Genomic DNA, 115,343 nt, shown 5'->3' with positions numbered 1-115,343 from the left:
AAGTGAGAAGCCAACCCCATTTCGGGTCAGCCAGATCAATAAAAACGCGAACAGATCAAGGCATTTCGCCTGAGACCACTTGGAGTTGTCCTGATGAATATGCAGAACCCGAATCCCAGCCAATCCTACGCCGTATCCATGCTGCCCGCGCACAAGGCCGAAGACCTTACCAAAGGCGGCAACCTTGCTCACATCGAGCTGGGCGACCAGCTTTACACCTTGCGCATCACCCGCGCCGGTAAGCTGATCCTGACCAAATGAGCGTGCAATCCCCTCGGGGCGGGGCGGCCGTTGGCCGCCTTGCCGACCTGAGCCCGATCGAAGCTGGCGCCGTGATGTATCTGCGGCTCTGGGGTGATGGCGCACAGGGACGCTCGGACGCTGCCAGTGACTTTCAAATCGCGCTAGGTGCAGAAAGCGGCCGCGCCGCGATGATGACGCTGGACCAGTTGTGTTCGCTGTGCGCGCATCACGGACGGCGTCCGTTGATCCGCCACGGGCTGGGGTGTTCCTGTCTGGGTGCAGACGAGAACTGTTTCGCTCAGATGATCTCAGCCGCCTCTGAAGGCGACCGTGAGGATGCGATGATGATGGCCTCGCTGATTGTGCGGGCCGACTTTGCCCCCGCTTTGGCATCATTGTCCGAAGAACTCGGGCTGGCGCTGCGCCGTATGACGACGTCCGTTCCAATGCCCACAACCGGGCACCGACCCCCGGCAGCCGTGCTGCATTAAAACAGCAGGCAAGCGTAAAACCCCAGCCGCTAGAGCCGGGGCTTTTCTTGTCAGCAGCACCCGCACCCGGCGTGGTGGTGATAATGATCGCAGGTCGGGGCTGGAGTAAAATCACCCACCTCGGCCAGCACGTCCCGCAGTGCCCAGAGGATCATGCCCACGTCCTCGGCTTCGATAGTTAAAGGTGGGCGGATTTTCAGGATATTGTCCTTTGGCCCTTCGCTGCCGATCAGGATGCGGTGATCGCGCATCCGATTTTTGACGTGTTTGCAAATTTCAGTGCCCTCGGACCCGTCGGGGTTGATCAGTTCAACGCCGAGGAACAGGCCCATTCCGCGTACATCACCGACGCAGCCGAAATCATCCTCGATCTGACGAAGACCATTCATCAGGCGCGCACCCATGTCACGAGCATTGTCTTGCAGGCCCTCGTCATCGACGATGTCCAACACCTCTTTGCCGATCCGACAGGACAGGGTGGAGCCGCCAAAGGTCGAGAAGAACTCGATCCCGTTGTCAAAGCTACGGGCGATTTCTTTAGTTGTAACGAGAACGCCCAGCGGCTGCCCATTGCCGATGGGTTTGCCCATGACAACGATGTCGGGCAGCGCGCCCTGATGTTCGAAGCCGAAATAATAGTCGCCCAGACGTCCCAGCCCGGTCTGCACTTCGTCGGCGATGCAAACGCCGCCCGCTGCGCGGATTTTCTCATATACCGCAGGCAGGTAGCCCTTGGGTGGGATGATCTGACCACCGACCGAGGGGAAGGTCTCGGCGATGAAGCCGGCCACGCCCTGACCCTTGTCTTGCAAGGCGGCAATCGCGGCGTCGACTAGGTCAGCGTATTTCTGAGCGCGGTCGGGATCGTCGCGTTTGAACGAGCCGCGATAGTCGTCGGCCACTTCGACCAGTTCGACCCAGTCGGCCTGACCGATTCCGCCGGGCTTGTTGAACTTGTAGGCCGAGATCGCCACCGCCGCGTTGGTGTTCCCGTGATAGCCGTGGTCCGGTGTCACGATCCCCTTGGCCCCGGTATGGGCGCGGGCTAGGCGCAAGGCCAGTTCGTTGGCTTCGGTGCCCGAGTTGACGAAGAAGCAGACCTCGAAATGATCTGGCAGCTTGGACAGCACTTTGTCGGCGAATGCTGTCTGTGCCGGGTGCAGATAGCGGGTATTCGAGTTCATCCGCTTCAACTGATCCGCTGCCACCGCTTGAATGCGTGGATGCGCGTGTCCCACATGGGGAACGTTGTTGTATGCATCCAGATAGGGGCGGCCCCACTCGTCGAACAGGTGGTGTTTCCAACCACGTACCAACATTACCGGATCGTCGTAGGTCAGGCTGAGATTACCTCCGAAATGATCGTGCCGACCCTGCAGGATCGCCTGCTTGTCGGTTGGGTGGTAGAACACCTTGTCATCCGGCAGGTTCAACATCGCCGCCGGGTTGGGGCAGATGGCGTGCCACAGTTCCAACTCATCCGGATCGGCCACACCGGGCCAGTCAGTCTGCATCCCGTCCGTGGACAAGGCCAGCTGGAAATGCACATGCGGGGCCCAGCCGCCATTCTGGTTGGCGTCCCCCAGCCGGGCAAAGGCTGCACCCTGCGCCACCGGGTCGCCCGGTTTCAGGCGGTCGCAAACCTCGGGATCCAGATGGCCGTAGAGTGTGTAGAACGGGTCGCCCTCGGGCGTTTCGTGATGCAGGATCACCACGCCGCCATAGTCCAGATGGGCGTCGCGGTTCTCGACAGCTTCGACGCGACCGCTCATCGGCGCGTGCAGAACAGTACGGGCGGATGCAAACACGTCCACCGCAAGATGCACGGTGCGCCGGTCTGAGGCTTTCCACGGCCCTTTGCGGAAGCCGGGCTCGGCATAGATCAGACGGGGTTCGTTGTAATAGCCCAGCCAAAGGCCCTCGCCAAATTCCTCACCCACGCGAGCGGCTTCTTCCAGCGGCATGTGGAACGGGTTCTGCGGCCAGGTCGAGTTCTCGACGGACAGCGAGCCCATGGGGGCTTCGCTCAGGTCCTGTCCGAACATTTCAGCGAATTGGCCCCGATGCTCGGACAGGTAGGCATGGATGCGCTCGGCACCATCAGTGACAGGCAGGTCACACGCGACGCGCAGGCGGGCCGACATCAGGCCGCCATTCACGTCTGTGTTTTCCAGGAACCTCCAGGCCGGCGCCTGACTGATGGTCACGTATGGATCGTCCGGATTTTCAGCCGCCATCAGGGTTGAGTTCACGACAGACACCGCCAGCCGCATCCGCAACAGCGGCCAGATCAGATCGACCTCATCCGCGCGTAAACGGTTTGCTGCGTGATACCCGCGTACCAGTGCCGCCAAAGCGCGCTCGGGTTTGGGGTGATCCAGAACGATATAGGCGCCCGCAATCGCCAGATCGCAAATACGCGGTGCCGCGCACATGTCGCCCAGATCGATCAGGCCCGAGATACTCTGACGCTGGCCCAACTCTCCTTCGACCAAAATGTTGTAGTCGTTGGCATCATTGTGAATCGCCTGCTTGGGCAGGCCCGACAATTGTTCAGAAATTGCATCAAACGCGCCGCAAATCTCGGACAGCAACGCGCGGCGTTCGGGATCAGAAATCACATCCAACTGATCGGTGACCCAACCCGCCTGCGTCAGGTCCCATTTGAAATCCGACCGGTGCAAACCGTCATGCGAGAAACGCTCCAACGCCTTGTCCGTCGCCCCCAGAACGCGGCCCAGCTTCAGGACCAGCTCGTCGGACTTGGGCGCTATTTTGGCATAACACTGCCCCGGCAGGCATTCGAGTAGCCAGGCCAGCCGTATCTCTCCTTGCTGATCGGCAATCTCGGGCAGCAGCGCCCCGTTCAGGTCTGGAAATACCTGAGGGAAGGGCAGACCGGGTGCCTCGCTTGCGATATGGGCCAGAGCCTTGACCTGAAGGTCCACGAATTGGGCCTTGCAACCCGCGCGCATTACCTTGAGTACGTAATCCTGACCATTCGTCGCCCGGACCATAAAGTTTAGGTCGTACTCGCCGTCCAGACGCTCCAATTTGGCGTCCAGCCCCCAATGCGCGCGCAGGGCAATTGCCCAGAATTCCGTTATGCCGCTCATACGATTTCCAGTCCCTTCATCATCGGGGGTCTCTTCATCTGGCTAAAATACCCTCGGGGGTGAATTGGCCCAACGGGCCAAGAGGGGGCAGACAGTCCCCTGACCCTCAGTCCAAAGCGCGCAACCGTTTGATCAACGAGGACGTATCCCACCGGCTTCCGCCCAGTTTCTGAACGTCCTTGTAGAACTGATCGACCAACGCGGTCACCGGTAGCGATGCCCCGGTCTCGTTGGCCGTCTCAAGGCAAATCCCCAGATCCTTGCGCATCCAGTCCACTGCAAAGCCGTGATCGAAATGATCGTCCAGCATTGTTTCATACCGGTTCGCCATCTGCCAGCTGCCCGCCGCACCCTGACTGATCACCTCAACGACCGAGCGTCCGTCCAGTCCGGCTTTCTCGGCAAAATGCAACGCTTCGCTGAGGCCCTGAACCAGCCCTGCAATGGCTATCTGGTTGCACATCTTGGTCATCTGCCCCGCGCCGCTGTCACCAATCCGGCGGCAGATTTTGGAATAAACCTGCATGATCGGCTCGGCCGCATCATAGGCGGCCTGATCACCGCCACACATGATCGACAGCACGCCATTTTCAGCCCCCGCCTGACCTCCCGAGATTGGAGCGTCCACAAACGCAACCCCCAGAGCCTGACCAGCCTCATATAGCTCTCGGGTCACCTTTGCCGACACGGTGGTGTGGTCGACGAAAACCGCACCCTTAGCCATGCCATGGAACGCGCCATTCTCTCCGGTGCAGACCATCCGCAGGTCGTCATCGTTGCCGACGCAGGCCATCACGAACTCAGCACCTTGCGCGGCCTCTCTTGGTGTGGCCGCCATGGCGCCACCGTGCTGAGCAACCCAGGCTTCGGCCTTTGCAGCGGTGCGATTGTAAACGGTCACCTCATGACCCGCCGCCTGCAGGTGGCCGGCCATTGGATAGCCCATGACGCCTAGGCCCAGAAACGCAACTTTTGCCATTTGGTGATCCTCTCTGCTGTCCGGCCCCATTTTATGCAGCAGGCCGGAGTGTTGGGCAGAGACAAAGCAAAGCTGCGCCTAAAGAGCAACCCCGTGTCAGGCTTTGCCGCCCAAATCCTGCAGGATCGGACAATCGGGGCGGTCATCTCCGGCGCAGGCATCGATCAGGTGACCCAGAGTGTTGCGCATCGCGTTGAGGTCAGCGATCTTGGCCTCGATCTGCACCAGATGCGCCCGGGCGACCTTTTTGACATCGGCACTGGCGCGGGTTTCATCCTCGTACAGCGCCATCAGGGTGCGGCAATCCTCGATCGTGAAGCCCAAGGCGCGAGCACGGCCCAGAAAGTTCAGCTTATGCACGTCCTGTGCGCGGAACCGGCGATAGCCGTTGTCGTCGCGCATCGGTTTGATCAGACCGATATCCTCGTAATACCGGATTGTCTTGGCAGGCAGGCCGGTCTGGGTTGCAACATCTCCGATATTCATGGCGTGACCCCTTGTGTTGCATGGTCCTGCGACGCTTCCGGCAAGCTGGCCCGCACGCGGCGCAGACGCAGCGCGTTGGACACGACAAAGACGCTGGACAAAGCCATTGCCCCGGCGGCGAGGGCAGGGGAGAGAAGGTGCCCGCTGAACGGGTAAAGTACCCCTGCGGCCACCGGGATCAGCAGGATGTTATAGCCAAAGGCCCAACCGAGGTTCTGGCGGATGTTGCGCATGGTGCGGCGACTGATCTCAACCGCATTGGCAACGCCGCGCAGATCACCGGACATCAGCACCACATCTGCGGTTTCGATTGCCACGTCGGTGCCGGTGCCAATGGCCACGCCGATATCTGCAGCTGCCAGCGCAGGGGCGTCGTTGATGCCGTCGCCGACAAAGGCCAGCGTTCCGAACTGATCGCGCAGGGCGGTGATTGCGGCCAGCTTGCCGTCCGGCAGGACCTCGGCCGTGACATGATCGATGCCCAGCCGGTCGGCCAGAGCCTGCGCGGTGCGGGCGTTGTCTCCGGTCACCATCGCCAAGGTCAGGCCCATTGCGTGTAGCCGCTGCAACGCATCCAGTGTACCGGTTTTGACCGGGTCCGAGACCGCAAGCAGCGATGCCGCCTGTCCGTCGATGGCGGCAAACAGGGGCGTTGCGCCTTCGTTGGCACGTTGGTCGGCCTCGGCAATCAGATTAGCCAGATTGATCCCATGCTGTGCCATCAGCCGAGGCGATCCGATTAGGATGTCGCGCCCTTCGACCGTTGCCTGAACGCCCAGTCCGGTCAGAGATTGAAACTCTGACGGCAATGGCAGATCCGACGGGCCAGCCCGGGTGATTGCGGTGGCGATCGGGTGCTCGGATTGTGCTTCAACCGCTGCGGCCAGTCGCAGAACGGTGTCACGGTCAAAGCCGTTCACTGTAGTGATTTCTTCCAGTTCGGGTCGCCCCAGCGTCAACGTTCCGGTCTTGTCCAGCGCGATCACCTTGGCCTGTTGCAACTGCTGGAGCGCATCACCCTTGCGGAACAATACGCCCAGTTCAGCCGCGCGCCCGGTTCCCACCATGATTGACGTCGGCGTCGCCAGACCCATGGCACAGGGGCAGGCGATGATAAGGACCGAAACACCTGTGACCAAGGCCATCGGCAAGGCTGGCGCAGGTCCAAAGATCAGCCAGACCGCGATGGTCAGCAAAGCCACGGCAATGACCACGGGCACGAACCAGGCGGTGATCCGGTCGACCAGCCCCTGAATCGGCAGTTTGGCTCCCTGCGCCTGTTCGACCATGCGGATGACTTGTGCCAGAACGGTGTCAGCCCCAACCCGCGTGGCTCGGATGCGCAACGCTCCGGTGCCGTTGACCGTACCACCAACGACCTGATCTGAAGGTGCTTTGCCGACGGGTACGGGTTCGCCGGTGATCATGCTTTCATCGACGTAAGATGTGCCCTCAAGCACGTTTCCGTCGACCGGAACCCGCTCGCCGGGGCGGATTTGCAGGACATCCCCGACCGTGATCTCGGCAATCGGGCGATCGATGAAAGTGCCGTCCATTTCAACTCGTGCGGTTTTAGGCTGCAGTCCCACCAGCTTGCGGATGGCGGCGCCGGTGCGGCCCTTGGCGCGTGCCTCCATCACCCGTCCCAGCAGGATCAGGACCACGATGACCGAGGCGGCCTCGAAATAAACGTTGGCACTGCCCTGCGGCAGAAGCTGCGGCGCAAAGGTGGCGGTAACCGAAAACAGATAGGCCGCTCCCGTGCCCAAAGCGACCAGCGCGTTCATGTCCGGTGATCCACGCAGCAGCGAGGGGATGCCCTTGGTATAGAAGACCCGCCCCGGACCCAGTAACAGCACCGAGGTCAGCGCGAATTGAATGAGGTGGCTGGTCTGAGTACCGATAGTCGCATGCACCCAGTGGTGAAAGGCGGGGATCATGTGGCCGCCCATCTCGAGCACGAACACGGGCAGGGCCAGCGCGGCGGCAAGCAGCGTGGCACGGATCAGCGCGTGCGCTTCCTCGGTTTTTACCTGGTCTGTCGGAGTTTCGGTGCTTTCTGCTACACGGGCAGGATAGCCAGCATCTTCGGACAGCTTTGCCAGTGCCTGCGGATCGGTCGCGCCGTCAACATAGGTGATCGTGGCGCTTTCCGTGGCCAGGTTGACCTGCGCCTCGACCACGGCCGGATCGGCGGTCAGGGCGCGCTCGATCCGGGACACGCATGAGGCGCAGTTCATGCCGCCGATCTTCAGCGTCGTTTGCCTCGTCGCTGCCGGGTATCCGGCACCACTAAGCGCTTTGGTCAGGGACCCGATCTGACCGTCATAGGTGACCTGCGCGGTTTCGGTTGCAAAACTGACCGAGGCGTCGGACACCCCTGGCACGTCGCGCAGCGCGGTTTCCACCCGCCCGATGCAGGACGCGCATCCCATGCCCGAGATTTTCAGCTGAATTGTCTGTGCCGTGGCCATCCGACTCATCCTGTTGAGAGCTTCTCCCTCCAGATGGGGGTTCCAGTCACCGGAAGGTCAAGGGGGCATGGCAGATTATCGCACAATTTCCTTGGGTGGGTGTCAGCGGTCCAGAAGCTGATTCAACAGCAAGGAATCGTACATCACGGGTGGAGAACTGCGAACAGATTCCGGTGAGGCAAAGAAGGCCAGCATAAGGGCGATGAGCATCAACAGAGCACCGATTAGACAAAGGCTGGCAATATTCAATGCAGACCGCAGCATGTTGGGCTCCTTATGATTGTTGAGACCTGTCCGGTTTCGGGGGTCAGGACAGTTGGGCCAGTTGCTGTTTCAGTTTTTCGTTTTCGGCCTGAAGCTGCGCCAACTGCTGCCCAAGTGCGTTCAGATGCGGGCGCAGTTCAGCTTCGGTAAAGCGCGGCGTGATATGCCTTGGGCAGTTCCAGTCCAAGGCCTCTACCTTAATGATGGCGGCACGTTCGGCAGGGGCGTCGGCGCCCTCGGGATACAGGCTGGCTGCTGCGGCTTCGCCTTCAGTGAATTCCACCCGGCCTAGTATCTTGAGGCGCCGCTGGTTGGCATAATCCATCAGGATCAGCGCGATCCGATCGTTCCCGTCCAGATTCCCGCGCGAGATATACTGTTTGTTGCCGGAAAAATCGGCGTAGCCGATGGTTTGCGGGCCCAATACCTTCAGGAAGCCGACCGGCCCGCCACGATATTGGACGTAAGGCCAGCCAGTCTCGGATACAGTCGATTGATAAAACCCGTCGCGCGTTTGGATAAAGTCCTTTTCGGCCGGTCCGATTTGGTGCCCTTGCTGCGGACCGCCCTCGATAAACTTGGCGTAGGTTTTGGCCGAGCCCATTCTTTCCTGATGAGCCCGAACGGCGGGGGTAAAGGTCAATTCGGAAAAGGCGCGCGGCATGATCTATCCTCTCACAAGCCCAGGTCAGACAGACCGGGATGATCGTCAGGGCGGGGGCCTTGGGGCCAGTGAAACAGGCGCTTAGCCTCGGAAATCGGCAAGTCGTTCAACGAGGCGTGTCGCTTGGCCATTCGACCATCGTCGGCAAATTCCCAGTTTTCGTTGCCATATGACCGGAACCACTGACCGCTTTCGTCCCGCCATTCATAGGCATAGCGGACGGCAATTCTGTTACCGGAAAAAGCCCAGAGCTCTTTGATCAGCCGGTAGTTCAGTTCCTTGTTCCACTTGCGTGTCAGAAAGGCGTGGATGGCTTCGTGACCGTCAAGGAACTCTGACCGGTTCCGCCATTGGCTGTCATCGGTATAGGCCAGCGTGACCATATCAGCATCACGGCTGTTCCACGCGTTTTCAGCCATGCGAACCTTCTGAATGGCGGTTTCCAGCGTGAAAGGCGGCAGAGGCGGGCGGCTCATCACATGGTCTTTCATGTCAACGCGGCCGCAATTAGCGCCAAAGTTAATAGAACGGGAACGTATTGGGAGGCGAAAAGGCTGGCATGGCGTCTCATCTGGGTACTCCATGGTTAACAGATCGGTACATCTTTAACCCAATGTGTACCGATCGGTAAACTTTTGCAAGTCTTATTTTGAAATTTTACAAGGCAGCTCTCGGAGGTTGTTCTTTCACCTTTCGACCATTATGTACTGATCTGTACACTCAGGAGCCCGTATATGCGCCCAAACAAACGTGACGAACTGGTCCGCAAAGCCTTGCAGGTTTTTTATCGCGACGGCTTTCACGCCACGGGGATGGACAAGTTGGTGGTTGAAACGGGTGTCTCCAAAACCTCGATGTACAAGCATTTCCGTACCAAGGAGGATCTGATCCTTGCCGCGCTGCACTTGCGGGACGAGAGTTTTCGAGAGGATTTCCTGAGCCGTATCAGCGAGATATCCGACACCCCGGCCGGTCAGTTGATCGCCAGCTTTGACGCTTTGGGTGAGTGGTTCAGCGAGGAAGACTACCGTGGCTGCATGTTCATCAAGGCTGGGGCGGAATATCAGGAAGAGGATCATCCGATCCACAAACAGTCGGCGGAACACAAGCAGATATTGCTGGATCACTTTACCGATCTGGCCCGCAAAGCTGGCGCGCGCGATCCGGAACACTTGGCCTGTCAGATCGTACTGTTGCAGGAGGGCGCTATCGTTTCGGCAGTATTCCTGAAGTCCTGCGATCCGGCGCAAGATGCCAAGGCGGCGGCGCAAATTCTGCTGGACAACGCGCTGGCGTGAGCTTGGACTGATCATCAAAACGACGTTGCGTTCCAGTGCCTCGGGGCGGATTGGAATGCGAAACTCCTGCGGCTAGGCTTGTCATGAAAAGACGAGGGGGAGGATGTCGTATGCCGCTTTTTACCACGACTGCCGGTTGGGTTGCCGAAGAACACCAGATGTTCGCTGAAATGGCGGACAGGTTCATGAGTGAAGAACTGGCTCCTAATCTCGACCGCTGGAACGAGACCGGTGTTGTCGACCGTGATATGTGGCGCAAGGCGGGTGACATGGGATTGATGGCCGGTGCGATCCCCGAAGCTTATGGCGGAGTTGGGGGCGGCATCGGGTTTGACGCGGTGACGTTGTATGCTCAGGCGTCGCACGGCGATTCCGGTTGGGGATACGCCATTCAGTCCATCGTCGTTCACTACATCAACATCTATGGCAGTGAGGATCAAAAGCGGAAGTGGCTGCCGCGTCTGGCCTCGGGCGAGATGGTTGCTGCGCTGGCCATGACTGAACCCGGAACTGGTTCCGATGTGCAGTCCATTCGCACGACCGCAGACAAGGACGGCAATTCCTATCGGCTGAACGGGTCCAAGATTTTCATCACTAACGGCCAGTCGGCGGACTTGATCCTGGTGGCCTGCAAGACAGATAAGACACAGGGGTCCAAAGGGGTTTCGTTGGTCGCTGTGGAAACCCAGGATGCAGAGGGTTTTCGCAAGGGGCGGAACCTCAAGAAGCTGGGAATGAAGGCCAATGACACGGCCGAGTTGTTCTTTGAAGACGTCAAGGTGCCGATGACCAACCTTCTGGGTTCGGAGGAGGGGCAGGGTTTCTATCAGATGATGAAACAGTTGCCGTGGGAACGTCTGACCATCGGCATCGGAGCGCTGGGCGCGATTGATTTCGCCATCGCAGAAACGGTGAAATACACACAAGAGCGTAAAGCATTTGGCCAACGGGTGATGGATTTCCAGAACACTCGCTTCAAACTGGCCGAGTGCAAGACCAAGGCCGAAGTTCTGCGCAGCTTCGTCAATGACTGTATTGCGCGGCTTGAGGCGGGAACCTTGGATGCCGCCACCGCCTCGATGGTGAAATACTGGGGGTCGGAAGTTCAGAACGAGGTCATGCACGAATGCCTGCAACTGTTTGGCGGCTATGGGTTCATGATGGAATACCCGATCGCCCGCCTCTACGCGGACGCGCGTGTTCAGATGATCTATGGTGGCACCAATGAGATCATGAAGGAACTCATCGCCCGGTCGTTGGACACCTAGTCAAACCGGGGTTTCTCCCGCCCGTCGTCGACGTTTCTGGCGAAACATCTCCTCCCGTTGGGCCAGGCAGACGCGGGCGCAGCCCGCGTCTGCCTGGCCCCCCTGCCGTCCGCAGGACGCAAGGCCAAAGGCCGCGCAGTGTGAGGTCAGTCAATTTTTACAGGCACGGCGCCTGATCAATCTGGCCTTGCAGCCACGCGCGAAACGACTTCAGCGGTTCAGATTCCGCACGGGAATGCGGCCAGACAAGAAAAAAGTCCCCAAGGCTCACCCCTGGTCCGTGCCAAGCTTGTACCAGTCGGCCCGCTTTCAGGTCGGCCTCTACCAGATAGCTGGGCAGCAATGCCACGCCCAACCCGTGGATCGTGGCCTGCCCCATGGTCGAGAATTGGTCGAACAGCATTCCACGAATCCCGGTAACCTCATGCCCCTGCGCGGCGAACCACTTTTCCCAGGCGTCGGGGCGCGTTTCGAGGTGCAGCAAAGGGGCTTCCGTTAGCCACCCTATGTCATCTGTAACATCGGGCAATAAACCGGGTGAGCAAACCGGCAGTACGTCTTCGCGCATGATGGGCAAGTAGTTCACGCCAGCCCAGTCGCGTTGGCCAAAGTGTATGGCAGCATCGAAACGTTCGGTGTCAAAGTCGAACGGTCGCAGCCGGGTATTCAGGTTTACCGTAACTTCCGGATGGCGGCGTGCGAAATCCTGCAAACGTGGGGCTAGCCAGTGCATTCCGAAAGCGGGCAGGATCGACAGGTTCAGCGACCCTCCGGTCGGGTTAGCTTTCAGTTTCAGAGACGCCTGCGCAAGCTGATTCAGCGCAGTGCGCGCGACTTGAACGTATTCTTTCGCCGCAGGTGTCAGGTGCAACCGCATCTGGCTACGTTGGATCAGGTCCACACCCAATTGCTCCTCCATCGACTTGAGCTGTCGGCTGATCGCGCTTTGGGTCAGGGAAAGCTCTTCGGCGGCGGCTGAGGCACTGCCAAGGCGGTCGACGGCTTCAAGCGCAAGCAGAGAGGGGATCGAAGGCAAAAACCGACGCGGGGCTATCATATGACTAATCCTCATACCTTTCGGATGGAATATCACTGGCATTTGGGGCGCGCCAGCCCGATACACATACAGGCTTTTCTTTTGGGTGACCGGGTGAGAACCTGCGTGCTATCCAAGATAAAATCGCCCATCTAAAGAGTTGAAAGACCGGGGAACAGGCCATGGATCGCGCTCAGATCGTTCACGAAAACTTCCTGACCCGGGTTGCCAAAGGTGACTTTCCCGACGGTGCAGCACCGCGGCCAGGTCTCAGCAACACCGACGCGGTGTCGCTGTTTCGGTCTCAGGTTCTAAGCCGCGCGTTGGATCGCACCAGCCGTGCAATGCAGAAGGCGGGGCAGGGGTTCTATACCATCGGCTCATCCGGGCATGAGGGGATGGCGGCTGTCGCGCACGCGTTGCGCCCTAACGATATCGCCTTTCTGCACTATCGTGATGCCGCGTTTCAAATTGCTCGGGCCGAGCAGGTGCCCGGCCAGCAGATCGCCTGGGACATGCTGTTAAGCTTTGCTTGTTCCAAAGAAGACCCGATCTCGGGCGGGCGGCATAAGGTGCTGGGCTCCAAGGCGCTAATGATCCCGCCGCAGACTTCGACCATCGCCAGTCACCTGCCCAAGGCGGTTGGCGCGGCCTATAGTCTGGGCGCGGCACGGCGGCACACCCCCGAGCACCGGGAATTGCCCGAGGATGGGATTGCGATGTGTTCATTCGGGGACGCTTCGGCCAACCATTCCACGGCGCAGGGGGCGATCAACACCGCCGGGTGGACCAGCGTACAATCGACGCCGCTGCCGCTGCTGTTTGTGTGCGAGGACAATGGCATCGGTATCTCGGTCAAAACGCCGAAAGGCTGGATACAGGCGTCGATGGAGCATCGTCCGGGCATCAAGTATTTTCAGGCCAACGGGCTGGACATGTATGAGACCTTCGCCGTTGCGCAAGAGGCCGCAGACTACGTACGCACCCGCCGCAAACCTGCCTTCCTGCACCTGAAAACCGTGCGCCTTTATGGTCATGCCGGGGCGGATGTACCGACCACCTATCTGTCGAAGTCCGAGGTCGAATCGGACGAGGCCAAAGACCCCTTGCTGCACTCTGTGCGTTTGTTGGATCAGGCGGGTGCGTTGTCGCCCGCTGAGGCGCTGAAAGTCTACGAGGACACCTGCGCCCGTACAGACCGAGTCGCATCCGAGGCGGCCAAACGTCCGCATCTGGCCAATGCCGCAGAGGTGATGGCCAGCCTGATCCCACCCAAGCGCCCCTGCAAGCCCACCAACGGTCCCAGTACAGAGACCCGGGCCAAGGCCTTTGGCGGCGACCTGCGCGCGATGGATGATCCGCAGCCCATGAGCCGCCTGATCAATTGGGCGCTTACCGATCTGATGTTGGAACATGGTGAGATCGTCTGCATGGGCGAAGACGTTGGCCGCAAGGGCGGCGTTTATGGCGTGACCCAGAAGCTGCAGCAGCGGTTCGGCCCGGACCGGGTGATCGACACGCTGCTGGACGAACAGTCCATTCTTGGGCTGGCGATTGGTATGGGGCATAACGGGTTCATCCCGATCCCCGAGATCCAGTTCCTCGCCTATCTGCATAATGCCGAGGATCAGATCCGGGGCGAGGCCGCGACCCTGCCGTTTTTTTCGAACGGTCAGTTCACCAACCCGATGGTGCTGCGGATTGCGGGGTTGGGCTATCAGAAAGGGTTCGGCGGGCATTTCCACAACGACAACTCTCTGGCCGTGCTGCGGGACATTCCGGGTGTAATTATTGCCTGCCCCTCCAGCGGAGCGGATGCGGCGCAGATGCTGCGTGAATGCGTGCGATTGGCGCGGGAAGAGCAGCGCGTGGTGGTGTTTCTGGAGCCTATCGCCCTCTATCCAATGCGGGACCTGCGTGAGGCGCAGGATGGCGGGTGGATGACAACCTATCCCTCACCGGATCAACGCATCGCGCTTGGTAAGGTTGGTGTGCACGGGGACGGTACCGATCTGGCTATCGTGACCTATGGCAACGGGCACTATCTGTCCCAGCAGGCCCTGCCCGAATTGCAGGCCGCAGGCGTGAAGACCCGGATCATCGACATGCGCTGGCTCGCGCCGCTGCCGGCCGAGGCACTGCGCGAGGCCACCAAACCCTGCGCGCATGTTCTGGTCGTGGACGAATGCCGTCGCACCGGTAGCCAATCCGAGGCGCTGATGACGTTCTTCAACGAGTATAGCCCCGATACCGCAACCGCCCGCGTTGTGGCCGAAGATTGTTTCATCGCCACCGGCCCGGCCTATGCTGCTCCGCTGCCGTCGAAGGACGGCATCGTTGCCGCCGCGCTCGCTTTGACCGGAGGTCGCCCATGACCCGTACTGCTGTTGTGATCTGCCCCGGGCGGGGCACGTATAACAAGCCCGAGTTGGGCTATCTGCACCGCCATCATGCGCAGCGGATGGACCTGTTTCGCAGTTTCGACGCCATCCGCGCCGAGGCGGGGCAGGAGGCCGTGACCGCGCTGGATGGCGCAAGCCGTTATACGGTCAGCAAGTATTCGCGCGGTGATGTGGCCTCACCCCTGATCTATGCCGCTTCGCTGGCCGACGCGCAGACCATTGCTGAGGATATCGAGGTGGTCGCGGTCACCGGCAACTCGATGGGGTGGTATATCGCCTTGGTCGCAGGTGGTGCCCTGTCACCGCAAGACGGGTTTCGCGTGGTGAACACGATGGGCACGTTGATGCAAGACCAGCTAATCGGTGGCCAATTGGTCTATCCGTTTGTGGGTGAGAACTGGAAAAACAACGCAGCCCGCAAGGCTGAACTGCTGGCCGATGTGACGCGGATCGACGCGTCTGATGGGTGCGATCTGGCGCTGTCCATTGATCTGGGCGGTATGCTGGTTCTTGCGGGAAATGAGGCGGGTCTTAAGGCGTTTGAGGCTGTGCACCCTACAATTCAGGACCGTTTCCCAATGCGGCTTCCCAACCACGCGGCCTTTCACACCGCGTTGCAGGCCCCCGTTGCGGCTGAAGGGCGCGCCCGGTTGGGCGCCGAGATGTTTGGCCAGCCCGAACGCCCCCTGATCGATGGACGTGGCAAAATCTGGTGGCCGGGTGCGACGGATACGCAGGCGCTTTGGGATTATACGCTGGGTCATCAAGTGACCGAGGCCTATGACTTTACCCGCGCGATCCACACCGCAGCACGTGAATTTGCACCCGACCTATTTATCGTGACGGGCCCCGGTGCGACGCTGGGCGGGGCTGTGGCCCAATCCCTGGTTCTGGCCGACTGGCGCGGCATGTCCGACAAGGCGGCGTTCCAGACGCAGCAGGACGCGTGGCCCTTTCTGATCGCCATGGGCCGCGACGATCAAAGGGCGCTTGCAACCGGCTGACCAAGCCCTGATGATCCGCACAAATTCAAGGAGCCCGGCGTGAGCGACCACAACCAGTCACTCTGGCTGAAAACCTGCCGAGAGCATGTCGAAAGCCTTCCCCTGACCAAAGATCTGGCCGTTGATCTGGCTGTGATCGGTGGCGGTTATACGGGCTGTTCCGCTGCGCTGACGGCGGCGCGGGCCGGGGCGTCTGTGTGTCTGCTCGAGGCGCAGGAGATCGGCCATGGTGGCTCGGGCCGCAATGTCGGGTTGGCAAATGCCGGGTTGTGGCTGCCGCCCGACGACATTCGCCAGCATCTTGGTCGCGACGCAGGGGATCGTCTGATTAACCTGCTGGCCGCCGCGCCCGGCGATGTTTTTGATCTGATCGCAAAGCATGACATCAACTGCGAACCGGTGCGGAACGGCACGTTGCACTGCGCGCATTCCACCAAAGGTTTGCGAGACCTGCAGGAAAGGCACGCGCAGCTATCCGCCACGGGCGCGCCGGTTGAACTGCTGTCTGCCAACCAGACTGAGCAGCGCACCGGAAGCGCCGCGTTCCAAGGTGCTCTGTTCGATCCGCGCGCGGGGACGATCCAACCACTCAGCTACGTCCGGGGCCTTGCTCGCGCTGCCGCCGAGGCCGGAGCGCGAATCGCGACCCAAAGCCCGGTCCAATCCATGCAGCACAGCGACGGCGTTTGGATGCTGGAAACCGATCGCGGCACAGTGCGTGCGAAGTCGGTGATACAGGCTACCAACGCCTATCATCAGGGGCTGCAGGCGACCGCTCCGGAATATGTGCCGGTCTATTATTTCCAGTTCGCGACCGCGCCGCTGTCCGACAATCTACGCTCTAGTATCCTGCAGGGCGGAGAGGGCTGCTGGGATACCGGCCTGATCATGACCTCGTTTCGCATAGACGGTGAAGGACGACTGATCATCGGTGCGATGGGCGATCTGGGGCAAGCGGGCCGCATTGCTCACACCGCTTGGATCAAACGCAAACTGGCTGAGCTTTTCCCGCAACTGGCTGACCAGCCACTGATCGAGGGATGGCACGGCCGGATCGCAATGACATCGGACCACATTCCCAAGATCACGCAGGTAGGCCCTAACGCGCTGTCGGTGCACGGGTATTCCGGGCGCGGCATCGGCCCGGGCACGGTGTTTGGTCGCCTTATGGCCGAAAGCCTGCTGCAGGATGATCCGTCGCTATTGTCCGTTCCAGTAGTTTCGGAGTACCACGAACGCTGGACCGGCCTGCGGCGCGCCTATTTCGAAACCGGTGCGGCGTTGACCCATTTCGTCAAGGCGCGGTTCTGATCATGGTAACTCAGTCCTGCAACGCTGCGGCGACGGCCTCGTTCCGGGTGCGCGACCAAGGATGGGTCGGGTTGTTGTGCGCGCAGGTGACAGACCACGTAGATTGAGACCTTTTATGAGGATTGTCAGAAAAGCCCGCAGCGACTCGCCGCCCAGACCGGTGAGATTAGTTTTGCTCGAACTATCTGTGACTGGTCATGTATGGATTTGAAGTCCGGCACGCATTAGGTGACAGTCATCATCAGGAGGTGCGCGATGGGGATCCGCTTTTTCTCGGATAGGAACCGACCGGTCCACATGGGCCGGTATCCTTTGGAGCGGCTGGCGCGGCAGGTTCCGACGCCTGACTTGGCTGTGGTGAAACCGATGCGGACGCTCAGCTTTCACCGCCCGGATCAGCCTGAAAGCATCGTCAACGCGATGGGTGAGTTTCAGGCGATGATGGACACCATCCGCGACGGGTTCGTAAACCCGGTGGTTTCCGAGGTCCCGGACGATCCGGTTGAACGCGCCAATCATTTGAAGGCGTTTGGTTATTTCAACGATGCCTCGATGATCGGTTGTGGCCCGCTGCCGCCCGAGGCGATGCTGGCTGAACCACGGCGCACCCCTGATATCGACCGTTTGGCTCATGCACTGAAGACACGGCAGACCAAGACGCTGGCCTCAGGCATTGACCTGATCATGGCCGATCTAAAGGAAAGCATGGAGGCCGCGCCCAGGCCGATGGACACGCACCGCCATGCCATCGTTTTCCTCTACGAACACAACCGCGAGCCTGATCCAGAAGAGCCCGGCGCGGAATGGATCATCGACGCGCAGGATCACCGAGCTTGCCTGTTGGCGACAGAGAACGCCGTGGTGATCGCCAACTATATCCGCCTACTGGGCTATGACGCGCGAGCGCATACGGCGATGTCCTCCGAGGTTGACCTGAGCAGATTAGCGGTCGCGGCGGGTTTGGCCTCGGTCGAGGATGGCGACATTATTGCCCCATGGCTGGGCAAGCGCTTCGGTCTGGCCGCCGTGACCACCGAGATGGAAATTGCCCATGACCAGCCCCTGCAGCCGATGGCGCAGCAGCCGTGGTTCCGCACTCAGGGGCCCGCGTGGTGGTTGGGCGCTGGTTTTGCCAAGAACGCACTGAACCGTGACCCTTACGCCAAGCGGCGTTATGTGGACGGGGCGCATCCGTTCGAGAATCTTAAGCGGGTTGAGACGCCGACCACCTATATCGACGAAGAAAACGTCGCCCGCGTGCCCAAACGCGCCGATATGTTCGCGCGGGCGCAGTTCGGGGATATGGGCAAGCATCTGCAGGATGCGGCGAAGGGCGGCTACTACGTACGCAAGTCCGCGCCGAGTTTCGCGCAACGCCGCGCGCTGGGCGCGTTTGTTCTTCTGCAGGACGGCGACAGCGCCGATGCGACGCCGCCGACCGACGCCGCCCGCAACGCTGCGAACATAAAGGCCGCGACTTATTTCCTTGGCGTGGATGCGGTGGGCCTCAGCCGGTGCCCGGACTGGGCGTGGTATTCCCATGATGCGACGGGCGAGGAGATCACTCCGCCACACGATCAGGCCATCAGCATGATCATCGATCAGGGCTATGAAACGATGGAGGGCGCCAGCGGCGACGACTGGATCAGCGTGGCCCAGTCGATGCGCGCCTATCTGCGCTTTTCCTTGTTGGGCGGGGTGATCGCGCAGCAGATCCGCAATCTCGGTTACAAGGCCAAGGCGCATACGGTGATGGATGGCGAGGTGTTGCAGCCTCCGCTGTTGTTGCTGTCCGGCCTAGGTGAGGTCAGTCGGATCGGCGAGGTCATCCTGAACCCCTATCTCGGTCCGCGTCTGAAATCCGGTGCGGTGACGACGGATATGCCGGTGGAGCACGACAAGCCGATTGATTTCGGGCTGCAAAGCTTTTGCGAGGCGTGCAACAAATGCGCGCGGGAGTGTCCTTCGGGGGCGATCACCGCCGGGCCGAAGCTGATGTTCAACGGCTATGAAATTTGGAAATCCGACAGCCAGAAATGCGCCACCTACCGGGTGACCACTCCGGGCGGAGCAATGTGCGGGCGGTGTATGAAGACCTGTCCGTGGAACCTTGAAGGGATATTCAAGGAACGCCCCTTCCGCTGGGCCGCGATGAACATTCCGCAGGCCGCACCTGTGTTGGCAAAATTGGACGATGCGGTCGGTAATGGCGGGTTGAACGACACCAAGAAATGGTGGTGGGACATCGAGTTGCAGTCGGATGGCGCGTACCGCCCAACGGAACACCCTCTGAACCGGCGCGACCTGCAAACCGATCTGGACTTGAAATACGAAGATCAGACGCTGGCCGTCTACCCCGCCTATCTGGCCCCGCATCCCTGGCCCTATCCCTTCGCCATGGACCGCGAGGCCGGAATCGCGGCCTATCAGGAAATGGTGACAGCCAAGGAATACCAAGCCCGCAAGGCTGCCGGGGACATGTCGGTCATCCACCGCTATACCATCGCTGGGGACGCACCAGTGATGCGGGTCGAACTGACGAAGGTCGACAAGATGACGGCAGACGTGACCAAATACGAGTTCTCGGCGCTTAACGGTGTTCCACTGCCAGAGTGGACTGCGGGCGCGCATCTGGATGTTCTGGTCGCGCCGGAATTCCTGCGGCAGTATTCCATGTCCGGTAACCCCTCGGACCGGGCGACCTATCAGATCGGCGTGCTGCGCGAGGATGAGGGGCGCGGCGGCTCGGCCCTGCTGCATCGTATCTTTAACGAGGGGCGCAAGGTTTTCATCTCGAAGCCGATCAATCATTTCGAGTTGGAGGAAACGGCGACCAAAACCTTCCTGATGGGCGGCGGCATCGGCATCACCCCGATGATTGCATTTGCCCACCGTTTGCACGCTTTGGGCAAACCGTTCGAGTTGCACTATTCCGCCAGCACCCGCGCCGGTGCGGGGTATCTGGACGATCTGGCTGCGATGCCTTGGGCGGATCACGTGCACTATCACTTTTCGGACGAAGGCACGCGCGCTGATCTGAATGTGATCCTGTCCGGTTATCAGGACGGCTGGCATGTCTACACCTGCGGTCCGGACCGCTATATGGACGGCGTCATGCAGGCGGCGGAATGGCAGGGTTTCCCCGAGGATGCGCGGCATCTGGAGTACTTCTCGGTTCCCGAACAGCCGGAGTATGAAAACCATCCTTTCACGCTGAAGCTGGTTCGGTCGGGGCGTGAGCTGGCGGTCCCTGCGGAAAAGGACGCCGCGCAGGTTTTGAATGAGGCAGGAATTCACGTGGATGTGAAATGCGCCGATGGCATCTGTGGGGTTTGCAAATGCGGTGTGGTTTCCGGCAAAATCGAACATCGCGATTTCGTTCTGTCCAACAAACAACGCGAGAGCGCTATCATACTGTGCCAAAGCCGAGCGGCACATCCCGATGGCGTGATCGAGATTGACCTCTGACATAAGGTCAGGAAACGACATCCGGTAACATAAAAATTGGTCGCTCCTGCCATGGACGCCGGGGGGTTGCTGCACTAACGTCCCCTGCGAACCCCAGTCTACCCTGATCAACAGGTGCGAGGTATTTCATGGATTATCACAGCCCCGCCAGCTTTGCCGAGGCGTCGGCACTGGCCGCAAACGCGACGGGCACCACACGATTTCTGGCAGGCGGCACGGATGTGCTGGTACAGCTGCGTTCGGAACTGGTGACGCCTGATACGCTAATCGACATCAAGAAAATCGACGGCGTGCGTGATATCACGCGCAACGCCGATGGCAGCTGGAGGCTCGGCGTTGCCGCCACCGGTGCCGAAATGAGTGAGCATCCCGAGCTTGGTCGCGACTGGCCCGGTGTGGTTGAAGCCATGGATCTGATCGGCTCGACACAGGTACAAGGGCGCGCGACATTGACGGGCAACCTGTGCAACGGCTCTCCGGCGGCGGATTCGGTTCCGGCGATGGTGGCTGCAGGAGTGACCGTGACGGTGACTGGAACGGACGGAGACCGCGAGGTGGCGGTCGAAGATATCCCCACCGGCCCCGGCAAGACGTCGCTGGCGAAGGGAGAGGTGATATCCTCCGTCAACATCCCCGCGCGCGGCGAGAATGGCGGTGATGCTTACCTGCGATTCATCCCGCGCACCGAGATGGACATCGCCGTGGTCGGCGTCGGCGTGAACCTGCGTCTGGACGGCGATACCATCACCGAGGCCCGGGTGTCTTTGGGCGCGGTGGCTCCTACTGTTCTGCTGGTTGAAGACTGCGCCAAGGCAATCATCGGTAGCAAACTGGATGACGTCGCGCTGGACGCTTTGGCGGCAGCAGCATCAGCTGCCTGCAACCCGATCGACGACAAGCGCGGCACTATCGAATTCCGGACCGAGGTCGCTGGCGTTCTGGCCAAGCGTGCCGCTAAAATCGCCTATGCCCGTGCGAAGGGAGAGCAAGCATGAGCAAGTTCCACGTATCCACCACCGTGAACGGAGACACGGTCGAATACCTTTGCGACCCGCGCGAAACTCTGCTGGATTGTCTGCGCGACAAGCTGAACCTGACCGGCGCGAAAGAGGGCTGCGGCACCGGCGATTGCGGCGCGTGCTCGGTCACCGTTGATGGCCGTCTGGTCTGTTCCTGCCTGATGCTGGGTGTTGAGGCTGACGGTAAGACCATCGAAACCGTCGAGGGTATCGCGGACGGCGACGTTCTGCACCCGCTGCAGAAGAAGTTCATCGAACACGCCGCCCTTCAATGCGGTATCTGCACCCCGGGCATTCTGGTGGCGGCCAAGTCGCTGCTGGAGAAAAACCCCAACCCGACCGAAGAGGAAACCCGATACTGGCTGGCAGGCAATCTCTGCCGCTGCACCGGTTATGACAAGATCATTCGCGCCGTGATGGAAACGGCAGAAGAACTGCGGGAGGCTTCGTAATGGCACTCGACGATCGCAAATCTGAATTCACTTTCGTTGGTACCCGCCCGGATCGCCCGGATGGGATGGACAAGGTGACAGGCCGCGCCAAATTCGGCGCCGATGCCTATGCGCCGGGGATGCTGCACGGTGCCATCCTGCGCTCGCCGCACGCCCATGCGCGGATCGTGAAGATCGACACTTCGAAAGCTGAGGCGCATAAGGACGTCAAAGCTGTTGTGACACGCGCGGACTTCGCCGAAGTGCCGTTCAAGCCGGGTCTGGAAGGCGAATTCTGGAACGTGCTGGAAAACGTCATGGCGGGGGAAAAGGCCTTGTATGACGGGCACGCGGTAGCAGCCGTTGCGGCCACGTCAGCCCTGGCGGCGCGCGATGCGCTCAAGCTGATTGAGGTTGAATACGAGGTTCTGCCCCACGTCACCGACGTGGACAAGGCGATGGCACCCGACGCTCCCGTGATCCGCGAAGGTGCTGCGGATTATTCCGTGCCCGAAGGGATGCACCCGAACGTCGTGCGCTACCATGAAAGTGGTCATGGTGATGTTGAGGCCGGCTTTGCCGAGGCTGATTTGGTGATGGAAGACAGCTTTGTCACCGAGGCGACCCATCAGGGTTACATCGAACCCCACGCCTGTCTGGGGATGCTGGGCAATGACGGCAAAGGTGAGCTTTGGTGCACCACCCAAGGCCACTGGATCGCGCAGAAGACCTGTGCGGCTCTGCTGGGGATCGAGACCTCGCAACTGCGGGTGACCGCATCCGAGATTGGCGGCGGCTTCGGCGGCAAGACCACTGTTTTCATCGAACCCGTGGCACTGGCACTCAGCCGTAAGGCCAACCGCCCGGTCAAACTGGTGATGAGTCGGTCCGAGGTGTTCCGGGCGACTGGCCCGACAGCCTCGGCCTCGATGGACATCAAGATCGGCATGAAGAAGGACGGCACAATCACCGCGGCGCGCGGCGACTTCCGCCTGCAGGGTGGGGCATTCCCCGGCGCTCCGGGCGATATGACGGCCATGTGTGCTTTCGCGGCGTACAACCTGACCAACGTCAAACAGATCGGCTATGACGTCATGGCCAACCGCCCGAAGCAAGCCGCCTATCGCGCGCCCGGCGCGCCGATGGGGGCCTTTGCCGTTGAGTCGATCATCGACGAAATGTGTAAAAAGCTGGGCCTGGACCCCATCGACGTTCGCCTGAAAAACGCCGCGCACGAAGGCACCAAGGCCAGCTACGGCCCGCGTTACGAGCGCATCGGTCTGGTCGAAACGCTCGAGGCTGCCAAGGCGCATCCACATTACTCGGCTCCGTTGAAACCGGGGCAGGGACGTGGGATTTCCTGCGGCTTCTGGTTCAACCATGGTGGTGAAACAAGCGTGTCGCTGGCCTTGTCTGAAGATGGCTCGGCGCAGCTGATGGTCGGCACGCCCGACATTGGCGGTTCGCGGGCATCCATGGCGCTGATGGCGGCTGAAGTGCTGGGCATTCCCTATGAGAATATCCGTGTCACCATCGCCGACACCGCGACGCTGGGCTATAACGACGTCAGCCATGGCTCGCGCGTGACCTATGCCAGCGGTCTGGCGACGATCAAGGCGGCCAGACACGCGGTTGAGAAACTGTGTGAACGCGCGGCGGCCAGCTGGGGAATCCCAACTGACGCAGTGAAATGGGAAAACGGCTGTGCTGTGCCTTCGGGCCCAAATGCAGGTGACTTCGACCCGCGCCCGCTGGCGGACATTACCGCTCATATGGGTTCGACTGGTGGCCCGATCTCAGGCCATTTCGAGGCCACTCCCGAAGGGGCGGGCGTGTCTTTCGGCACCCATATAGTGGATGCCGAGGTCGATCCGGAAACCGGCAAGACTAGCGTCACCCGCTACACGGTCATTCAGGACGCTGGCAAGGCGATCCACCCGACTTACGTGGAAGGCCAGTATCAGGGCGGTGCCGCGCAGGGCATCGGCTGGGCACTGAACGAGGAATACATCTATGGCGACGACGGTCGCCTGCAAAACTCGATCTTCCTTGACTACCGCATCCCGGTTGCCAGTGACCTGCCGATGATCGACACGGTAATCGTCGAAGTGCCCAACCCCGGCCATCCGTTCGGTGTACGTGGTGTTGGGGAAACCGGTATCGTGCCACCCTTGGCCGCTATCGCCAACGCGGTGTCCCATGCGGCGGGCGTTCGGATGAAGCAACTTCCGATGTCGCCGCCCCGTATTCTCGCGGCGCTCAAGGACAATGGTTGAGGTCCACCTCTGGTCCGGTCTCCGGTCTCTGACCGGGGGGCAGCAGGTGGTGGAGGTTCAGGCCAAAACCACCGGCGAACTGTTGCGGGAACTGGTTCGGCAGCACCCGCAGCTTCAGGGACCGATTGATGCGGGCGTGTCCGTCGCTATTGACGGGCGCGTCATCGCCACCGGCTTGACCGAGCCGATCCCAGAAGGCAGCGAGGTTTACCTGATGCAGCGTCTAAGGGGCGGTTAAGCCTTAGGCGACCACGGCTCGCGACCGACCATCCGGTCGGCTTCGGCGGTGATGTCGTTCATATGCTGTTCAAGACTTTGGCGCAGGGCCTCGATCTGTTCTTCCGAAGCCTTACGCGGCACGGTTTCGGTCCATTCACGGCACAGAAACACACCCTTGTTCCGCCAGGGGCGGGGCATCAGTAGCCGGTCCCATGTCCCCGCTTCGCTGCCATGCTGCGCGGAAAAAGTGATCCCAAACACCCGCTTGCCCGAGGTGCGCGCCCAGACCAAAGGCACCGTGGACAGCACTCGCTCGGGCCCGCGCGGGCCATCGGCGGCGATGCCGATGGAAATCCCCTGCTTCATCTTTCCGATCACTTCGCGCGACACTGCAATGTTGTTTGAGTGTTTGCTGGTCATGGCAATTGTGTCCATGCCGAACAGTTTCTGCACCCGACCTACCATGCTGCCTGCCCGTGCGGAGGATGTGATTGAGCAGATGCGCCCCTTGTCCAGCGGAAAGAAATAGGGCGATTGCGCCAACCGTTGATGCCAAAGCACAACGATGACCGGCTCACCCTGTTCGGCCAACTGGTCCAATTCCTCGTATCCGATACGTTGCCATTCGGTGTTGCGATTGACCAACCGGATATAGCTCGCAATCCGTCGCGCAGCCCAGTTCAAAACGGCCTCGCTGTTGGCGATTTTCTTGCGAATACTCACGGATGGGGTCCTTTATGCTGACCAAACCGTGTCTTATAGAACTCAACGCCGCGCGCAACTTGTTTGTCGAATGCATTAGTCGCGCAGAATCTGAAAAAGCCTCTTGAGTCCGCCGCGCGGCTGGCATATCTGAGGCGCACCTTAGGGGTATAGCTCAGTTGGTAGAGCGACGGTCTCCAAAACCGTAGGTCGCGGGTTCGAACCCTGCTGCCCCTGCCATTCCTTCCAATCCCGTTTCCAAGATGTTGCCTTTGCAGCGGCATAGTATTCGCGCATTGTTTAGGCGAGTTGCAGCAGCCAGCCTAACATCTGGGAAGGAGCGGTGCCTGTCTGAGCACCGCATTACCACTTGCAGACGCCGAACCGCCTGGACGTCAGGTCAACAACATCTGGTCTCCGATGTTCGTTTTATGTCGTGTGGGCATTTTCTTCGCATCCTGACCGTCCAGGTTCAGTGCGAGGTCCTTGTAGAAGCCCTTGCTGTCGAACCACCAGCGATGGGATTTGGTCATCGAGCGTTTTCCTTTGGGGACATCGCGCTTGTATTGTTCGTCGCAATGGATGTCCCAATGGCCTTTCGAGGTCAGCTTTGGCATGCCGACTCTGCCGGCGCGTTTCCGACCACCGTTCACTAGGCCGCCGGAGAGTGACAGAACTTTGTCCTTGCCGCTGTAATAGTTCGTGAAACGCTTACTTCGCTTTTTCAGAACAAGATTCCCCCACGCCCCTTTTTCCAACCACGCCGCGTCTACATCGCCCGAAGCAAACATCACCTGGTCCGCTGACCAGATCTTATTGCCCGGACCGGCAGCGTCGCCAAAATCAGAGAAGGCGCGCAGAACAACCAGAGTTCCCATGGAATGCGCGAGTATGTGGACTTTGGGTTTGGAGGGCATACCTAGCAAGGGCAACATACCGTCTCCAACTAGGTGAGGTGCCACCGTTTTGGCATCAGCACGGTCCCGGTCGTAAGCGTGGGGCGATCCGTCGCTGGGCCAGTCAAACGCGACGACTGCGCCCTTGAAACCGTTTGATCTGGCGCCGTTTTCAATTTTTTCCAAACGATCCAACATGTCCGTCTGGCTTGTGTTGAACCCGTGAACGTAAATTAAAACTGCCGAGTCTCCGCCTTGCTGGCGTACGAGGTTCAGCCAATCGGCCTTTTTGACAATGCTTCCCTTGCGGACACTGCCATCGGCGCTTTTCTTGGTGATGTTGACATATCTCGTTTTCGCTGCCGGCTTCAGAGTAAATTTCTTTTTCTGCGAATTGTAAGTTCGTCGTGAAAAAAACAGTGCCATGTCATCTACTCCAACTAATCCAATCCTAGAATTCTGGCACGAATCTCCATTTCTACAAAGTTTCCTGCCTGGAAAGCGCCAGTTCAGAAAATCGCCACCCACGACGCACTAGTTTCTGGCGAAGCTTTCGGCCAATTTCGGTTGGCGTGAACCGGCCAAACCCGGTTTCCTCTGTCTGCAGAATGGCATAAAGTCCGGCCCAATACGAACACGCGGATGAGGACACATGTCGCGCTTTGATGGATACTTCCTGCGGCAATTGCTGATTCTGTTCGGCTTTTTCACCCTGGTACTGGTCGGCGTGTTCTGGATCACTCGATCTGTCAGCCTTTTTGATCGTGTTATTAGCGGCGGGCAATCCGCCATGGTGTTCTTGGAATTTACCGCCTTGACCCTGCCGTCGCTGATCCGGACGGTGATGCCGATGGCTGTTTTTGCGGCCGCCGTCTATGCCACCAACCGCCTGAGCCGCGAAAGCGAGATGACGGTGATGTTGGCTACTGGTTCAAGCCCATGGCGTCTGGCGCGGGCCGTCTTTCTTTTTGGTCTGGTAGCCGGATTAATGATGGCTGCAATCAGTGTCTTCCTGCGCCCGGCCTCGATTGAGCAACTTGAACAGCGTCAGGCTGAGGTTGCTGGGGACGTCACATCGCAACTGCTGAATGAGGGCGAGTTTTTACACCCGACGGACGGTGTTACGGTCTATATCGGCCAGATTGATCTGGATGGCACGCTGTCAGAAGTATTCGTTTCTGACCGGCGCGATGAGTTAAACCCGGTCAGCTATTCGTCAAAAACGGCGTATTTGGTCAGTAATGATACCGGCATCCACCTTGTGATGTTGGACGGGATTGCGCTGCGATTGGATCAGCAGGGCCGAACCTTGTCCTCAACTCTGTTCGAGGATGCCTCTTACGACATATCTGAGCTGACCAGTAGCAATGACATGGCCAAACGCAGTCTGGAAGCCATCCCCACGATCGAGCTTCTAAAGGACCGTGATTCAATCGCTGCCGCGGAGGAATTTACCGAAGGTGAACTGATCGATGAATTGCATCAGCGGTTTTCATGGATAGCCATCTGTGTCGCCGTTGCCTTGGCCGGGTATTCGACCCTCATGCTGGGCAGTTTCTCGCGATTTGGATTGTGGCCTCAGATTTTGGGTGCCTTTACCATTCTGGTCGTGCTTGAAGGCGTGCGGGGTTTTGTGTCGCCCGTTGTAATCGATGATCCGAAGTTGTGGATGCTGCTGTACCTGCCAGCGGTTATTGGGATTGGAGTTTCGTGCCTGTTTCTGTTGGTCGCCGGACGGCCCTTGATGCGAAGGCGCCAAAGGGATACGCCCGCCGCGTTGTCACAGGCTTAGCCTTCTGTTCGTAGCTCGGTCAGGCAAGTCAGGATGTCATCGCTGGTATCACTGCCGCGGCGGGTCACCAGAAAGAGCGGCAGCATCAGGTCCATGGATCCCGCTACCGGGATAAGTTCCCTGGCAGTCAGGTGACTGCGTATGACGTATTCCGGGAAATAACCGGTACCACCCCGTCGAAGAACGTAGCGCAGGGCCATCATGCAATTGCCCAGGAACACCGTTTGCCCTGCTGCCTGGCGTGCTGTTGAACGCACATGATCCTGATAGACTTCGCCTAGTTCCAGATTGACGAAAACCGGATCGCCCTCTGTCGGAGTTTCAACTAGCATCAGACGTTCGGGGTTTAACTCATGTGACTGTATGCGTGGATCGGATGGAGTTTCATGCGTCAACGCCGCATCCAGTACATGGGTGGCAACCGCTTCGACCATATTCAGATCGTGGTCATAGTTCAGTGTCAGCAAAAGCTGTCCGAGGCGTTTTTCAAACCGAATGGCCAGATCAACAAGCAACGGGTCCCAGACACTAAGCTGTGCACCAAATCGCAGAGCAACCCGGTTCTGCGTTTGCACGGGCAGGTCGTGGGACGCGAAGGTCCACAACGACAACATCTGTTCTGCATAGGGCCGAAACTGCCGCCCGAAATCGGTCAGGCTGGTACCTCCGGCGCCGCGGGTGAAAAGCGGCTTTCCAGTTTCTTCTTCTAGCAGCCGAATGCGGGCGCTGACGGCTGTCTGGGTCACGTTCAGCTTGCGTGCGGCGGCGTGGAAACCGCCGGTTTCGGCCACGCATAGAAATGTCTCGATTGCCTTGAGTTGCATATCGAAAGTATTTTTTGATCGCTGCGATAAAATCAATTCATTTTTTTGAGTCAGCGAACTGCGCTAGCCTGACGCTAACAGATTAGCCAAAGGATCGCGCCATGCTGGACAAAAGCCACAAACCCACCTGGACCAGTTTTGAAGAGGCCACAAAAGCCGACTGGGACGCCGTCATGGATTATGAAGAGAGCTTCAATGCCGCCCTGCCAGATCGGATTCTGGATGCAATCCGTTCGTTGGACGAAGAATGGACGCCCTATCCTGTGAACCGCTATCAACACAGTCTTCAGGCTGCGACCCGCGCCTATGAGGACGGCGCAGATGAGGAACTGGTGGTCGCGGCATTGATCCATGACACCGGCGATATCCTGTCGCCCTACAACCACGGTGAGCTGTCAGCGGCGATGATGAAACCCTATGTCAGCGAGAAAACCCACTGGATTCTCAAGCACCACTGCGTGTTTCAGGGATACTACTACAACCACCACCTGGGCGGGGACCGTAACGCGCGCGACAAGTACCGCGACAGCCCCTATTGGGAGGACTGCCGCTATTTCTGTCATGAATACGATCAGAAGGCGTTTGACCCGGACTACCCAACCAAACCGTTGGAGTTCTTTGAGCCCATGCTGCGCCGGATCCTGAATAAGGGTGAAGGGCACATGGAGCTCAATGAAACCGCAAACGATTAACAGGCGGCCATCAGGCGATAGACGATCTGAGCTGCGGTAAAGTCCCAGGCGGCATTGCCGTCCGGGGCCAGTTCAACCACGTCAAAGCCCACGCATTTGCGACCCTTCAAGGCGTGTTCAACCAACCACAGCGCCTGATAGTAGCCCAAGCCCCCCGGAACCGGCGTGCCGGTTGCTGGCATTTGTGACGGGTCTAACCCATCCACATCGAAGCTAACGTAGATCAGCTCGGGGAAATCCTCGGGCAGGTCGACCGCGTGGATATTGCCGGTGACCAGTTCCTCGGCATCCACATAAAAGACATGGTTCCTCAGGCGGCTTTTGGCCTCTTCGGTGGAAAAAGCCCGAACGCCGAATTGTGCCAGTCGGATACCCTCTTCCGCCAACAGATGCATGACCGATGCGTGAGAGTGTTTCTCGCCCTGATAGGCATCGCGCAGGTCGGCATGTGCGTCAATCTGGACGATGCCAATCGGTTGGTTCAGCGCGCGCGCCACACCCATTACCGCGCCGTAACTGAGCGAATGCTCTCCGCCCAATGTCACAGGCACTTTACCTGCACGTACGACGGTCTCGGTGCGCTGGGCCAGACGCTCCATGATTTCGGGAAGCGCCGCGTCGCAATCCAGTGGCGCTTCGGTGTGAATGCCTTCGACGCACGGTTCAGCGTGGCCGATGATTCGTTCCAGCTCGTTGCTGGCTTCAATGATGGCTTCGGGGCCTTTGGCCGTGCCGGACCCGTAGGACACAGTGCGCTCCAGCGGAACAGGGATCACGCGGAACCGGGCGTTTTCGGTACGCTCAAACGCCGTCAATTCGCTGTTGAGGAAAATGCTCATGAAAGTCTCTCTTTGAAGTCGTCATAGCCGAACTGTTTTATGATCTTCAGCTCGTCCGTTTCGCTGTTCCACAGGGCTATGGTGGGCAGGGGGACGCCGTTGAAAGTGTTGGTCTTGACCATCGAGTAATGTGCTTGATCAAGGAAAGCAAAGCGCTGGCCGATTTCCAGCGGCTGGTTCCACGTGTAATCCCCGATCACGTCGCCCGCCAGACAGGAAGGCCCGCCCAGTCGGTAGGTGTGGCCTGCCTCGGCCTCGTCCACCAGGGCAGGGCGATAGGGGGCTTCGATCACGTCCGGCATATGACAGGTGGCCGAGATATCGGTAATCGCGAGGTTCATGCCGTTGGTGGGCAGGTCGAGGATCTCTCCGACCAGAATACCTGCGTCCAATGCGACCGCCTCGCCGGGTTCAAGATAGACATCGATGCCGTATGTCTCGCGGATGGTTTTGATGAAGGCGACCAGCCCGTCGCGGTCGTAGTCGTCGCGCGTAATGTGGTGACCGCCACCGAAGTTCAGCCATTTGAGTTGGCTGAGGAACGGTTTGAGTTTCGGCTCGACAGCGGTCCATGTGCGCTGCAAGGGCTCGAACCCCTGTTCGCAGAGCGTGTGCATGTGCAGGCCGTCCACTCCGGTTAGGGTCTCGGCGGTCAATTGGCTGACCGGCGTGCCCAGGCGCGAGCAGGGGGCGCAGGGATCGTATTTGGGGACCTCTCCTTCGGAATGTTCCGGGTTGATGCGCAGGCCGACCTGAACATTAGCGGATTGGACCTTTGCAAGAAACCGATCCTTTTGCGCCGGAGAGTTGAAGATGATGTGGTCGGACAGCGAAAGGATTTCGTCCATGTCGGCGTCTTTGTAGCCCGCGCAGAAGGTTGCGACCTCACCGCCGTATTCCTCGCGGCCCAGGCGCGCCTCGTAGATGCCGCTGGCGCAGGTGCCGCCGAGATATTGGCGGATCAACGGGGCCAGGGAGAACATCGAAAACGCCTTAAGCGCGCTGAGGACATGTGCGCCGGATCCAGTGCCGATATCGGAGAGGATTGTCAGGTTCCGCTCAACAGCTTTTTCGTCGACCACGAAACACGGGGTGGGCACACGGCTGAGGTCAAAATTGCGGAAGGCTCCGGCATCGCCGGCCTGTGTGGTCATCATGTCGGACATGTCCGGCGTCTCCGATTATGGGAAGGCCGGGGGCTCTGCCCGTCGCCATTGTCGCTCGGACCAATGGCGCGACAATGGCGACCCCCGGAGTATTTGGAAAAGATGAAGTCAGAATTTGACCGGGCCGTCGAGTTCATGGACCTGCCACGGCAGACCATGTTCGTTCAGCATGTCCATAAAGTCATCGGGGTCGAGTTGTTCCATGTTCCACACGCCCGGCTCAGTCCAGTTGCCTTTCAGAACCTGCGCTGCGCCGATCATGGCTGGAACGCCGGTGGTGTAGCTGACGGCCTGAGAACCAACCTCTGCGTAACACTCTTCGTGATCGCAGATGTTGTAGATGTAGTAGGTCTTCTCGCCTGAGCCATCCTTGGCCTGACCCGTGGCGATGTCGCCGATGCAGGCCTTGCCTTTGGTTTCCGCGCCCAGATCGCCGGGATCGGGTAACAGGGTTTTCAGGAACTGGATCGGGATGATTTCCTTGCCGTCGTGCATCACCGGATCGATGCGGGTCATGCCGACATTTTCCAGCACTTTGGCGTGGGTGATATAGGCGTCGCCGAAGGTCATCCAGAAGCGGGCGCGCTCGATCTCGGGGAAGTGGGTCGAGAGCGACTCCAGTTCCTCGTGATACATCAGGTACATGTTCTTGGGACCGATGGCGGGGAAGTCGAACTCGACCTTGTGGGTCATGGCGGGGGAGTGTTTCCACTCGCCACCTTCCCAGTGGCGGACCTCAGCCAGCACTTCGCGCAGGTTGATTTCCGGGTTGAAGTTGGTGGCGAATTCCTGATCGTTCGAGCCGCCGTTGGCGTCCAGAACGTCGATTTGGCGGATAGTGTCCAGCTTGTGCTTCTTCAACCATTTGGCGAAGACGGATGTAACGCCCGGATCGAATCCGGAACCCAGGATGGCGGTCAGGCCGGCCTCTTTGAACTTGTCTTGATATGCCCACTGCCAGTGGTACTCGAACTTGGCCTCATCCTCGGGCTCGTAGTTCGCAGTGTCGAGATAATTAATACCGGCCTCAAGGCACGCATCCATCAGCACCAGATCCTGATAGGGCAGGGCGAGGTTCACGAGAATCTCGGCACCGGTTTCCTTGATCAGCTTGACCGTGTCTTCGACCTTATAGGCGTCCAGTTCTGCGGTTGCGATATCAACGCCCACACGCTCTTTCACAGCGGCGGCGATGGCGTCGCATTTCGATTTCGTGCGGCTGGCCAGCGTGATCTCGGTAAAGATGTCCGAATTCATCGCCATCTTGTGCACTGCGGCGTGCGATACGCCGCCTGCGCCGACAACCAGTGTTTTGCCCATGGGATAGTCTCCTCTCAAGGGGTTATTCGTAATAGGTGTAGCCGTTGATCGAGTCGCGATAGGCGCTCATCAGGGTTTTGCGGTCCTTGGCTTTCAGAGTACCGGTCGAGATCGCCTCGTCCACCATTTTGCGGAAGGCGGCGACGCAATCCTGCGGGTCAAACTCGACATAGGACAGAACCTCGGAAATCGTGTCGCCTTCCTGTTCGTGCAGCAGATCAAAGCCGCCATCGGCGCGCAGGTCGATTGTGACCACGTTTGTATCGCCGAACAGGTTGTGCAAATCGCCCAGCGTTTCCTGATAGGCGCCGACGAAGAAGACGCCCATGTAGTATTCGTCGTCCTCGGGCAGAGAATGCACCGGCAGGCTGGGTGAGACACCGTCGGCCAGAATGAAGCGGTCGATCTTGCCGTCGCTGTCGCAGGTGATGTCGGACAGAACCGCGCGGCGGTCCGGTATCTGGTTCAGGTTTTGCAGCGGCACGATCGGGTGCAGCTGATCAATGGCCCAGACGTCGGGCAGGGATTGAAACAGCGAGAAGTTGCAATGGTAGATGTCAGCTACTTTCTCAAGCTGGTCATCCACATCGGTTTCCATCTCGTCGCTGGCGGCCAAAGACTTGATCCGGGCCATCAGCGACAGATAGATGCGTTCCCCACGGGCCATCTGGCGTAGGTCAACATAGCCGCGGCGGAACAGTGCGCGCAGCTCGTTGCGATAGAAGTTGGCGTCGTTCCAGCATTCCTGCAGCCGGTCGCAGGAAAGATATCCCTGTACTGCTGCCAGGTCCGAAAGGATATGGTGATCGTCGGCCTCAACCGCCGGGGCGGTTGCCGCGTCATAGAGTGTGCTTTCCAGCACGTTGAACACCAGCATGGACGACGTCGCCACCACCGCACGGCCGCTTTCGGTGACCAGCGTCGGGTGCGCGACTTCGGCCTCATCCATGGCATAGGCCACAGTTTCGACCACGTTGGCGCAGTATTCCTCGACCGTGTAATTGATAGAGTTTTCGGCGGCCTTCTTCTCACCGGTATAGTCGACGCCCATGCCGCCGCCGAGGTCCAAATGGGTCAGTGGCACACCCTCACGCGTCAGTTCGGTGTAGTAGCGGCAGGCTTCGCCCACGGCGCGGCGGACGTCGTTGACGTCCTGTACCTGCGAACCAAGATGCGAATGCTGCAGCTTGAGGCAATGCAGCAGACCAGCGTCCTTCAGCTTGTCCACGGTCGCCACCAATTGGTCAGTGTTCATGCCAAAGGCCGAGCGGTCGCCCGAGCTTTCTTCCCATTTGCCGCTGATCTGGTTGGTCAGTTTGACCCGGACGCCGATCAGGGGTTCAATGCCCAGCTCGTTATAGACCTCGATCACCGTGTCGGCCTCTTTCGGGCTTTCCAGAACGATGACCGTGTTGAAACCGATCTTGCGGCTGAGGATTGCCATCTGAATGAACTCGGCATCCTTGACACCGTTACAGACAATCAGGGCCTCGCGCGACAGGCGGTGGGCGAGGGCGATCACCAGTTCCGGTTTCGAACCGGCCTCAAGTCCGTATTCGTATTTCTTGCCAAACTCGACAATCCGGTCGACGACCTGCGCCTGCTGGTTCACTTTGATCGGGAATACGCCGCGATAGGTGCCCTTATACCCGGTGCGGGCGATGGCATCGCGAAAGCTTTCGTTGATATGGGCGATCTCGTTTTCCAGATAGGAACTGATGCGCAAAAGCATCGGCGCTTTGATGCCGCGTTCGTCCAGATCGTGCAGGATGCCGGGTAGGCTGATCGCCGCCGCCTCGGGTGCCATTGGATTGCGCAGACCGATCTCGCCATCCTCCGTCACCTCGATGAGGCCCTTGCCCCATTTTTCAACCCCGTAGATAGAATGCGGTGCGTCGGGCGTCTGTTTCAATCAAGTCGGTCCTTAACGTAGGGGTGCCAGTTTAGCGCCCGCCAATACGGCAGCAGTTTGATTCGTCCAAGTGTAATCTATGCGACGGGATTTGCCGAACTTATCCGGTTGTGCGAATTGGGATCAGGTGATTGTCCCATTGGCAGTCCGATCGGGCGGAAATCTGAACCCCCGAGGATAGTGCGCCGACGAATCCGGTGCCGGTGGTGAAGACAAAGCCCATGGCCCCGGGGCCTAATCCACAGACGTCTTCCAGTGGGTGCGCGGCAACAAGCTGGTCGTCCGCGGTACTATACTGGTGCAGAGCGTTGCCACGCGGGCAGGTGATGGCAACGGTTTCGCCCTCGCCGGAAAAAGCGACGCTGCCGGCATAGCCTTGCAACGAGCTTTGCTCGGCTTCGGGGGCGGACAGAAGGTGTGGGGCTTCGCCGCGACGGTGCAGGCCCAGCAGCGGCGGATGCTGCGTCTTGTCCCCCTGCCATTGCATCGCAAACGCCACCAGACCGTCCTGACGCACGGCCAGATGCCGGATCGAGTTCTTGTGCTGGGCTTGCGGCAGTTCCACCTGCTCAAGAACCGTTCCGTTCAAGTCCAGATAGGACAGGCGCGGTTGCATGGTCGGTAGGTTCAGTTTTGTGCGGCCCATGTCGGGGTGGGTTTCGATGCCGCCATTGGCGATGACCAATGTCTGCCCGTCGGGCATCAGGCGCATGTCGTGCGGGCCTACGCCGCCTGAGGGGAACTCACCCAGACGCTTATAATCGGCAGCGTCCCAGATGCCGATCACGCCCTCTCCGGCCTCATAGTCGTTCTCGGTGGTGAAAAGCCGCGCGCCATCGGGCGAGAATACGCCGTGACCATAGAAATGTCGGCCGTTGGGTGCGGTCAGCCGGCCGAGCTCGGTGCCTGTGGCGCAATCAATGACCAGCGCGAAGGTTCCGGGGCGGCGGGCGAAGGCCACGGCTTGCGCCCGGATGGGATGGGCCGCCGCCGCATGGCCGCGCGCGGGCAAGGGGAGAGAGAACAGGATTTCTCCGCCCGTACTCAGTCCAGCCAAACGATAACGGCCATCCGGGAACAGCGCCGCTGCCAGATAATCCGGCGCGCCGACCGAAGCCCAGCCGCGCAGTGGCGTCACACTACTTGCGGCAAGCCCGGCCAGAAAACTACGGCGGCTTTGCATGGGTCAGTCCCCATCTAATGAGTTGAACCCGGCGCTGATGCCCAGTGTCGGGCCGAGCTCGGTCGAGGCGATTGCACGGATATCGTTGATCGACTGCTGTAATGCCTCGACCCGGAACCGACCCTGCGGATCGGCCACGCCCGCAAGTGTCGGATCGTTCAGTGCCTGCGCGCGGGTGATTGCCTTGTCGAAGGCGCCGTCCAGGTCAAACGCTATCTCGGGGTGGTCCGCCGACAGGTGCGCCGCCAGATCGCGCAGCGCGATCAGGGACAGTTCCACATGGCGCAGAGACCGATCCGAGCGCCGCGCCTCGGCGCGGGTGGGGCGGGGGCGGTCAAAGGTGCCCATTGGGCGGCCAAGGCGGGTGTCGCCGGTGAATTCCAAACCGGTGACCAGAGCCTTATACAGCTCTTGCATCGCTTCATCGCCGGATCGGTAGGGGCTGTTGCCGCCCGGTTGGGTCAGCGCCGTCGCAAAGCTCTCCCAATCCTCGTCCATCGCGCGGGCATTCAGATCGATATCGGTGGCGATCGCCTGTATCAGAGCGCAGCGATAGGTGTCGCTGCCCTGATCCGCAAAACGCGGGTCGTATAGCATCTGTTCCAGTGCAAAGAACCCCCGTCCCGCGATTGAGGTTTCTGCAAAGGCCTCGGGGGTTTCGACGGCACCGTCCTCGGCGGCGATCAGACCGGACAGGGCCTTGGGGGTGAAGCCTTTGGTATCCGGCCAGAAGGCCAGCGCAAAGGCTCGGTCATCGGTTTCTGAGGGACCAAACCGCAGGTGGCTGACCGATATCCAGTTGTCGAACGCCATGTGATACGCGGCCCGCAACTCGGGCGAAGTTGCGGCACAATCAGCCTGTGCCGCCTGCGTAAGCGTTCCGGTCGCGTCGGAAAGCGCGGCGAAGCCCGGTAGGACATGCTCATCGACCATAGCGGTCAGAATTGGCCCGCGATCCTGCGCCAGCGCAGGGAAGGGCAATGTCACGGCAAGGGCAAAAGCAAGGAAACGCATGGGTCAGAGGCTTTCGAGGAAACGGATCAAGGCCTCGCGGTCAGGCTTGGGCATGGCAACAACCGTATCGCGGGCAGCCTGAGCCTCTCCACCGTGCCACAGGATGGCTTCAAGCAGGGATTGCGCGCGGCCGTCATGCAAAAACTGGGTGTGGCCCGAAACTTGCTCGGTTAGTCCGATCCCCCAAAGTGGTGGTGTGCGCCATTCACGGCCAGTTGCACGAGCTTCGGGGCGGTTGTCGGCCAGACCCTCTCCCATGTCATGCAAAAGCAGGTCAGAATAGGGCCAGATCAGCTGAAAACTATGTTCGGGCCGGTCCTCCATGCGATGGGTGACAAAGGCAGGGGTATGGCAGGAAACGCAACCGGTGTCGTGGAACACCTGCTTTCCGCGCAGGACCTCGGGATCATCTACATCCCGCCGCGCGGGAACGCCCAGATTGCGGCTGTAAAACGCCACAAGGTCCATGCCAATATGGTCAACTTCAAAAACACGGTCGTCACCATCGCCATGCGGGGCGTTCACGCAATCCGCCTGCGCGTCGGTGCAGTCGCCATAGCCCGCAGGATAGAGCGGGCTGGAAATGCCGATATCGCCCGCAAAGGCCGTAGCGGACTGCTCCATGATCGTCGGCATCCCCGCCTTGAGGCCGAACCGGCCCATCATTGGTGCATCATATTCCTTCGACCAGACGATGTTCGGACGTCCGGAAATGCCATCTCCGTCGGCGTCATCGGGATCGGCATTTGCCAGCAGGTCCTCGACCGGGATCGCCTCAAGCAGGCCAAGGCCGATCATCTGCGGTGCCACTCGTGGGCTAAGCATGGCTTCGGGGTGCAGAGGGCCATATCCCAGATCCGCCGCTTGATAGGTCGGCTTGCGCAGGGTGACGGTTTCACCATCGGATAGGGTCACAGGGACCTCTTCATAGGTGATATCCATCCGGTATTCCGCCGGATGGCCGGGCAAGGCAAGGTCCTGCATCTGGCCGCCATAGTTCGGGTCAGGCTGCGTGGCGATATAATCCTCAATCTCCTCAAAACCCTCACCGCCCGGGATCGAGACGCGCAGGAACATGGACGTCGCATTGTCGCTGGGTCCGGCGGGCGTATGGCCGCGTCCGTCCTTGATGTGGCAGCGCTGGCAGGAGCGGGCGTTGTAGAGTGGACCTAACCCGTCCGACGCCAGGGTAGAAGCGGGCGAGGACACCCAGATTTTTTTGAACAGCCCGTTGCCGACCTTGAAGTCGAGCTCCTGCTCAAAGCTCAAGTTGCCTGAGGGCTGCGAAAAGGCATCCGCATCGGTTCGGGCGCGGACTGTCGCGGCGCCGGCAGGCAGGTCCTCGAACCGTTGTGGGGCGCTGAAATCTTCCGGAGCCACAATAACATTGGCAATCCGGGCGCGCTCATCCTCGGTTCTGGGTTCGACATTCAGGTGGAGATCCTGCAGCTCTGCTGCGAGGGGTTGGGTGGCCGCAAGGGCGACCACCGACAGGACTGTGAGGCTATTCGCCATCGTCCATTTTCGATGCGTTGAGTTGCGCATAATTGGCTTCGCCAATCCTTTCATACAGATCAAGCTGCGTTTCCAAAAAGTCGATATGCCCTTCTTCATCACGGAGCAATCCTTCGAACAGCGACATAGAGACGTAGTCGCCCGCCTTGCGGCAATACTAGCGCGCCTCGGCGTACAATGCGCGGGCGTCGAGTTCCGCAGCCAGGTCGCATTCCAGCGTTTCCTTAGGGGTCTGGCCGATTCTCAGCGGGTCAAGTTGCTGAAGGTTCGGGTGACCTTCCAGAAAAATGATACGCTCGATCAGCTTGTCCGCGTTCTCCATTTCTTCGATGGATTCTTCGCGGCTTTTCTTGGCCATATGACCAAACCCCCAATCTTCTTGCAGTCGGTAATGCAGCCAGTACTGGCTTACTGCAGTTAATTCATGCCGCAGGGATTTGTTGAGGTATTCTATGACCTTGGGGTTGCCCTCTATCTGGTTTCTCCTGTGTGGCTCCGGCGCGCAGTGCGCGGAGTTGCATGGGTACTTCCAGATTATCGCTCGATCGCATCGTGTCTAGAAAAAGCGGCATACAGCCACCACAATCCGCGGATTTTCCAAGAGCGTGATAGACTTTTCCGGGTGTAATTATCGCTTGTTCGTCTGACGCCCGCATCCAGTCGATGGCGGCACGGATTTCGTGGTCAGTTATGTTCGTGCAGTGACATACGATCATGGCGATTCTATGCTCGGTAGATTTCTTACTTAATTAGTAAGTTATTTTCTTTACGTCCAGTCACAATTTAGCGTGACCAAGTGGCCGGAAGCAGGAGTTCACGAATGCTTCCGGCCAAGAGTAAGTTTACTGGAAAACCGCGTCCGGGTTGTCCAGGCTGTCCGAACCTTCAAATTCGATCTGGTCCAGTTCCAGCGCGTTTACGATGCGCTCGATGGTTTTGGTCTGATCGACCAGGCCGTCAACGCCGCCCATGATCAGCAACTCACCGCCTTCGTTGCCGCGTTCCAGCATCTGGTCATAGGCAAAACCGGCCTCGGCGGTCGATTTCAGACGACCGAGCGCCTGCATGGTGTTGGCCAGTTTGACCTTCATTTCGGCGTCCAGCGACGGATCGGAAGCGATCACCAGATCGGACAGCGACGCGCCGCTGACCGGGGTTCCATCGATACGAGTGTAGCTGCCCAGATAGACGTTCTGAACGCCCAGGCCATCGTAGTAGTGGCTGTTGTGGGTGTTGTCCGAGAAGCAATCATGCTCTTCTTCGGGATCGTTCAGCATCAGGCCCAGACGCATCCGCTCACCAGCTTGCTCGCCATAGGACAGCGAACCCATGCCAGTCAGGATGGCGGTCACACCTGCGGTTTCGTCCGCAGATAGCGCGGCGCGTGCTTCGCCACCTTCCGCCCATTGTGCGGCCATCCATTCCAGATCACTGACCAGCAGCTCTGTCGCCGCATTCAGATACTGAGCGCGGCGATCGCAGTTGCCGCCGGTGCAGTCGTCACCCTGAACATAGTCGGTGTACGGACGGTTGCCCGCACCTGCGCCGTGGCCGTTCATGTCCTGGCCCCACAGCAGGAATTCGATGGCGTGGTAACCGGTAGCGACGTTTGCCTCGATCCCGTCTGCTTCGTGCAGGGTTTCGCCCAGCAGTTCCGGAGTGATTTCGCTGGCGTCGATGGTTTCGCCAGACAACTCAAAGCTGGGGTTGGCGATCACGTTCAGCGCGGCAAACTCGTTTTCGTCGGTCGGACCGCCGTAATTCGCGTCGACATAGTCGATCAGGCCTTCATCCAGCGGCCACGCATTCACCTTGCCTTCCCAGTCATCAACGATTGCGTTGCCGAAACGGTAGACTTCGGTCTGCTGGTAAGGTACGCGCGCGGCAACCCAAGCGGCGCGAGCCGCGTTTAGGGTGGCGTCGGACGGTTCGGCGATCAGGGCGTTAACGGCTTCTTGCAGGGTTTTGGCAGCGATCAGGCTGTCATCGTATTTGGCTTCGGCAATATTTGCATAGGTGTTCAGAACATCCGCCTTCGACGGAGCATCAGCCGCAACGGCTGCGGATGCGATGCCAAGGGTCAGTGCGCTGGTGGCGGCAAAAAATCGGGTCATGAGAGTGACACTTTCCTGTCAGAAACAAATTCACTGGCGTCGCCTTTGCGACGTGTACGGCGAGATAACTGAGTGATTTAGTCACCTATGTCAATCTGAGTTTTATAGTCAGAAAAATTCACCTCGTTCATTTTCCTCCCCATTTTTGGTGTGGCATTACGGTGCGACCCGCGATTGCGCCGATTTTGAAACGCATTAGTATAAACTTCGTGATTCCTTGGTAGGTGGTGCCTGTTTATGAGAAGCGTAGCTCTCGCCCTGACTTTGATCCCCACAGTCGCTTTGTCGCAGACGCAAACCGGGATTGAGCATGAACACGGCACGGGTCGTCTGGATATCGTAGTGTCAGGGGCTGAGTTTTCCTTGTCGTTGGCAGTGCCCGCCGCAGATATCATTGGATTTGAGCGACCAGCGGAAACCGATGAGGATCGGGCCTTGGTCGCTGGTGCTATTTCCGATCTGTCCAAACCGCTGGAATTGTTTCTAATGCCAGAAGAGGCTGCGTGCTTTACGGCGACGGCCAATGTCACTCTGTTGGCGGAAGGGTTTGGTCCGGAATCTGACGCCGCCCAGCCGACAGATCACGACCAGCACACCGAATTTCAGGCGGATTACCAGATACAATGTCAGGCGATTGAGGCGATTGAGGCAGTCCGTTTCGCCTACTTCGAACGTTTTCCAAACGCCCGAAAACTGGTTGTGCAGATCGAACAGTCCGGTGAAACCCAGGCGCACGAAGTCACGCGGTCCATGCCGACTCTTCCCTTTTAGTCAAAAGTTCCAGCGGCACTTTTGCCAGAGCCGGGCAACGCCGACCTGCTTGACGGGTAGGATACTCATCACACCTCCTGAAGTTCAGGAGCTTGAATCAGCTCGGCCCAGCTATTGAAACCAAATCAATGGGTCCAGAGCCTAGCGAACCGGGCCTTCAAATACTGAGCGGCGAATTCCGACGCAGAGCCCATTGCTGACTTCTTACTCAAGGAAGAGTGCGACAGTTATATGGCGGGCCGAGGTCTGACTGGAAGTCAGTAGCGCCGCAGTTCCGATGCTTAAGCCGGTACTTTCTACAACGCCATCAACTTAATCCGACCATTTCCTTTGATGACGGAAATGCAGAGTGCAACAACCAGCTAACCCGGTAAATTCAAAAAATGCTATATTACTATTACTAAATTGTTATGTTGGTGCCATGAACTCGCTCGCCAGAATAACAAGAGGGATAGGCGTCGCCTTTAGGGATGGTAGGGTGAAGGGCCTTCTTGCCTTCACTACAGGTATGATCCTTTGGGCGTCTGTATTCTATCATTATGTTGAAGGATGGAGTTGGCTCGATTCCATCTACTTCTCTGTTGTGACAATTTCGACCGTTGGCTTTGGGGACTTCTCTCCTGAAACGGCGGCAGGGAAGATTTTTACGATGGTATATATCATCGTTGGCCTTGGTATTTTCGTTACTGCAGCGACCACGGTTGCGGATACAATTCTGTCTCAAGACGACGAAAAGGCGGACAAATAGACGATCCGCAGCCGGACGAAAGCCGGATTCCTTCCCGGAAAAAGCCTAAACCAATGGCTCGTGCCACTGCTCGGAAAAGCCCGCCATTACAAGCTTTTATGGGGGTTGTTGATAAATAATATACATATATTGTTTTTTGAGTGTAACATTTGGAAAACAATGGAGGGATGGTATGGAAAAGACACAGGAAGCAAAGATTGTCGATCTCGCAATACGATTGCTTTTTCTTGGATTATTCCTCTACAGCGCTCTGGTCATGGTTGCCCCGCTGGCGAGCGTGGTGATCTGGGCGACGATCCTTTGTGTGGCGCTTTACCCGGTATTTGATTGGCTGCAGTCCAAATTGGGAGGACGAATAAAGCTTGCGGCGACAATCCTGGTTTTGTTGGGCCTTGTGTTGACCTTAGGACCCGTCGCAACGGCAGTGTCTGGTGCCGCTGAACTGGGATCTGATTTTGCAGAGCAAGCTGACAGTGGCGAACTTAAAATTCCTCCGGCTCCGGAAGGTTTAAAGGAGCTGCCTTTGGTCGGAGACAAAATCGCAGATGTCTGGACAATGTTTGAACGCAATCTGGACGGTGCGCTTGCAAAATACGGCGCGCAAATCCTTGAGATCACCAAATCTCTCTTTGGCAAGGTTTTGGGCATTGGAATAGGGTTGTTGGGACTTGCGCTTTCTGTGCTGATTATGGGCGCGCTGTTCAGCCCCGGGCCGGACCTCGTGCAGGGTCTTCAGCGATTTGCTAATCGTGTCTTCGCGCCGCGCGGGGGTGAGTTCGTTACGTTGGCTGGCGCTACGATCCGCAATGTCACCAAAGGAGTAATTGGTGTCGCCGCGATTCAAGCCGTCGTAGTTTGGCTGCTGTTGGTTCTGTTCGGGATTTCTTCGGCCGCCACTTTGGCCTTCATCTGCCTGATCCTCTCTATCATCCAAATTGGACCAGGTTTGGTGCTGTTGCCGGTGATCATTTACGCATGGAGCACAATGTCGGGTGGGACCGCGTTGATCTTTACCATACTGGCTGTGCCAGTGACGATCATGGACAGCTTCCTGCGCCCCGTTTTCATTTCCAAAGGCCTTGAGACACCCATGCTGGTGATCCTCATCGGAGTCCTCGGCGGCATGATGGCTTATGGTTTGATCGGTATTTTCATGGGCCCCGTTCTGTTCGCTGTCTTCTATGAGTTGTTCAAGGTCTGGATCGATGCCCCCGCTGAGGCCAACGACGCTGCTGAAGGAGCAGCGAAATGAAAAAGACGATCTGGACCACACTTGCGATCATTCTCTTTTTCCTGGTCTGGTACCTTGTCGCTGACCGCAAGACCCCGTTTACCGGAAATGCCCGAGTAAAGGCCATCGCCACCCAAATCGTTCCGCAGGTCACCGGTACGGTGACCGAGGTCCTGGTCGAAAACGGTCAGGTCGTTTCGGCAGGAGATGTTCTGGTCCGGATCGACGCCAGACCGTACGAGATTGAACGCGCCAAAGCGCAAGCCGATCTTGAAGCCGCCACACAGGAAGTGGGTGCCTCTTCGGCAGAGGTAAGTGCTGCGCAAGCAAAACTGGCCAGAGCTCAGAGTGATCTCGACACGATGCGCATACAGACCGAACGTGTGTTTGCACTTGAGAAGAAAGGGCTGATTGCCGTCTCAAAGGCCGATGATGCGCGCGGGCAACTGGCAGAGTCCGAGGCCAATTTTGAAAACGCCCAGGCTGACTTGGAAAAAGCCAAGCAAAGGCTTGGCGATGACGGAATTGAAAACCCGAAAATCCAACGCGCGTTGGCTGCCTTGGCGGATGCAGAGCTTAACCTTGAATGGACAGAGTTGCGCGCTCCGGCAACTGGTGTCGTATCCAACCTTTTGATCGCGCCGGGGACATATGCACGGTCCGGCCAAGATCTTTTGACGTTTCTGGACGCAACAGACATTTGGGTCGAGGCATATTTCACCGAAAATAACCTTGGTAGGGCGTCGGTTGGTTCTCCTGTTGATGTGGTGCTGGACATGCATCCGGGCCAAATCGTTTCGGGTGTTATTGAAAGCTTCAGTGCTGCAGTTTCACTGAGTGGTGGGGATGAACCCGGCCAATTGGCAAGCCCACCAAGCACCAAAGGATTTTTGCGCGAACCCGAGCGGTTCCCGGTGCGGATCGTCTTGCCCGGCTACGAGGCAGGCAATGCCGAGGATGATCTTCGCTTTCAACTGAACGGACAGGCGGACGTGATCATGTACCTCAGCGACAGTTCACTGCTAAACACGGTCGGTCGCGCCTACATTCGTTTGGTTTCGATCCTGTCCTATGCGTATTGAGGACAAGCGCTCCGTTACGCGGCTCGCGCTTGGCGTGACAGGTGTGTTTTCGTTGGGATTGTTTCTAGGCTGGCCACTGGCCGTTGTCGGGGCAGTGTTTACTGCGCTGTTCCTTCAGGCACCCGCCGCGCTTCCTTTGGCGGCATTTGGCAAGCTTTTCATCTTCTCGATTGGGCTGATGTTCATTTCCTTCCTGCTTTCATCGGTATTCGCGCCATATCCCGTCGTGTTTCTCATTTTGGTGGCAATCGGAATCATTCTGTCTTTCACTTGGTCGGTTTCGGGCGCGGGAGTTTTGCCTGGTGTCATAGCCCTAATGGGGGCATTGATGATTCCGAACCTGGTGTTGCAGTCTCAAGACCTAGCTTTGGTGCTTGTGTTTTGGATCCCTATGAACCTTCTTTTTGCCGGGTTCGTATCGACACTGATGTTTGTGCTGATACCCGCTGAACCCCAAACACCTGCCGAGAAGAAAGCAGCCGCTTCGCCCGACTTTGATTCATATCGCCGGGTTGTAAGAATGTCGCTTGTCACAGTTCCGTTTGCCATTGCGTTCTTCGTGTCCGGTGCATCGGCACTTTTGGTTCTGTTTTTTGTGGCGCTTCTCAGTCAGCAACTTGCAGCAATGCCAGCGATGGGAAAAACCGTCGCCAAAGCGATGCTGACAGCGAACCTTCTAGGGGCCGCAGTGTCGATCATTTGCTATGAAGTAAATGTGATTGCCCCAGTTTTTTTGACGCCTGTCCTGTTGTGCTTTTTCCTTTGCATAACGCTCGGCGCACTCGGAAAGTCGCAAGTCCCGCTCGCCGCCGCCGCCGGGTCGGCAATCACGACTACTTTGATCGTCTACGGCGGCTCAATAGCACCCTTTTCCGATGAGGCTGACGTGAAAAGCATTACGCGCGTGCTGCAAGTTGCCAGCGCCGCGATCTTTGTAATTGTCGCATATATCGTGGTAGACGAGTTTTGGCCGGAAAAGAAACAACAGGGTTCGTCAGAGGCCTGACGCAAAATGCTCAAACTCAGGTACGCGGCTGCCCCGGAAAAAATCTGGATCTTCCCTACAACACGACCGGGCTAACTTATGGTCAACGCAACCAGGATTCTGGGCTTTGACGGTCGCGATCTGGATGTCACAAACCCGGTAGCACGGGGCGCACTGAGGGCAGGCACGCGCCACTAACGATACCCCTGTAAGGATTCATGGTGTCCCGAAAGGGGCGCCCCAATGCTAAGAAATCCGGATCGAACGAATGCCGAAATTGATGAAGGCGCATCGAATGTCGGCTATGTCCGCGACCTGCGAATTCGTTGAGCGTTGACTTTGCTCGCGCAGCAAACGGCAGGTTCGGCGGGCCGCTGCGCAGCAATCGGATACTCCTTTGGACTGCAGCTAAGGGCCGCCCTCAATGGTCAAGCGAAGTCGGACGGGAAATTTCCGCAATGGCTCCAACTCGCAACGAGCCGATTTTGACGAGCGCTGAGCGACTAACAACAGAAAGTTTTTTGCAACCCGACCGATGTAACACTATCCAGACAAATTTCACCTGGCTGGTCTCAGTTGAGAATATCACCCCAGACTTTATCCCAGCGGCCAGCCTTCATGTCTATTGGGTCAATGAACATACCAAAGCTTGCGACATCGCCAAACATCCAGCCCACAAGTTCACTTGACGGAATCTCCAGAAGAAAGGCGGGATTGCGAGCGCGCGAATAGATAAAGCCGCTATGCACCGGGCCTCCCATCGTGGCGTATTGGTGTTCTTGGTCAAAACGCCAGAGCCTTTCATAGCGAGCCCGCGTTGAATCGGATATGCGCTCGGGGTGTGTGCGCATGGCCTCTTGCAGCTGTATTTCGAAGACATCTCGGCTGACAGAACGCGCCCAAAACTCGTCGATTACAGAGTGTGACATCCATTTAGTCCCATCATCGGTTCTTTGGGGGCGGCGAACTTCAATCTGGTCGAGTTCGGCAATCAAAGCGTCCGTCGCGTCCGTGTCCAGCAAACTGTCCGGTCCCGCTACAAGCCTGCTATAGACGTCCTCCAGCGCAGCGACGGCCGCGTCGCGCGTTGCACGTTCCTGCTGATCGTTCGCAAGGCTTATCCGCAATTTCGCCTGGTCCTCTGCGTTTTCGCTCTTTTGCAGATTGCGCTCTGTGCGTTCGATGTTTCCGGCCAGAATCTTCAATGCTTGATGCTGGCCCGACAGCAGACTGGCAACAAAGCCGCACGCGCTGATGGTGTCGAATGGTCGATATATCAAAGATCGAGGATCATAGTCTTCCTGAATGGCAAAGCGTTGATTGTCATCGGACCCGACCGAGCGTCTTGTCTCCGTCGACCCTTCGTGATGCCGGATGGCCACCGGGAAGCGCGGAGGATGCTGGGCAACAGGGAAGCCCACTGTTGCCAGCGCCTCCCGCGCTTTGTCGCCGCTTGTACCAAAATAGAAAGAATGGGGCACGTCTGGCCAATCACACGCCTCAACAGGGCCGGTCAGGTGAAAGACGCGGGAGTCATCATCTACACGCCCTTCTGACGGCATAAAGAAAGCCAGCCAGCCATCGCGTGGGCCCAATCCGCCCCAGATGCCCTCGGGCAGCTCATCCAACGCGATTTGCGCGACAAACAGCATCGGGAGGCCATTGACCTCAGGCCAAGCCATATCTGCAGGCAGCATTGGGGCACCGCCAATCCAGCTGCGGTTTCGCTCTTTGGCCCCGGGCAGCAGCGGAACCAATTTAGCGGGTGCGGCATGGTGCGCCAAATCACCTGGCTTGTGCGCCAGAACGGCCAGATTTTGTTCTATAACCTCGGCGAGAAAGGCCTTGGCTTCTTTTGCTTCGGGAGTGTCCTCAGGCTTTGCTACTGGCCTGCGAGAGCTGCCCTGCATGCCCATCAGATCGTACATTGGATGACCACGCTGCGGCCGGAAAACAAGCGCTAAAATCACGAGCGGTAGGCTTTGCTGGACCAGCGTCCAGTTCCGCGGAGTTCCTTGAACACCGATTATAATCATTGTGATGCCCGCAAGCCCTACGATTGGTGCAACATATTGGATGAGCTGATAAAGACGCTGCATTTTCCATGCCCGATTTCTGATACAATACGGCACCCTAATTTCAACCAAAGGATGAAATCCAGCGAGCAACTGATCTTCTAAGGATGCCTGTTGTACATATGTCAAAGGAGACGGATTCTTGCCCGGTACTTCGCTACTCAGTACGCAACAATCTCATGTTATGGTCCGCGCAAGATGAGTTCGAGAGGCTTCCGGATTGGCTCATGCTGCGAACGGCAGTAATGTGGATTCAATTGCAGAATTGAAAGGCAGTACGCTAGGTCCGCTTTGGGCCGTCTGCGTGATCAACTGATGGTGGGGCAGGGGGCCGTGCTGCAACGGCACCGAGGTTCGGATTGAGCCATTAGTTACCGATGCAGCGCGCTGCACGAATGCCGGCATGGTAAAGGAAAGCAGACTTTGTAAAGCTCAGCGCCCGGTCAACAGCGGTTATAGCTACGGGTTCAAATACGCCGACGCATCTTCATAAGACCAGACGTTTGTTTCATCCACCAAATCGAGCGGCGGGCGCACTCGTGATATGGGGGCACTTCAGCCAAACGGGTTGTTTCCCAGCAATACCCTTGGGGGTCTAAACTGACCATGAATGGTTTTGCCATGAAAACTAAGTCAACTATTCGGCGCTGTACCAAATCGGTGACGTGTAAGCACGGTCTTGGACTTCTGCTGGGACAGCCTCAGGTAACGGGATGTCATAGAATGCTGCGTCAATAGTCGTCCAACGTGGCTTTGGAATTTCGATCACTCTCACGTAGTAAAATGCGTTGTTGTCCGGATCAAAATCTGGGTCTTGCCAATACGCGGCGAGTTCCACGGAGCCGATAGAGTTGCTGTATGTCGCGTTTTCAATGTCTACCGTCGAGCCCACTGGTTCACGTGCGCGACCATCCTCTCCAATTTCTCTTCCATCGGAGACGGCCACGTCAAAGATCCGCTCATGAGTTTCGCCACTCTCGTCAATCCAGCCTTTGATAACTTGGACGCGGTCTAAGTTAGCACCATCCGGATCGCGCAGCGCACGGATCAGAAAGCTGGGGGACACCCCATCAGGCGCATTCTTCAGGTCCCCGCCCATTGGCACGCCGTTCTGATACCCGTTTGAAACAAAGTCCGACGCGTACAGATCGTCTGCATCGAAACCCCAGCCGCCAAAGATCCGGACCCGCATTCTTGGCCCGGTTGTGGCGTAGGCTTCCTTGCGCTTGATAGCGCCGTGGACTTCTTCACGAGTGTTTTCACGGGCCCATACAGCCGTGAGACCGGCGGCCGACTCTTGAGCCGTAATGATACGCAATGCCGGGTCTTCGGCCGGGATTACATCAAAGTTGTGGCGGTTTGCCGAAGGCTCTGTGTGTTGGTACTTGCCGAAGTAGTTGTCTTCCCGCGTGGTCGGGAGCGCGGTGTGCGTGTCCGTCGTACCGTAGAAGCCGAACTTGAACGGGTTTACGCCCGTCTCTCGCTGAACCTCAAGCCCGACCTTCAAAGCAGAGCGCCCATATTCGTAGCGCAGCATTTCAGGTGTCTTAGCGACGGTGCCAGAAATGTTCGCAACGTCCCAGGTTTCGAAATCCGCGAACTCATCATCAGGTGACAAGTAGGGGTGTGTCTCCTCGTCACCCTTGATCTGGGTTACCTCGTGCATAGGCTCCCAACGAATGCGTTTGGCAGCGTATTCCGCATCCATAGGTGAACCGTCAAACTTGGTAGGTGCGAACATTATCCCGTTGGAAATGTTTCCGTTATGCGGAACGGAAACGGCGCTTCCGCCGGTCTCTTCTTCGTAGGCGGCCAGATAATCCCACAACGGTTCGGGGTCTTCGCTTTCAAAGAAAGTAAATGGACGGGTGCGACTGGTCTTATCGGCGCCATCCCCAAAGATCACGACACGGTGAAGGTTGTCGCCTCGCGGTGTCGATGTCCATTCGTACCCTGCCAGCGAGGTGAAAACACCGGGTTCGTAATAATCGTCGACTGTTTCTACGATCTGTTGCCAGAGGTCGCCGTCCAAACCCAAGCCAGCCGTGGGGTCCCTACCCTCGATTGATGCGATTTCGATAATGTCGGCAAAGGCCTCCATCCGACCTTCCTGCCCGGAATTGAACCTTTCATGGGTCAAGCGGCCCCAGTCGTCGGCCAAAAGTCGAGGGTCTGACGCGCGAATGGCGGTGGCAAGCCCCAACATTTCTGCGTGTTCGGTGATGGCGAGGAAATCGAGGGGCCTAATGAGTTGAACAGGCTGCCCGGTGTTTGAGGTTACTCTCTCCCCTCGCGCCACGCGAAAGGCGTCATGGATGTTCAACGAGGTCCCAACAAGCCCTGCGTCGAACGAGATTTCAGTGTGGAAATGCAAATCGCCGAAGAGAACCTGTTCGGGATAAGAGCGGTCAACAAACGGAGAATAGGTTTGCGACGGCACCACAGTATCCGGTGGGACTTCGCCTTCGAAGCCAACTGCCTGCGTCCCTAGTGAAAGCGCAAAGGCGGTTGTCGCATGCAACAAAATCGTGGGTTCAAAATGAGTTCTCATGACTGCTACCCCAAACAGTAAAAACGAAGCCGCAGTGTAGTAAAAAACATGCAAACAATCAAATATACGGGTGGGTGAGTCGTGCGATACGAGAGCCGTACTAGAGGGTTGGGGTAGAGGATTGCACAGCGGTAGGCAGGGCTTCGTAAGGTCAAAACTCGGGATCAGTAACCTTCCTCAAACTCGCAAAAACAAATCAAAGCTGGTGATCTTTCAAGATTTCGTGGCCTCCAAACTCGCTACATTTCCTTGGCAGAAACGCATCTTTTTATGCGAATGGAATTGAATGTTACAGTGCATTCACAACACGACACCCGCATCATTCAGAAAAGGTGCCAAAAGAATCTCGGGGGAACGTGAAGTGATTGAATTTTACAGATCCATTTGGAGAACAACGGGACAGCGACAGGTGGTCAACATCTTGCTTTCGCTGGCCATTGCCGCTCTGGCGGCGTTTCCTCTGAACTACCAAAAGGAAATCGTGAACGGTCTGACCGAAAAGAACATAAGCCCCGGAGGATTGCTGTGGCTCGGCGTTGCAATGGGTGGAGTGATCACCCTGAGCCTCGCGCTGAAATGGGTGCTGGGTTACCTATCGAGCGCTCTGGGCGAAGACATGATCCGCAAACTGCGCAAGCGCATTTGCAATCTGTCTCGCGAAACCCCCGCAGGGGCCGAGAAAGTTGCCTATGGTGCCAAGGCCACAATGGTGTCGGCCGAAGCTGAACAAGTGGGAAAGTTCTCGGGAAGCGCTTTGTCTGAACCCATCGTACAGGCCGGAACTCTTGTTGTTATTGTTGGGTATATTGCAGCAAATCAACCCTCTCTCGGGCTGATTGCGATCGGTATGATTATCCCTCAGGTTTTTATTGTTCTTCTCGTTCAGACGCGCGTGAACTCCTTTGTGTCAGACAGGGTTCACACATTGCGCAAAGCCACCAACTGGCTTGTTGACCCTGATCGCTCAGCCGTGGAAATCACGCCTAAATTTGACGAGATTTACGACACGCGCTCTCGGATATTCGTTTGGAAGCTATCTTCGAAATTTGTACTCAGCGCCATTAACGGAGCCGGAACCGTGGGGGTTCTTGTCGTCGGCGGTTGGCAGGTTCTGGAGGGTAATACCGATGTCGGCACGGTCGTCGCCGCCACCGTAGGTTTGACCCGTCTTCAGGGCCCGACGCGGCAGCTGATTGCATTTTATCGACAGGTCAGTGCAACAGCTGTGAAATTTGAACTGCTGCGCGACGCAGGTGTAGATATGGCTGACGTGCCCAACTGAACTTTGCGCGGTTGAATTGCCGCCCTGTTGTACTAAAGGTTTGACAGCAATGACTAACGAAGCCGGTTTTGTCTTTGTATTGATTGCCGTCGCAGGCGCGCTGATGGCAAGCAATCGGGTTCGCTACGACTTTGTCGCTTTGATAGTGGTCATTTCACTCGCCCTGAGTGGCACGCTGACAATTGGAGAAAGCCTCTCGGGCTTTGGAAACAGCGTGGTAATTCTTGTGGCGTGCCTTCTGGTGCTGGGGGAAATGTTGGACAGAACCGGTGTGGCGCGCACTGTCGGTGACGCAATCATGCGCTATGGTGGCAGTCGCGAAACCAATCTTCTGATACTGATTATGGTAAGCACCGCCCTTTTGGGAAGCGTCATGAGTTCGACGGCAGTTGTCGCAATTTTCATTCCGATCATTTTGCGAATTTCCCAGAAGACCGGAAACGACAAGGCGCGGCTTCTGATGCCGATGTCCTATGCCGCGTTGATCAGCGGCATGCTGACCCTTATCGCCACGCCCCCAAATCTGGTCGTCAGCGATGAACTGGTTGCGCAGGGGTATCAGCCTTTGGGCTTGTTTTCCTTTTTCCTGATCGGCGCGTTCGTTCTTTTGGTTGCGGTTGTTTTCATCCTGTTTTGGGGACGATATCGATTGCACACTGCCACGGATGCGCAAGAAGAGGATTTAGCGACAACTGGGACAACGCTTGCGGCGATGTGGCGTTCTTTTGATCTCCATGTTCAGTCTGAAATTCTCGTGGTCGCCAAGAAAGTTTCTGCGGAAGACGTCACCGAGTTGATCGGAGACCAGTCCAATATTGTGATCCGACTGAGGTCAGGTGCAAAAAGCAAATTCATCCCGGCGATGTTCCGCGATGGAATGGAGTTGCTACGCGGAGATCGTATCCTGGTGCGCGGCCCGGAAGAATCACTAAAAGCGCTCGCGCAGAGACCTGAGTTCTCTGAACGCATCGAACCTGCAAACATGATCGACGCATGCATTGATGAGATCGGGTTTTCCGATGTTTTGGTTCATCCAGAGTCCCCGTTGATTGGCAAACCCGTGAGCAATGGACTTGGCGTGGAGGCGAACGACGTCGAGGTCGTCGCGTTAGTAAGAGCGGGCGAAGCTGTCGAGGATGTAACGGGGACAAATTTGCAGTCTGGGGATCGGCTGTTGATCGCTGGGTCATGGGAAGCATTGGATCGAGCTGTCAAGCGGCACGACACGCTCGTGCTGCTGTCCTTTCCGAAAGAGCGGCAATCCATACCGCCCGCTGCCTCGGGGTTCTGGGCCGCTATCATTATCATGGCTGGGATGATCGCGGCGACGCTTTTTGAAATCGTTTCTATAACGACCGCAGTCCTGATGGCCGCCATTGCTGCAGTTGTGTTTCGCACTCTTACTGCCGAAGACGCCTATCGCGCGGTCAAGCTTCCAAGCCTTGTACTGATTGCCGGGATGTTGCCATTGGCGGACGCGCTGCAAGTCACCGGAGGTTCCGATCTAATCGTCGAGCAATTGCTGCACCTTGTCGGCGATGCCAGCCCGCGAGCGGTAATGTCAGCCATCTTCGTTTTGACGGCTTTGCTGGGGTTAGTTCTTTCCAACACGGCCTCCGCCGTGCTTGTGGCACCTATCGCGATCTCTGCGGCCGAGGCGCTTGGAATTTCACCCTACCCGGTGGCGCTTTGCGTTCTGATTGCAGCTTCGGCGTCCTTTTCCACACCCATTTCAACCCCCGTTGTCACATTGGTTGTTGCGCCAGGAGGTTACAGTTTTTCTGATTTTCTAAAACTTGGTGTTCCGCTGACCATTCTGACCGGAATAGCAGCCGTGACTATCGCGCCGATCCTTTTCCCGTATTGACCAAAAACAAGGTTATTTGTCGTCGTCTTCTTCTTTGCGACTGCGGCCCGGAGTACTCCACCACGACATGGCCCCCCAGACCACAAGGAAGACGGTAACTATGGCGCCAATTACAAATTCCATACCAAGAAGGTAACGGCACGAAAGTCGGTAAACAATGCTGCGCCTCCCCATCTGAACTGGTCCACCGCTATGTTTAGGAAACGGAGGATCAAGAATGGCAAACAAGATCAAGCCTGCGCAGATGAAGCCGGAAGAGATTGTCTCGAAGTTACGGCAGGTTGAGGTGCTGATGGGGCAAGGCATGCCCCGGCTGGACCCGAGCAACTCTGTCGGAAAGCTTTTTCGTGACAGCGCGTGCAACCGCCATGATCTTCTTCATTGTACTGGGGGCGGCGTTTTATAATGGCTTTCTGGCCCTGACCCAGCTGCCAAAAGAAGGTGCCGCATGGGTCGCGGCTAGCGGCTTGAGCCCATGGCTGATCCTGATCGTAATTCTGGTCTTCTATCTTCTGTTGGGCTGCCTGATGGATAGTCTGTCCATGATCCTTCTAACGATCCCGATCTTCTGGCCGATTATGCAGGAACTGGATTTCGGACTTGTTTCTATGGTTGAACTGCAGTCGGCAAAACTCGAAGCATTCGTCACAAGCGGAGCTGAAGTTTCAGCGGCCCTGGTGGAAGAAGCGCGGTCCATCCTTGCCAGTGGTCAGGAACTGACCCGCGAAATGACGCGCGAGCTTGGTCTTCGCGGCGTTAACCAGGGGGCGCTTGGCCGAGTAAATATCGAATACACAGCAATCTGGTTCGTTATCCTCGTTCTCATCGTTGTTGAGGTCGGTCTCATCACTCCACCAGTTGCGATGAACCTCTTCGTGATCAACGCGATGGATAGGAGGACGCCAATGGTCGAGACCCATAAGGCCGTGCTCTACTTCGTGGGTTCAGATCTGATCCGCGTAGTGATCCTGGTGGCATTCCCGTTCATCACATTGGCTTTGCTACCGCTGTAAGCATAAAGGACCCAATATTGAACCCCGGGCTATTTGGTTGGCTCGGGGTTCTTCTTTTTTCCGGCTCATGTCGCGTCTTGCCTCTTTTTCGGATGCGCATCCAAGGATTGACATTGAACTGGACCCGACACTCGAGATTGTCAGCTTTGCTCGCGACGAGGCTGATCTGGGCATGAGGTTCGGAACCGTCCCGTGGAAGGGTGTGGATGCCCGGCTGCTGCATGTCGAAAAGTTTGCCCCCGTTGCACACTCTGAGCGAACCCTTCCACTCAGCGACCTGTCTGACGAATAGCTACTCATGAGCGGTAAGGAGCAGAAATGGCAGTCTTGGGCGGAGGTGCGCGGTATCGATATGGCGGGCGTGAGACGGATGCCGCTCAACGACTATAATGTGGCGATCCAGGCCGCAATCGATGGCGGAGGTGTGGCGATCGGTCGTCAGTTAGCCAAGGCTGGTGGCCACAGAAACACGGTGTCATAAGGCACAAGGAAGACCTTAGTCGCTTCAGGACCATCGTTCGTTCGACCCTTGATGAAATAAAGAACGTCCACGGAATGGATGTCGAACTAATGGTCTTTCCGGCAATGCCTGTTTCATGCTCCGTTGAGTTTGGGCGCGTGTGGCAACCAAAAGCTCACCCAGATATCCATATTTACGACCAAACCAAAGATCAAGGTTTCTTGCAAAGAATGACTCTGGCCGGAGGCGCAACCTGATCAATCATAAAAAAAAGTGGCCGTAAAGGCATGCTTTCGGTCTGTCTGAGGCTGGTCGCACGGCGAAGTAAAATACGGATGCTGCTGCCTTACTGAACTTGTCTATAGACTCTGAATGACCGCTTTCAGAGATCGGACCAGTTGCTTTCGCACCTACGGCGAAGGTCTGCTTCCCGCCCTACTTGCCGTTCTGGTACTTTCCGAAAATCCTTTCAGCCCCCTTGACCTCTTCGAAGATAAGTTCAGGCACAACGACTTCCCAACTGGCCCGTTTCATCAGGTGACGAAAACTCTCATCGGCATCTTCCTTACGCCAGTGTATGATGGCCGCGATCTCGCCGGTTACAAATTTCGTGCCCATCGGGGGCACGAATGCTTTTGCCATCCGCCCGAGGGCCCGCCCTTGAAGATCCTCGATCTGCCAGCGATCTCCGACACTGGCGAGCTTAATTGGCGCACCGACCTGCGCTTCAGCGATCGCTTTATGAACAATGTGCCGATCACCTTGGCGCCCTGCGAACGACAAGTCGACCATCTTCATCTCTGGCGATTGAAAGAACCGACGCGGGCCAGGGACTGTCGCCAAGTCGGGCACCACGTGCCGCTTAACGACGGAAGGCGACTCGGTGGGAAGGTATTCGTGATTGTCGTTACTCATGACGATCAAATTGCGCCGCGCACGTGTCATGGCGACATAGAACAAACGCCTCGGCGCGTCCTGATCTTCGTTTCGCGAGGGCCGTTCCCAACCGCCATCCAGGATCACGACATCGTCAAATTCGAGACCTTTCGCGCGGTGCGCCGTCAACAATTTGAGGCCACGTTGCTCGCCCCATGAGTCTTTCGACCATTCAGCAAACCATTCGATCACGTCAGGGCTCGGGAGCGCTTTGCCATCAACTTCACGAGCAAGTTGGCCAAGTCCCTCGCCGATCCGGTCAGTCCAACGGCTTGAGGGTATCGTGTTCAGGGTTTCGGTAAGATCGCTCAAGCTGACCAAAGCTGCCTGCCTCTCGCGAAGGCCGTCGATGAACCTCCGCATCTCACGGGTGCGCCAAACACTTGGCAAGTTTTCGTTTGCCATTTCGACTGGAATTCCATGCGCCTCGGCAAAGTCGCGGACTGGCAGAAGCTTGCGCCAATCACGAGAAATGATTGCCGCGCCCTTCCAGCTCCAATCCGGGATCAGTTTTGACAGGCGGATCATCTCGTTGACCGCCGCAAGGGCCTGAGCGTCATTTCCGGCTGGGCAGCCAAGGATTTGGACCCGCCCCTGCGCAACCGGGTCGAGGCTTTCCATGATACCCCCGGCGGGGTCCTTTTGCCGCGATTTGTCGACAGTAATCCCATGCCCTGTTTTCATACGTTCCCGAGATCCTTCGATCACGGCGTTCGCTGCGCTGATGACGTTTTTCGACGAGCGGTAATTGTCGGTCAGAAAGACCGGCTTGGCTGAATAATCCTGTTCGAATTGCCGGATGTGGCGCACCGATGCGCCGGCAAACGCATAGATATTCTGGTCGTCATCGCCGACCGCGAACAGGCTGATCCGTTGATCGGGGTCGTCGATACTGCGACCGGCCACCGCGGCGATCAAGGCGTATTCCTCAGGCCCAACGTCCTGATATTCGTCCACGAGAATCCATCGGAACCCTTGGATCAAGGTCTCTCGCAAGGCTTCGGCCTCGATTTTGTCCAGCCCGTCGCCACGCAAGAGACGTGCCGCATCGATTAGAAGCGTCTCGAAATCAGGTTCATCGGTCGGCACCCGTCCGGCGAAACTCGCGCCAATCAACCTCATGGCTAAGGCATGGATGGTCAAGACCGTCACGAAGCGAGCATCTTCGCCGATCAGTAGACGCATGCGTTCCCGGATCTCGGCGGCCGCGTGGCGATTGTAAGCGAGCACCAGTATTCCGTTTGGATCTTCGCGTTTAATCCTGACCAGATTGGCAACGCGATGGACCAATACGCGTGTCTTACCCGATCCCGGCCCCGCGAGCACCAGCACATTGGTCTGTTCGCGGTCGTCACGAACGATCTGCTCCTGTGTCGAATTCCCCAGATTGTCGACGATCTCAGCGTAAGACTGAGGCGTTGCCTGCCGTCTGAACTCCGAAATTTTCCCCGGCATCCAAGCTTTCATGAAGTCGGACTGCTCCATTGCGAAATAGTCATGTGCGAGTCGCTGAGCCTGATCGATATCGTCGATGCCCTTGCTCGCATAGGCCGCCATCACGTGGGTCTGGACGGTCTGTTCGGTGTAGTGGTCTTCGAGCGGCGCGAAATGCTGAGTGGTAAAAGCGCCGCCTTTCCGATTGATGTGCAACGTCATGGCCGAGCGGAACACGGACAAACCCTTGCCCAGAGTCACCACCTGCTGTTCGTGCAACCATAGAAGCGCCCGGTCCATCAGCTTTGCAGGGTCATTGACAGATGTCCGTAACAGCGCATCGCTGTTGATTGCTGCAAGAAGGTCGCCAAGCGTGGTTTCGACAGGAACATCTTTCCCACGCAGGCCGGCCTGAACCTTGTTGATCAAGTATGAAACCAAACGCTCTGCGGCCTGCCTGCGAAGCTGAGCGGTCTGTTCGATTACCCCCCATGATCTTTGCATTCGCGCCATGACACTGCCTTTGGACACCTTGCGCAGGCCAATATTGCCTTTTCCGCCATCCATGTCGCGGCCATCCTGCGCAATCCCGCGGAGCAACCCCTCGACAATATCGGGCCTCACGGAGGCGTGTCCTCGCTCCCGCAGGGCCTGCGCCACTGAGGCCAGATGGCAGGGCACAGCCTCATTGATGTCCGCGTCTGGCGCTTGCTCTCTAAGGATCGCAATCAGGTCAGCTTCCAACCGGGATGCCGCTTGGAATCGTTTCGGCGAGGCATTCTCGACACGCACATGCACGAAGATGGTGATGTTTGTATCATCCTTTGCAACCCCCAGGGCCTCGAGATCCGCCAGAGCTTTGCGAACGCCCGACATCGTCAGTCCAGTGACCCCGCAGAGCTCGTCCGTGGTGATGCCCTCTTCCTGCGGCGCGTTGATGATATGCAGCACTATGGCGGCCAGATCCTCGCGCTGCCGCTCGGTGATCTCAGCGGATGCAAGGATTTCGCGGACCTCCTTCATGCTTCTTACTCGGAGCGAGGCGGGGAACACCTGCACCCGGTTTTCTTCGCGGTTCAGAAGATGTGCTTCTTCCAGCCAGGCGACGGCCGTCTTAACTCGCGTATCGTCGGTATTGCTGTCCCGCTGGAAATCTCGTTCTTTCTCCTCATGAACGATCTCACCGGGTGTTGCGACAACTTCACCGCCTTTTCCTGTCCGAGCATCAAGACGCCGAAGCGCCTTCAGGATCGCGCCGATTTCGTGCCGCGCGAGTCGAGAACGCGCACTGAGGCTGAACTGACGATCAACGTCTTCAGTATTGAACAACAGGACGCAGTTTGCAGGCTCGCGGTCCCGTCCGGCGCGACCCGCCTCCTGCAAGTAGTTTTCCAGTGACCCCGGCACATCTCCGTGTACCACCAGACGGATGTCCGGCTTGTCGACGCCCATCCCAAAGGCGTTGGTGGCCGCGATCACGCGCAGATTGCCGACGCGGAAGTCCTCTTGAATCTCACGCTTGTCATCGGCGCTAAGGCCCGCGTGATACCGTTCAGCGGCGATGCCCTGTTGTTTTAAGAACTCCGCCACGCGCTCTGTAGAGTTTCGGGTCGCACAATAGACGACCGCCCCAGACACGCCCTCGCGAGGAAGTTGGGCCTCGATCGTGTCGAGGATATCGGTCATCTTGGTCGCCCGCTGTGTTGGCAGCACCTGGAAGCTCAGGTTTGAACGCGACGCGCCACCATCGATCAACGCCAGTTCGGACCCCAACCGCTCTTTGAAATGACTGCGGATGTCCTGCACGACGTCCGGCTTTGCCGTTGCGGTCAAGCAAAGTACCGGAGCCGGCTCATCGGATGAGCTTTCCTTGATAAACCGCGAAACGTAGCGATAGTCGGGTCGGAAATCGTGCCCCCATTTAGACACGCAGTGAGCCTCGTCCAGCACCCACAGCCCTACCTCGCGCTGTGCCAGAACGGACCGAACTGTTGTGCTGCGCAGTTGTTCGGGCGAAATCAAAAGGATCGCAGCATCCCCAAGCCGCACCTTGTCAAGCGCATCCTGACGCTCGGGCAAAGACAATAGCCCGTTTATCGTAACCGCCGAGGAAATTCCGGCCCGAACCAAGCCCTGAACCTGGTCTGCCATCAGCGCCACAAGCGGTGATATAACGACGGTCAATGCCCCGGTCTTGTCGAACCGAGACAGCGCGGGAATCTGATAGCAGATAGACTTACCCGTGCCCGTTGGAAGGATACCCAAGAGGTTGTCGCCTTCCATTGCCGTCTCCACGATCTTTTCTTGAAGCGGGCGTCCGTCCTCGTCGACTGGTTCTGGGCGGAAACATGGGAAGCCGAACCAACGTTCGAGTGCTCGGGTGGGATCGTTGTGCTCTGCGCAATAGGCACAGTGCGGATCACGACAATTCGTATCTCTCAGGTCTTTGACGAGCCCTGCTGCGTCACGGAATTGCGCCCGCACCCAAGGCGGCATAACAGAATCCCCACCAGCGACCGAAATCCAGGCAAGGGCATATGCCATCGGCCAGCCCAGCCCAGTGTCCGAGAGCCGCTCGAGCAAGCCGTCCACCTGCGCGCCGCAGGCCAAGTCTTTAAGCAACTTCTGAATGGCCTTGTGCGCTTCTGCTTCTGTCGGGATAGGCGCCCCGCGCACGTCGCTGAACAACCGATCAAATCCGTCGCTACCGGGACCTCGGCAGCACAACCAGTGATAGGCCATCATCGTTTCTGGCGACAACGTGTTCAGCGATACGAAGGCGTCGATCTGGTTGCGAAGAACCTCGAACACAAGACGCGCGTCGAGCTCGGGATCATTGACGTGACCACTTTGAAGCCGCCCATCGCGGTAGTGCTTGACCAGATGATGGTAGGGATTGCGCGGGAACGCCAAGGGGTTGAGCCACAGCGTGTCAATCGGACCGTCCGCGAGCTTTGCGAAGCGCGGCGAGACCGCCATGAGATGCGGCAGGTCATGGCGCAGAATATTGTGCCCAATGACATGTGCGAAACCGGCGCAAAACAAGTCGAGCTTTTCAAGCGCGGCCTTCGGATCACCTTTCCGATGAACAATCCCATCTCCATCGTCTTCCGGCACGGCTGCAAAGGCGAACACCTTGGCTTCCTTGGGATCGATCTCCAGATCAATCGACAGACAGCGCGACAAAACTTTGGAATGTTCCCGCGGCATTTGAATACTCTTAATTCCCGGCGGAATAGCCTCTGGCTTTTCAAGCGGCTTTGGTCTGCCACGGCCAAGGGCCTTTGATATGCCACGGGAAATTAAGTTTTTCATATTGGCAGGCTAATAATTTTTTCTTAGGAGCGGAACCTTCCGTGGCCATTTGGCAAAAAGTGTTCTCTCTATGCCATGTCAGTGCTTTGGGGCGCGGCCAGTTTCTTTTTCTTTTGGCTTTCAGATCTTTCCATCCAGAACCAACAGCAGGTCGACAATATCACTCGCATCCCGTTGCGAGACCGGGGCTGTCAGTATCCAGACAGGCCGGTTGATCAAAGTCCGCTTGTTCCCCGACTCGTCGGTTTATTGAAAATGCAGCGAACTACCGGTTTTCCGCCCAAGTAGTAACTGGCGCGAGTGTTCGCGCCAGGTTTGAAAGCCACTCTCATAACTGCTAAGCGAGTGCCAGCAAGTGTTCAAATGCTGCGCGCTTCAGTTTGTATTTCGGCAATTTCAGGGGCCGTAGGTCAGTCACCTCACGAAGCTTAGTGGCCGCTTTCTTGAGTGCGGCGTCAGAGAGGCTCCCGATCCCTTGCATATGGAAAAGCGGCTTTTCCAATTGTGGATCTTTTACCCTGACGCTTTCGGCTTGACAGCATTCATCAAGAGTTACTTCTATTTCCAGTGTAGAGCTTTGGGCGAGGTTGCAGGCCAGGATAACCGGGAAGCCATAGCGGTACTTTTTGCCGATCATCAGCTTGAAATTCGCCTTGCCGACAGCTTTTTTAAGGTCTTGGACATGGTGTGCAGTATAGTGGATGTTCAGGACATTGCCATTCTTGTGCCCAGCGATTGCCTGCCGTTCGCCGTCAACCACCATCTCGCGTTTAAACATGCTCGAGAAGGTCTTGCGAAGCGCATAGAAATCCTCGTCGAAATCACCGATGCCAAGATGTCCGAAAATACGTCGTAGATGCTTGCCGTAGGCGCTGGTCACGTCACCCGTTTTCGATCGGCGCACCGCCTCGGGAAAGAGCAGTGGGCCGTGATCGTCACAGAGTGACTTGAACCATTCGACGAACCCCAAGTCCAGCAGGATCTGTGGGATAGGGATAAACCGCTTGCTGTCCTCTGACTTGCCCACGGCTTCTGGTCCAGACGCGATCGCCAAGAGATAGGTGCCGTCGCGAAACCGGATATCACTGCGTTTCAGCAACAAAATCTCCTCAATGCGAGAACCGATGGATAAAACGATCAGGGGCACCCAATAATCGGCATCCCGTACGATCACCTTGCCTCGTTGCCAGAGGCGATGCTCAGACGCTGCTCCCGAATAGATCGGCGACGTCTAGAGCCGCGCGATCCGCTCCGTAGTCCAGGGCATCCGGTTTTTAGGTTTCGTGACGCGTACATGGAGCTCATCGTCAGGTTCAAGTGACTGGATGTGCCTTTGCATTTCTTTGTAGGAAATAGCTTTAGGAATTTCCGGACCGAGTTCTGAAGCCGATTTGAACATCCTGTTCATCGCATCCCGATACTTTTTGAGTGTACACAGGGTTACGCGCGGTACCAGACGTTCTACAAGCAAGGCACGCTTTTCGGGATTGGATAGTCTCTCAATGGCGCGGACCTCCTCCATAACTTGGAAATCGGCGGCGTCTGCCTGAGAAATCTCAAATTCCTTGGTTATGCTTTTCCCTTCGCTCTCGAAGCGGTTTCGGCCGTGCGACTTGCCCTGGGTGCGGGGCAATCGGGATGCCCATCCCAAAAACTCTTTCTGTCTTTCTTTCGTGAGAGAAGCGACCGGGATGTCGCCGAGATATTCCTCCATCAGCCGGTAGACGGAGGCTGTTATTTTCTTCATATCATCGGAAGGGTAGTTTTCGTCGGTCCTTGCCCGCGCCTGGGATAGTAGAACTGGTGCCTGAACGAACTTGTCGAAGTCATCCAGCCCGTGTTCAGCCAAGAGATCCGAACTGGCATAGCGCACGTCATCGCCTTCTTGCACGGCAATTTCCACTTCATTGAGCCGACGTTGCAAAGCTGTCGCACGTTTGCCCAGATCGTTTGAAATTGGCGTTGGAAGTTTTAGGGCAACGCGGTCTCCGGCGTCGTGCAGCAAAGGCTCGACGACGGTCCATTGTCTGTTCCTTGCGGCCTGCCGGAGACGTCGGTTTTCTTCCTGTAGCGCTTCGATCTTTTGGTCGACCTCACCAGCGCTCAAGGCTGTGTCTTGGTTTTGCTCTTGTAGCATGCCCTCAAGTGCTGAGCGTAGCATCTCGGTCAAGACGGCTTTGGCGGTCTCGGGGTTAGGCGAATCTTTGGTCAGTGCGTCCACGTGTGCTTTCTCCATCTGCTCGAGGACGGTGAGCAACGCGGCTGCGCGCTTCACGGCGTCGAGCAGGAGGTCGGTTCGCAGCGACAGGCAAAGAAACTGGCTTGGGACCTAGTTTGACAGTTTTTTGGCAAGCGTTTTCGGAAATAGAAAATACGGCCGCGGCGCATGAGGTAGGGGCCGGCATGATAACGGGGTTTGCGCGACCGCGCGTCGGGTCGATTTCTTGCTGGCTGTGTCACATCGGATTTTCCGGAGGCTCTGTCGCCCCTTATTTTCCTGGCTTTTCTGGAAAAGGTGGCTGGGGTGGTAGGATTCGAACCTACGATACACGGTACCAAAAACCGCTGCCTTACCACTTGGCTACACCCCAACGGTGAGCGGCTATCTACGATTGTTGTTCGGAGGGTTCAAGAGGCTTTGAGCGAAAAACTTCGGCTTGGAGCAAAATTTATTTGCCCGCCTTATCGTTGGCGCGAAGCTCTGAATTTATGCCTGCCAGTCAACTGAGCGATAAGTCGTTCCGTGGGGAGGGCCGGCACCTGCCGCTTGTTCCGTTCGGTTGCCAGAGATTTGGCGACCGATCGCGGAAAACCTTTGGTGTTGCAAGTGCCTTTCACTTGCAAAATTATCCGGTAAAATACTGAAAAATATCTAAAAAATCAGAAAGAAACGGTTGCGCCGGGTCATTGGAAAACATAGCTGTATGATTGCCTCGGTACACCGTGACACAGGAGATGAAGATGAAGTTGAACCCGAATGTCGCAGAAGCGTTGAATCGTCAGATCAACAATGAACTTCACGCTTCCTACACGTATCTCGCTATGGCTGCATATTTCGAATCCGAGGACCTGCCCGGATTTGCGCAGTGGTTTCGCGGGCACTCGGTCGAAGAGAGCGGGCACGCCATGCGTATCTTCGACTTTGTAGCTCAGCGTGGCGGAAGAATCGAAATTGATGGGATCGCTAAGCCAAAAACCGATTACGCCTCGCCTGTTGAGGCGCTGGAACACGCGCTTGCAAACGAGGTAACGGTAACCGGCCAAATCAATGCGCTGTTTGAGCTGGCGCATGAGGTCAAGGAATACAGCACTCAGAACATGCTGAACTGGTTCCTGGCAGAACAGAACGAGGAAGAAGACCTGTTCGGCAGAATCCTCGACCAGACCAAAGCGGCCAACGGGGATCGCTGGAACCTGCTGTTGCTGGACAAGGAAATGGGCACGCGTACCGCTGAAAACGCATAGTGGGCGCTTGGTTTAAGCGGGGCAGCGGAAACCCGCTACTCGCGGATCTCGGACGGATCGACGCCCCAGAGGTTCGATTTCTGCGCCCAGCCGCGATAACCGCCTGCAGAGATATGGCACCAATCCAGACTGCAGCTGCCCAAGCGCGCCACCACGCCGGTTTCAAATTTTGCACTGACCTGAGAGCTCGGGTCGGGGCTGGTGTAAACGGTCAACAATTCGGATTCGATCAGCACTGTGCGCGCACCGGATAACAGTGCGTAGTGAACCCAACCACCGGCGCCGTCGCGGTCCTGAACCCTGCGCCAGTTTCCATATTCAGCTGTAATCTGCAGCGGCATTCCGCGCCGTTTGAACACCCAGTCGATTCGATGGGTCAGCGAGGGGCCCCGGCGGACATTGCCCTCGGCGGCTTTCATCGAAACATATCGTGGCAGGGGCAGATTGGTTACGGGGCCACGCTTGTCCTGTGCGCTGGCGGTCAGGGTGCTCAGCGCAACCAGAAATGCGGACGTGACCACCAGAAGGCGGCGTTTTACTGGTAGAAAACCACTCACTGACTGTCTGCTCTTGTGCCTGTTGATCGGGTTTCGAAAAAAGGTCGTCTCAATGCGTTGGGGTTCTTGTGCCCCGCCTTATCCTGCGCCACGATGCCATGGCGCGCGAAGGTTTGCAAAGCGGTGGGAGGACGAAGGTGCCAAGAGAACGTCTGAGTGTTGTCGTTACGCGACGGTTGCCCGAGGCGGTTGAGACCCGGCTGAGTGAGTTGTTCAATGTGCAATTGCGCGACGATGACACGCCCATGACAAGAGAAGAGCTGGTCGCAGCGGTGCAAAGCGCCGATGTCCTTGTGCCCACGGTGACGGATGCCATTGATGGCGGGTTGCTGGGGCAGGCGGGTGAAAAGCTGCGCCTGATCGCCAATTACGGGGCCGGGGTCGATAATATCGATGTGGCTACGGCCCGGCAGCGGGGCATTTTGGTGTCGAACACGCCGGGCGTGCTGACCGATGATACCGCGGACATGACCATGGCGCTGATCCTCTCGGTTACCCGCCGGATACCCGAGGGGCTGACAGTCATGCAAAAAGGCGACTGGTCGGGCTGGGCCCCGACCGCGTTGCTGGGTGGCCGGATCGGCGGTCGCCGCCTTGGTATTCTGGGCATGGGGCGGATCGGTCAGGCCGTAGCCCGCCGCGCTTCGGCCTTTGGGATGCAGGTGCATTACCACAACCGTCGTCGTCTACGCCCCGAGATTGAGCAAGAGCTTGAGGCGACCTATTGGGAAAGCCTCGACCAGATGGTGGCGCGGATGGATGTGATTTCTATTCACTGCCCGTCCACGCCATCGACCTTTCACCTGATGAATGCGCGGCGGCTGAAGCTGTTGAAGCCATCGGCCGTGATCGTGAACACGTCGCGGGGTGAGGTGATCGATGAAAACGCGTTGACCCGTCAGATTCGCGGAGGCGAGATCGCCGGGGCGGGGCTGGATGTGTATGAGCACGGCACGCACGTGAACCCGCGCCTGCGGCAATTGCCGAACGTCGTCCTGCTGCCTCATATGGGATCGGCCACGCTGGAAGGGCGGATCGAGATGGGTGAGAAGGTGATCATCAATATCAAGACCTTCGAAGACGGACATCGCCCACCGGATCAGGTTGTGCCATCCATGTTGTGACGCGCCCGCGCCGCAGGGACGACAAACGAATTTTCAGGAGGATACGATGAGACGAAATCTGATTTCAGGAGTGTTTTTGACGGCGTTCATGTTGGGCGGGGCCTCTTTCGCGCAAGAGACAGCGGATGCGGTGGCCCCCGAGGGCGCCTCTGGCGGGCAGGTGCAGGGTCTGACGGATGAAGTCATTGCCGCGCTTGAGGCCAAGATGGCCGGTCAGCCCGTGACATCGCAGAACTGGATGGTTGCGGCTGCGAACCCACTGGCCGTCGAGGCCGGGGCCAAGGTGTTGCGGGCCGGTGGGTCGGCCGCTGATGCGATGGTCGCTGTGCAGGTCGTGCTGGGGTTGGTCGAGCCGCAATCTTCGGGTCTTGGTGGCGGTGCGTTTCTGGTCTGGTACGACGCCGCAACCGGCAAGCTGACCACGCTTGACGGGCGTGAGACGGCTCCGCTTGAGGCCAACCACCGGCTTTTCCACGATGAAAACGGCGAGCCGCTGAAATTCTACGATGCCGTTGTCGGTGGGCTTTCTGTTGGTACGCCGGGTACTCCGGCACTGCTGGAAGAGGCGCACCGTCGCTGGGGCCGCAGCCCGTGGCCCAGCCTCTTTCAGGATGGCATAGCGTTGGCTGAGGAAGGGTTCCTTGTTTCACCGCGTCTGGCCACATTGGTCGAAGCCGATGCAGAGCGTCTGTCGCGTTTCCCGTTGACGGCTGAGTATTTCCTACCGGGTGGTGAGCCGTTGCAGCAGGGGCAACGGCTGATGAACCCGGATTATGCAGAAACGCTGCGAGTTCTGGCCAGTGAAGGCTCTGCCGGGTTCTATGGTGGAGAGATTGCGGCAGGGATCATCAGCACCGTTCGCTCTGCACCGGGCAATCCTGGTGTGCTATCCGGCATCGATCTGGCGCTGTATCAGGTGATCGAGCGCGACCCCGTTTGCGCCGCCTATCGTGCCTATGAGGTCTGCGGTATGGGTCCGCCCTCGTCCGGGGCACTAACGGTTGGTCAGATATTGGGGATGCTCGAAGGGTACGATCTGGCGACGATGGGCCCCGAGGATGCGCATTCGTGGCGTCTGATCGGGGACGCGTCGCGGTTGGCCTTTGCGGATCGCGGTCGCTACATGGCCGATCATGATTTTGTTCCGATGCCCACACAGGGCCTGGTACACCCCGATTACCTCAGTGAACGCGGGCAACTGCTGGGCGGTGACGGGGCGCTGACCGAAGTCGCGCCCGGCAATCCGGAATTTGACCACGCGTCGAACTGGGCGGATGATGTCTCGCTGGAACTGCCCTCGACCTCGCATATCTCGATTGTTGATCAGTACGGCAACGTTCTGTCGATGACTACAACCATTGAGAACGGGTTCGGCTCAAGGCTGATGACCAACGGGTTCCTGTTGAACAACGAACTGACCGATTTTTCGTTCAAGACCCATAGCGATGGCGTTCCGATTGCCAACCGGCTGGAGCCGGGCAAGCGTCCACGCTCGTCCATGAGCCCCACGATTGTATTGCAGGACGGTGCGCCGGTTCTGGCCATTGGTTCACCGGGCGGCAGCCGGATCATCGGTTACGTGGCCAAGTCGATCATCGCTTGGGCCGATTGGGATATGGATGTGCAACAGGCGCTGTCTCTGCCGCATCTGGTCAACCGCTTTGGCACCTATGACGTGGAACAGGGCACAGCCGCTGAGGGCTATGCCGATGCGCTGGTTGAACTGGGATTTGAGGTCAACCCGCGTGACCTGACCTCGGGTCTGCACGCGATTGAGATCGGAGATGTCCTGATCGGCGGAGCAGACCCGCGCCGCGAAGGCATTGCGCTGGGCGAATAAGAGAGGTTCTTCATGGTGCAGGCAGTCGCGTTGCCCCGAAACGAGGCCGGGATTGAGACAGCTGTCGGCATCCTGAAACAAAAGTTCGGTGATCGCCTGCAAACCGGTCAGGCGATCCGCGAACAGCACGGCCATACGACCACATGGATCGAAAACCAGTCCCCGGATGCGGTGGTGTTCCCGCATTCCACCGCAGAAGTGTCCGAGATTGTCAAAACCTGCGCCCAGCACAAGGTTCCGGTGATCCCCTTCGGAACCGGCACCTCGCTGGAAGGGCATGTGAACGCCCCGGCTGGCGGCATATCCGTGGACCTGACCCAGATGAACAAGGTGCTGGCTGTCCATGCAGGCGACCTAGATTGTATCGTGCAGCCGGGTGTGACGCGCGAGGACCTGAACACCCATCTGCGTGATCAGGGCCTGTTCTTTCCTATCGATCCGGGCGCCAATGCCTCGCTGGGTGGGATGGCAGCGACGCGGGCTTCGGGCACCAATGCGGTGCGCTATGGCACGATGAAGGACAACATCCTCAGTCTAGAGGCCGTGATGCCGGACGGGCAGGTCATTCGCACTGGACACCGGGCCAAGAAATCCTCGGCTGGTTACGACCTGACCCGCTTGTTGATCGGAGCCGAGGGCACTTTGGGCATCATCACCGAACTTACCCTGCGCCTGCAGGGCATCCCCGAGGCGATCACCTCGGCCCGCTGTTCTTTTCCAACGGTCGATGCCGCCTGTCAGGCGGTGATGATGACGATCCAGTACGGCTTACCCGTGGCGCGGATCGAACTGCTGGATGAGCTGTCGGTCAAAGCCGCCAACGCCTATTCTGGGCTGGACCTGCCGGAAACGCCGCTCTTGCTACTGGAATTTCACGGCTCTGAGGCCGGTGCGGCTGAGCAGGCTGAGACGTTCGGTCAGATCGCCGAAGAATTTGGCGGCGCGGATTTTGCAGCGACCTCGACCACCGAAGAGCGTAACAAGCTGTGGCAAGCCCGGCACGACATGTATTGGGCCAGCCTGCAACTGCGCCCCGGTGCACGCGGCATTTCCACCGATGTTTGTGTCCCGATCTCGCGGCTGGCGGAATGCGTATCGACCACGCGGCAAAAGGCGCAGGACCTTGATCTGTTGGCCCCGATCGTAGGGCATGTGGGCGACGGGAACTTTCACACTCTGCTGCTGATCGACATGGAGAACGCGGATGAGGTCGCCAAGGCCGACGGCTTTGTCGGCTGGCTGAATGACTTGGCCATCTCGATGGAGGGGACCTGTACCGGCGAACACGGAATCGGGCAGGGCAAACGGCCCTATCTGGTGAAGGAACTGGGTCCGGCGGTCACCTATATGGGGGCGATCAAGATGGCGCTGGATCCGGATAACATCATGAACCCCGGAAAAATTCTGCCGATCATAGAGCATTGATTTGCGACAAAATTCTGGGTCGCAGCCATAAGACCGCCCCAATTCGGTTTTATCTTTCGCAAAAAACAAGCAGCGATTGATTTCGGGTATTCAGATGGACGCTTTGCGGATCTTTGGGTTTGTGATGATCATAGTTTTGGTCATCGCCGGCCTCGACTATTATCAACAGGACAAAAAGCACGAAGGCACCTTGTCCGCGAATGGCTATGTAGACACGATCAAACACCGTTTTGCGCAGCAACAGGTTGAGCGTGACGCTAAGGCGGCCGAGCGGGAGCGCAAGAAACTGTGGAAGGCGGGCGCGAAATCTCATCTTCCCGCAGCCTTCGGGGGATGGTCCCGGTACGAGTTGACGGATACGGACAACGAAGTAGTTGAAACCGCGATCTCAAAATACGGTATGGCGCCGCTGATCAGCTCCATTTCAAACCATGCGGAGCTGATGCATCTATCCAGCGGGGGGGGAAGACAGCATTCTGCGCAAGCTCAGCAAAACGGGTGCGGTCTATACCAAAGGCGAAGAAATAGCTTGGTTTGATATCACCCTAAAACCGGAATCGGCGCGCAACACATTGGCAGGCATGGCCCTGTCCCGGCAACAGAATTTTATGGCGCAGGCAGTGACCAAAGAAGGGTTCGCCATTGTTGATGGTGTCGCCTTCATCGAGATTGCTCAGGACCTGACCTCTCCAACCGGGGAGCTTTCGTATCGCAAAATCGTAGGGCGGATCGGGATCGACGAAGAGGTCGTGATCCGGTTGTACACAAATGCGGGCGACGCCTCGATCCGCGAGCTTTTGGACGCACTTGACTATGCTGCCCTGAACGCCTTGCTGACCTTTCCTTCACCTGTGGTGGGGCAGGGGGGCACAGTCCCGCAGGCACGTCAGCCGGAGGTCGCCGAAAAAATGGATCGCCTGTATTCCGAGATGAAGATGGTTCAGGAAAAGACGACCGACGAAAAGCTCAAGAATCTGGATTTTACGGCGGTAATGGTGAATTCGATGACAGCTGCGGAGTTCAACAGCGAAGGTATCATGGACATCACCGGCGGCGAGGTTTTCGAAAACCAGGACATCCTGCAGATCGGTTACGGCCGGGCGCAGAAACTGTTGCTGGACTCGGATGAGCGTCAGGCGGCTTTGGATGAAACAGCTGACGTGGACTTTGCCGCTGAAGAGCGCGCGGCAGGTTTTTTCAGCCGGTTGAAAGAAAACATGCCGGCGTTCGGCGGGTCCGCCCCACAAGAAGCCGCTGCAAAACCCGCGAAGACCAATCAGCCAGTGCGTGTGCATAGGGGTGGTTTGGGCGCTGGCTGCGCAGAGCTTGGCAGCAGCAAGCGCTGTTCTGTCGGCGGGCAATAGGGTCAGATCGGCAGAATCCGCTGCTCATATGCGGCAGCGGGGTCGTTTTCCTTCTCTCACTGGTCGGATGAATGTCGCGTTTGGCCCTGCAAATGCGCCATATGGTTCCAACAGATTCCAAGGAGAGACGTCCGGTTATGAAAACCCAAGTCAAAGCACTGGTCGTTGGCGGCGGCGCCGTCGGGACCTCGATTGCCTATCATCTGGCCAAAGCGGGCTGGGACGATGTGATGTTGATCGAACGGGACGAACTGACGTCCGGATCCACTTGGCACGCAGCGGGCCTGCTGCCGCTGTTCAACATGTCCTATGCGACCACCCACATCCACAAGTACTCGGTCGATTTCTACAAGACGCTCGAGGAAGAGACCGGCCTGAATGCCGGCTTTGCCGTGGTTGGCAACCTGCGCATGGCGCAGACGCAAGAGCGTATGGACGAATACATGCTCTATGCATCCACAGCCGAGACCTGTGACGTTGCCTATGAGTGGCTGACGCCTGAGCAGATCAAGGAACGCTGGCCGCTGATCGAGACCTCGGACCTGAAGGGTGCGATCTACCACACCGAAGACGGCTATATTAACCCCGCCGACGTGACCCAGGCGATGGCCAAGGGTGCCCGTCAGCGTGGCGTAGACATCGTCCGCAAGCTGCAGGCCGACGCCTTCCACTGGAACGGTACTCACTGGGAAGTCACTTGCACCAAGATGGTTGAAAAAGGCGGCAACCTGGTCGAGAGCGACGAGCAGGTGGTGATCACCGCCGAGCATGTCGTGACCGCTTCGGGCAACCACGCACAGCGCACTGCCAAGATGCTGGGCATCAAGATGCCTGCGATCCCGGTCGAGCACACCTTCATCGTCATGGATAAAGACCCCGAGCTGGTCAAATGGCGCGAGGCGGGCAACCCTGAACACCCCGTTGTGCGTGACGCCGACAACGAATCCTACGCGCGTGAAGAGCGTGGCGGCTGGATTCTGGGTATCTACGAACACGGCGCACCCGCGCGGTTCGAACACGGCGTGCCGGACAGCTTCCGCGCTGACCTGTTCCCGCTGGATCTGGACCGGATCGCCGATCAGTATATGGCGATGGCTGAACGTGTGCCGTCCTGTGCCGAATCCGGGCTGAAAGACGATTTCAACGGCCCAATCTGCTACACCCCCGATGGTAACCCGCTGGTTGGTCCGGCACCGGGCCTGCGCAACATGTGGCTGGCCGAGGGTTTCTCGTTCGGGATCACCGCCGCAGGCGGCACCGGCTACTATCTGGCGCAAATGATGGTCGATGGCGAAGCCGAGATCGACATGGCCTCGCTGGACCCCAAGCGTTATTCGTCCAACTGGATGACTACCGAGTTCGCGGCACGCAAGAACGAAGAGTGCTATGAGCACGTCTACATCCTGCACCACCCCGACGAAGAGCGCGCAGCTTGCCGTCCACTGCGGACTGTACCGGCGTACGACCGCCAGAAAGCACGCGGTGCACAATTCGGCTGGGTCAACGGGTGGGAACGCCCGAACTACTTTGGCCCGGTCGATGCGCCCGAAAACTTCGACGAAGAAAGCCGTTCGTTCCGCCGTGGCAACTGGTGGCAGTATGCCGTCGAAGAAGCCAAAGCGATCCGTGAAGGCGTTGGCCTGATCGACGCATCGGCCTTCACCAAGCACGTCGTCAAAGGCCCCGGTGCGACCCAGTTCCTGGATTGGTTTACCTGCAACAAGCTGCCCAAGGTCGGTCGCATCAACCTGACCTACGCGCTGACTTCGCACGGCACCACCCGCACCGAATACACCATCGTTCGCAACGGCGAGAACAACTACTACATCGTCTCGGCTGGTGCCTGGACCGAGTATGACGCCGACTATCTGCGCAAGGCCGCCGAGGACAAGATGGAGGAGTTCGGTTACATCGAAATCCAGGACGTGACCACTCAGTGGGGCGTCTTCGCCATCGCCGGACCCAAGTCGCGTGATGTTCTGAAAGAGGTCATCAAAGACGCCAATCCGGAAACCGCATTGTCCAACAAGCGCTTCCCGTGGCTGTCGGCCCGCCAGATCGAACTGGGCATGTGCCCTGTGAACGCGATCCGCGTGGCTTATACCGGTGAGTTGGGCTGGGAATTGCACCACCCGATCGAGATGCAGAAATACCTGTTCGACCTGCTGGAAAAAGCGGGTGAGAAGCACGGTATGAAGCTGGTCGGTGCGCGTGCCCAGAACTGGCTGCGTCAGGAGAAATCCTATCGCGCATTTGGTACCGAGCTGGGTCGCGACGCGACACCTCTGGAAGCCGACCTGCCGCGTTTTGTCGATCTGTCGAAAGACTTCTATGGCAAAGCCAAGCTGGAAGAGACTGGCGTGCGTGTCAAATGCTGCACCCTGCTGATCGATGGGCCGGATGATGCCGATCCGTGGGGCCGCGAGGCGCTGTACACGCCGGAAGGTGAGCGCGTGGGTCGTCTGACCTCGGGCGGTTACTCGGTCGCGTTCGAGAAATCCATCGGCATGGGCTATGTGAAGCCCGAGCTGGCGGTCGAAGGCACCAAGCTGCAAGTCAAAATTCAGGACAAGCTGTGGGATGCGGTCGTCACCTGCGACAGCCCCTACGATCCGAAAAATGAAACCATCCGCAAGGACGGCTAAACAAACAAAGGCCCCGGAGAAATCCGGGGCCTTTTGCTTTTGGGGTCAGGCGCTCAGTACGTCGTAGCATTCCAGTGCCTTGGCGGCATACATCATCGATGGGCCGCCGCCCATCTGCACGGCCATGGCCAGCACATCGGAAAATTCCTCGCGCGTTGCGCCCGCTTTAATCAGGGCCTCAGTATGAAGCGTGATGCAGGGCTCGCAACGGATCGCGATGGACATGCCCAGAGCGATGAACTCCTTGGTTTTGTAATCCAGCGTTCCACCCTGTTTGACCGCAGCGCTGAGCGCTCCGAACGTGCGCGTGGCGTCGGGTATCGCGCCGTTGAGGTTACGCAGACCGTTGCGTGTGTCTTTGACCTTGTCCTGCCAGTTCATGTCACCATTCCATTTAATATCAGATAAACGGAATATGTTGGGGTGCGCTAAGTCGGGCCTTGATCTTGATCAGGTGTCAGATTTTTCCGCTATGAAGGCCAGATTGTTAGCGGGCATTTCGACAATCTCGAGGACGGTCAGGTTCTGCCCTGCCATCCAAGCGGCAATGTCTTTGTCGTCCTTGTAGCCAATCTCGGGGTCCTGTTGGGTTAGTGCGCTATGAAACCGCTGGTCTCCGTCGCTTGTCAGCTGGCCTGAACGCTTGAACGGCCCGTAGAGGATGAACCTCCCCTTCGGCGCCAGCGCGTGCGCGGTTTCGGTAATCAGCACCTGTGTTTCCGGCCAGCTGATCAGATGCAGCAGATTGATAAGAACGATCAGGTTCTGACCGGTGAACGCCTCATGCCACCCTTGCGCTGTCGCATTAAGCGCGACAGCGTCCGTGACATTGGGAAGATCGGCGGCATAAGCGTCGATACTGGCACGCCGTTCTGGTTCAACCTCGGTCGGTTGCCAATGGAGGTCCGGCAGGGTTTGCGCAAAGGCACTGACATGTTGGCCAGTGCCGCTGGCGATTTCCAGCGCCTGACCGGTCTTCGGTGCCCATTGCGCCAGCAGGTCACACAACGCCTCGGCATTACGGTTCGCGGCAGGTGCAACCAATCGCCCGTCCTGTCCTTCGGTGGCAACGCTGGCGTTGGAGGGCAGGGACCGTTTAGTCATTGGCGTAGCCTTTCCGGTTTGAGTGCCTCAATTGTTTCCGCATCCAGTTCAGAAACCGCGCCGATCACAAGGTCCGAGACCAGTCGTGACGCGGCTGGCGAGGTCTGGAACCCGTACCCACCCTGACCTGCGGCCCAGACGAATGACGGATCGGACGGATCCGACCCCAGCACAAGGGTTCCATCCGGCGCAAAGCTGCGCAACCCCGCCCAGTTTGTTTCGACCCGCGTGACAGGCTCGGTGACCATTTCTTCGTACCGGGCCAGACCTTCGGCCAGCACCATATCGTCGGCATAGGCATCTTGTGGCGGCACCGGGTCGGCCTCGGACGGCGACACCAGCAGCTTGCCCGCATCGGGTTTGGCATACCACGCCTCGGCCACGCCCAGCATCATCGGCCAGTCTTTCACGTCGTGCCCGCCCGGCGCAGGCAGGCGTGCCATCGACCTGCGTTTCGGAATGATCCCAATCGGGGCAATCCCGGCCAAGGCGGCGATCTCGTCCACCCAGGCGCCAGCGGCATTGATCAGGGTGCGGGCTTCGTAGGCACCTCCGGCCTCGACGATCCAACGGCGGTCTTTGCGAATAGCGGAAACCTTGGCTTTGGTTAGAACCTCACCACCATTGCCGCGGATGACGCGGGCGAAATCCTGCAACAATCTGTCTGTATCAATGTCGAACGCGGCATTGCTGACGGCGGTAAAACCCAACGTCGCAGGGTCGAGGATCGGTATGCGGACTCGCGCCTCTTTTGTTGGGACGATCTGCATGCTCAGGTCCGCCACGTCCTGTTCGAACGCCTCGCCCTGATCCTTGTGGCCCACCAGCATCAACCCGCGCGGCGTCAGATAACCACCGTTTTCGCTGTGCAGGAAATCGGCGCTGGCTTTGTTCAGCGCCACAACAGACGGTGGGCCATAGCTTTCTTCGAACAACGCAGCCGAACGGCCCGATGCATGATAGCCTAACGCTTCTTCAGCCTCGAGAACGGTAACTCGCCCGTGTTGCGACAGGCGTGCTCCGGTGCTGAGTCCAGCAATGCCGCCACCAATGATCAGAAAATCTATCATGTTTCCTTTGTTGCTAATGTACTGTGTCCAATGGCTAAAGCACTTGTGAACTTTAAGCAGGCTTGAATTTGAGCATCAACCCATCCAAAGAAGGATCAAACAGAAACAGGAGGGCAGGGTGAGTACCGTAGATTTACACCCGATGGCCACAGGACATATTCCGTCCTACGTGACCCAGGCGGACGGCAGTGATTTTCTTTTAACGTTCATGTTCGTTTTTACCGTTGTGGTTATCATTCTGATCGGAGTGGGATATTTCACCCTTCACTCGATCCCCGAAAAGATTGCGCATGAATCCAATCATCCACAGTTCCAACTGGTCGGTATTCTGGCCCTGTTGGCGCTGTTCACGCACAATGGCCTGTTCTGGGTTGCCGCCATTCTGGTAGCAGGTTTCCAGTTCCCCGATGTTGCCGCCCCGCTGAGGGCCATCGCCGATGCGATCCGGTCTTTGGGCAAGCAGGACCATCCCGAACCTGTCCCGCCCCAGCCGACCGAACCCGCCGCGCAGCAGGAGCACTGAAGCATGCTTGAGACATTGATGTGCGCGCTGGTAACGGTGCTGCCCGACTATCTGTTTCGCCGCTTTGTGCAGGGCAAGCGGATTGGTCATGAAATCACGCTGTTCACCATGTGGTACGAACTGCGCTGGGGCCTGACCACCTGTGCCATTCTGGCGCTGACGGTGATCACCACGCTGTTTTATTTCCACCCCGCCAGCAAAACGGCTGCTTCGTATTTCCGCACCGTGACGATCCTGCCCCAACTGGGCGGGCGCGTGTCCGAGGTGTACGTCACCAACAACCAGCAGGTTGTTGCAGGCCAGCCGATTTTCCGGATCGAGGATTTCACCCAGACCGCCATGGTCGAGTCAGCCCATGCCCAGATCGCTCAGGTGCAGGCCTCGTTGAAAGTGGCGGAAACCGATTTGGCCGAGGCCGAAGCCGGGATTGCCGGTGCCCGCGCCTCTCTGGATCAATCGCTTGAGGATCTTGAGCGTAACACCACGCTGCGAGACGAAGGGTCCAGTGCGGTAAGACTGGCCGAGATCGACCGGCTGGAAAACCTGGTGGCCGAACGTGAGGCGCAACTGAGGGCGGCAGAGGCGCAGCGTGCCGCTGTCGTTCAACAGATCGAAGAGTTGATCCCCGCCCAACTGGTCAGCGCCAACGCGCAGCTGGATGCCGCGTTGACCGAGTTGGACAAGACTGTGATCAGCGCGGGAGTGACGGGTCGGGTTGAACAGTTCGGCCTTCAGGTTGGTGATTACGTCAGCCCATTGTTGCGCCCGGCGGGCATTTTGGTTCCATCAAGTTCGGGTCACGACCGTTTTGAGGCCGCTTTCAACCAGATGTCGGCTCAGGTCATCAAACCCGGCATGATTGGTGAACTGGGTTGTATGACCAAACCCTTCACAGTCATCCCGATGGTCGTGGTTGAGGTGCAAGACGTGATCCCATCGGGGCAAATCCGTCCCTCCGATGAATTGCGGGACGTGCAGACCAACAACAACCCGGGCTCGATTCTGGTGTATATGGAGCCGCTTTACAAAGGCATGGCCAACGACATTCCGCCGGGCAGTAACTGTCTGGCCAATGTCTATACCGACAATCACGAACGACTTGAGCACGAGGAACTGGGTTTTTGGCAATCTGCCGCCCTGCATGTGATCGACACGATCGGCGTAGTTCATGCGGCGGGTCTGCGCCTTCGTTTGATCCTGATGCCGGTGAATACGCTGGTTCTGACCGGCCACTGAACCAAACCCGGTCGCGCCGTCATTTGGTTGCGCGGTCGGGCGTTTTCGCCTCGGTGAGGGAGGCAAAAGAATAGGCCAGGACACAGGCGGCGAAAACAGCGACGAAGCAAAAGACCCACGTGTATGAACTGGTGATGGCGTAGACCGAACTGCCCAAGGCCATGCCGACCGTACCCCCCAACAATTGGAACGTCATGGAGATTCCGCTGGCCTGACCGTGCAGTTCCTGCGGCACGGCAGACATGATCGCACGCCGGGGCGGGACGAACAGAAATGGCACGCAGCAGCCCCACAACACATACCCCAAGTAGATGAGGGCGGTGATGCCCAAGTGCATTCCCAACGTGACCAAGCCAATAGCACAGGTGCCGAGAGCCGTCCCGGTCAGCGATGGGCGGCGCGTGCCGAATTTATCCGCGACTTTGCCCGCGACTGGGGCCACAAAAACCTGCGGAAACGCAATGGGCAACAACGCGGCCCCGGCGGCCAGTGGCGCATAGCCAAGTTTGGTTTGGAAATAGGACGCGCCAAAGACAAACAAGGCGATCTTGCCGAATTGAGCGGTGAAGAGGATCATGTTTGCAGCCGCGAAGCCGGGGTTGGAAAACAGCGAGACTGCGATCAGTGGCGTTGTACGTCCGCGCTCGACCCGAACAAACAATCCTAGTGCTGCAAGTCCAGCGAGCGACGCCACCAGCACCTCGGGCTGGTTCCAGCCCCGGTCTGGCCCCTCCATGATCGCGAATACCAGTGCTGCCAGTCCGGGTACCAGTAGCAACAGGCCCTTCCAGTCAAACCCAAGCTCGGGCAGGTGCGGTGGGTCGCGCCAGAAGGTCCAGGCAATTGCCGCAACGGCCAGAACGATGGGCGGATTGACCCAGAAGATCCAACGCCATGAAAGATATTCGGTTAGCACGCCTCCGACCAGCGGCCCCATGGACAGGAAGACGGTGCCAATTCCGCCGTAAAGACCCAAGGCAAGTCCGCGTTCGTTTTCGTCGAAGGATTGGATCAGCACGACCAACGATAATGGGAAGATCAGCGCCGCTCCGATACCCTGAACCGCGCGGGCGATCAGCAGAGCAAGTCCGCTATCGGCAAACCCACCCAAAGCCGAAGAGACGCCAAAGATCAGCAGACCCGCGCTCAGCAATACCCGGACGCCCAGAATGTCACCCAATCGGCCCGCAGCACCGGCAAAGCAGGCCAGCACCAGCAGGTAAATATTCACCACCCAATGCGCATCCAGCGGTGAGAGGTTCAGGTCATCCCGTATTGTTGGCAATGCGACACTGACAACCGTTTCATCCAGTAGAATGACCCCGAGGATCGCCCCCATTGCGCCCAGTATCCACCATCGACTGTGGTCCTGTGCTTTGGTTCGTGTTGGGGGTTCAGTCTGACCGCTGTTCATGTGCCTATCAGGTCTGGCGCGGCTTTGCTCGTCAAGTTGCCACGCAACAAAAAAGGGCCGGCCACAAGGCCAGCCCTCAAGTGTGTATGCCGTGCGGCTTACTGCGGGATTTCGCCTTCCAGTCCTTCGACATAGAAGTTCATGCCTGCCAGAGTACCGTCATCTGCGGTTTCGCCTTCACCCAGCCAGTCACTTCCGTCCTGCTTTTTCAGCGGGCCGGTGAAGGGGTGGTATTCACCTGCGGCCATGGCGGCTTTCATCGCCAGCGCTTCTTCTTTGACGTCGGCAGGAACGGCGTCAGAAATCTCACCGATCTCAACCATGCCTTCCTTGATACCGTCCCAGGTGTTCACGGTCTCCCACGACCCGTCCATGACGGCCTGGGTGCGCGCGATGTAGTAGGGCGCCCAGTTGTCGATGATCGACGACACGCGCGGGAACGGTGCGTATTCGCTCATGTCAGATGCCTGACCGAAGGTGATGACATTGCCCGCCTCTTGCGCAGCCGCTTGCGGCGCGGTCGAGTCGGTGTGCTGCAGGATCACGTCCGCGCCCTGTTCGATCAGAACGGTTGCGGCATCGGCCTCTTTCGCTGGATCGAACCAAGTGTAGGCCCAGACGATCTTGAACTCGACATCCGGGTTCACCTTCTTGGCGTGGATATAGGCCGAGTTGATGCCGCGGATCACTTCGGGGATCGGGTACGAACCGATATAACCGATGGTGTTCGACTTGGTCATTTTACCTGCGATGTGGCCCTGGACAGCGCGACCTTCATAGAAACGTGCGGAATAGACCGAGACGTTTGGTGCCGTCTTATAGCCGGTCGCGTGTTCGAACTTCACGTTCGGGAATTTCTTGGCCACGTTGATGGTTGGGTCCATGTAGCCGAACGAGGTGGTAAAGATCAGGTCAGCACCTTCCAGTGCCATCTGGGTCATGACGCGTTCGGCGTCGGGACCTTCGGGAACGGACTCGACGAAGACGGTCTCAACCTTGTCGCCGAACTCTTCTTCTACGGCCAGACGGCCTTTGTTGTGTTCGTAGGTCCAGCCGCCGTCGCCGACGGGGCCGACATAGACGAAACCGACTTTGGTTTTGTCTTCGGCCATGGCCCCCGAGGCCAGACCCAGCGCCATTGCGGCGCTTGCCAGAAGTGTAGTGATTTTCATGTGTTACTCCCCAAGTTGGTTCAGTTGGCCCCGTCTAGTGCGAGGCATGGAAGGTCCGGCCCAGTGCGGCAGGTGCGCTGCTCTTGTCGGCCGAAAGGATCACAAGCACAAGGATCGTGATGATATAGGGCGACATTGCCAGATACTCGACAGGAATGGCAACGCCCGCTGCCTGCAAATTAAGCTGCAACACTGTGATGCCGCCGAACAAATAGGCACCCAGCAAGGCACGCCATGGCTTCCAGCTGGCAAACACCACCAGGGCCAGAGCAATCCAGCCGACACCGGCGGTCATGCCTTCGGTCCATTGGGGCACGCGGATCAGGCTGATATAGGCACCGCCAAGGCCCGCACAGGCTCCGCCGAACAGGATCGCCATGATACGGATTTTGATGACCTTGTAGCCAAGGGCGTGCGCGGCATCGTGGTTTTCACCCACCGCTCGCAGAATCAGACCGACGCGCGTGTATTTCAGCGTTGCCCAAACTGCGGCCGTCAGAGCGATGCCGACATAGAGGATCGGGTCATGCTGGAACAGGATCGGGCCGATCACCGGTATATCACTGATAACCGGGATATGGATTTCGCCCATGTCGGGTGGCTTTACGCCCACATAGCTCTGCCCCATCAGCGCGCTGAAACCGAGACCGAATAGGGTCAGGGCAAGCCCACTGGCGACTTGGTTGGCCAGTGCCACTTGTGTCAGCAGCACGAACAGTAATGACAGTACCGCTCCGCCAATGGCTGCCGCGACAAAGCCCAGCCAGGGTGATCCTGTCTCGACCGATATCGCAAAGCCGCTGATCGCACCTACGATCATCATGCCCTCGACGCCAAGGTTCAGGACGCCTGCCTTTTCGACGACCAGCTCTCCGATCGCGGCCAGTAGCAGGGGGGTTGCGGCCACCATCAACGAGGCGACCAAGAGGACGGGGTTAATCTCACCAAGGTCCATTATGCTACCTCGCTACGGGCCGCACGGATGCGGTAGTTTGTCAGAAGATCGAATGCCAGCAGGAAGAACAACAACATACCCTGAAACACCTGAATGGCTGCGGCAGGCAGACCCAGTTGGGACTGCGCGATTTCACCGCCAATGTAAGTCAGCGCCATCAGGCCGCCGGCCAGCAGTATACCCACCGGATGCAGACGGCCCAGAAAGGCCACGATGATCGCGGTGAAACCGTAGCCGACGTTAAAGTCGATGCTGACCACGCCCGAAGGACCTGAAACTTCGAACATCCCCGCCAGACCGGCCAGAGCGCCGGACAGGCCCAGACAGAACAGGATCAGACGGGCCGGGTTTACGCCTGCGAATTTGGCCGCGCGGGGTGCTTCTCCGGTCAGGCGGATGTGGAAACCCAGCATGTGCCGGTTCAGTAGTACATAGGCAAAGATCACAGCGATTAGGGCTGTCACGACACCCCAGTGCATACCAGATCCGGCAATCAGTTCGGCATTATGCGCGCTGTCATAGGATTGCAGGTTGCGCGAGCCGGGAAAGCCAAACCCTTCAGGGTTCTTTAACAGACCCAGTGAAACCGAGGCCAACATCTGCTCGGCCACATAGACCAGCATCAGCGACACAAGGATTTCGTTGGTGCCAAAACGGACTTTCAAGAAGGCCGGGATCATCGCCCACAGCCAGCCGCCAAACGCCCCTGCGATCACCATGATCGGAAAGATGTAGAACGCGTCCAGCGGGTAGAAGGCCAGACCTGCCCCCGCTCCGAAAATAGCGCCCATGATGTACTGACCCTCGGCACCGATATTCCAGATACCAGCCCGAAAACCCAGCGACAGACCAATGGCGATCAGCACCAGCGGCGCGCCTTTCACCAGCAATTGCGGGCGGTAGTAAAAGGCGAACTCACCGAACAGGGGTTCCCAGAAGATTGTGCCGATGGCCTCGACCGGGTTCTTACCCAGAATGGCGAACAGAATGCCGCCGAACACCATCGTTGCGAGCACGGCGACCAGAGGGGTGGCATAAGACCACGCCTTGGACGGCTGCGGCCGTTTCTCCAACACTATCATCTGCTCATACCCCTGCTTTCTTCATCTTTTTGTAAATACTCTCGCCGAAGGCGACGCTGCAGATCACACATGCGCCACCTCCATGCCGTGCGCGCCACCCATCATCAGGCCGATCTCATCGACCGTCAGGCCTGTGGTCGGGCGCGGGGCGCTCAGGCGGCCTTCGTTCAGGGCCGCGAAGCTGTCCGAGATCTCCATCAACTCGTCCAAGTCCTGGCTGATGCAGATGACCGCGGTTCCCTTGGCTGCCAGGTCAAGAATGGCCTGCCGGATCGACGCCGCCGCTGCCGCATCCACACCCCATGTCGGCTGGTTCACCACCAGAACGTCCGGGTTCTGCAGGACTTCGCGACCGATCACAAATTTCTGCAGGTTGCCGCCGGACAGCGACCGCGCTGCGTTCTCTGGCCCCGGCGTACGAACGTCAAAAGCGCTGATGATCTTCTCGGCAAAGCTCTTGGTCTCGGCCCATTTCAGGAACCCGTTGCTTTCCAGCCCCTCGCGCACCGACCCGGTAAGCAGGGCGTTTTCGGTCAGGCTCATATCCGGTGCTGCCGCATGGCCCAAGCGTTCCTCCGGTGCGGTCAATACGCCCAGTTTCCGCCGAGCTGTCGGACCGAGTTTGCCAATGGGCTGTTTGTTGAACTTGATCGCGTCGGCGGTTGTCTGAATCTCGCCCGAAAGAACGCCCAGCAATTCATCCTGCCCGTTGCCCGCAACGCCGCCGATGCCCAGGACCTCGCCCTTGCGGACGGTCATGTGGACATTACGTAGCGCAGTACCGAATTCCGACGGCGACGGCACTGACAGCCCGCTAACGTCCAGAGCAACTTCGCCGAACTCGCGACCGGAACGCTCTGGTGTCTGCAGGGTCGAACCAACCATCATCTCGGCCATGTCGCGGGCCGAAGTCTCGGACGGAATACATTCACCCACGTTCTTACCCAGACGCAGGATCGTGGCGTGGTCGCACAGGGTCCGGATTTCTTCCAGCTTGTGCGAGATATAGAGGATCGAAGTACCTTCGGACCTCAGTTTGTTCAGGGTCTCAAACAGGATATCAACCTCTTGAGGTGTTAGAACCGAAGTCGGCTCGTCCATGATCAACAGCTTGGGATCCTGCAACAGGCAGCGGATGATCTCGACCCGTTGGCGTTCACCTGCGGAGAGGTCGCCAACGGTACGGAAGGGGTCCAGCGGCAAGCCGTAGTTTTCGGACACTTCGCGAATGCGCGAGGCGAGATCACCCATTGGCGGTGGGTTCTCCATGCCTAGCGCGATGTTTTCGGCCACGTTCAGCGCGTCAAACAACGAGAAATGCTGAAAAACCATCGCGATTCCGTCGGATCTTGCCGCGCGGGGCTCGGGCGGCGCAAAGGGTTGGCCGCGCAGCAGCATGGTGCCGCTGTCGGGCTTCACCAGACCGTAGATCATCTTGACCAGCGTGGATTTCCCCGCGCCGTTTTCGCCCAGCAGGGCGTGGACTTCGCCTTCACCGATGTCAAAGGACACCTGATCATTGGCCACGACGCCGGGATAGGCTTTGGTCAGCCCTTGCAAGCTTAAAAGTGGAGTGGTCACGCGCTCAGGTCCTTCTTTAACTCGTTCTGTCGGGCCGGGCGCAAAAGCTGCGCGGCGACGCCAACGGCGATCATCTGCGGGTGTTTGCCCAAGCCGGGATCACCGATTGGACAGGTGATCCGGCTGATCCGTTCGGGCGAATGCCCAAGGGCCGCCAGCCGCGACCGGAATCGCGCCCATTTCGTAGCCGAGCCGATCAGGCCAGCAAAGTGGAAATCATGCGAAAGCAGCCGGTTGCACAGTTCTAAATCCAGATTGTGTGAATAAGTAAGCACAAGATGCTCGGCATTGTGTGGAGCATGGCGCACCAGTTCCGCCGGTTTTGCGGCTGGAACCACTGTCACGCCGGCTGGAACCGTGTCTGGAAATCGCTCGGGTCCGGTGTCGACCCAGGTGATTGCCAGATCGGGCAGGGGGGACAGAACGTCCACCAGTGCGCGGCCGACATGACCCGCGCCCCAGATCCACAGATGGCGGGCCGGTTTGTGGACCGGCTCAACCATCCAACCGTCGACCAGTTGTGGTTCGGGCGCGATCCCTTGACCGCGTGCGGCCGCCAACAGGCGTTTAGCCGACAGAGGCATGTCGCCGCCAGACGGGGATCGTGCGATTACGGTATCGTCGAGCGTATTCACCGCCTCTTGGTCATAGATCTCGCTCAGCAGCGAAACAGCACCGCCGCAGCATTGACCCATGTCGGGGCCAAGCGCGTGATGTGTCAGGCGGGCTGGCATCGTCTGCGCTCGCGCGGCCTCAGCCGCCTGAAACTCCAGCGTGCCGCCTCCGATGGTCCCGCTTTGGCCGTTCTCCCAAACAAGCATTGCAGCACCGACCTCGCGCGGGGATGACCCCTTGATCGCAGCGATGACCACCCGGGTGACTTTCCCGTGGGTTTTGACCGCCTCCCTCAAAGCCTCTCGATCAAATCCCATCAGATGTCTCCCTTCATCCTTTGGACGCCGTGCCAGACTTCCTCGGCCGTGGCAGGAGCATTCAGCGCCGGGTAGCGATCGCCACAGGCCGCGACCGCATTCGACAAGGCCAGCCAGGCGGAAATACCCAGCATGAACGGTGGCTCTCCGACGGCTTTGGAGCGATAGATCGTGTCCTCTCGGTTCGCACCATCCCACAATGCGACGTTGAAGATATCCGGTCGGTCCGAACAGGCGGGGATTTTGTAGGTCGAGGGCGCGTGCGTGCGCAGGTTGCCTTTGCCGTCCCAGACCAGCTCCTCGGTCGTCAGCCAGCCCGCGCCTTGCACGTAGCCACCTTCGACCTGCCCAATATCCAGCGCCGGGTTCAATGAGGCACCCGCGTCATGCAGGATATCAGTGCGCAGAATGCGGTTCTCGCCAGTTAGCGTATCTATGGCGACCTCGGTGATTGAGGCTCCGTAGGCGAAGTAGAAGAACGGACGACCGCGTCCCGCGATCCGATCCCATTCGATCTTGGGTGTTTTGTAGAACCCGGTTGCCGACAGGCTGATGCGCCCCTGATAGGCCAGTGCGGCGGCTTCGGCGAAGGTATAGCGCTCTTCGCCGACCGAGACGTGGCCGTCCGAGAAGGTAACCGTTGACGGATCGGCCTGATGACGCTCGGCCAGATACTCGGCCATTCGGTCGCGGATCGTGTCGCAGGCGGCTTTCACCGCCATACCGTTCAGGTCACTGCCCGAAGAAGCAGCTGTGGCCGAGGTATTCGGCACCTTGGCGGTATCTGTGGCGGTGATCTTCACCATCTCCAGCGGAATACCAAAGCGGGACGCTGCGACCTGAGCCACCTTCTGGAACAGGCCCTGACCCATCTCGGTGCCGCCATGGTTCAGGTGGACCGAGCCATCCTGATACACATGCACCAGTGCGCCTGCCTGGTTCAGGTGGGTCAGCGTGAATGAAATCCCGAACTTGACCGGAGAAAAGGCGATGCCCTTCTTGATAACACTGTTCTCGGCGTTCCATTTTTCTATGGCCGCCTTGCGCGCGGCATAGTCGCTGGATTTCAGCAACGCTTCGGTCATGCCGTGCAGTTCAAAGTCGCTGACCTCCATGCCGTAAGGCGTGGTATTGCCGCCAGCGGGCAGGGGGCGCACCGGGGCGTCACCCATTTCAACTGCACCGCGACTGGTCAGGTCCTCATGCGGATCGGGATGGCCCAACGGTTTCTCTGCCGGTACAACCTCGGCAACCTTGTGCGCTGGTTCATAATAGTTGCGCCGACGCAGTTCGACCGGATCCAACCCCAGTTCATGGGCCGCGTGGTCCATGACCCGCTCGATCCCGACCATGCCCTGAGGGCCGCCGAACCCACGATAGGCGGTGGCGGATTGGGTGTTGGTCTTCAGCCGGTGGCTTTCAATGCGCGCATTGGGCAGCAGATAAGCGTTGTCAGAATGCAGCATTGCGCGGTCGGCGACGGGCAGGGACAGGTCCTGGGCCCAGCCGCAGATCGCGTAATGATGGAACGAGACGCCCTGAATTTGGCCATGCTCATCAAACCCGGCCTTGTAGGAAATTCGGAAGGCGTGACGCTTGCCGGTGATGATCATGTCATCGTCGCGGTCATAGCGCATCTTGCAGGCCTTGCCGGTTGCACGTGCGGCTATAGCACAAGCCACAGCCAAAGCGTTGCCTTGGCTTTCTTTGCCGCCAAATCCTCCGCCCATACGGCGAGTTTCAACGCGGACCGCGTGCATCGGAACGCCCAAAGCGTCGGCCACCTTGTGCTGGATCTCGGTCGGGTGCTGGGTCGAGCTGTGGACCAGCATATCCGCGCCTTCATTAGGCACGGCCAACGCAGCTTGACCTTCGAGGTAGAAGTGCTCTTGTCCGCCAAGTTCGAAAGATCCTTCGATCACGTGGGTCGCGCCAGAGATAGCCGCATCTGCATCACCCTTGGCGTAAACGCGCGGGCCGTCCTCGAACCGGCTGTCGGCGGCCAGAGCCTCTTCGACCGTCAGGATTGGCGTTTCCTCGGCATAGTCGATCTTGCCCAGACGTGCGGCCTTGCGGGCGGCCAGATGGCTGGTGGCGACAACCAGAAACACCGGCTGACCGATATAGTGAACGGTGCCGTCCGACAGCAGAGGCTCATCATGGATGGACGGAGAGACATCGTTGGCGAAGGGCAAATCCTCAGCCGTCATTACCATGACAACGCCTTCGGCCGCTTTAACAGCCGACAGGTCCATCGATGTGATCTTGCCCTTGGCAATCTGGCTGAGGCCAAATGCCAGATGCAGAGAGTCCTTGGGCGTCGGAATGTCATCCACGTATCGCGCCGAACCAGACACATGCAGAGGCGCGGCGTCATGGGGGAGGGGTTTGGTCACGCTCATGCCGACACCTCCAGCACGTTGGTCACTTCGCCCTGATCTTCGAGGAAATACCTCTCGAGCATCGCTTTGGCGGTTTCCAGACGATAGGTGGCCGAGGCGCGCATGTCCGTGAGTGGTGAATAATCGTCGGCAAAGGCAGGAAGCGCGGCGTCAATCGTCTCGTGCGCCCAGGGTTTACCGATGAGTGCGGCCTCGACATTGGTTGCCCGTTTCGGAGTACCAGCCATGCCGCCAAAGGCGATGCGCGCGTGCATGACGGTGCCGTCTGTAACGGTGATATTGAAACACCCGCAAACGGCCGAGATATCCTGATCGAACCGTTTGCTGAGTTTGTAGGTTTTAAGGCGGTCTGCCTGACGCGGGAAGCTGACGGCTTCGACGAACTCACCCGGGGCGCGGTCCTGCTGGCCGTAGTCGATGAAGAACGCTTCCAGAGGGATCGACCGGCGCGCGTCGCCTTTGCGCAAATGCAGGGTCGCGCCCAATGCGATCAGGGCGGGCGGGTTATCTCCGATGGGTGAGCCATTGGCGATGTTGCCGCCGACGGTCGCGGCGTGGCGCACTTGAACGCAGGCATAGCGGCGGATCATTTCGGCGTAAGAGGGGTGGAGGTCAGCCAGCGCTTCTCCCATCCGGTTCATATCGACCATCGCGCCAAACCGAACCTCGTCTTCGGTGATCGTGATCTGTTTCAGGTCCTCGCAGCGATTTAGGAAGATCACCGGGTCCAGATCGCGCAATTGCTTGGTGACCCACAGCCCCACATCTGTTGCCCCGGCAACCAGAGTGGCCTCCGGGTTCTTGGCGAATACTGTCGCCAGTTCGTCGGACGAACCGGGCAACATCGGCGATGCCTGCACAGCGACAGGCTGGTCTTTCACCCAAACCGGAACGGGGTGTTCTTCGGCCGCTTTAGCCGCGCGGATGATCGGCGCATACCCTGTGCAACGGCACAGGTTGCCAGCAAGCTGGGTGTCGTGATCCGTCGCGCCGTTCGCATGGCCTGCAACCATAGACATAACAAATCCAGGCGTGCAGAAACCGCATTGCGATCCATGCAGGTCGACCATGGCCTGCTGTACCGGATGGGCTTCTCCATTCGGGCCGCTGGCGCCTTCGACAGTGCGCACCGCTTTGCCGTGTAGCTGCGGTAGGAACAGGATGCAGGAATTCAGCGCCTTGGCGCCACCCTCATCCGTCACCATGACGGTGCAGGCGCCGCAATCGCCTTCGTTGCAGCCCTCCTTGGTGCCGGTCAGGCCACGATCCTCGCGCAGCCAGTCCAGCAGGGTCGCTGTCGGATCGACATCCGCCAGGTCCACTGTCTCTCCGTTCAGAAGAAACGTGATATTCATTCGAGAAACCCGTCGCCTTACCCGGTTGCGCCCTTGGGTGCCCTCCTTCGATGCGACGTAGAAAGAGTGGCGGGCGGATAGCTTGCCATCAGATGTTAGAAACAGGGCAGGTTCTCTGGCAAGAAAAACTGCCTATATGATGCACCATTAGGCAAGCACTGCTTGTGAATGTCGCGTTTGTGTAAATGGCAGTCTCTTGTAAATAAAGCGCTTTTTGCAGGCGACGCTCGGTCAACCCCGAAGCACCTTCTGAAAAAGCCGAATAATCCGCGATGATTTTTTAGGCGTTCCAAAGCGTCGGTTCCTGCTTTTGCCGGGCTGCTGGCTGGGATAGCGTAGGCGGTATGAGCAGTTCTCCTCGATTCATTCACCTCCGTGTTCACACCGAATATTCCCTGCTGGAAGGCGCCGTGCGGCTGAAGAAGCTGCCCGCGCTTTGCGAGAAGATGGAGATGCCCGCCGTCGCGGTTACGGACACCAATTCGATGTTCTCGGCGCTGGAATTCTCGGTCACCGCCAGCGGGGCCGGGGTGCAGCCGATCATGGGTTGTCAGGTCGACCTGACGTATTTGCAGGCGCAGCCGGGGGAAAAGCCCAAAGCGCCGGCGCCACTGGTACTGCTGGCGCAGTCCGAGGCTGGGTATGAGAACCTGATGAAGCTTAGCTCATGCCTTTACGTGGATAAGGGCGGGCAGCTACCGCAAGTCACATTGGAGGAACTTGCGGATCGTTCGGACGGGCTGATCTGCCTGACTGGAGGGCCAGACGGGCCGGTTGGGATGTTGCTGCAGCAAGGTCAGCGCCCGGCGGCTGAGGCTTTGATTGATCGGTTGGCGGCGATGTTCCCGGATCGGCTCTATGTCGAACTGCAGCGCCATCCGGGCGAGGACGGCCAGCCCGAGGCCGAACGCTTGACCGAGCGCGGTCATGTCGAGATGGCCTATGCCAAGAACCTGCCTCTGGTCGCCACCAACGACGTCTATTTCCCGACGACGGACATGTACGAGGCGCATGACGCGCTGATCTGTATCGCCGAGGGTGCCTATGTCGACCAGCAGGAAGGTCGCCGTCGTCTGACTGCGCAGCACTATTTCAAGTCGCAGCAAGAGATGGTGACCCTGTTCGCCGACCTGCCGGAGGCCATCGAGAACACCGTAGAGATCGCAAAACGCTGCGCCTTCATGGCCTATCGCCGCGATCCGATCTTGCCGAAATTTGCCGATGACGAGGTGGCTGAGCTGCGCCGCATCGCGAATGAAGGCTTGCAGAAACGACTGGCCGTGATCCCGCATGCGGTGACGCCCGAGGAATATCAGGAGCGGTTGGATTTTGAACTCGACATCATCGAAGGGATGGGCTTCCCCGGTTACTTCCTGATTGTTGCGGACTTTATCCAATGGGCGAAGGACGAGGATATCCCGGTGGGGCCGGGGCGGGGCTCGGGTGCGGGTTCGCTGGTGGCCTATGCGCTGACGATCACCGACCTTGACCCGCTGCGCTATTCTCTGCTGTTCGAACGGTTTCTGAACCCCGAGCGGGTCTCGATGCCCGACTTCGATATCGACTTCTGCATGGACCGCCGCGAGGAAGTGATCCGTTATGTGCAGCAGAAATACGGGCGCGACAAGGTGGGGCAGATCATCACCTTCGGTGCGTTGCTGTCGAAGGCCGCTGTGCGCGATATCGGTAGGGTTCTGCAGATGCCTTACGGGCAGGTGGATCGGCTGTCCAAGATGATCCCTGTGGAAGGGGTTAAACCGGTTTCGATTGAAAAGGCATTGAAAGACGAACCGCGCCTGCGTGAAGAGGCACGGAATGAAGAGGTGGTGGACCGTTTGCTCACCTACGGTCAGCAGGTCGAAGGGCTGCTGCGCAACGCTTCGACCCACGCTGCGGGAGTTGTGATCGGCGACCGGCCCTTGGACGCGCTGGTGCCTCTGTATCAGGATCCGCGGTCTGACATGCCCGCAACCCAGTTCAACATGAAATGGGTGGAACAGGCCGGGCTGGTGAAGTTCGACTTTCTGGGTCTGAAAACGCTGACTGTGATCCAGAACGCGATGGACATCATCTTCAAGTCCGGGCGTCCCTTGCATATTGCGGCGGACGGCACCGAACTTTATGAACCGGCAGAAGGCGCCGAGAACCAGATCAACGCCATCCCGCTGGACGATGAGGCGACATACAAGCTCTACTCGGCAGCCAAGACGGTGGCAGTGTTCCAGGTGGAATCTTCGGGTATGATGGACGCGCTCAAGCGGATGAAACCTACCTGTATCGAGGATATCGTGGCCCTGGTGGCGCTGTATCGTCCAGGTCCGATGGAAAACATCCCGACCTATTGCGAGGTCAAGAATGGCCTGCGCGAGATCACATCGGTGCACCCGCTGATCGACCATATCTTGGAGGAAACGCAGGGCATCATCGTATATCAGGAACAGGTGATGCAGATCGCTCAGGTTATGGCCGGATACAGCCTCGGCGGCGCGGACCTGTTGCGCCGGGCGATGGGTAAAAAGATCAAAGAGGCGATGGACGCCGAACGCCCAAAATTCGAAAAGGGCGCGGGCGAGAATGGCGTTGATGCCAAGAAGGCCAGCGAAGTTTTCGACCTGCTGGAGAAATTCGCCAACTACGGCTTCAACAAGTCCCACGCGGCCGCCTATGCGGTGGTCAGCTATCAGACCGGCTGGCTGAAGGCGAACCACCCGGTCGAGTTCATGGCGGGTGTCATGAACTGCGATATCCACCTGACCGACAAGCTGGCGATTTACTTCGAAGAGGTCCGCAAGGGACTCGAATTGCCCTATGTGCCGCCTTGCGTGAACCGATCCTTGGCCACCTTCGACGTGGTGAATGGCGAACTGGTCTACGCGCTGGGCGCGCTAAAGAATGTTGGCGCTGAGGCGATGAACCTCGTGGTCGAGGGACGCGGGGAAAAGCCTTTTGTGAACCTGTTCGACTTTGCCCGTCGCGTTGATCTTAAGAAAGTCGGCAAGCGCCCGTTGGAGATGCTGGCGAGGGCTGGAGCCTTTGATCAGCTCGACAAGAACCGTCGTCGTGTGTTCGAAAGCCTCGATCCGCTGGTGCAGTATTCGGCTGCGATCCACGATCAGAAGAACTCGAACCAGGTGTCGCTGTTTGGCGAAGCTGGGGACGACCTGCCCGAACCGCGCCTGTCGCCCACGCCCGACTGGCTACCTGCGGAACGCCTAAGCGAAGAATTCAAGGCCATCGGTTTTTACCTGTCCGGTCATCCGCTGGACGACTATATGCCCGCGCTGAAACGCAAGCAGGTGCTGACGCTCGACGAAGTAACGGAAAAGGCGCGCACTGGCCCCTTCATCGCCAAGATGGCAGGCGTTGTAGCCGGGCGGCAGGAACGAAAATCCGCGCGTGGCAATCGGTTCGCATTCGCCCAGCTCTCGGACCCTACGGGGGCCTATGAGGTCACGTTGTTCTCTGAAACGCTGGAGAAATCGCGTGAGTTTCTGGAAACCGGCGCGCAGGTGGTGCTGACCGCCGAGGCCACGATGGAGGCCGATCAGCTGAAACTGCTGGGCCGTTCGGTGGGGCCGGTGGATGCAGTCGTGGCCGAGGCTGGAGCGACCGGGTTGCGGATTTTCGTGGACGAGCCGGGGGTGGTGGCAACCGTCGCCAAGGTGCTTGAGGACGCGGCCGGTGCGGCCAAGCGGGCCTCGAAGGGGCCGATCCATATCTTCCTGATGGACCCGGGTCTGCCGGGCGATGTTGAGATGGATCTGGGTCAGGACTTCCCCATCAACCCGCAGATCAAGGGTGCGATCAAATCGCTGGACGGCGTGACCGAAGTCGAGGAAATCTGAGCCAGCCATTTGTTGCCACAATGTTTTTGGGCGGTTAGGCTGTGATCATTGCCTCATTTGGGGCGTGTCACGGGAGGGCACCGGAATGGCAATTACAACGATTGGTTTCAGAACTCTGACCTTCGCAGCGGCGGCGTCGTTTGCGTTGGTCTCGGCTTCCGCTGGATTGGCGGATAGCAAGGATGACAAGAAGAAAAAGACGATCGAGGGCGCGCTGATTGGCGCGGGTGTCGGGGCGCTGGTCGGCGATGGCAAGGGCGCGGCGATCGGCGGCGTGGCCGGGGCCATAATCGGGCATAACTGGAAGAAGTGATGGCGATGCGTTCTGTTAAACTTGGAATGTCCGCTTGCGCCGCAATTCTGGCGGCTCCGTGTGTGGTGACGGCTGATGAAGCGGCTGTACAGATGATACAGGACGCCTTGCCAGTCATGCACTACACTTGCGCCTCGATTGCCGAGGAAGCAGATGGTGATGAAGAATTTGTTGTGGCTGTTGTTGGAAAGATGACGGCCCTATCGCTCTACAATCGCCAGATCAATATCGAAGATCACGCGACCACTGAGGAGGAAAAAGCCCAACTGCGGGAAGCGTTTATTGCTGCGCTTTCGGAAGGATGCGCTGCGGACAAGGATGCCCTATTGGGCGGCGTGGTCGACAACGCCGTGAAGACGACGCTGGGTCTGTGATCTATTAGTAATGTGGAGGGCGTTCGTCTCCGAACACGACCCCGCCTGATCCTTCCTGCGCCCGTTCAGCCTCGCGCTGCAACAGCATCTCGACGCGGCGGGTCAGTTGGTCGATTTCGGACTGCTGGCGGGTGACGACCGTGTTCAGCTCTTCGACAGTGCGGGTTAGATGGGCGATCTGTTCTTCCAGATGCTGCATGGGGGACTCCTGTGTCTTGCGCCGGTCATAGCGACCCTGTGACGCCAAGGCCAGTGAAAGCGCGCCTTGCCCCGATGCGGGCCATGGGATAGACCGCGCGCGGAACATGAAAATCCCAAGGACGCCCCACATGGCCAAGCCCAAGAAACAGCCCCGCCCCAAGGCAATTACGCCCAAAGGGTTCCGCGACTATTTCGGCCAGGAAGTCTCGCAGCGCACCGAGATGCTGCGGACTATTGCGGACGTCTATCATCGGTATGGGTTTGATGCGTTAGAGAGCAGCGCGGTTGAAACCGTCGAAGCGCTGGGCAAGTTCCTGCCTGACGTGGATCGCCCGAACGAGGGTGTGTTTGCGTGGCAGGAAGTCGACGAAAACGACAAGGGCGACTGGATGGCCCTGCGCTATGACCTGACCGCGCCTTTGGCCCGTGTCTACGCCCAGCACCGCAACGACTTGCCGACACCTTATCGCCGCTATGCGATGGGTCCGGTCTGGCGCAATGAAAAGCCGGGGCCGGGGCGGTATCGTCAGTTTTACCAGTGCGATGCGGATACGGTGGGCACGGCTTCGATGGCTGCGGATGCCGAGATCTGCGCGATGCTGTCGGACACGCTGGAGACCGTGGGCATCCCGCGCGGCGACTATCTGGTGCGCGTCAACAACCGTAAGGTTTTGAACGGTGTGCTTGAGGCGATGGGGCTGGGCGAAGACGCCGCCGCCCGCGACAACGTCCTGCGCACCATCGACAAGTTCGACAAGGTGGGCGAGGCCGGTGTGCGAGAGCTGCTGACCAAGGGCCGTCTGGACGCATCGGGCGCGTTTATCGATGGTGTGGGTCTGAGCGATGATCAGGCCGAGCCGGTAATTGCATTCCTGACCTCTAAGGCTGTGGACACCGCTGGCACGCTGGCGAACCTGCGCGCTGCTGTGGGTGATAGCAAGATCGGTGCGGATGGTATTGCCGAGTTGGAACAGATCGGCGCTTTGCTGGATGCAGGCGGGTACGGTGCGGATCGGATCGAAATCGATCCATCGGTCGTGCGTGGTTTGGGTTACTATACCGGGCCGGTCTATGAGGCCGAACTGACCTTTGAAATCTTCGACGAGAAAGGTCGCAAGCGGCAGTTCGGCTCGGTCTCGGGCGGTGGGCGTTACGACGATCTGGTCAAGCGGTTTACCGGGCAGGAAGTGCCTGCAACCGGGATCTCCATCGGCGTTGACCGACTGTTGGCCGCCCTGCGCGAAAAGGGCCGGATCGCGGCGCAGGCCACGGGCCCCGTGGTGGTCACCGTGATGGACCGCGACCGCATGGCTGATTATCAGGCAATGGTGGCCGAGCTGCGCAATGCAGGCATCCGCGCCGAGGTCTATCTGGGTAATCCCAAAAACTTCGGCAATCAGCTGAAATATGCGGACAAGCGGAACTCGCCCATCGCCGTGATCGAAGGTGGTGACGAAAAGGCTAATGGCATCGTCCAAATCAAGGACCTGATTCTTGGTGCAAAGATCGCCGAAAGCGCCACGCTGGAGGAATGGAAAGAGCGCCCCAGCCAGTTCGAAGTGCCGCGTGGCGATCTGATCGCCAAGGTGCGTGAAATTCTGGACAGTCAGGACTGAGCCATGCCCAACCGTTCCCAGATACAGGCCCGCGCCGCGATGATGCGCGTCCGGTTCGAGGCCGCAGGCGCGCAAGTCGTGGACCCGCCGCTGCTGCAACCGGCCGAAACGCTACTGGACCTCTATGGTGAGGACATCCGAGCGCGCGCCTATGTGACCTCGGACGCGCTGCGGGGTGAGCAGATGCTGCGCCCCGATTTCACCATGCCGGTGGTGCAGATGCACATGAGCGAAGGGGCAGAACCCGCGCGCTATACCTATTCCGGGGAGGTGTTCCGCCGTCAGGAGCACGACCCGGATCGCTCGAACGAGTATATTCAGGTGGGCTACGAGGTCTTTGACCGCGACGATCCCTCGGGGGCCGATGCCGAGGTGTTTTCCCTGTTTGCACTGCAACTGCGTGGCCTGCCTCTGCGGGCGGCAACCGGCGATATCGGTATCCTGACTGCAGCCGTTCAGGGCCTGCGCACAACTGACCGCCGTAAAACCGCACTGATGCGTCACCTGTGGCGTCCACGCCGGTTCCGGGTATTGCTGGATCGTTTCGCCGGGCGAAAACCCGGCCCGGAAGGGCGTGACGCCCTGTTGAACGCGGAAGATCCGTTGAACAACGACATCCCAAGGATCGGCAAACGCCGCGCGTCCGAGGTTGAGGCGCGGATCGAGGCCCTGCGTGAAGATCGCGACACGCCGCCGATTTCCGACAACGAACTGGCTGGGCTGGAAACGCTGCTGAACGTGCGTGAAACCATGCCTTTTGCGCTGGAGCAACTGCGCGACGTGGCGGTGGACCTGCCGCAAATCACTCCGGCGCTGGACCGGCTTGAGGCGCGGGTCGCGTCGCTGCAGGCGCGCGGCGTTGATGTGGAGCGGTTGGATTTTGAAGCCGCTTATGGCCGAACCTCGATGGAGTACTATGACGGGTTCGTGTTTGGCTTTTACGCTGAGGGCCGCCCGGACCTGCCGCCAATTGCCACCGGCGGGCGCTATGACGCGCTGACCCGACAGCTGGGTAACGGTACCGAAATCCCCGCTGTGGGGGGCGTCATCCGCCCGGACCTGATGCTAGAGATTGAGGAGGACGCTCAATGAGCCTGAAGCTGGGCGTGCCCTCAAAGGGCCGGTTGATGGAGAAGACCTTCTCGTGGTTCGAAAAGCGCGGCATCTCTCTGTCGCGCAGCGGATCGGACCGGGAATATGCGGGCAAGGTTGAAGGGATCGATGGCGTTTCTCTGGTCCTGTTGTCCGCCGGGGAAATCCCGCGTGAACTGGCGGCGGGGCGTATTCATCTGGGCGTCACCGGCATCGATCTGGTGCATGAAAAACTGCCACGCTGGGAACAGCAGGTCGAAGAGATTTCGCAGCTTGGGTTTGGTAAGGCCGACCTGATCATCGCCACGCCTGCCTGCTGGGTGGATGTGGACACGCTGGACGATCTGGATGCAGCGGCGGCCGCGTTTCGCAGGACACACGGTCACCGGCTGCGGATTGCAACCAAGTATCACCGCCTGGTGCGTGAGTTCCTGACCGATGCGGGCGTGGCCGATTACACTCTGGTCGATAGTCAGGGCGCGACTGAGGGTACGGTGAAGAACGAAACCGCCGAGGCAATTGCCGATATTACCTCGACCGGGGAAACCCTGCGGGCGAACCACCTGAAAATCCTGTCGGACGGACTGATCCTACAATCGCAGGCGACGCTGTGGCGCAGCCGGGTGGCGAAATGCGATGCGGAGGAGAAGGCGGTTCTGTCCGAGCTTCTGGATCGGCTGCGTTAAAGCACGCCGATTTCTGCCAGAGCACGGTTGAGGTCATCGGGCAGGGCGTCGTCTTGTTCGCGGCCTTGGGGCAAATCGGCGGGGGTGTCCTCGGGTTTCAGGTAGCGCCAGCCCTGAAACGGGCGCTTCAGCGCGGTCTGGGTGCGGTACAGCTCGGGGTCCAGTACGATGGCGCAGCGGCGGATGCCGTCCTCGCCGCGCACCTCATCCAGCCGCAGGATACGTTGGCGGCATTGGATCACGCCCTTGATGACCCAATAGATTGATCCGCCGTTCAGAATCTCGTCTTCGCGCTTGGGCCACATGCGGGTGACGTGGCGGGGGCAGCCGTCCTCATACAGCGGTCTGCGACTATCCTGCCACGCGATCAACGAGTCGACGCTCTCTGATCCGACCGAGAGTTTTATTAGGTTTACGTACTTATCCACAGCTTTCCCACAGAGTCGTCCGTCGACTATCTATCCATTGTAGCTCATGCGCGATTGTCATCAAGGTTTAGTAGATGATAGTCTGTATCCCTCTTCTAACACAGGGAATCGCCAATGAGCCGCTTTGCCGCCCCCATCGCCGAGCAGATCTGGGACATGAAATACCGTTTCAAAAAGGCAGATGGCACGCCCATCGACCAGACGGTCGAGGACAGCTGGCGGCGCATCGCCCGCGATCTTGCGCGGGTGGAAAAAGACCCGGCCCATTGGGAAGAAAAGTTCTTTGAGGCGCTGGAAGATTTCAAATACCTGCCTGCCGGTCGCATCACCGCAGGCGCCGGCACCGCGCGGCAGGTGACCTTGTTCAACTGTTTCGTCATGGGTACCGTGCCCGACAGCATGGGCGGTATCTTTGACATGCTGAAAGAGGCCGCTTTGACCATGCAGCAGGGTGGGGGGATCGGTTACGATTTCTCGACCATCCGTCCGCGTGGGGCCGATGTGCACGGGGTGGCTGCGGATGCATCTGGGCCGCTGTCGTTCATGGATGTGTGGGACGCGATGTGCCGGACGATCATGTCCGCAGGCTCGCGCCGCGGGGCGATGATGGCGACGATGCGCTGCGACCATCCGGATATTGAACAGTTCATCACCGCGAAATCTGACCCGGCGCGCTTGCGCATGTTCAATATGTCGGTGCTGGTGACCGATCCGTTCATGGAGGCCGTCAAAGCAGATGGCCCTTGGGAGCTGGTGTTCGGTGACAAGGTCTATCACACCGTTCAGGCGCGTGATCTGTGGAACAAGATTATGCAGGCGACCTATGACTATGCGGAACCCGGCGTGATCTTCATCGACCGGATCAATCAGGCCAACAACCTGAGCTATGTCGAGACCATCGCGGCCACCAACCCCTGTGGCGAACAGCCCCTGCCGCCGTATGGCGCGTGCCTGCTGGGGTCTATTAATTTGGCCCGGTTGGTTGCCGAGCCGTTCGAAGACGCCGCACATCTGGACGAGGAGGCGCTGCAAGAGCTGGTCGCCACTGCTGTTCGCATGATGGACAATGTGGTGGATGCGTCGAAGTTCCCTCTGCCCGAACAGGCCGCCGAGGCGCAGGCCAAGCGCCGGATCGGGCTGGGTGTGACCGGACTGGCCGATGCGCTGCTGATGCAGGGCCTGCGCTATGGCTCAGACGAGGCGGCGCGTCAGACCGAGCGCTGGCTGAAAGCGATCGCCCGCGCCGCGTATCTGGCGTCGGTGGATTTGGCGAAGGAAAAAGGCGCGTTCCCTCTGTTCGATGCCGACAAGTATCTGGCCAGCGGCACCATGCAGCAGATGGACGACGATGTGCGCGAAGCGATCCGCGAGCACGGCATCCGCAACGCTCTGCTAACCTCGATCGCGCCCACCGGCACGATTTCCCTGTACGCGGGCAATGTGTCTTCGGGGATTGAGCCGGTCTTTGCATATGCATACACGCGAAAGGTGCTGCAAAAGGATGGCTCGCGCACCGAGGAAGAGGTCGTTGATTATGCCGTGCAGATGTGGCGTGACAAGTTCGGCGACAAGCCTCTACCGGACTATTTCGTCAACGCGCAGACGCTGTCTCCGTCGGATCACGTGAAGATGCAGGCTGCAGCGCAGAAATGGATCGACAGCTCGATTTCCAAGACGATCAACTGCCCTGAAGATATCGGCTTTGACGCGTTCAAGGATGTCTACATGCAGGCCTGGGATCAGGGTTGCAAAGGCTGCACCACCTATCGCCCGAACGATGTTACGGGTTCCGTACTGACCGTGTCGGAAAGCGCAGACACCGCGCCGGGTGAAAGCGCGGCCGCTCCGCATGAGGTCGATGGGGGTGAGGTCGTGTATATGTCCGAGCCACTAGATCGGCCGCAGTCGCTGGAAGGGTCGACCTACAAGCTGAAATGGCCCGACAGTGAGCACGCGATCTACCTGACCATCAACGATATCGTTATCGGCGGACGTCGCCGCCCCTTCGAGGTGTTCATCAACTCGAAGAACATGGAACACTATGCGTGGACGCTGGCCCTAACCCGGATGATCTCGGCAGTGTTCCGTCGGGGTGGCGACGTGTCGTTCGTGGTAGAAGAGTTGAAGGCCGTATTCGATCCGCGCGGCGGTGCCTGGGTGCAGGGCAAGTACATCCCTTCGATCCTGGCTGCGATCGGTGGAGTAATCGAACAACACCTGATCAATATTGGTTTCCTTGAGGGGGAAGGTATGGGGCTGAAGTCTGATCCGCAAGCGCAGGTTGTCAACATGGATGCGCCACGCGGCAAGGCCTGCCCGTCCTGCGGCCAGTTCGATATGGTGATGATTGAAGGGTGCATGACCTGTCGTAGCTGCGGCCATTCGAAATGTGGTTAGAGGGCTGTGTCGGTTTTGTATGTTTGGGTGGGCATAAATAGCCCATAAGGTTGATTTTTGCGCCCAGTTGAACGGTCTTTAATGCCCACAGATTCTTAAGACTTTGAAATAAAATAAAAAAGATTACTGTAGGGTTTTGAGACTGTTCTGCGTTGGGCGACCATCGATAATATTCGCGCTATTGACCAAAACCTGAAAATCTCAAGACTATGGCCATGGAACCAAATCGTCTCATACGCGTCACACGCAAAAGCTGACCAGAATGTTGTACTTGCCCAGCAAAACCGCTCGGGCAGTTCCATGGCTATCGGATACCTAATTGATGAAAAACAAATCGCCTATCGAGGAGTCCCCTCAATACTCCGAATTGAACGCTCGATTTTCCCGTTTTCTCCTGGACTTCCGAAAGGAAAAACTCGCGCAGCAACTTGCCGGAGACGACAAAAACCGTGACGAGATTACTCGCGGAGACTTTCAATCATTCAAAGCGCGGATGACTGAGGGTTTAGAACTAACCGATTACGATCTAGATCGTATTCACCGCCGAGTATTGTCTGTACTTCTCCGCCCCGAAGCGGGCTCGGTGCTACAAGACGAGTGAGGCCGGAAGGCGTGAAACCAGCGTGTAGACCGATCCGCTTTGACAATGATTCAGTCCTGAATCTCACTTGAGCATCTGCGGTCACGTCACTGTGCACTCTCCAGTGAAACAACAAACACGTTGTTCTAAGCTAGGACTCTTATGCAGGATCACGCAGGTTGACTTCCGTAAAGACCATCCTCCCTTGCGTCACGTTTATGGCTGACTTCGAATAATTCGGGTTCTAGTGCGTAATGGAGCACCCGGTATTCAGGGCACGAGTTAGTCATTCTCTGCGGTACTCGTGATTGGCTGATGGCAGACCGAAGCAGACATTCACAATCAGGCTTTTCAGTTTTGCACCAAGCCATTCACTAGAACATGCGCGACGTTCGGGAAAACATGTTGTCTGCTGTAGCTGAAGCGCTCTCGAATGACGTTAACGCGGCCAAAGTAGCCGTTTGGTTTCGCCACTCACTGACTGCCTTTCGATGAAATGAAACTAAGACCTATGGAAAAGCACTTTCCCATTAGTTGGGGGATGGCCCACTCACAAACCACCCCCCAGCCGCACTGGACTGCAATTGTCCAGGACGGTTGACTAAAATCGTTCAATTGCGGTTTCCACTTGGCCGCAAAACTTATCAATATCGCGCTTTAGCATATCGCTTTCTCGGGTCTCATCTCTGACCGCAGATAGTTCATCTACAACAGCTCGCAAATCTTCTTCTGGAGCTGCCTCCGCGATGCGCACCAAAGCTCGAATAAGGGCGGCCGTTACGAGGCCATTACCCCGGGCAGCGCGTCGCAGAGCTGGCATCGAGTCCTGAAACAGTGCCTCAGCCGTGATGGACGGGTAAATCACCCGCACGTTTCCGTCATCATCCCGATACACACCCGTGCAGAGCTTGGATGACCACGCTCGAGCCAGAGATGCTGATAGACGGTCGATGCACACAATTGCGGTAAACGTGTCATTTACACCCGGCGACAAAGCCCGAAGTGCGATTTCAACGAGGAGGTGGACAGAAAAGCGGATATCTCCATTAGGATCTCGCGCGGGGATCAACGGAGCAGCCGCTTGCACCAGATCATTAAGACTTTCGTCACTATCACCATAAACATTGGCCAAAGTGTCCGTTGGAACCATGAAGTCACCTGGCTGCACATCAAAAGCGACGACTGCTCCTGCCTTCTTGGCCGCACTCACCAGACCTTCGGTATTGATGGAGTTCACATATCCAGTGCCCGAAGCCAAGACTTGGCGCATGTCATCCACCTCAGGGACTGCCTCTGAAGATGGGATATCTGCACTGTTTTCGATTACGGTGCTCACTTGGCGATCCAAGGCTTCCGAAATCCGCGCCGCCTCCTGATCAATGGTTACGCGCGTTGATACTGTATGAACGAAGAGCAACAGCAAAAGAACTGAGATGATCGAATAGACTATTCCAATCGCAACGGCCAAATTGACGGATGTGTCATCGCGTATCAGCCACAAGATCAACAAGCTGTATAAAAACGTCGCTCCAAGTGAGCCAACTGCAATCTGATTTACCCTGTCTTCGCCAAAGCGCTGCAAGAGCCTGGGCCCAATTGATCCGGCTGCTAAGGTGTAGACCAGCAAAACAATGGAATAGACCATGACCAACGCGGACATGGATGCTGCCGAGATTGCGCTTAGTACATCGCTCGCAGTACGATTAGAAACGCTCAGCCAATCGGAAGCGGACCAACCCCAACTCGCGAGCGCTTGCTCCGTCTTGAAGACAATCCCAGCCACCAAAAGCCCTGAAAGACTAATGGCGGCAGGGATAGTTAGGAACCCGCGAAAGTACCTCACTAATTCTCTAGGTGTTTGCATTCCGGTCCCCATTTACGACACGAGCTTTGTTCACAAACCCAGCTCTACGAGAACCGGTCGGCCGCTTCTTTCAAAGCACTCTGCATATCGCTCCATGCAGCCTCGTAGCCCTTTTTGACATCTTCCCAAGCCTCGTCGCTGGTCGACTTCAAATCATTCAGTTGAGCCTCTGCGTCAGACCTTGCCTTGTAGAGCTTACTGAGCTGCTCCTCGAGCTCGAGTTTGGCGTCCGCTTCGGCCACCTTCAGCTTGGCTTCGAGAACATCAATCTGGGCATTCCAACTATCCAGTTGCAGCTGTGCCTTTTTCTCGTACCCAACACGTGTCATCGTTTTTCCTTTCTTCGCAAACCTTGGTTCAAATCGAGGGGAGCCGCCAATTAGGCCGCAACAATTGCCTTGAGCATCCAGACCGCTTCCTCATGCTTCGCCATCCTGGCGTTCATCAGATCCTCTGTAGCTCCATCGCCATAACGGGCAGCGGTCGCGGCAGTCTCACGCAGGTTCCGGGCAATCGCTTCGTTGTCTGCGACCAATTGTTTGATCATGCCCTCTGCATCTTTAACCGTCTCTTCTTCGGTCAGCTTGGCTTGGCTAACCATGTCCGTGAACGAGATCGGTGCCACCTGACCCAACGCACGCACACGCTCGGCCAAATCATCCGCAGCTTCGAACAGGTCGCGATACTGACGCTCTGTCAGTTCATGGATCGGCAGGAATAGCGGGCCCACGACGTTCCAATGTGTGCCTTGCGTTTTCACCATCAGGACCATGGTATCGGCCAGTACTTCCGTCACCGCGTTGGCGATCCAGGCGTTCTTGTCGATGCCTGTGTCGTTGGATTCTTCCTGAACTTCAGACTTCAAGACTTGCTGTATCATTTTCACTCCGTTTCGTTGCTTGCGGAGTAAAACCTAAGAGCGATTCATAAAATTTCAAATAAAATCATATACTTAATATAGGTATCCGACACATCATGGGGCACCTCATGATCCTGGGTATCCGGCATAACATGCCAACATTGATGTAGACATGCAGGCCCATTGGCATACATGCTTGGAGTAACTGACGTAAGCTACTGAGGTCATGCCAGTGTCTGATCAAAATCGACCACCAAAGCGCACGGAAAAACTGCAACTGATGCTCGACCTCGAAGAGCTTAAAGCCATTGATGATTGGCGGTTCGAGAACAGACTGCCATCCAGAGCGGCCGCCATTCGAGAACTCATCCGTCGCGGTCTGATTTCCAATGAGTTCGAAGAACCACCTACTGATGCGCCTTCCGGTGAGTTTCGTGTTGTGGATGAGTGACAGGAACATTCACAGAGCCATGTTCGAAAACCCTTTTTAATCAGGGTGTTGTTCAACTCGCACCTTCGCGCCGGCAGTTGACCAGTATAGCGCGCCGCGAACACATTGGGGAAGATTAGGAAGGGCTGTCATTAGAATTAGTTCTTAGCGCCAGACTCTCCTTCACATCGGGACTGGCGCCCAACTCGCTCTCAGCGTCAGCAAGGGAGATTGCCTCATCTTCACCGACAGCAAGGACGGCAGTTTCAGGCGTAACCACCCTTGCAGGAGCGCTGACCCTAAATGCCGTCTTCTCGCCCTCGGGAACTGCGGACTTAGAAAGAATTCGCCAAATCGTAAATAGGATCATCAGGCAATGCGCTGCGACGGTTGTGAGAAACAAACCCTGCGGCCCGAGTGCTGCCATGGCGAAACCAGCGATCAACGGCCCTACAATTGAACCTAAGCCGAAAACCATCAAAAGGCCGCCTGAGACTTGGATGGACGTGCCAGGTGGTGCATGGTCGTTCGCGTGCGCAACGATGATTGGATACATCGCAAAAATTGCAGCGCCGAACATCCCGACCAAAGCAAGGTTCATGACGCGCGACTCCGGCGCAAGAAGGACAAAAGCCAGATCCGAAGCAAGAGCTACGACCGCTGTAAATAGTAAGACTTTACGCCGGTCCATTCGATCACTTGCAAATCCAATTGGAACTTGCGCAAAAGCTCCGGCCAAAACCGGAATACTCGCGAACAAAGCAATTGCAGTAAGTGATAGCCCAACGCGATCCGCATACACCGCAGCAAGAGTCCCAAAAGCTGCATTTGAAATGCCGACAAGAAAGACCGCGGCGACCGCAACTGGTGAGTTTCGCCACAATGCCGGTAGGTCGAGACGCACAGATGTCAGGGGTGCTGGCGATGCCGAAGTTGACAGGGCTGTTGGTATAAGCGCCAAGCAATACACCATCGCGCCAATGGCAAAGAAGATGAAACCCGTTGCATCTCCCAGTGAGATAGCCATCTGACCAGCCGTCACCGCACCCAGGTTGACCATCGTGTAGACGCCAAAGACTGTACCACGCGTATTGGGTTCAACCTTATCGTTGAGCCAAGATTCGACGATCATTGCTGCGCCAGCAAAACAAAATCCGGAAACTGCGCGCGACGGTATCCAAGCCCACGTATCCACTACAACGGCCTGGAAAAGGATCGTTACGGCGGCGAGAGCACACATTACGCCGAAGGTTCGAATATGCCCTACTGCCCCAACAAGCCGTGGTGCAACAAGGCATCCTGCTACATAGCCAACTGCCCACCCTGTTCCTAAAAGGCCGAGAGAGCTGGCGGAAAAACCCTCGAAGGATCCACGAACGGGAAGTATCAGACCGTGGACACCACCTGCGAACAGAAGAAGCCCTGATCCAAGAAGCAGCGCTGATATCGGTAAGAGCTGTCGGAACATCGGTTCCAGCCTAATGTCAAACTGGGAAATGAGAAGCTATTTTGCGCGCAATCGGGTATTCGCGAAGGTGATCAACGCTTTCTGTGCAGCAGCTTGGTCAACCTTTGGCAACCTACTTTTGCTACAACCACTTTGAGAGTTTGAACACGACGTAAAGTGCAATTCCGATGGCAGCCGAAGCCAGTGTCAGTGCCCAAAACGCAAAGGGAGCACTCAAGCCGGGCATGCCAGCAATATTCACGCCAAATAGACCAGTCAGAAATCCAAGTGGTAGAAAGATTGCTGCCACGACAGACAAAAGATAGCCGTTTCGAGCAAGCGCATTCGCGTGCTCGGCGTTCATTTGCTCCTGAAGCGCTGTCAACCGGTCCCGGCTTGCATCCAGTTCCTCAAGCGTACGGCGAGTGCGGTTCGCGGTTTCATTGACCAATACAGATGCGTCGCTGTGAATTACGCTACTTCTCAATGAGGCTAAAGCATCGAGCGCATCGCGTTGCGGACTGATATAGCGCCGAAGTTTGATCACCGTTTGCCGCAATCGCGCAATGCGCTCTGGTTTGATTTCATTTCCTGTAAGCCCGATCTCTTCGAGAGAGTCTGTCTCGTCTTCAAGTTCAAGCGAGACAGCCTCAATCCGCTTTGTGAGCCCCGCAGCAAGTTCTGCCAAAAATGCACCAACACTTTCTGGCCCGATACCGCTTTCGGCTTTTAGACGAAGACTGTCTGCTACCCAGACTTTGCGCACACGGGCAGATACGATGGTTCTTTCCGTGGCCCAGAGCCTTAGAGAAACCATATCCTCCGGAGACGCATCAGGGTTCAGGTTAACGCCGCGTAGGTTCAAAATGATGCCATCGTCGTGCATATCACATCGTGGTCGCGTTTCCGATTGAAGCAATGCTTGCGCGGCTATGTTTGGAAGTTGTTCGGATGCCCATTGCTTTAAGCCGCTGTCGGCGAGGTCGAAATGAATCCAGCGGTAACCGTTTTGCTGCCTTGCAAAGGGTTCTGGCCAATCTGAAGAGACGGGGACTGCTTGGCCGGCTACTATATCGAACGCGCAGATGGGAGTGACTATTTGGGTGTTCATTGGCAATCCTATTTTGCGTCGATTGGGAAGCCAATGCATACCAAAGATTGCGCTCGGACTGTCCCCTAAACTGGACAGACCATAAATGGTTTAGCGACCTATGCCACTATTGGTTACTGGCAAAACTAGGCGCTTTGAACACTAAGAATACCAAGGTGCGTTCATCTTTTGAAAGGTATCAGGTATCCGATCAATCCGATGTGTGATGGGTCATTTCCCTCAGCGCTTCCAGTTCAGCTTTATCGTCGTCGTGAATACGCGCGAGGATTTCTTTGCTGCTGACGACCGCAAACGGATCCCCTCGGCGTGTGACAACAAGGTTCCTGAAACCGTGTTTTGCCATAAGGCTAAGAGCCTTTGACAGGCTGGATCCTGAAGTGCAAGTGACAGGCTTTTCGGTCATCCAATCGCTAACAGTTTGTTCATAAAATGAAGAGCCGGAGTCGGCGAGACACAGCAGAATATCATGATCAGTGATAATCCCAACTAGCTTGTCATCTTCGAGAACAGCGAGCGCATTCACATCCAACAAAGCGATGGTTACGGCCGCGTCAAAGACTGTCGTGTCGGCACTACAGAATGGGCGTTGTTTAAATTTCTGAGCTTCAACTACTTTAGCGACAGTCACTGAGTAGACTCCTTAAAATATGCCCAATGCTAGTTGGATTATAGCACGACGCGGGGCGATTTCCCGCCCCGCACCAATTTACTGGATTGCACGCAATCCGCGGCTCTCCAGCACCTCCCAAGCGGCAAGCCCGATCAGCGCCGATCCCGCTATCCATGCATTAGCCGTCGCAACAATATGGCCCGTGAAGTTCAACGCCGCCGGCGCCACGATCAACAGGAACCCCAGTGCCGATACCGGAGCCACCCGTGCGAGAAGGTGGCTCCGGCCGTCGGCGCCGGACATGACCAGAACAACAATGCCAGTTGCCATGAAGGCGATTGCTTCAAGTTCAGCCATGCCCTGCAACAGTGTTTCCTCACGAAACAGGACAAAGGGGGACAAAACCAACCAAATACCCATCGCGGCAAGCAGCCATTTGTGGGGCGGGATTGGCTTCCTCATAGCCGTGACAACCTTTGCTTACTGATCACCTGTGGGACCAGGGAGAAGTTCTGCGTCAACGGCGGCAACCAATTCGTCGTCATTGATGAAACCATCAGCATTCGCGTCGATCTCCAGGAAGAGATCATCCGAGACTTCAGGATACTTGGTCTGAAGCTCTGCCAGCGACGCCAGGCCATCACCGTCCATGTCAAGATCAGCGGGCATGGCGAATGCCGGAACAGCAAACAGCGAAGAGAGAAGAGCAACAATAGAAACTCGACTCATTTTGTTTTCTCCATGAGAAAATGGGCTTCTTGCCCATTGTGGGGTTGGTGCAGCGCTCCGGTGTTGGTGGCAAATCCACAGGGGTCAGATTGCAACGGTTCCTCAGCTCGGGATCTCCACTACAAAATGAGAAATGTTGATTAGCGTTCCGATCTGGTGGGGGGCACTTTCGCGCTACACTCGGTATATCGCACGAAATATTTGTGTTGAAAAACGAATTTTATTCTCGAATGATATCGAAAAATGGAATAGATAGCCCTTGGATATCGAACAAGCTCGAACCTTTCTGGCCGTTGTTGAAACGGGCACCTTCTTTGATGCTGCGAAAAAGGTCCATGTCACCCAATCTACGGTGAGCATGAGAATTCGGACTTTAGAGCAGCAACTTGGGCAAGTGCTTTTTGACCGCAGCAAATCTGGCGCAGCACTGACGAATGCGGGACAACACTTTCTCAAACACGCACAGTTGCTTGTGCGAACCTGGACACAAGCGAAGTTGGACGTTGGTCTCCCTGTTCCAATAACAGCAGCGCTAGAGATTGGCGCCGCACCCAGCCTTTGGGACGGATATCTTATGAGGGCTTTACCCGAATTGATGGAAACGCTGCCAGACGTTGCCATACGGGCCTCCGCAGCTTCTTCCGAGGCTCTGTCGCGGGAGATCGAAGAGGGCGACCTCGACTTGGCCATAATGTACCAGCCTCGACGGGCGTCGGGATTGTCTGCCCTCCAATTATTCCAAGATGAATTTGTTCTTGTAAGCAGCGGTCCCATCGGTCTGCCGAACGAGCTGGGAGACTCGTACCTTCTCATAGATTGGGGCCCTGAATTTAAGGCTGACCATTTATTGAATTTTGCAGAGCTTGATGCACCTCGTCTTCAATTGGGTATTGGGACCCTGGGCCTTCAGTATTTGAAGTCCATTCCATCCGCCGGCTACTTTCCAAAACGGGTCGTAGAAGCGGAACTTAGGAGTGGTCAACTAAGCTTGATAAAGCAAGCCCCTCGGTTTGCCTTCGCAGCATATGCGGTTTTTGCCCATGATGACGAAAGTGAGCTTCCTGGCCAAGTCGCCCGGATGTTTCGCAGCATCGCGCGTTCGTTTGGTTGAACACCTCATACTGATCGCCCCACTGCTTCATTACCAAGGATGCTTTGTCGGTTGGTTCTATTCAACCGTTGCCACGCAAAAGGCAAAGTCGCGATATCTTGATCTCTTTCATCACCAAACTAACCTTTTGTTCTGAAGAGTGGAATTTTGGTTCGGTTATGAGTGCAAGAGAATGCAAGTTTCAAAGAACGGTGGAATTGCCTGAGCTGAAAGATGCTTTGCGTAATGGCGTATGCGACCATTGCGGTGCAACTGTTTCAGAGTTGATACCCCTGGGACAGGTTTTAGAGATTTGTGGCCAGGAGTATTGTTTTGACTATGAGACTGGTGAGGCCGTTGAGATCGCGGTTGCTCTATGCCCCACCTGTCACGAAGCCAATCATTTAGATGCGCAACTACGGCACAACCCATGCCATATTTCTGCAAGGCGCAGCCGGGAAAAACTGGAGTGAAGTATTGGTGTGCTAGTTTGACAGAAAAATGAACGTAGTCGCCCATCAATTTCTTAAGCTATATTTTTGCAATTTTAAGTTTCCTGTGATCGTAGGGCCGTGCCAGCGAATAGGCCCGGAATACCGCGAAAATAGGCTTCTGTTGCGACCCGTACCAAAGACTTTGCAAAGTCCGTTTACTGCGCATTGCTGTAATTGGGGCATAGCGCAGCATCGGTCAATGTGGGCTCGAAGTCGACGTTCGCCGCCCTTCGCATCAGTGACTAGAGACAGCCCAAACCGGACATTCAACCCAAGACTTTGCAATTCTAGCTTTTAGCATGAAGCGGGCATGAGTGAATGGTGTCGCAAGCGCTCGACCAGATTTTCACAACGTGCGCGCAATTTGGGATATATTCGGCCAGTGTTCTCATCCTTTACCCGAAGAAACGACGGCGAGCAGCATGCGACCGCACTGGCGCCGGTTTTTCAGCCCAGTTCTTTTACCGTTTTCTTAAAATCCGAAGGCGACATTCCGGACCATTTTCGGAAGGCCCTCGAAAACGCTGTGGAGTCCGCGTAACCAAGCCGCAGTGCGGTCTCACCAACGGACTTCCCTGCCGGACCCAGCAGCTTCTTTGCTTCTTCCAGTTTGACGCCAGATATGACCTGAGAGGCTGATTGCCCGTAGGGAGCAAGCCGATTGTTCAATGTCTCCCGGTGGAAACCGCATAGGCGTGCCAGTTCGTCTACACCAAATCCCGGCTCGCCAAGGTGAGTTCGGATCAGGCTCTGAAGCCCGGCCAGGAAATCTTGCGGCTTCCGTCAGGATCAGCTTGTCCAGAGTCAGATCAGACACCGCGCGTCTCAGCCGCTCGTTCTCTTTCTGAAGCCGTTTCAGTTCCTTCAATTGATCAACACCCATTCCACCGTACTTCTTCCGCCAGCGGTAATAGGTTTGCTCAACAACGCCGATCTGCCTGATCGCATCAAGACGGGACATGCCTTGCCCCATCAGAACTTCAACCTGCCGTAACTTCGAGACAATCTCTTCGGGCTTCGGTCTCTTGTTTGCCATTCGTGGTCCTCCGTTTCCTAAACATAACGGTGGACCAGTTCAGTTGGGGAGGCTCAATTACTAACAAGTGACCCCGCAAACTGCGGGGCCACTAATGGTTTGATAAAAAGGCAGCTCAACTTTTTTGAGGTTGAGCAACGGCCTAAGTTAGCTGGCAAGTGCAAGGTTGCATTTACGCCCTTCTTCCATAGCCTTCTTCGTACCGGTTAGGTCCACAATGAAATTTGCAGACTTCTTTGGAAATGCGATCAAAGTCTGTCCTTCGGCCACGGCAGTCGCCATATTCGCGTCCTTTACAACGATATAGCCACCAGAGTAGTCATCCGCTAGCTTCTTGCTTTTTATGCCTTTTGCGCGACCTTCATACACGAAGTCGTCAATTGCTATTTCTATTTTTTGACGGTTTTTGATGTCGATGTCAGCTTGCGTGAATACTCCCAAGTAACCGTGTTTTTGGTTTTTGGTTAGACCCATCTGCATGACGTTCCCGCTCTCGAAGACTTTTTCTATCAGGCATGTACCGGAGTCGTTGTCAGCATAAACCGTCCAGCCTTCAACCTCACTGTAAATCTCGAAGTTATCACTACTTGCCGGAATCGGATCTTTGGCAGCGGCAACAGTTGCAAAAGCGGAGATTGCCGCGGCGGCGAAAATGGCAGTGTATTTCATGTATTCCTCCCAATAAAACGATGCGTCGCGAAACTACCCACAACGCGACAAAACCAAATATTTCGATGTGAATTTATTTCAACGTGTGAAAGCGTTTTCTGCAAACAACTGCTCGAAAAGCACTGCGGAACGTCGGTGAACACCAATAGCCTGAATAGCTCGCAAGCTCTTCTTTCAAAATACAAATCTTTTGTAAGAGTTTTGATCCAAACTCATGATGGCTTCGTACCTATCATACCCCTAACTGCTACCCACGGTCGTCTCCCATCCCATGAACGACCGTGGGTTTTTTCGCTAATTTCTTTGGTTCGTGTTTGGAAATGACTATGGGCTGCGCCGCAAACACAACTACATAGGCGTGTCCATGCATTTACAGTAGTTTTTTCCATCACGTGGTTTCTTTTTAAATAACTACTTGGAACAGATCAAAAAATGGACCAACCGATATAAGCCACTAACCAATTTTGAGAAGGTGCTCGGGAAACTCGCGATCAAAGAGCTCTACCTCGAGGGGTGTTCGCATTGCATGTTCTGACTTTTGAAGCAGTTGGAGCTATCAAATATTCAAATTGGATACATAAATAAATCAAGTATCGAAATATCAGAATGCTTCCCGTAGTAAGTGCGGGCATCATTTTGATTACCTAGCACTTTCCTACAGCCCCGCGTTGAACCTATCCCAGGGTAATCGACGCGGGGCATCTGATAAAACCACCTCCGCAAGCAAATACTCTGTAACTTTGTCATTGTTCCAACGCACACTGTTTCTTGATCCTAAAAGAAAACATAAAAAGTGATCGAACTAGGTTAGCTTGCCGCCCTACTCGGGCTGGACGCGGTTACTCGTCGCATCCAACCTTAACTTAAATTTGTGAGCAATGCAGACGCCAACGGCTTGATTTTGCAGACGACCATTCAACTATGACCGGAGTTCATCTTGCGATAGTCAGAGGGCGTCAGTCCCGTCACCTTCCTAAATGCGCGGCTGAAATTATTTGCGGTTTCATATCCTAGCATGGAGGAGATACTGGAGACTGTCTCGCGCGTATCTGTGAGGAGTTCTTCGGCCCTTGCTACCCTGACATCGTTGACGATTTCGCGAAAACGAACCCCTTCGCTCGCTAACCTCCGTTGCAGTGTACGAACGCCAAGATCAAGCGAACGCGCGGCGGCATCAATCGACATTTCCTCCCGATGAAGTTGTTGCCACACCACTTCCGCGACTTGTCCTCGAAGTGTTTGGGGTGGGCCGCCCAATCGTTCGCGAGAAATATCTCCGACAGTTGTCGAGGCGCCGGTGAGTTTTTTGGGCGTGGCTTCGGCTCTTAAAGCCGAGGCATCAAACTCAACCCCAAGCCGGGGGGCGTTCCAGATTACAGGACAAGCGTAGGTGTCTTCTGCCTCGACAAATCCAGGAACCTTCGGGAAGTCCAAGAGCACGGCCGATGGCTTCCAGTCGTTTCCTAAATACGCGCGGAATATACTCAGAAAAACCCCAACAGCCGAGAAACCGATGTCCGGATATGCGAAATGCCTGCGAAGTCCAAAACGATAACAATAACGCGCGCTATTGCCCGAAGTTTCAAGCCACGCGCGATCCGTGGACGAATGAAATGGCATGACGGCAGAAGCTCGTATTAGCGCTGCCCCCAGCGTTGGAGCAGAAAGAACGTAACTCCCCCAGGCGCCGTAGTCAGCGACAGTGAGATACGGTGACCACAACAATCCGATGTTTTGTTGTCCCGAGGATCGTGCGGCTTCGTGCACAAAGTTCGCCAAGGCATGCTCCGAGATGTAACCGCCTCTTTCCTCAATGAAGTGAACAGGAAGATCGGCAGACTCAAAAGCACGCAACAGGCGTCTTTCCCCAGCGGCCTCAAGCACAAACTGGGGCATCGCGCCCAAGGCCTTGGCCGAAATCATCGGTGGTAGGTTCAATCCGTTAACCCGCTTGTTCGCCCGCGTGTCGTGAAATGATACGCATCGGCTGAACGGATGTGCAAGCTTTCCCTAAACAGCAGGGAGCATTGCAATATGAAAATACTTCGGCCACTACACGGCGGTTTTTCGATGCACTTTTTGGGAATGGTGCTCGGCGCAGGTATTTCTGCTTCACCAGTTTTCTCACAGTCCTTCAACGACACGGGCGACATCCTTGCCCGATCAGCCGAGGTCGAGGACATCGAGTACAAGATTATGGTGCAGCGTGCCACCCAGACGGCCATCTGGGGAATGCCTGCCGCCGGTATGATCGATTTCCTCAAGGGCATTCGTCGCGACCTCGGTGGCGACTACAATGACATCATTTATCTCAACAAGCCGTTCGACTCCAAACACGGGTTTCTTACGGCCAACGATGTTACGGCCTATGCTTGGGCTTCGATGACCTCCGAACCCGGCCCCCTTGTCATTGAAGTGCCCGCTGCCACCGACAAGGTGAACTACTTCGGTACAATCGTAAATGCCTGGGATGTTCCGATTGTGGACGTTGGTCCCGACGGTTTCGATGAAGGTGCCGGCGGCAAGTACCTTATGCTACCCCCAGGCTACGAAGGGGATATGTCGCTGGAGGAATTAACTGAGGAGGGATACCTTCCCTTTGAAACAGATACCTACGAATATGGGTTTTCGTTCCGGCCAAAACTGACGAATGGCGGAACGGACGCCGATGCGGCCGACTACGCTCAGACGATCAAAGTGTACTACCTGTCTGAGGCTGACAATCCACCACCCAACAACTATCTCGAAGCGTCAGAAGTGCCGTACGACTCGCTTCCATACTACAACGAGACCTTCTTTCAGGATTTGAACGATTACGTTCAAAACAACCCCGTCAGACCACAAGACAAGGTCATGGTAAATTTCCTGAAGGATCTCGGGATCGAAAAGGGAAAACCTTTCGAGCCATCAGAAATTCAGATGCAAGCTATGAATGAGGGTTTGTTGTTGGCGTATGCCTCAATGCAGAACTACTTTGTAACGCCCGGCAAAGCCATGATCCCGCTCTGGGTCGACGATAGCGGCGAGATGAAGAGCCAGTGGCTGATATGGGACTTTGCCGAAGGTCAACCCGAGGCAGGTTTTCCGTATGAGACTGAGACCGAAGTCCTTGTGGATGCGCGTGCGGGCGGCAGTTATTTCTGGATTACATACCTGCCGAAACAACTGGGCGGAGGTACATTTTATCTGACAGGCCTGCGCGACAGCGACGGGGAAATGTACGATCACAATCAGACCTATAAACTGAACGTCCCAGCGGATACACCTGCCGACGATTTCTGGTCCGTGATTGTTTATTCGATGGAGACCAAGAGCTTCATTCGGAACGTTGATCCTGTCGGTTTGTCCGAGCGCGACACTGATGCGATGCAGGCTAATGAAGACGGTTCTTACGACATCTTTTTTGGACCAGAAGCACCGGAAGGCATGGAAAGCAACTGGATACCAACCACAGAGCCGTACTTCCTTTTGTTTCGTCTATATGGGCCGCAAGACGGATGGCTGGAGAGTGGCTGGATGCTGGGCGATCTAGAAAAAGTAAACTGATCAAAACAAACAGTAATTCCCAATGGAGCGAACAATGAAAACAAAGTCGTTAGCTGTGCTGACTGCCCTAGTACTCGCATCGCATTCTTCAGCCCAAGAATTCAAAGCCGACGTTCCTGAGAATGTTCTTACACCAGACAAGGTTGAGACCCAGACGCTTGGTGATCTGGAATTCTTCGATGGTATGCCATCACCTGAGACGGTGGAGAAAGTCTTCGACAACCTTGATCTGATCAGAGCGACGACGGCTTTCCTGGATGGCATGAAGATCGCTTCGCTTCGAGCTATGTTTAAGGGATACGAAGACTTGGGCGTCAATCCCAATGACGTTGTGATTGCAGAAGACCTGCTGGACGCGCGGTCCATCTGGCTGACGCCCAATACAACCACAATCTACATTGGTTCGAATGTTGATATCTCAAATGGCCCGATGGTGATTCAGGTTCCGGCAGGCCTGCTTGGGTTGCTTGATGACGCCGCGTTTGACTATGTGACGGATATCGGGGCGCTTGGCGCGGATAAGGGAGAAGGTGGCAAGTATCTACTTTTGCACAACGACGATGAAACGCCGGTGCCCGAGGGCTACTTCGAACTACGCACAAAGACATATGAGCACTGGTTGTTGCTAAGACGCTCGCCAGACGCAGACGGAGATACGGCTGGCCCTGTTGCCGAGATTAAGGCGGGTCTGAATATCTATCCGCTTAGTGAAGCGGACAATCCTCCCGCGGAAACTTTCCTGAATATCTCCGGTGTTCAACACAACACTGTTCACGCGAACAACGAAGACTTCTTTGAAGAGATCCACGTCGCGCTCGAAAACAATCCAATTGGTGCGTTCAGTCCGGAAATTGTAGGAACGTTTGCTTCCATAGGGATCAGGAAGGGCGAGCCCTTTGAACCCGATGCCCGTATGCAGGCCATTTTCAAGGAGGCAGCAGCTATAGCAAATGCCACGGCGCGAGCAATTACGTATGCCTCGCGCGATCCGGGAGTTTTCTTTTATGAAGACCGGCAATGGAACTCACCGTTCCAACGCCAGAGCTATCAGTTTCTTGAGGACGGCGCGCGCATCCTCGATGATCGGTCGTACTTTTTCTATATGGCAACGGGCATAACGCCTGCGATGACCTCGCCACCGGTCGGGACGGGGTCTGTCTATGCGATGACAGCGCGAGACAACAACGGACAGTACCTTGACGGCTCAAAAACCTATAAGGTAACGCTCCCGGCGCCGGTTCCCGCCAAAAACTTTGCGTCGTTTATGTTGTATAGCGGACAGACTCGGTCAATCCTTGAAACTGACCAGCAATCCGGTGGTATCGACTCTAATAGACCAGGGATAAAGCCGAATGAGGATGGGAGTACCAGCATCTATTTTGGTCCAGAAGCCCCAGAAGGTTGGGAGAACAACTGGGCGCAAACCATGCCCGGGCAAAGCTTCAACGTGATGATGCGCCTCTATGGCCCGCTTGAGCCTTGGTTCGACAAGACCTGGCGTCCCGGTGATCTGGAACTGGTAGAATAAAGCGACAACCGCGACTATCGGGCGACGCTACTTTTTGGCGTCGTCTGACATTTTCCGGTGTCCGCTTTGGGCTCAACACGGTCATCTGAGTCTTTCAGTCAGATGACGGCTTAGGAACGGATAGCGGTCATTGTTGGAGGTCATTCCGGGGAATTTCGCCTGAAGGTCTGCATTGAACAGCAGCGGACGTTCGCTTAATTCTGCTGAACGGCAGAATTGCGGACAATCCTGCCATTCATCTCGCTTAGACGAATGGCAGGACTGGCGCGGGTATACCGGTCTGATAACTGAAAGACGCTAAGCTTCGAGCATGACAACAATTGTGTCGGCATGGACACCATCGTGTTTCATCGCCGCCTGGCCGACTGGTCCGTTGTTGATCTCGAAAAACTTGTCCAGATCTGGGATGTTGGCGGACAGGCCGACCTTATTGGGCTCTGTCGGATGGACGAAAGTCACCATGTCGAAGGCAACCTCCTTGAAGATTTCATCGCGCTTGGGGGATGAAAGCCAGTGTTCGACATCGTCCACATCATGCATTGCAATAACTCTGGGCATTGGTCTTCTCCTTGTTGAAAGATCTTAGGTGGGAGCGGGAACGGGACGGGTCTCTGCCCCCGGCGTGCCTGTCTCAAAGAGAACCGAGAACCTTGAGCGTTGGACCCATAGGATCAGGATTCCGCAAACGATCAGGACAAACGCGAGCGGGAGTCCTCCGGGATTGAGGGTGGCATGAAACAGAACGATAACGGCCATTATTGGTGCCAGCAGGGCCAACCCCAGTGCAGGGGCCCGGTTGGACAGAAGAAGAAGCGCACCTGCCAGTTCGACACCTTTCATCAATGGCCAGAGAAATCCGGCCTCCTTGAGCGCCGCTTCAAGCGCAAGCCCGGCGGAAGAGGTCGGCGGATGTATCAGGTGTGCGCCAGTGAAAATGAACGCAAATCCGTCCAACGCCCCCATCAGAAATATGCCGCCAAGTAA

98 protein-coding genes, 2 tRNA genes and 3 pseudogenes (1 of these 103 only partly in view) are annotated in these 115,343 nt (G+C 57.5%); 48 read left to right on the top strand and 55 right to left on the bottom strand.

What is annotated here, in order from left to right:
* The first annotated feature begins 93 nt into the window (after nt 1–93).
* Both hemP and GOW98_RS11985 read left to right on the top strand, forming a co-directional pair.
* The gene (gene hemP / locus GOW98_RS11990) at nt 94–261 is read left to right on the top strand and encodes a hemin uptake protein HemP (RefSeq protein WP_170332270.1); all 168 of its coding nucleotides are present in this window, start codon (nt 94–96) and stop codon (nt 259–261) included.
* Complete coding sequence (locus GOW98_RS11985) at nt 258–734, top strand: hypothetical protein (protein ID WP_170332268.1); 477 nt, start codon at nt 258–260, stop codon at nt 732–734. Before hemP ends, GOW98_RS11985 begins: the two co-directional genes overlap by 4 nt.
* A 50-nt stretch (nt 735–784) precedes the next feature.
* Here the strand turns inward: GOW98_RS11985 and GOW98_RS11980 are convergent, their stop codons facing one another.
* From GOW98_RS11980 to GOW98_RS11950, 7 genes are all read right to left on the bottom strand, one after another.
* Nucleotides 785–3,850, bottom strand: coding sequence for an aminotransferase class III-fold pyridoxal phosphate-dependent enzyme (locus GOW98_RS11980; protein ID WP_170332266.1), 3,066 nt, complete (start codon nt 3,848–3,850; stop codon nt 785–787).
* Between the two features lie 106 nt (nt 3,851–3,956).
* Complete coding sequence (locus GOW98_RS11975; protein ID WP_170332264.1) at nt 3,957–4,829, bottom strand: NAD(P)-dependent oxidoreductase; 873 nt, start codon at nt 4,827–4,829, stop codon at nt 3,957–3,959.
* A gap of 96 nt (nt 4,830–4,925) precedes the next feature.
* Nucleotides 4,926–5,315 carry a Cu(I)-responsive transcriptional regulator gene (gene cueR, locus GOW98_RS11970; RefSeq protein ID WP_170332262.1) on the bottom strand — a complete coding sequence of 130 codons (390 nt, stop codon included), beginning with the start codon at nt 5,313–5,315 and terminating at the stop codon, nt 4,926–4,928.
* The gene (locus GOW98_RS11965) at nt 5,312–7,789 is read right to left on the bottom strand and encodes a heavy metal translocating P-type ATPase (RefSeq protein WP_170332260.1); all 2,478 of its coding nucleotides are present in this window, start codon (nt 7,787–7,789) and stop codon (nt 5,312–5,314) included. The genes cueR and GOW98_RS11965 overlap by 4 nt, the downstream gene beginning before the upstream one ends.
* A gap of 102 nt (nt 7,790–7,891) precedes the next feature.
* On the bottom strand, nt 7,892–8,053 hold the full coding sequence (locus tag GOW98_RS11960; protein ID WP_170332258.1) for a hypothetical protein: 162 nt from the start codon (nt 8,051–8,053) through the stop codon (nt 7,892–7,894).
* A gap of 43 nt (nt 8,054–8,096) precedes the next feature.
* On the bottom strand, nt 8,097–8,717 hold the full coding sequence (locus GOW98_RS11955) for a pyridoxamine 5'-phosphate oxidase family protein (protein ID WP_170332256.1): 621 nt from the start codon (nt 8,715–8,717) through the stop codon (nt 8,097–8,099).
* 11 nt (nt 8,718–8,728) lie between these two features.
* Nucleotides 8,729–9,193: a DUF1348 family protein gene (locus GOW98_RS11950; RefSeq protein ID WP_217359542.1), complete on the bottom strand. Its 465-nt coding sequence runs from the start codon at nt 9,191–9,193 to the stop codon at nt 8,729–8,731.
* Between the two features lie 258 nt (nt 9,194–9,451).
* Between GOW98_RS11950 and GOW98_RS11945 the strand changes: the two genes are divergently transcribed.
* Nucleotides 9,452–10,015 (top strand): TetR/AcrR family transcriptional regulator, encoded by a 564-nt coding sequence (locus GOW98_RS11945; protein ID WP_170332252.1) that lies wholly within the window; start codon nt 9,452–9,454, stop codon nt 10,013–10,015.
* 110 nt (nt 10,016–10,125) lie between these two features.
* On the top strand, nt 10,126–11,283 hold the full coding sequence (locus GOW98_RS11940) for an acyl-CoA dehydrogenase family protein (RefSeq protein ID WP_170332250.1): 1,158 nt from the start codon (nt 10,126–10,128) through the stop codon (nt 11,281–11,283).
* Nucleotides 11,284–11,440: 157 nt separating this feature from the next.
* Here the strand turns inward: GOW98_RS11940 and GOW98_RS11935 are convergent, their stop codons facing one another.
* Nucleotides 11,441–12,340 carry a LysR substrate-binding domain-containing protein gene (locus GOW98_RS11935; RefSeq protein ID WP_170332248.1) on the bottom strand — a complete coding sequence of 300 codons (900 nt, stop codon included), beginning with the start codon at nt 12,338–12,340 and terminating at the stop codon, nt 11,441–11,443.
* A gap of 161 nt (nt 12,341–12,501) precedes the next feature.
* On the opposite strand from GOW98_RS11935, the gene GOW98_RS11930 reads away from it, so the two are divergent.
* From GOW98_RS11930 to GOW98_RS11895, 8 genes are all read left to right on the top strand, one after another.
* A complete protein-coding gene (locus GOW98_RS11930; RefSeq protein WP_170332246.1) occupies nt 12,502–14,694 on the top strand; it encodes a dehydrogenase E1 component subunit alpha/beta in 2,193 nt (730 codons plus the stop codon).
* Nucleotides 14,691–15,725, top strand: coding sequence for an ACP S-malonyltransferase (locus GOW98_RS11925; RefSeq protein ID WP_170332245.1), 1,035 nt, complete (start codon nt 14,691–14,693; stop codon nt 15,723–15,725). The genes GOW98_RS11930 and GOW98_RS11925 overlap by 4 nt, the downstream gene beginning before the upstream one ends.
* Nucleotides 15,726–15,764: 39 nt before the next feature.
* Nucleotides 15,765–17,036, top strand: coding sequence for an NAD(P)/FAD-dependent oxidoreductase (locus tag GOW98_RS11920; RefSeq protein WP_170332243.1), 1,272 nt, complete (start codon nt 15,765–15,767; stop codon nt 17,034–17,036).
* Between the two features lie 255 nt (nt 17,037–17,291).
* On the top strand, nt 17,292–20,504 hold the full coding sequence (locus GOW98_RS11915; RefSeq protein WP_170332241.1) for a reductive dehalogenase: 3,213 nt from the start codon (nt 17,292–17,294) through the stop codon (nt 20,502–20,504).
* A 128-nt stretch (nt 20,505–20,632) separates the two neighbouring features.
* On the top strand, nt 20,633–21,499 hold the full coding sequence (locus tag GOW98_RS11910; RefSeq protein WP_170332239.1) for an FAD binding domain-containing protein: 867 nt from the start codon (nt 20,633–20,635) through the stop codon (nt 21,497–21,499).
* A complete protein-coding gene (locus GOW98_RS11905) occupies nt 21,496–21,975 on the top strand; it encodes a (2Fe-2S)-binding protein (RefSeq protein WP_170332237.1) in 480 nt (159 codons plus the stop codon). Before GOW98_RS11910 ends, GOW98_RS11905 begins: the two co-directional genes overlap by 4 nt.
* Nucleotides 21,975–24,230, top strand: coding sequence for a xanthine dehydrogenase family protein molybdopterin-binding subunit (locus GOW98_RS11900; RefSeq protein WP_170332234.1), 2,256 nt, complete (start codon nt 21,975–21,977; stop codon nt 24,228–24,230). Before GOW98_RS11905 ends, GOW98_RS11900 begins: the two co-directional genes overlap by 1 nt.
* Complete coding sequence (locus GOW98_RS11895) at nt 24,223–24,468, top strand: MoaD/ThiS family protein (RefSeq protein WP_170332233.1); 246 nt, start codon at nt 24,223–24,225, stop codon at nt 24,466–24,468. The genes GOW98_RS11900 and GOW98_RS11895 overlap by 8 nt, the downstream gene beginning before the upstream one ends.
* Here GOW98_RS11895 and GOW98_RS11890 read toward each other — a convergent pair.
* Nucleotides 24,465–25,172: a lysophospholipid acyltransferase family protein gene (locus GOW98_RS11890; protein WP_170332230.1), complete on the bottom strand. Its 708-nt coding sequence runs from the start codon at nt 25,170–25,172 to the stop codon at nt 24,465–24,467. The two genes, GOW98_RS11895 and GOW98_RS11890, sit on opposite strands and share 4 nt — an antisense overlap.
* 143 nt (nt 25,173–25,315) lie before the next feature.
* On the opposite strand from GOW98_RS11890, the gene GOW98_RS11885 reads away from it, so the two are divergent.
* A tRNA-Trp gene (locus GOW98_RS11885) sits at nt 25,316–25,391 on the top strand.
* A 155-nt stretch (nt 25,392–25,546) separates the two neighbouring features.
* Here GOW98_RS11885 and GOW98_RS11880 read toward each other — a convergent pair.
* On the bottom strand, nt 25,547–26,575 hold the full coding sequence (locus GOW98_RS11880) for an alpha/beta hydrolase (RefSeq protein WP_170332228.1): 1,029 nt from the start codon (nt 26,573–26,575) through the stop codon (nt 25,547–25,549).
* A 124-nt stretch (nt 26,576–26,699) separates the two neighbouring features.
* Here GOW98_RS11880 and lptF point away from each other — a divergent pair, with 124 nt between their 5' ends.
* The gene (gene lptF / locus GOW98_RS11875) at nt 26,700–27,839 is read left to right on the top strand and encodes an LPS export ABC transporter permease LptF (RefSeq protein WP_170332226.1); all 1,140 of its coding nucleotides are present in this window, start codon (nt 26,700–26,702) and stop codon (nt 27,837–27,839) included.
* Here the strand turns inward: lptF and GOW98_RS11870 are convergent.
* The gene (locus tag GOW98_RS11870) at nt 27,836–28,663 is read right to left on the bottom strand and encodes a LysR family transcriptional regulator (RefSeq protein WP_170332224.1); all 828 of its coding nucleotides are present in this window, start codon (nt 28,661–28,663) and stop codon (nt 27,836–27,838) included. The two genes, lptF and GOW98_RS11870, sit on opposite strands and share 4 nt — an antisense overlap.
* Nucleotides 28,664–28,764: 101 nt before the next feature.
* Between GOW98_RS11870 and GOW98_RS11865 the strand changes: the two genes are divergently transcribed.
* Nucleotides 28,765–29,355 (top strand): HD domain-containing protein, encoded by a 591-nt coding sequence (locus GOW98_RS11865; RefSeq protein WP_170332222.1) that lies wholly within the window; start codon nt 28,765–28,767, stop codon nt 29,353–29,355.
* Here the strand turns inward: GOW98_RS11865 and speB are convergent.
* From speB to GOW98_RS11815, 10 genes and pseudogenes are all read right to left on the bottom strand, one after another.
* The gene (speB, locus tag GOW98_RS11860) at nt 29,352–30,194 is read right to left on the bottom strand and encodes an agmatinase (RefSeq protein WP_170332220.1); all 843 of its coding nucleotides are present in this window, start codon (nt 30,192–30,194) and stop codon (nt 29,352–29,354) included. The genes GOW98_RS11865 and speB overlap by 4 nt on opposite strands.
* The gene (gene nspC, locus GOW98_RS11855; protein ID WP_170332218.1) at nt 30,191–31,360 is read right to left on the bottom strand and encodes a carboxynorspermidine decarboxylase; all 1,170 of its coding nucleotides are present in this window, start codon (nt 31,358–31,360) and stop codon (nt 30,191–30,193) included. The genes speB and nspC overlap by 4 nt, the downstream gene beginning before the upstream one ends.
* 108 nt (nt 31,361–31,468) lie before the next feature.
* Nucleotides 31,469–32,680: a saccharopine dehydrogenase family protein gene (locus tag GOW98_RS11850; RefSeq protein ID WP_170332216.1), complete on the bottom strand. Its 1,212-nt coding sequence runs from the start codon at nt 32,678–32,680 to the stop codon at nt 31,469–31,471.
* Between the two features lie 22 nt (nt 32,681–32,702).
* On the bottom strand, nt 32,703–34,592 hold the full coding sequence (gene speA, locus GOW98_RS11845) for a biosynthetic arginine decarboxylase (RefSeq protein ID WP_170332214.1): 1,890 nt from the start codon (nt 34,590–34,592) through the stop codon (nt 32,703–32,705).
* Nucleotides 34,593–34,692: 100 nt separating this feature from the next.
* Complete coding sequence (locus GOW98_RS11840) at nt 34,693–35,775, bottom strand: DUF1513 domain-containing protein (RefSeq protein ID WP_170332213.1); 1,083 nt, start codon at nt 35,773–35,775, stop codon at nt 34,693–34,695.
* A 3-nt stretch (nt 35,776–35,778) separates the two neighbouring features.
* Nucleotides 35,779–36,789 (bottom strand): imelysin family protein, encoded by a 1,011-nt coding sequence (locus GOW98_RS11835; protein ID WP_170332211.1) that lies wholly within the window; start codon nt 36,787–36,789, stop codon nt 35,779–35,781.
* Nucleotides 36,790–36,792: 3 nt separating this feature from the next.
* Nucleotides 36,793–38,304, bottom strand: a complete 1,512-nt coding sequence (locus GOW98_RS11830; RefSeq protein ID WP_170332209.1) for a di-heme oxidoreductase family protein — start codon at nt 38,302–38,304, stop codon at nt 36,793–36,795.
* Nucleotides 38,294–38,779, bottom strand: a pseudogene (bfr, locus tag GOW98_RS11825) (bacterioferritin). The gene GOW98_RS11830 and the pseudogene bfr overlap by 11 nt, the downstream one beginning before the upstream one ends.
* Complete coding sequence (locus tag GOW98_RS11820) at nt 38,727–39,020, bottom strand: (2Fe-2S)-binding protein (protein WP_170332207.1); 294 nt, start codon at nt 39,018–39,020, stop codon at nt 38,727–38,729. Before GOW98_RS11820 ends, bfr begins: the two are co-directional and overlap by 53 nt.
* A 126-nt stretch (nt 39,021–39,146) precedes the next feature.
* Nucleotides 39,147–40,418 carry an imelysin family protein gene (locus GOW98_RS11815; protein ID WP_170332205.1) on the bottom strand — a complete coding sequence of 424 codons (1,272 nt, stop codon included), beginning with the start codon at nt 40,416–40,418 and terminating at the stop codon, nt 39,147–39,149.
* A 237-nt stretch (nt 40,419–40,655) separates the two neighbouring features.
* Between GOW98_RS11815 and GOW98_RS11810 the strand changes: the two genes are divergently transcribed.
* The 5 genes from GOW98_RS11810 to GOW98_RS11790 all read left to right on the top strand — a co-directional run bounded on the left by GOW98_RS11810 (nt 40,656) and on the right by GOW98_RS11790 (nt 45,256).
* Nucleotides 40,656–41,189: a ZrgA family zinc uptake protein gene (locus tag GOW98_RS11810; protein ID WP_170332203.1), complete on the top strand. Its 534-nt coding sequence runs from the start codon at nt 40,656–40,658 to the stop codon at nt 41,187–41,189.
* A 478-nt stretch (nt 41,190–41,667) separates the two neighbouring features.
* The gene (locus GOW98_RS11805) at nt 41,668–41,937 is read left to right on the top strand and encodes a potassium channel family protein (protein ID WP_367646837.1); all 270 of its coding nucleotides are present in this window, start codon (nt 41,668–41,670) and stop codon (nt 41,935–41,937) included.
* A gap of 172 nt (nt 41,938–42,109) precedes the next feature.
* Nucleotides 42,110–43,189: an AI-2E family transporter gene (locus tag GOW98_RS11800; RefSeq protein WP_170332201.1), complete on the top strand. Its 1,080-nt coding sequence runs from the start codon at nt 42,110–42,112 to the stop codon at nt 43,187–43,189.
* Nucleotides 43,186–44,250 (top strand): HlyD family secretion protein, encoded by a 1,065-nt coding sequence (locus tag GOW98_RS11795; protein ID WP_170332199.1) that lies wholly within the window; start codon nt 43,186–43,188, stop codon nt 44,248–44,250. Before GOW98_RS11800 ends, GOW98_RS11795 begins: the two co-directional genes overlap by 4 nt.
* On the top strand, nt 44,240–45,256 hold the full coding sequence (locus tag GOW98_RS11790; RefSeq protein ID WP_170332197.1) for a DUF2955 domain-containing protein: 1,017 nt from the start codon (nt 44,240–44,242) through the stop codon (nt 45,254–45,256). Before GOW98_RS11795 ends, GOW98_RS11790 begins: the two co-directional genes overlap by 11 nt.
* A 551-nt stretch (nt 45,257–45,807) precedes the next feature.
* Here GOW98_RS11790 and GOW98_RS11785 read toward each other — a convergent pair.
* Nucleotides 45,808–47,439, bottom strand: coding sequence for a DUF1963 domain-containing protein (locus GOW98_RS11785; protein ID WP_170332195.1), 1,632 nt, complete (start codon nt 47,437–47,439; stop codon nt 45,808–45,810).
* 508 nt (nt 47,440–47,947) lie between these two features.
* Entirely contained in the window at nt 47,948–49,861 is a 1,914-nt protein-coding gene (locus tag GOW98_RS11780; RefSeq protein WP_170332193.1) for a DUF3604 domain-containing protein, read from the bottom strand.
* Nucleotides 49,862–50,270: 409 nt separating this feature from the next.
* Between GOW98_RS11780 and GOW98_RS11775 the strand changes: the two genes are divergently transcribed.
* From GOW98_RS11775 to GOW98_RS11745, 6 genes and pseudogenes are all read left to right on the top strand, one after another.
* Nucleotides 50,271–51,143, top strand: coding sequence for an ABC transporter ATP-binding protein (locus GOW98_RS11775; protein WP_367646836.1), 873 nt, complete (start codon nt 50,271–50,273; stop codon nt 51,141–51,143).
* A gap of 49 nt (nt 51,144–51,192) precedes the next feature.
* The gene (locus GOW98_RS11770; RefSeq protein WP_170332189.1) at nt 51,193–53,010 is read left to right on the top strand and encodes an SLC13 family permease; all 1,818 of its coding nucleotides are present in this window, start codon (nt 51,193–51,195) and stop codon (nt 53,008–53,010) included.
* A gap of 311 nt (nt 53,011–53,321) precedes the next feature.
* Nucleotides 53,322–54,023 (top strand): annotated as a pseudogene (locus GOW98_RS11760) (TRAP transporter large permease subunit); the annotation flags it as partial.
* A gap of 67 nt (nt 54,024–54,090) precedes the next feature.
* Nucleotides 54,091–54,315, top strand: coding sequence for a LysR substrate-binding domain-containing protein (locus GOW98_RS11755; RefSeq protein ID WP_170332186.1), 225 nt, complete (start codon nt 54,091–54,093; stop codon nt 54,313–54,315).
* A gap of 6 nt (nt 54,316–54,321) precedes the next feature.
* Nucleotides 54,322–54,504 (top strand): hypothetical protein, encoded by a 183-nt coding sequence (locus GOW98_RS11750; RefSeq protein ID WP_170332184.1) that lies wholly within the window; start codon nt 54,322–54,324, stop codon nt 54,502–54,504.
* Nucleotides 54,501–54,740 (top strand): SAVED domain-containing protein, encoded by a 240-nt coding sequence (locus tag GOW98_RS11745; protein ID WP_170332514.1) that lies wholly within the window; start codon nt 54,501–54,503, stop codon nt 54,738–54,740. Before GOW98_RS11750 ends, GOW98_RS11745 begins: the two co-directional genes overlap by 4 nt.
* Before the next feature lie 178 nt (nt 54,741–54,918).
* On the opposite strand, the gene GOW98_RS11740 is transcribed toward GOW98_RS11745, so the two are convergent.
* The 4 genes from GOW98_RS11740 to GOW98_RS11725 all read right to left on the bottom strand — a co-directional run bounded on the left by GOW98_RS11740 (nt 54,919) and on the right by GOW98_RS11725 (nt 62,759).
* On the bottom strand, nt 54,919–60,063 hold the full coding sequence (locus tag GOW98_RS11740; RefSeq protein WP_170332182.1) for a RecQ family ATP-dependent DNA helicase: 5,145 nt from the start codon (nt 60,061–60,063) through the stop codon (nt 54,919–54,921).
* 442 nt (nt 60,064–60,505) lie between these two features.
* Nucleotides 60,506–61,342 (bottom strand): tyrosine-type recombinase/integrase, encoded by an 837-nt coding sequence (locus tag GOW98_RS11735; protein ID WP_170332180.1) that lies wholly within the window; start codon nt 61,340–61,342, stop codon nt 60,506–60,508.
* A gap of 57 nt (nt 61,343–61,399) precedes the next feature.
* A complete protein-coding gene (locus GOW98_RS11730; RefSeq protein ID WP_170332178.1) occupies nt 61,400–62,443 on the bottom strand; it encodes a hypothetical protein in 1,044 nt (347 codons plus the stop codon).
* 241 nt (nt 62,444–62,684) lie between these two features.
* Nucleotides 62,685–62,759 (bottom strand) — tRNA-Gln (locus GOW98_RS11725).
* Nucleotides 62,760–63,129: 370 nt separating this feature from the next.
* Here GOW98_RS11725 and GOW98_RS11720 point away from each other — a divergent pair.
* Nucleotides 63,130–63,633: a ferritin gene (locus GOW98_RS11720; protein ID WP_170332176.1), complete on the top strand. Its 504-nt coding sequence runs from the start codon at nt 63,130–63,132 to the stop codon at nt 63,631–63,633.
* 35 nt (nt 63,634–63,668) lie between these two features.
* Here GOW98_RS11720 and GOW98_RS11715 read toward each other — a convergent pair whose 3' ends face one another.
* Nucleotides 63,669–64,157: an SH3 domain-containing protein gene (locus GOW98_RS11715; RefSeq protein ID WP_437436857.1), complete on the bottom strand. Its 489-nt coding sequence runs from the start codon at nt 64,155–64,157 to the stop codon at nt 63,669–63,671.
* A gap of 170 nt (nt 64,158–64,327) precedes the next feature.
* Here GOW98_RS11715 and GOW98_RS11710 point away from each other — a divergent pair, with 170 nt between their 5' ends.
* The 6 genes from GOW98_RS11710 to GOW98_RS11685 all read left to right on the top strand — a co-directional run bounded on the left by GOW98_RS11710 (nt 64,328) and on the right by GOW98_RS11685 (nt 72,588).
* Nucleotides 64,328–65,314, top strand: coding sequence for a 2-hydroxyacid dehydrogenase (locus GOW98_RS11710; RefSeq protein WP_170332511.1), 987 nt, complete (start codon nt 64,328–64,330; stop codon nt 65,312–65,314).
* A 46-nt stretch (nt 65,315–65,360) separates the two neighbouring features.
* Complete coding sequence (ggt, locus tag GOW98_RS11705) at nt 65,361–67,154, top strand: gamma-glutamyltransferase (RefSeq protein WP_170332174.1); 1,794 nt, start codon at nt 65,361–65,363, stop codon at nt 67,152–67,154.
* Between the two features lie 12 nt (nt 67,155–67,166).
* Nucleotides 67,167–68,579 (top strand): FAD-binding oxidoreductase, encoded by a 1,413-nt coding sequence (locus tag GOW98_RS11700; protein WP_170332172.1) that lies wholly within the window; start codon nt 67,167–67,169, stop codon nt 68,577–68,579.
* Between the two features lie 94 nt (nt 68,580–68,673).
* Nucleotides 68,674–69,117 (top strand): hypothetical protein, encoded by a 444-nt coding sequence (locus GOW98_RS11695; protein WP_170332170.1) that lies wholly within the window; start codon nt 68,674–68,676, stop codon nt 69,115–69,117.
* 43 nt (nt 69,118–69,160) lie between these two features.
* Nucleotides 69,161–69,943, top strand: coding sequence for a hypothetical protein (locus GOW98_RS11690; RefSeq protein WP_170332168.1), 783 nt, complete (start codon nt 69,161–69,163; stop codon nt 69,941–69,943).
* A gap of 137 nt (nt 69,944–70,080) precedes the next feature.
* Nucleotides 70,081–72,588: a GcvT family protein gene (locus tag GOW98_RS11685; RefSeq protein WP_170332166.1), complete on the top strand. Its 2,508-nt coding sequence runs from the start codon at nt 70,081–70,083 to the stop codon at nt 72,586–72,588.
* Between the two features lie 45 nt (nt 72,589–72,633).
* On the opposite strand, the gene GOW98_RS11680 is transcribed toward GOW98_RS11685, so the two are convergent.
* The 3 genes from GOW98_RS11680 to GOW98_RS11670 form a co-directional block, all read right to left on the bottom strand.
* Complete coding sequence (locus GOW98_RS11680; protein ID WP_170332163.1) at nt 72,634–72,969, bottom strand: carboxymuconolactone decarboxylase family protein; 336 nt, start codon at nt 72,967–72,969, stop codon at nt 72,634–72,636.
* 69 nt (nt 72,970–73,038) lie between these two features.
* Nucleotides 73,039–73,692: a DUF938 domain-containing protein gene (locus GOW98_RS11675; RefSeq protein WP_170332161.1), complete on the bottom strand. Its 654-nt coding sequence runs from the start codon at nt 73,690–73,692 to the stop codon at nt 73,039–73,041.
* On the bottom strand, nt 73,689–74,762 hold the full coding sequence (locus tag GOW98_RS11670) for an NAD(P)/FAD-dependent oxidoreductase (protein WP_170332159.1): 1,074 nt from the start codon (nt 74,760–74,762) through the stop codon (nt 73,689–73,691). Before GOW98_RS11670 ends, GOW98_RS11675 begins: the two co-directional genes overlap by 4 nt.
* Nucleotides 74,763–74,904: 142 nt before the next feature.
* Between GOW98_RS11670 and GOW98_RS11665 the strand changes: the two genes are divergently transcribed.
* Nucleotides 74,905–75,285, top strand: a complete 381-nt coding sequence (locus GOW98_RS11665) for a hypothetical protein (RefSeq protein ID WP_170332509.1) — start codon at nt 74,905–74,907, stop codon at nt 75,283–75,285.
* Nucleotides 75,286–75,288: 3 nt separating this feature from the next.
* Nucleotides 75,289–76,521, top strand: coding sequence for an HlyD family secretion protein (locus tag GOW98_RS11660; RefSeq protein WP_170332157.1), 1,233 nt, complete (start codon nt 75,289–75,291; stop codon nt 76,519–76,521).
* 19 nt (nt 76,522–76,540) lie between these two features.
* Here the strand turns inward: GOW98_RS11660 and GOW98_RS11655 are convergent, their stop codons facing one another.
* The 8 genes from GOW98_RS11655 to xdhA all read right to left on the bottom strand — a co-directional run bounded on the left by GOW98_RS11655 (nt 76,541) and on the right by xdhA (nt 87,414).
* Nucleotides 76,541–77,935, bottom strand: a complete 1,395-nt coding sequence (locus GOW98_RS11655) for an MFS transporter (RefSeq protein ID WP_170332155.1) — start codon at nt 77,933–77,935, stop codon at nt 76,541–76,543.
* Between the two features lie 98 nt (nt 77,936–78,033).
* A complete protein-coding gene (locus tag GOW98_RS11650; RefSeq protein ID WP_170332153.1) occupies nt 78,034–79,107 on the bottom strand; it encodes a BMP family ABC transporter substrate-binding protein in 1,074 nt (357 codons plus the stop codon).
* A 34-nt stretch (nt 79,108–79,141) separates the two neighbouring features.
* Nucleotides 79,142–80,062, bottom strand: a complete 921-nt coding sequence (locus tag GOW98_RS11645; protein ID WP_170332151.1) for an ABC transporter permease — start codon at nt 80,060–80,062, stop codon at nt 79,142–79,144.
* Nucleotides 80,062–81,144 carry an ABC transporter permease gene (locus GOW98_RS11640; RefSeq protein WP_170332149.1) on the bottom strand — a complete coding sequence of 361 codons (1,083 nt, stop codon included), beginning with the start codon at nt 81,142–81,144 and terminating at the stop codon, nt 80,062–80,064. The genes GOW98_RS11645 and GOW98_RS11640 overlap by 1 nt, the downstream gene beginning before the upstream one ends.
* A gap of 63 nt (nt 81,145–81,207) precedes the next feature.
* Entirely contained in the window at nt 81,208–82,725 is a 1,518-nt protein-coding gene (locus tag GOW98_RS11635; RefSeq protein WP_170332147.1) for an ABC transporter ATP-binding protein, read from the bottom strand.
* On the bottom strand, nt 82,722–83,657 hold the full coding sequence (gene xdhC / locus GOW98_RS11630) for a xanthine dehydrogenase accessory protein XdhC (protein ID WP_170332145.1): 936 nt from the start codon (nt 83,655–83,657) through the stop codon (nt 82,722–82,724). The genes GOW98_RS11635 and xdhC overlap by 4 nt, the downstream gene beginning before the upstream one ends.
* Nucleotides 83,657–86,059: a xanthine dehydrogenase molybdopterin binding subunit gene (xdhB, locus tag GOW98_RS11625; RefSeq protein ID WP_170332144.1), complete on the bottom strand. Its 2,403-nt coding sequence runs from the start codon at nt 86,057–86,059 to the stop codon at nt 83,657–83,659. The genes xdhC and xdhB overlap by 1 nt, the downstream gene beginning before the upstream one ends.
* Nucleotides 86,056–87,414 carry a xanthine dehydrogenase small subunit gene (xdhA, locus tag GOW98_RS11620; RefSeq protein WP_170332142.1) on the bottom strand — a complete coding sequence of 453 codons (1,359 nt, stop codon included), beginning with the start codon at nt 87,412–87,414 and terminating at the stop codon, nt 86,056–86,058. The genes xdhB and xdhA overlap by 4 nt, the downstream gene beginning before the upstream one ends.
* 344 nt (nt 87,415–87,758) lie before the next feature.
* On the opposite strand from xdhA, the gene dnaE reads away from it, so the two are divergent.
* From dnaE to GOW98_RS11605, 3 genes are all read left to right on the top strand, one after another.
* Nucleotides 87,759–91,259, top strand: a complete 3,501-nt coding sequence (dnaE, locus tag GOW98_RS11615; RefSeq protein ID WP_170332140.1) for a DNA polymerase III subunit alpha — start codon at nt 87,759–87,761, stop codon at nt 91,257–91,259.
* An 85-nt stretch (nt 91,260–91,344) separates the two neighbouring features.
* A complete protein-coding gene (locus GOW98_RS11610) occupies nt 91,345–91,572 on the top strand; it encodes a hypothetical protein (protein ID WP_170332138.1) in 228 nt (75 codons plus the stop codon).
* The gene (locus GOW98_RS11605) at nt 91,572–91,946 is read left to right on the top strand and encodes a hypothetical protein (RefSeq protein WP_217359541.1); all 375 of its coding nucleotides are present in this window, start codon (nt 91,572–91,574) and stop codon (nt 91,944–91,946) included. The genes GOW98_RS11610 and GOW98_RS11605 overlap by 1 nt, the downstream gene beginning before the upstream one ends.
* A gap of 4 nt (nt 91,947–91,950) precedes the next feature.
* Here GOW98_RS11605 and GOW98_RS11600 read toward each other — a convergent pair whose 3' ends face one another.
* Nucleotides 91,951–92,145: a SlyX family protein gene (locus GOW98_RS11600; RefSeq protein WP_170332507.1), complete on the bottom strand. Its 195-nt coding sequence runs from the start codon at nt 92,143–92,145 to the stop codon at nt 91,951–91,953.
* 130 nt (nt 92,146–92,275) lie between these two features.
* Between GOW98_RS11600 and hisS the strand changes: the two genes are divergently transcribed.
* From hisS to hisG, 3 genes are read left to right on the top strand one after another with little or no spacing between them, the layout of a single operon-like run.
* Nucleotides 92,276–93,763, top strand: coding sequence for a histidine--tRNA ligase (gene hisS / locus GOW98_RS11595; RefSeq protein WP_170332135.1), 1,488 nt, complete (start codon nt 92,276–92,278; stop codon nt 93,761–93,763).
* Nucleotides 93,764–93,766: 3 nt separating this feature from the next.
* Nucleotides 93,767–94,855 (top strand): ATP phosphoribosyltransferase regulatory subunit, encoded by a 1,089-nt coding sequence (locus GOW98_RS11590; RefSeq protein WP_170332133.1) that lies wholly within the window; start codon nt 93,767–93,769, stop codon nt 94,853–94,855.
* Nucleotides 94,852–95,541, top strand: a complete 690-nt coding sequence (gene hisG, locus GOW98_RS11585; protein WP_170332131.1) for an ATP phosphoribosyltransferase — start codon at nt 94,852–94,854, stop codon at nt 95,539–95,541. Before GOW98_RS11590 ends, hisG begins: the two co-directional genes overlap by 4 nt.
* On the opposite strand, the gene GOW98_RS11580 is transcribed toward hisG, so the two are convergent.
* Entirely contained in the window at nt 95,538–95,969 is a 432-nt protein-coding gene (locus GOW98_RS11580; protein ID WP_170332129.1) for a DUF1489 family protein, read from the bottom strand. The genes hisG and GOW98_RS11580 overlap by 4 nt on opposite strands.
* Nucleotides 95,970–96,083: 114 nt before the next feature.
* Here GOW98_RS11580 and GOW98_RS11575 point away from each other — a divergent pair, with 114 nt between their 5' ends.
* Together GOW98_RS11575 and GOW98_RS11570 are read left to right on the top strand one after the other, a co-directional pair.
* On the top strand, nt 96,084–98,366 hold the full coding sequence (locus tag GOW98_RS11575) for an adenosylcobalamin-dependent ribonucleoside-diphosphate reductase (protein ID WP_170332127.1): 2,283 nt from the start codon (nt 96,084–96,086) through the stop codon (nt 98,364–98,366).
* A gap of 322 nt (nt 98,367–98,688) precedes the next feature.
* Nucleotides 98,689–98,967 carry a hypothetical protein gene (locus tag GOW98_RS11570; protein ID WP_170332125.1) on the top strand — a complete coding sequence of 93 codons (279 nt, stop codon included), beginning with the start codon at nt 98,689–98,691 and terminating at the stop codon, nt 98,965–98,967.
* 580 nt (nt 98,968–99,547) lie between these two features.
* Here GOW98_RS11570 and GOW98_RS11565 read toward each other — a convergent pair.
* From GOW98_RS11565 to GOW98_RS11555, 3 genes are read right to left on the bottom strand one after another with little or no spacing between them, the layout of a single operon-like run.
* Complete coding sequence (locus GOW98_RS11565; protein WP_170332123.1) at nt 99,548–100,810, bottom strand: DUF2254 domain-containing protein; 1,263 nt, start codon at nt 100,808–100,810, stop codon at nt 99,548–99,550.
* 44 nt (nt 100,811–100,854) lie between these two features.
* On the bottom strand, nt 100,855–101,139 hold the full coding sequence (locus GOW98_RS11560) for a coiled coil domain-containing protein (protein WP_170332122.1): 285 nt from the start codon (nt 101,137–101,139) through the stop codon (nt 100,855–100,857).
* A 50-nt stretch (nt 101,140–101,189) separates the two neighbouring features.
* Nucleotides 101,190–101,690, bottom strand: a complete 501-nt coding sequence (locus tag GOW98_RS11555) for a Dps family protein (protein ID WP_170332120.1) — start codon at nt 101,688–101,690, stop codon at nt 101,190–101,192.
* Nucleotides 101,691–101,901: 211 nt separating this feature from the next.
* Here GOW98_RS11555 and GOW98_RS11550 point away from each other — a divergent pair, with 211 nt between their 5' ends.
* Nucleotides 101,902–102,120 (top strand): hypothetical protein, encoded by a 219-nt coding sequence (locus GOW98_RS11550; protein ID WP_152456637.1) that lies wholly within the window; start codon nt 101,902–101,904, stop codon nt 102,118–102,120.
* A 115-nt stretch (nt 102,121–102,235) separates the two neighbouring features.
* Here the strand turns inward: GOW98_RS11550 and GOW98_RS11545 are convergent, their stop codons facing one another.
* From GOW98_RS11545 to GOW98_RS11525, 5 genes are all read right to left on the bottom strand, one after another.
* A complete protein-coding gene (locus GOW98_RS11545) occupies nt 102,236–103,567 on the bottom strand; it encodes an MFS transporter (protein ID WP_170332118.1) in 1,332 nt (443 codons plus the stop codon).
* Between the two features lie 121 nt (nt 103,568–103,688).
* Nucleotides 103,689–104,657, bottom strand: a complete 969-nt coding sequence (locus tag GOW98_RS11540; protein WP_170332116.1) for a zinc transporter ZntB — start codon at nt 104,655–104,657, stop codon at nt 103,689–103,691.
* A 190-nt stretch (nt 104,658–104,847) separates the two neighbouring features.
* Nucleotides 104,848–105,285, bottom strand: a complete 438-nt coding sequence (locus tag GOW98_RS26280; protein WP_170332114.1) for a CBS domain-containing protein — start codon at nt 105,283–105,285, stop codon at nt 104,848–104,850.
* Between the two features lie 78 nt (nt 105,286–105,363).
* Nucleotides 105,364–105,729: an SPW repeat domain-containing protein gene (locus GOW98_RS11530; protein WP_170332113.1), complete on the bottom strand. Its 366-nt coding sequence runs from the start codon at nt 105,727–105,729 to the stop codon at nt 105,364–105,366.
* Nucleotides 105,730–105,747: 18 nt separating this feature from the next.
* Entirely contained in the window at nt 105,748–105,996 is a 249-nt protein-coding gene (locus GOW98_RS11525; protein ID WP_170332111.1) for a hypothetical protein, read from the bottom strand.
* 259 nt (nt 105,997–106,255) lie between these two features.
* Between GOW98_RS11525 and GOW98_RS11520 the strand changes: the two genes are divergently transcribed.
* Both GOW98_RS11520 and GOW98_RS11515 read left to right on the top strand, forming a co-directional pair.
* Entirely contained in the window at nt 106,256–107,107 is an 852-nt protein-coding gene (locus GOW98_RS11520) for a LysR family transcriptional regulator (protein WP_170332109.1), read from the top strand.
* Nucleotides 107,108–107,205: 98 nt separating this feature from the next.
* On the top strand, nt 107,206–107,559 hold the full coding sequence (locus tag GOW98_RS11515; protein ID WP_170332107.1) for a hypothetical protein: 354 nt from the start codon (nt 107,206–107,208) through the stop codon (nt 107,557–107,559).
* Nucleotides 107,560–108,027: 468 nt separating this feature from the next.
* Here GOW98_RS11515 and GOW98_RS26275 read toward each other — a convergent pair whose 3' ends face one another.
* The 4 genes and pseudogenes from GOW98_RS26275 to GOW98_RS11495 form a co-directional block, all read right to left on the bottom strand.
* Nucleotides 108,028–108,249 carry a helix-turn-helix domain-containing protein gene (locus tag GOW98_RS26275; RefSeq protein WP_170332105.1) on the bottom strand — a complete coding sequence of 74 codons (222 nt, stop codon included), beginning with the start codon at nt 108,247–108,249 and terminating at the stop codon, nt 108,028–108,030.
* Nucleotides 108,250–108,349: 100 nt separating this feature from the next.
* Nucleotides 108,350–108,616 (bottom strand): annotated as a pseudogene (locus tag GOW98_RS11505) (transposase); the annotation flags it as partial.
* Between the two features lie 147 nt (nt 108,617–108,763).
* A complete protein-coding gene (locus tag GOW98_RS11500) occupies nt 108,764–109,285 on the bottom strand; it encodes a hypothetical protein (RefSeq protein ID WP_170332103.1) in 522 nt (173 codons plus the stop codon).
* 915 nt (nt 109,286–110,200) lie between these two features.
* Nucleotides 110,201–111,208, bottom strand: a complete 1,008-nt coding sequence (locus GOW98_RS11495; RefSeq protein ID WP_170332101.1) for a helix-turn-helix domain-containing protein — start codon at nt 111,206–111,208, stop codon at nt 110,201–110,203.
* A 162-nt stretch (nt 111,209–111,370) separates the two neighbouring features.
* Here GOW98_RS11495 and GOW98_RS11490 point away from each other — a divergent pair, with 162 nt between their 5' ends.
* Complete coding sequence (locus GOW98_RS11490) at nt 111,371–112,831, top strand: DUF1214 domain-containing protein (protein ID WP_217359540.1); 1,461 nt, start codon at nt 111,371–111,373, stop codon at nt 112,829–112,831.
* A 34-nt stretch (nt 112,832–112,865) separates the two neighbouring features.
* Nucleotides 112,866–114,359, top strand: coding sequence for a DUF1254 domain-containing protein (locus GOW98_RS11485; RefSeq protein WP_170332099.1), 1,494 nt, complete (start codon nt 112,866–112,868; stop codon nt 114,357–114,359).
* A gap of 297 nt (nt 114,360–114,656) precedes the next feature.
* Here GOW98_RS11485 and GOW98_RS11480 read toward each other — a convergent pair whose 3' ends face one another.
* Nucleotides 114,657–114,917, bottom strand: coding sequence for a hypothetical protein (locus tag GOW98_RS11480; RefSeq protein WP_152460150.1), 261 nt, complete (start codon nt 114,915–114,917; stop codon nt 114,657–114,659).
* Between the two features lie 24 nt (nt 114,918–114,941).
* On the bottom strand, nt 114,942–115,343 hold the 3' portion of the coding sequence (locus GOW98_RS11475) for a DoxX family protein (RefSeq protein WP_170332097.1). The gene runs 57 nt beyond the window's last position; the window shows 402 of its 459 coding nt (coding positions 58–459); its start codon lies off the right edge, out of view — the gene reads right to left on this strand; its stop codon occupies nt 114,942–114,944.

It is taken from the genome of Ruegeria arenilitoris, assembly GCF_013032445.1.
Lineage (GTDB): Bacteria > Pseudomonadota > Alphaproteobacteria > Rhodobacterales > Rhodobacteraceae > Ruegeria > Ruegeria arenilitoris_F.
Note: the sequence above shows the minus strand (reverse complement) of the source record. Positions and strands in the feature narration are given on the sequence as shown.

Excerpts from the sequence above, each read along its gene's own strand:
- GOW98_RS11655 (WP_170332155.1), bottom strand. The coding sequence starts at position 77,935 with ATGAACAGCGGTCAGACTGAACCCCCAACACGAACCAAAGCACAGGAC.
- GOW98_RS11915 (WP_170332241.1), top strand. The coding sequence starts at position 17,292 with ATGGGGATCCGCTTTTTCTCGGATAGGAACCGACCGGTCCACATGGGC.
- GOW98_RS11810 (WP_170332203.1), top strand. The coding sequence starts at position 40,656 with ATGAGAAGCGTAGCTCTCGCCCTGACTTTGATCCCCACAGTCGCTTTG.
- GOW98_RS11750 (WP_170332184.1), top strand. The coding sequence starts at position 54,322 with ATGAGCGGTAAGGAGCAGAAATGGCAGTCTTGGGCGGAGGTGCGCGGT.
- GOW98_RS11650 (WP_170332153.1), bottom strand. The coding sequence starts at position 79,107 with ATGAAAATCACTACACTTCTGGCAAGCGCCGCAATGGCGCTGGGTCTG.
- GOW98_RS11555 (WP_170332120.1), bottom strand. The coding sequence starts at position 101,690 with ATGATACAGCAAGTCTTGAAGTCTGAAGTTCAGGAAGAATCCAACGAC.
- GOW98_RS11740 (WP_170332182.1), bottom strand. The coding sequence starts at position 60,063 with ATGCCGCGGGAACATTCCAAAGTTTTGTCGCGCTGTCTGTCGATTGAT.
- GOW98_RS11565 (WP_170332123.1), bottom strand. The coding sequence starts at position 100,810 with ATGCAAACACCTAGAGAATTAGTGAGGTACTTTCGCGGGTTCCTAACT.
- GOW98_RS11950 (WP_217359542.1), bottom strand. The coding sequence starts at position 9,193 with ATGAGCCGCCCGCCTCTGCCGCCTTTCACGCTGGAAACCGCCATTCAG.
- GOW98_RS11540 (WP_170332116.1), bottom strand. The coding sequence starts at position 104,657 with ATGAACACCCAAATAGTCACTCCCATCTGCGCGTTCGATATAGTAGCC.
- GOW98_RS11525 (WP_170332111.1), bottom strand. The coding sequence starts at position 105,996 with ATGAGTCGAGTTTCTATTGTTGCTCTTCTCTCTTCGCTGTTTGCTGTT.
- cueR (WP_170332262.1), bottom strand. The coding sequence starts at position 5,315 with ATGAATATCGGAGATGTTGCAACCCAGACCGGCCTGCCTGCCAAGACA.
- dnaE (WP_170332140.1), top strand. The coding sequence starts at position 87,759 with ATGAGCAGTTCTCCTCGATTCATTCACCTCCGTGTTCACACCGAATAT.
- GOW98_RS11500 (WP_170332103.1), bottom strand. The coding sequence starts at position 109,285 with ATGAAATACACTGCCATTTTCGCCGCCGCGGCAATCTCCGCTTTTGCA.
- GOW98_RS11925 (WP_170332245.1), top strand. The coding sequence starts at position 14,691 with ATGACCCGTACTGCTGTTGTGATCTGCCCCGGGCGGGGCACGTATAAC.
- GOW98_RS11575 (WP_170332127.1), top strand. The coding sequence starts at position 96,084 with ATGAGCCGCTTTGCCGCCCCCATCGCCGAGCAGATCTGGGACATGAAA.
- GOW98_RS11675 (WP_170332161.1), bottom strand. The coding sequence starts at position 73,692 with ATGACTAAACGGTCCCTGCCCTCCAACGCCAGCGTTGCCACCGAAGGA.
- GOW98_RS11865 (WP_170332222.1), top strand. The coding sequence starts at position 28,765 with ATGCTGGACAAAAGCCACAAACCCACCTGGACCAGTTTTGAAGAGGCC.
- GOW98_RS11870 (WP_170332224.1), bottom strand. The coding sequence starts at position 28,663 with ATGCAACTCAAGGCAATCGAGACATTTCTATGCGTGGCCGAAACCGGC.
- GOW98_RS11670 (WP_170332159.1), bottom strand. The coding sequence starts at position 74,762 with ATGATAGATTTTCTGATCATTGGTGGCGGCATTGCTGGACTCAGCACC.
- GOW98_RS11640 (WP_170332149.1), bottom strand. The coding sequence starts at position 81,144 with ATGATAGTGTTGGAGAAACGGCCGCAGCCGTCCAAGGCGTGGTCTTAT.
- GOW98_RS11840 (WP_170332213.1), bottom strand. The coding sequence starts at position 35,775 with ATGCAAAGCCGCCGTAGTTTTCTGGCCGGGCTTGCCGCAAGTAGTGTG.
- GOW98_RS11495 (WP_170332101.1), bottom strand. The coding sequence starts at position 111,208 with ATGATTTCGGCCAAGGCCTTGGGCGCGATGCCCCAGTTTGTGCTTGAG.
- GOW98_RS11830 (WP_170332209.1), bottom strand. The coding sequence starts at position 38,304 with ATGGCGAATAGCCTCACAGTCCTGTCGGTGGTCGCCCTTGCGGCCACC.
- GOW98_RS11485 (WP_170332099.1), top strand. The coding sequence starts at position 112,866 with ATGAAAACAAAGTCGTTAGCTGTGCTGACTGCCCTAGTACTCGCATCG.
- GOW98_RS11795 (WP_170332199.1), top strand. The coding sequence starts at position 43,186 with ATGAAAAAGACGATCTGGACCACACTTGCGATCATTCTCTTTTTCCTG.
- GOW98_RS11700 (WP_170332172.1), top strand. The coding sequence starts at position 67,167 with ATGGTGCAGGCAGTCGCGTTGCCCCGAAACGAGGCCGGGATTGAGACA.
- xdhB (WP_170332144.1), bottom strand. The coding sequence starts at position 86,059 with ATGAGCGTGACCAAACCCCTCCCCCATGACGCCGCGCCTCTGCATGTG.
- GOW98_RS11905 (WP_170332237.1), top strand. The coding sequence starts at position 21,496 with ATGAGCAAGTTCCACGTATCCACCACCGTGAACGGAGACACGGTCGAA.
- GOW98_RS11610 (WP_170332138.1), top strand. The coding sequence starts at position 91,345 with ATGGCAATTACAACGATTGGTTTCAGAACTCTGACCTTCGCAGCGGCG.
- xdhC (WP_170332145.1), bottom strand. The coding sequence starts at position 83,657 with ATGGGATTTGATCGAGAGGCTTTGAGGGAGGCGGTCAAAACCCACGGG.
- ggt (WP_170332174.1), top strand. The coding sequence starts at position 65,361 with ATGAGACGAAATCTGATTTCAGGAGTGTTTTTGACGGCGTTCATGTTG.
- GOW98_RS11965 (WP_170332260.1), bottom strand. The coding sequence starts at position 7,789 with ATGGCCACGGCACAGACAATTCAGCTGAAAATCTCGGGCATGGGATGC.
- GOW98_RS11490 (WP_217359540.1), top strand. The coding sequence starts at position 111,371 with ATGGTGCTCGGCGCAGGTATTTCTGCTTCACCAGTTTTCTCACAGTCC.
- speB (WP_170332220.1), bottom strand. The coding sequence starts at position 30,194 with ATGAGCATTTTCCTCAACAGCGAATTGACGGCGTTTGAGCGTACCGAA.
- GOW98_RS11755 (WP_170332186.1), top strand. The coding sequence starts at position 54,091 with ATGTCGCGTCTTGCCTCTTTTTCGGATGCGCATCCAAGGATTGACATT.
- GOW98_RS11545 (WP_170332118.1), bottom strand. The coding sequence starts at position 103,567 with ATGTTCCGACAGCTCTTACCGATATCAGCGCTGCTTCTTGGATCAGGG.
- GOW98_RS11930 (WP_170332246.1), top strand. The coding sequence starts at position 12,502 with ATGGATCGCGCTCAGATCGTTCACGAAAACTTCCTGACCCGGGTTGCC.
- GOW98_RS11985 (WP_170332268.1), top strand. The coding sequence starts at position 258 with ATGAGCGTGCAATCCCCTCGGGGCGGGGCGGCCGTTGGCCGCCTTGCC.
- nspC (WP_170332218.1), bottom strand. The coding sequence starts at position 31,360 with ATGTCCGACATGATGACCACACAGGCCGGCGATGCCGGAGCCTTCCGC.
- GOW98_RS11820 (WP_170332207.1), bottom strand. The coding sequence starts at position 39,020 with ATGATCGTATGTCACTGCACGAACATAACTGACCACGAAATCCGTGCC.
- GOW98_RS11680 (WP_170332163.1), bottom strand. The coding sequence starts at position 72,969 with ATGAACTGGCAGGACAAGGTCAAAGACACACGCAACGGTCTGCGTAAC.
- GOW98_RS11780 (WP_170332193.1), bottom strand. The coding sequence starts at position 49,861 with ATGAGAACTCATTTTGAACCCACGATTTTGTTGCATGCGACAACCGCC.
- GOW98_RS11645 (WP_170332151.1), bottom strand. The coding sequence starts at position 80,062 with ATGGACCTTGGTGAGATTAACCCCGTCCTCTTGGTCGCCTCGTTGATG.
- GOW98_RS11935 (WP_170332248.1), bottom strand. The coding sequence starts at position 12,340 with ATGATAGCCCCGCGTCGGTTTTTGCCTTCGATCCCCTCTCTGCTTGCG.
- GOW98_RS11590 (WP_170332133.1), top strand. The coding sequence starts at position 93,767 with ATGCCCAACCGTTCCCAGATACAGGCCCGCGCCGCGATGATGCGCGTC.
- GOW98_RS11975 (WP_170332264.1), bottom strand. The coding sequence starts at position 4,829 with ATGGCAAAAGTTGCGTTTCTGGGCCTAGGCGTCATGGGCTATCCAATG.
- GOW98_RS11955 (WP_170332256.1), bottom strand. The coding sequence starts at position 8,717 with ATGCCGCGCGCCTTTTCCGAATTGACCTTTACCCCCGCCGTTCGGGCT.
- hemP (WP_170332270.1), top strand. The coding sequence starts at position 94 with ATGAATATGCAGAACCCGAATCCCAGCCAATCCTACGCCGTATCCATG.
- GOW98_RS11800 (WP_170332201.1), top strand. The coding sequence starts at position 42,110 with ATGGAAAAGACACAGGAAGCAAAGATTGTCGATCTCGCAATACGATTG.
- GOW98_RS11900 (WP_170332234.1), top strand. The coding sequence starts at position 21,975 with ATGGCACTCGACGATCGCAAATCTGAATTCACTTTCGTTGGTACCCGC.
- GOW98_RS11695 (WP_170332170.1), top strand. The coding sequence starts at position 68,674 with ATGGACGCTTTGCGGATCTTTGGGTTTGTGATGATCATAGTTTTGGTC.
- GOW98_RS11835 (WP_170332211.1), bottom strand. The coding sequence starts at position 36,789 with ATGCGTTTCCTTGCTTTTGCCCTTGCCGTGACATTGCCCTTCCCTGCG.
- lptF (WP_170332226.1), top strand. The coding sequence starts at position 26,700 with ATGTCGCGCTTTGATGGATACTTCCTGCGGCAATTGCTGATTCTGTTC.
- GOW98_RS11665 (WP_170332509.1), top strand. The coding sequence starts at position 74,905 with ATGGCCACAGGACATATTCCGTCCTACGTGACCCAGGCGGACGGCAGT.
- GOW98_RS11660 (WP_170332157.1), top strand. The coding sequence starts at position 75,289 with ATGCTTGAGACATTGATGTGCGCGCTGGTAACGGTGCTGCCCGACTAT.
- GOW98_RS11605 (WP_217359541.1), top strand. The coding sequence starts at position 91,572 with ATGGCGATGCGTTCTGTTAAACTTGGAATGTCCGCTTGCGCCGCAATT.
- GOW98_RS11850 (WP_170332216.1), bottom strand. The coding sequence starts at position 32,680 with ATGGGCAAAACACTGGTTGTCGGCGCAGGCGGCGTATCGCACGCCGCA.
- GOW98_RS11480 (WP_152460150.1), bottom strand. The coding sequence starts at position 114,917 with ATGCCCAGAGTTATTGCAATGCATGATGTGGACGATGTCGAACACTGG.
- GOW98_RS11815 (WP_170332205.1), bottom strand. The coding sequence starts at position 40,418 with ATGACCCGATTTTTTGCCGCCACCAGCGCACTGACCCTTGGCATCGCA.
- GOW98_RS11720 (WP_170332176.1), top strand. The coding sequence starts at position 63,130 with ATGAAGTTGAACCCGAATGTCGCAGAAGCGTTGAATCGTCAGATCAAC.
- GOW98_RS11980 (WP_170332266.1), bottom strand. The coding sequence starts at position 3,850 with ATGAGCGGCATAACGGAATTCTGGGCAATTGCCCTGCGCGCGCATTGG.
- GOW98_RS11945 (WP_170332252.1), top strand. The coding sequence starts at position 9,452 with ATGCGCCCAAACAAACGTGACGAACTGGTCCGCAAAGCCTTGCAGGTT.
- GOW98_RS11895 (WP_170332233.1), top strand. The coding sequence starts at position 24,223 with ATGGTTGAGGTCCACCTCTGGTCCGGTCTCCGGTCTCTGACCGGGGGG.
- GOW98_RS11940 (WP_170332250.1), top strand. The coding sequence starts at position 10,126 with ATGCCGCTTTTTACCACGACTGCCGGTTGGGTTGCCGAAGAACACCAG.
- GOW98_RS11685 (WP_170332166.1), top strand. The coding sequence starts at position 70,081 with ATGAAAACCCAAGTCAAAGCACTGGTCGTTGGCGGCGGCGCCGTCGGG.
- GOW98_RS11960 (WP_170332258.1), bottom strand. The coding sequence starts at position 8,053 with ATGCTGCGGTCTGCATTGAATATTGCCAGCCTTTGTCTAATCGGTGCT.
- hisS (WP_170332135.1), top strand. The coding sequence starts at position 92,276 with ATGGCCAAGCCCAAGAAACAGCCCCGCCCCAAGGCAATTACGCCCAAA.
- GOW98_RS11910 (WP_170332239.1), top strand. The coding sequence starts at position 20,633 with ATGGATTATCACAGCCCCGCCAGCTTTGCCGAGGCGTCGGCACTGGCC.
- hisG (WP_170332131.1), top strand. The coding sequence starts at position 94,852 with ATGAGCCTGAAGCTGGGCGTGCCCTCAAAGGGCCGGTTGATGGAGAAG.
- GOW98_RS11560 (WP_170332122.1), bottom strand. The coding sequence starts at position 101,139 with ATGACACGTGTTGGGTACGAGAAAAAGGCACAGCTGCAACTGGATAGT.
- GOW98_RS11770 (WP_170332189.1), top strand. The coding sequence starts at position 51,193 with ATGACTAACGAAGCCGGTTTTGTCTTTGTATTGATTGCCGTCGCAGGC.
- GOW98_RS11790 (WP_170332197.1), top strand. The coding sequence starts at position 44,240 with ATGCGTATTGAGGACAAGCGCTCCGTTACGCGGCTCGCGCTTGGCGTG.
- GOW98_RS11570 (WP_170332125.1), top strand. The coding sequence starts at position 98,689 with ATGAAAAACAAATCGCCTATCGAGGAGTCCCCTCAATACTCCGAATTG.
- GOW98_RS11600 (WP_170332507.1), bottom strand. The coding sequence starts at position 92,145 with ATGCAGCATCTGGAAGAACAGATCGCCCATCTAACCCGCACTGTCGAA.
- GOW98_RS11690 (WP_170332168.1), top strand. The coding sequence starts at position 69,161 with ATGGCCCTGTCCCGGCAACAGAATTTTATGGCGCAGGCAGTGACCAAA.
- GOW98_RS11530 (WP_170332113.1), bottom strand. The coding sequence starts at position 105,729 with ATGAGGAAGCCAATCCCGCCCCACAAATGGCTGCTTGCCGCGATGGGT.
- xdhA (WP_170332142.1), bottom strand. The coding sequence starts at position 87,414 with ATGAATATCACGTTTCTTCTGAACGGAGAGACAGTGGACCTGGCGGAT.